This is a genomic window from Rhizobium sp. N324, from assembly GCF_001664485.1.
Taxonomy (GTDB): Bacteria; Pseudomonadota; Alphaproteobacteria; order Rhizobiales; family Rhizobiaceae; genus Rhizobium.
Genome location: NZ_CP013635.1, coordinates 57,385 through 172,727 on the forward strand (window position 1 = coordinate 57,385; position 115,343 = coordinate 172,727).

General features: G+C 59.3%; 96 protein-coding genes and 4 pseudogenes (1 of these 100 running past the window's edge). 71 read left to right on the forward strand and 29 right to left on the reverse strand.

Translation table 11 applies throughout. The features are described from left to right. Positions 1 to 102 carry the end of a FitA-like ribbon-helix-helix domain-containing protein gene (locus tag AMK05_RS30260; protein WP_064844955.1) on the forward strand. 153 nt of this gene lie to the left of the window's left edge, so the window shows 102 of its 255 coding nt (coding positions 154-255); its start codon lies off the left edge, out of view; its stop codon occupies positions 100 to 102. After that, positions 99 to 518, forward strand: a complete 420-nt coding sequence (locus AMK05_RS30265; RefSeq protein WP_064843896.1) for a type II toxin-antitoxin system VapC family toxin — start codon at positions 99 to 101, stop codon at positions 516 to 518. Before AMK05_RS30260 ends, AMK05_RS30265 begins: the two co-directional genes overlap by 4 nt. Before the next feature lie 99 nt (positions 519 to 617). Here AMK05_RS30265 and AMK05_RS30270 read toward each other — a convergent pair whose 3' ends face one another. The 3 genes from AMK05_RS30270 to AMK05_RS30280 form a co-directional block, all read right to left on the reverse strand. After that, a complete protein-coding gene (locus AMK05_RS30270) occupies positions 618 to 2,612 on the reverse strand; it encodes a glycosyltransferase (protein WP_064843897.1) in 1,995 nt (664 codons plus the stop codon). Next, complete coding sequence (locus tag AMK05_RS30275; RefSeq protein ID WP_064844957.1) at positions 2,594 to 3,826, reverse strand: HlyD family secretion protein; 1,233 nt, start codon at positions 3,824 to 3,826, stop codon at positions 2,594 to 2,596. Before AMK05_RS30275 ends, AMK05_RS30270 begins: the two co-directional genes overlap by 19 nt. 419 nt (positions 3,827 to 4,245) lie before the next feature. Continuing rightward, a complete protein-coding gene (locus tag AMK05_RS30280) occupies positions 4,246 to 4,446 on the reverse strand; it encodes a hypothetical protein (RefSeq protein ID WP_064843898.1) in 201 nt (66 codons plus the stop codon). Between the two features lie 653 nt (positions 4,447 to 5,099). Here AMK05_RS30280 and AMK05_RS30285 point away from each other — a divergent pair. Then, on the forward strand, positions 5,100 to 6,242 hold the full coding sequence (locus AMK05_RS30285) for a helix-turn-helix transcriptional regulator (RefSeq protein WP_064843899.1): 1,143 nt from the start codon (positions 5,100 to 5,102) through the stop codon (positions 6,240 to 6,242). 73 nt (positions 6,243 to 6,315) lie between these two features. Here AMK05_RS30285 and AMK05_RS30290 read toward each other — a convergent pair whose 3' ends face one another. From AMK05_RS30290 to AMK05_RS30305, 4 genes are all read right to left on the reverse strand, one after another. Next, entirely contained in the window at positions 6,316 to 7,266 is a 951-nt protein-coding gene (locus tag AMK05_RS30290; RefSeq protein ID WP_064843900.1) for a C-terminal binding protein, read from the reverse strand. Positions 7,267 to 7,375: 109 nt separating this feature from the next. Further along, positions 7,376 to 7,786: a lactoylglutathione lyase gene (gloA, locus tag AMK05_RS30295; protein WP_064843901.1), complete on the reverse strand. Its 411-nt coding sequence runs from the start codon at positions 7,784 to 7,786 to the stop codon at positions 7,376 to 7,378. Continuing rightward, positions 7,779 to 8,564 carry a metal-sulfur cluster assembly factor gene (locus AMK05_RS30300; protein WP_064843902.1) on the reverse strand — a complete coding sequence of 262 codons (786 nt, stop codon included), beginning with the start codon at positions 8,562 to 8,564 and terminating at the stop codon, positions 7,779 to 7,781. Before AMK05_RS30300 ends, gloA begins: the two co-directional genes overlap by 8 nt. Before the next feature lie 36 nt (positions 8,565 to 8,600). Further along, complete coding sequence (locus AMK05_RS30305; protein ID WP_064843903.1) at positions 8,601 to 9,605, reverse strand: amidohydrolase family protein; 1,005 nt, start codon at positions 9,603 to 9,605, stop codon at positions 8,601 to 8,603. Positions 9,606 to 10,041: 436 nt separating this feature from the next. Between AMK05_RS30305 and AMK05_RS30310 the strand changes: the two genes are divergently transcribed. From AMK05_RS30310 to AMK05_RS30335, 6 genes are all read left to right on the forward strand, one after another. After that, the gene (locus AMK05_RS30310) at positions 10,042 to 11,397 is read left to right on the forward strand and encodes an aspartate aminotransferase family protein (protein WP_064843904.1); all 1,356 of its coding nucleotides are present in this window, start codon (positions 10,042 to 10,044) and stop codon (positions 11,395 to 11,397) included. A 42-nt stretch (positions 11,398 to 11,439) separates the two neighbouring features. Then, positions 11,440 to 13,551: a hydantoinase/oxoprolinase family protein gene (locus AMK05_RS30315; RefSeq protein ID WP_237352285.1), complete on the forward strand. Its 2,112-nt coding sequence runs from the start codon at positions 11,440 to 11,442 to the stop codon at positions 13,549 to 13,551. 112 nt (positions 13,552 to 13,663) lie between these two features. Next, positions 13,664 to 15,418 (forward strand): hydantoinase B/oxoprolinase family protein, encoded by a 1,755-nt coding sequence (locus AMK05_RS30320; protein ID WP_064843906.1) that lies wholly within the window; start codon positions 13,664 to 13,666, stop codon positions 15,416 to 15,418. 105 nt (positions 15,419 to 15,523) lie between these two features. Continuing rightward, positions 15,524 to 15,940, forward strand: coding sequence for a nuclear transport factor 2 family protein (locus AMK05_RS30325; protein WP_064843907.1), 417 nt, complete (start codon positions 15,524 to 15,526; stop codon positions 15,938 to 15,940). 65 nt (positions 15,941 to 16,005) lie between these two features. Further along, the gene (locus AMK05_RS30330) at positions 16,006 to 17,592 is read left to right on the forward strand and encodes a GMC family oxidoreductase (protein ID WP_064843908.1); all 1,587 of its coding nucleotides are present in this window, start codon (positions 16,006 to 16,008) and stop codon (positions 17,590 to 17,592) included. Between the two features lie 80 nt (positions 17,593 to 17,672). Further along, positions 17,673 to 18,557 carry a fumarylacetoacetate hydrolase family protein gene (locus AMK05_RS30335; protein WP_064843909.1) on the forward strand — a complete coding sequence of 295 codons (885 nt, stop codon included), beginning with the start codon at positions 17,673 to 17,675 and terminating at the stop codon, positions 18,555 to 18,557. 48 nt (positions 18,558 to 18,605) lie between these two features. Here the strand turns inward: AMK05_RS30335 and AMK05_RS30340 are convergent, their stop codons facing one another. After that, complete coding sequence (locus AMK05_RS30340; RefSeq protein ID WP_064843910.1) at positions 18,606 to 19,571, reverse strand: MurR/RpiR family transcriptional regulator; 966 nt, start codon at positions 19,569 to 19,571, stop codon at positions 18,606 to 18,608. A 494-nt stretch (positions 19,572 to 20,065) separates the two neighbouring features. On the opposite strand from AMK05_RS30340, the gene AMK05_RS30345 reads away from it, so the two are divergent. From AMK05_RS30345 to AMK05_RS30365, 5 genes are read left to right on the forward strand one after another with little or no spacing between them, the layout of a single operon-like run. Further along, on the forward strand, positions 20,066 to 21,178 hold the full coding sequence (locus tag AMK05_RS30345; RefSeq protein WP_064843911.1) for an ABC transporter ATP-binding protein: 1,113 nt from the start codon (positions 20,066 to 20,068) through the stop codon (positions 21,176 to 21,178). Between the two features lie 31 nt (positions 21,179 to 21,209). Continuing rightward, the gene (locus tag AMK05_RS30350) at positions 21,210 to 22,691 is read left to right on the forward strand and encodes an extracellular solute-binding protein (protein ID WP_237352286.1); all 1,482 of its coding nucleotides are present in this window, start codon (positions 21,210 to 21,212) and stop codon (positions 22,689 to 22,691) included. Then, positions 22,688 to 23,626, forward strand: coding sequence for a carbohydrate ABC transporter permease (locus AMK05_RS30355; protein WP_082935799.1), 939 nt, complete (start codon positions 22,688 to 22,690; stop codon positions 23,624 to 23,626). Before AMK05_RS30350 ends, AMK05_RS30355 begins: the two co-directional genes overlap by 4 nt. Before the next feature lie 40 nt (positions 23,627 to 23,666). After that, entirely contained in the window at positions 23,667 to 24,536 is an 870-nt protein-coding gene (locus AMK05_RS30360; protein WP_064843912.1) for a carbohydrate ABC transporter permease, read from the forward strand. A gap of 13 nt (positions 24,537 to 24,549) precedes the next feature. Further along, on the forward strand, positions 24,550 to 25,164 hold the full coding sequence (locus tag AMK05_RS30365) for a thiamine phosphate synthase (RefSeq protein ID WP_064843913.1): 615 nt from the start codon (positions 24,550 to 24,552) through the stop codon (positions 25,162 to 25,164). A gap of 125 nt (positions 25,165 to 25,289) precedes the next feature. Here AMK05_RS30365 and AMK05_RS36295 read toward each other — a convergent pair. Further along, a pseudogene (locus tag AMK05_RS36295) lies at positions 25,290 to 26,407 on the reverse strand (Gfo/Idh/MocA family protein). Positions 26,408 to 26,512: 105 nt separating this feature from the next. On the opposite strand from AMK05_RS36295, the gene AMK05_RS30375 reads away from it, so the two are divergent. After that, complete coding sequence (locus AMK05_RS30375) at positions 26,513 to 27,406, forward strand: LysR family transcriptional regulator (RefSeq protein ID WP_064843914.1); 894 nt, start codon at positions 26,513 to 26,515, stop codon at positions 27,404 to 27,406. Positions 27,407 to 27,616: 210 nt separating this feature from the next. Here the strand turns inward: AMK05_RS30375 and AMK05_RS30380 are convergent, their stop codons facing one another. From AMK05_RS30380 to AMK05_RS30410, 7 genes are read right to left on the reverse strand one after another with little or no spacing between them, the layout of a single operon-like run. Further along, positions 27,617 to 28,240, reverse strand: a complete 624-nt coding sequence (locus AMK05_RS30380; protein ID WP_064843915.1) for a hypothetical protein — start codon at positions 28,238 to 28,240, stop codon at positions 27,617 to 27,619. Beyond that, positions 28,233 to 28,925, reverse strand: a complete 693-nt coding sequence (locus tag AMK05_RS30385) for a hypothetical protein (protein ID WP_064843916.1) — start codon at positions 28,923 to 28,925, stop codon at positions 28,233 to 28,235. The genes AMK05_RS30380 and AMK05_RS30385 overlap by 8 nt, the downstream gene beginning before the upstream one ends. 33 nt (positions 28,926 to 28,958) lie before the next feature. Further along, positions 28,959 to 29,933, reverse strand: coding sequence for a carbohydrate kinase family protein (locus AMK05_RS30390; protein ID WP_064843917.1), 975 nt, complete (start codon positions 29,931 to 29,933; stop codon positions 28,959 to 28,961). Further along, positions 29,933 to 30,976: an ABC transporter ATP-binding protein gene (locus AMK05_RS30395; RefSeq protein ID WP_064843918.1), complete on the reverse strand. Its 1,044-nt coding sequence runs from the start codon at positions 30,974 to 30,976 to the stop codon at positions 29,933 to 29,935. Before AMK05_RS30395 ends, AMK05_RS30390 begins: the two co-directional genes overlap by 1 nt. Positions 30,977 to 30,980: 4 nt before the next feature. Further along, positions 30,981 to 31,823, reverse strand: a complete 843-nt coding sequence (locus tag AMK05_RS30400; protein ID WP_064843919.1) for a carbohydrate ABC transporter permease — start codon at positions 31,821 to 31,823, stop codon at positions 30,981 to 30,983. A gap of 1 nt (position 31,824) precedes the next feature. Beyond that, positions 31,825 to 32,772: a carbohydrate ABC transporter permease gene (locus tag AMK05_RS30405; protein WP_064843920.1), complete on the reverse strand. Its 948-nt coding sequence runs from the start codon at positions 32,770 to 32,772 to the stop codon at positions 31,825 to 31,827. Between the two features lie 4 nt (positions 32,773 to 32,776). Then, a complete protein-coding gene (locus AMK05_RS30410; protein WP_064843921.1) occupies positions 32,777 to 34,333 on the reverse strand; it encodes an ABC transporter substrate-binding protein in 1,557 nt (518 codons plus the stop codon). A 398-nt stretch (positions 34,334 to 34,731) separates the two neighbouring features. Here AMK05_RS30410 and AMK05_RS30415 point away from each other — a divergent pair, with 398 nt between their 5' ends. From AMK05_RS30415 to AMK05_RS30455, 9 genes are all read left to right on the forward strand, one after another. After that, a complete protein-coding gene (locus AMK05_RS30415) occupies positions 34,732 to 35,727 on the forward strand; it encodes a sugar-binding transcriptional regulator (RefSeq protein ID WP_064843922.1) in 996 nt (331 codons plus the stop codon). 313 nt (positions 35,728 to 36,040) lie between these two features. After that, the gene (locus tag AMK05_RS30420) at positions 36,041 to 37,366 is read left to right on the forward strand and encodes an NAD(P)H-dependent oxidoreductase (protein WP_064843923.1); all 1,326 of its coding nucleotides are present in this window, start codon (positions 36,041 to 36,043) and stop codon (positions 37,364 to 37,366) included. Continuing rightward, a complete protein-coding gene (locus AMK05_RS30425) occupies positions 37,367 to 38,398 on the forward strand; it encodes a thiamine pyrophosphate-dependent dehydrogenase E1 component subunit alpha (protein ID WP_064843924.1) in 1,032 nt (343 codons plus the stop codon). After that, positions 38,399 to 39,397 carry an alpha-ketoacid dehydrogenase subunit beta gene (locus tag AMK05_RS30430; RefSeq protein ID WP_064843925.1) on the forward strand — a complete coding sequence of 333 codons (999 nt, stop codon included), beginning with the start codon at positions 38,399 to 38,401 and terminating at the stop codon, positions 39,395 to 39,397. Between the two features lies 1 nt (position 39,398). Then, entirely contained in the window at positions 39,399 to 40,685 is a 1,287-nt protein-coding gene (locus AMK05_RS30435) for a pyruvate dehydrogenase complex dihydrolipoamide acetyltransferase (protein ID WP_064843926.1), read from the forward strand. A 79-nt stretch (positions 40,686 to 40,764) separates the two neighbouring features. Further along, positions 40,765 to 42,204 carry a dihydrolipoyl dehydrogenase gene (gene lpdA / locus AMK05_RS30440; RefSeq protein ID WP_064843927.1) on the forward strand — a complete coding sequence of 480 codons (1,440 nt, stop codon included), beginning with the start codon at positions 40,765 to 40,767 and terminating at the stop codon, positions 42,202 to 42,204. Between the two features lie 78 nt (positions 42,205 to 42,282). Next, a complete protein-coding gene (gene fba, locus AMK05_RS30445; RefSeq protein ID WP_064843928.1) occupies positions 42,283 to 43,347 on the forward strand; it encodes a class II fructose-bisphosphate aldolase in 1,065 nt (354 codons plus the stop codon). 209 nt (positions 43,348 to 43,556) lie between these two features. Beyond that, complete coding sequence (locus AMK05_RS30450; protein ID WP_064843929.1) at positions 43,557 to 46,076, forward strand: methyl-accepting chemotaxis protein; 2,520 nt, start codon at positions 43,557 to 43,559, stop codon at positions 46,074 to 46,076. Positions 46,077 to 46,135: 59 nt separating this feature from the next. Further along, positions 46,136 to 46,807: an HAD-IA family hydrolase gene (locus AMK05_RS30455; protein WP_442966281.1), complete on the forward strand. Its 672-nt coding sequence runs from the start codon at positions 46,136 to 46,138 to the stop codon at positions 46,805 to 46,807. Positions 46,808 to 47,314: 507 nt separating this feature from the next. Here AMK05_RS30455 and AMK05_RS30460 read toward each other — a convergent pair. Beyond that, positions 47,315 to 48,504 (reverse strand): IS3 family transposase gene (locus AMK05_RS30460; protein ID WP_094447701.1). Its coding sequence is split into 2 segments (ribosomal slippage): positions 47,315 to 48,252 and positions 48,252 to 48,504, totalling 1,191 coding nucleotides; the frame shifts between segments, so codons are not numbered across the junction. A 178-nt stretch (positions 48,505 to 48,682) separates the two neighbouring features. On the opposite strand from AMK05_RS30460, the gene AMK05_RS30470 reads away from it, so the two are divergent. From AMK05_RS30470 to AMK05_RS30480, 3 genes are all read left to right on the forward strand, one after another. Further along, positions 48,683 to 50,266 (forward strand): sensor histidine kinase, encoded by a 1,584-nt coding sequence (locus AMK05_RS30470; RefSeq protein WP_143535783.1) that lies wholly within the window; start codon positions 48,683 to 48,685, stop codon positions 50,264 to 50,266. Next, positions 50,263 to 50,865 (forward strand): response regulator transcription factor, encoded by a 603-nt coding sequence (locus AMK05_RS30475; RefSeq protein ID WP_064843931.1) that lies wholly within the window; start codon positions 50,263 to 50,265, stop codon positions 50,863 to 50,865. The genes AMK05_RS30470 and AMK05_RS30475 overlap by 4 nt, the downstream gene beginning before the upstream one ends. 105 nt (positions 50,866 to 50,970) lie before the next feature. Then, positions 50,971 to 51,459, forward strand: coding sequence for a GlcG/HbpS family heme-binding protein (locus AMK05_RS30480; protein ID WP_064843932.1), 489 nt, complete (start codon positions 50,971 to 50,973; stop codon positions 51,457 to 51,459). Positions 51,460 to 51,673: 214 nt separating this feature from the next. Here the strand turns inward: AMK05_RS30480 and AMK05_RS30485 are convergent, their stop codons facing one another. Then, entirely contained in the window at positions 51,674 to 52,660 is a 987-nt protein-coding gene (locus AMK05_RS30485) for a LacI family DNA-binding transcriptional regulator (protein WP_064843933.1), read from the reverse strand. Between the two features lie 523 nt (positions 52,661 to 53,183). Between AMK05_RS30485 and iolG the strand changes: the two are divergent. Next, positions 53,184 to 54,177, forward strand: a pseudogene (gene iolG / locus AMK05_RS30490) (inositol 2-dehydrogenase). 47 nt (positions 54,178 to 54,224) lie between these two features. Continuing rightward, positions 54,225 to 55,187 carry a Gfo/Idh/MocA family protein gene (locus AMK05_RS30495; RefSeq protein ID WP_064843934.1) on the forward strand — a complete coding sequence of 321 codons (963 nt, stop codon included), beginning with the start codon at positions 54,225 to 54,227 and terminating at the stop codon, positions 55,185 to 55,187. Here the strand turns inward: AMK05_RS30495 and AMK05_RS35440 are convergent. After that, complete coding sequence (locus AMK05_RS35440) at positions 55,178 to 55,330, reverse strand: hypothetical protein (protein WP_171899887.1); 153 nt, start codon at positions 55,328 to 55,330, stop codon at positions 55,178 to 55,180. The genes AMK05_RS30495 and AMK05_RS35440 overlap by 10 nt on opposite strands. Before the next feature lie 53 nt (positions 55,331 to 55,383). On the opposite strand from AMK05_RS35440, the gene AMK05_RS30500 reads away from it, so the two are divergent. From AMK05_RS30500 to AMK05_RS30570, 14 genes are all read left to right on the forward strand, one after another. Beyond that, a complete protein-coding gene (locus tag AMK05_RS30500) occupies positions 55,384 to 56,451 on the forward strand; it encodes a glutamate cyclase domain-containing protein (protein ID WP_064843935.1) in 1,068 nt (355 codons plus the stop codon). Between the two features lie 492 nt (positions 56,452 to 56,943). After that, complete coding sequence (locus AMK05_RS30510) at positions 56,944 to 58,107, forward strand: Gfo/Idh/MocA family protein (RefSeq protein WP_064843937.1); 1,164 nt, start codon at positions 56,944 to 56,946, stop codon at positions 58,105 to 58,107. A gap of 11 nt (positions 58,108 to 58,118) precedes the next feature. Beyond that, a complete protein-coding gene (locus AMK05_RS30515) occupies positions 58,119 to 58,982 on the forward strand; it encodes a sugar phosphate isomerase/epimerase family protein (protein WP_064843938.1) in 864 nt (287 codons plus the stop codon). Between the two features lie 63 nt (positions 58,983 to 59,045). Further along, entirely contained in the window at positions 59,046 to 60,032 is a 987-nt protein-coding gene (locus AMK05_RS30520; protein ID WP_064843939.1) for a LacI family DNA-binding transcriptional regulator, read from the forward strand. An 86-nt stretch (positions 60,033 to 60,118) separates the two neighbouring features. Further along, positions 60,119 to 61,057, forward strand: a complete 939-nt coding sequence (locus tag AMK05_RS30525; RefSeq protein WP_064843940.1) for a substrate-binding domain-containing protein — start codon at positions 60,119 to 60,121, stop codon at positions 61,055 to 61,057. Positions 61,058 to 61,139: 82 nt separating this feature from the next. Further along, entirely contained in the window at positions 61,140 to 62,684 is a 1,545-nt protein-coding gene (locus AMK05_RS30530; RefSeq protein ID WP_064843941.1) for a sugar ABC transporter ATP-binding protein, read from the forward strand. Next, the gene (locus AMK05_RS30535; protein ID WP_064843942.1) at positions 62,681 to 63,727 is read left to right on the forward strand and encodes an ABC transporter permease; all 1,047 of its coding nucleotides are present in this window, start codon (positions 62,681 to 62,683) and stop codon (positions 63,725 to 63,727) included. The genes AMK05_RS30530 and AMK05_RS30535 overlap by 4 nt, the downstream gene beginning before the upstream one ends. Before the next feature lie 70 nt (positions 63,728 to 63,797). Next, positions 63,798 to 64,775, forward strand: coding sequence for a thiamine pyrophosphate-dependent dehydrogenase E1 component subunit alpha (locus tag AMK05_RS30540; protein WP_082935802.1), 978 nt, complete (start codon positions 63,798 to 63,800; stop codon positions 64,773 to 64,775). A gap of 11 nt (positions 64,776 to 64,786) precedes the next feature. Next, positions 64,787 to 65,794: an alpha-ketoacid dehydrogenase subunit beta gene (locus tag AMK05_RS30545; protein WP_064843943.1), complete on the forward strand. Its 1,008-nt coding sequence runs from the start codon at positions 64,787 to 64,789 to the stop codon at positions 65,792 to 65,794. Positions 65,795 to 65,799: 5 nt separating this feature from the next. Further along, positions 65,800 to 66,918 carry an acetoin dehydrogenase dihydrolipoyllysine-residue acetyltransferase subunit gene (locus AMK05_RS30550; RefSeq protein ID WP_064843944.1) on the forward strand — a complete coding sequence of 373 codons (1,119 nt, stop codon included), beginning with the start codon at positions 65,800 to 65,802 and terminating at the stop codon, positions 66,916 to 66,918. Between the two features lie 51 nt (positions 66,919 to 66,969). Further along, complete coding sequence (locus AMK05_RS30555; protein ID WP_064843945.1) at positions 66,970 to 67,725, forward strand: SDR family NAD(P)-dependent oxidoreductase; 756 nt, start codon at positions 66,970 to 66,972, stop codon at positions 67,723 to 67,725. Between the two features lie 37 nt (positions 67,726 to 67,762). Further along, the gene (locus AMK05_RS30560) at positions 67,763 to 68,179 is read left to right on the forward strand and encodes a GlcG/HbpS family heme-binding protein (protein ID WP_064843946.1); all 417 of its coding nucleotides are present in this window, start codon (positions 67,763 to 67,765) and stop codon (positions 68,177 to 68,179) included. Between the two features lie 113 nt (positions 68,180 to 68,292). Further along, a complete protein-coding gene (locus tag AMK05_RS30565; protein WP_064844966.1) occupies positions 68,293 to 68,742 on the forward strand; it encodes an OsmC family protein in 450 nt (149 codons plus the stop codon). A 57-nt stretch (positions 68,743 to 68,799) separates the two neighbouring features. Beyond that, complete coding sequence (locus AMK05_RS30570; protein ID WP_064843947.1) at positions 68,800 to 69,093, forward strand: putative quinol monooxygenase; 294 nt, start codon at positions 68,800 to 68,802, stop codon at positions 69,091 to 69,093. A 63-nt stretch (positions 69,094 to 69,156) separates the two neighbouring features. On the opposite strand, the gene AMK05_RS30575 is transcribed toward AMK05_RS30570, so the two are convergent. Together AMK05_RS30575 and AMK05_RS30580 are read right to left on the reverse strand one after the other, a co-directional pair. Next, positions 69,157 to 70,095: a LysR family transcriptional regulator gene (locus AMK05_RS30575; protein WP_064843948.1), complete on the reverse strand. Its 939-nt coding sequence runs from the start codon at positions 70,093 to 70,095 to the stop codon at positions 69,157 to 69,159. Positions 70,096 to 70,221: 126 nt separating this feature from the next. Next, positions 70,222 to 71,049, reverse strand: a complete 828-nt coding sequence (locus tag AMK05_RS30580) for a putative hydro-lyase (RefSeq protein ID WP_064843949.1) — start codon at positions 71,047 to 71,049, stop codon at positions 70,222 to 70,224. Positions 71,050 to 71,643: 594 nt separating this feature from the next. On the opposite strand from AMK05_RS30580, the gene AMK05_RS30585 reads away from it, so the two are divergent. From AMK05_RS30585 to AMK05_RS30625, 9 genes are all read left to right on the forward strand, one after another. Beyond that, positions 71,644 to 72,753 carry an extracellular solute-binding protein gene (locus AMK05_RS30585; protein WP_064843950.1) on the forward strand — a complete coding sequence of 370 codons (1,110 nt, stop codon included), beginning with the start codon at positions 71,644 to 71,646 and terminating at the stop codon, positions 72,751 to 72,753. 27 nt (positions 72,754 to 72,780) lie between these two features. Then, complete coding sequence (locus tag AMK05_RS30590) at positions 72,781 to 73,863, forward strand: ABC transporter ATP-binding protein (RefSeq protein ID WP_064843951.1); 1,083 nt, start codon at positions 72,781 to 72,783, stop codon at positions 73,861 to 73,863. Then, complete coding sequence (locus AMK05_RS30595; RefSeq protein ID WP_064843952.1) at positions 73,856 to 75,586, forward strand: ABC transporter permease subunit; 1,731 nt, start codon at positions 73,856 to 73,858, stop codon at positions 75,584 to 75,586. Before AMK05_RS30590 ends, AMK05_RS30595 begins: the two co-directional genes overlap by 8 nt. 115 nt (positions 75,587 to 75,701) lie before the next feature. After that, positions 75,702 to 76,589, forward strand: coding sequence for an alpha/beta fold hydrolase (locus tag AMK05_RS30600; RefSeq protein WP_064843954.1), 888 nt, complete (start codon positions 75,702 to 75,704; stop codon positions 76,587 to 76,589). A gap of 153 nt (positions 76,590 to 76,742) precedes the next feature. After that, positions 76,743 to 77,720: a thiamine pyrophosphate-dependent dehydrogenase E1 component subunit alpha gene (locus AMK05_RS30605; RefSeq protein ID WP_082935802.1), complete on the forward strand. Its 978-nt coding sequence runs from the start codon at positions 76,743 to 76,745 to the stop codon at positions 77,718 to 77,720. Between the two features lie 11 nt (positions 77,721 to 77,731). Continuing rightward, the gene (locus AMK05_RS30610; RefSeq protein ID WP_064843943.1) at positions 77,732 to 78,739 is read left to right on the forward strand and encodes an alpha-ketoacid dehydrogenase subunit beta; all 1,008 of its coding nucleotides are present in this window, start codon (positions 77,732 to 77,734) and stop codon (positions 78,737 to 78,739) included. A gap of 5 nt (positions 78,740 to 78,744) precedes the next feature. After that, positions 78,745 to 79,863 (forward strand): acetoin dehydrogenase dihydrolipoyllysine-residue acetyltransferase subunit, encoded by a 1,119-nt coding sequence (locus AMK05_RS30615; RefSeq protein WP_064843944.1) that lies wholly within the window; start codon positions 78,745 to 78,747, stop codon positions 79,861 to 79,863. 153 nt (positions 79,864 to 80,016) lie between these two features. Continuing rightward, on the forward strand, positions 80,017 to 80,736 hold the full coding sequence (locus AMK05_RS30620) for an SDR family oxidoreductase (protein WP_210293551.1): 720 nt from the start codon (positions 80,017 to 80,019) through the stop codon (positions 80,734 to 80,736). 176 nt (positions 80,737 to 80,912) lie between these two features. Then, positions 80,913 to 81,599 (forward strand): TetR/AcrR family transcriptional regulator, encoded by a 687-nt coding sequence (locus AMK05_RS30625; RefSeq protein ID WP_064843958.1) that lies wholly within the window; start codon positions 80,913 to 80,915, stop codon positions 81,597 to 81,599. 140 nt (positions 81,600 to 81,739) lie between these two features. On the opposite strand, the gene AMK05_RS30630 is transcribed toward AMK05_RS30625, so the two are convergent. Next, on the reverse strand, positions 81,740 to 81,964 hold the full coding sequence (locus AMK05_RS30630) for a hypothetical protein (protein ID WP_064843960.1): 225 nt from the start codon (positions 81,962 to 81,964) through the stop codon (positions 81,740 to 81,742). A 193-nt stretch (positions 81,965 to 82,157) separates the two neighbouring features. Here AMK05_RS30630 and AMK05_RS30635 point away from each other — a divergent pair, with 193 nt between their 5' ends. The 13 genes from AMK05_RS30635 (at position 82,158) to glcF (ending at position 98,117) form a co-directional block, all read left to right on the forward strand. After that, a complete protein-coding gene (locus AMK05_RS30635) occupies positions 82,158 to 83,321 on the forward strand; it encodes a Gfo/Idh/MocA family protein (RefSeq protein WP_064843937.1) in 1,164 nt (387 codons plus the stop codon). Positions 83,322 to 83,332: 11 nt separating this feature from the next. Then, complete coding sequence (locus AMK05_RS30640; RefSeq protein ID WP_064843938.1) at positions 83,333 to 84,196, forward strand: sugar phosphate isomerase/epimerase family protein; 864 nt, start codon at positions 83,333 to 83,335, stop codon at positions 84,194 to 84,196. A gap of 63 nt (positions 84,197 to 84,259) precedes the next feature. Then, complete coding sequence (locus tag AMK05_RS30645) at positions 84,260 to 85,246, forward strand: LacI family DNA-binding transcriptional regulator (RefSeq protein ID WP_064843939.1); 987 nt, start codon at positions 84,260 to 84,262, stop codon at positions 85,244 to 85,246. An 86-nt stretch (positions 85,247 to 85,332) separates the two neighbouring features. Continuing rightward, entirely contained in the window at positions 85,333 to 86,271 is a 939-nt protein-coding gene (locus AMK05_RS30650; protein WP_064843940.1) for a substrate-binding domain-containing protein, read from the forward strand. An 82-nt stretch (positions 86,272 to 86,353) separates the two neighbouring features. Continuing rightward, positions 86,354 to 87,898, forward strand: coding sequence for a sugar ABC transporter ATP-binding protein (locus AMK05_RS30655; protein ID WP_064843941.1), 1,545 nt, complete (start codon positions 86,354 to 86,356; stop codon positions 87,896 to 87,898). Then, positions 87,895 to 88,941, forward strand: a complete 1,047-nt coding sequence (locus AMK05_RS30660) for an ABC transporter permease (RefSeq protein WP_064843942.1) — start codon at positions 87,895 to 87,897, stop codon at positions 88,939 to 88,941. The genes AMK05_RS30655 and AMK05_RS30660 overlap by 4 nt, the downstream gene beginning before the upstream one ends. Before the next feature lie 109 nt (positions 88,942 to 89,050). Beyond that, positions 89,051 to 89,824 carry a LamB/YcsF family protein gene (locus AMK05_RS30665; RefSeq protein WP_064843963.1) on the forward strand — a complete coding sequence of 258 codons (774 nt, stop codon included), beginning with the start codon at positions 89,051 to 89,053 and terminating at the stop codon, positions 89,822 to 89,824. Beyond that, entirely contained in the window at positions 89,817 to 91,409 is a 1,593-nt protein-coding gene (locus AMK05_RS30670) for an urea amidolyase family protein (RefSeq protein ID WP_064844968.1), read from the forward strand. The genes AMK05_RS30665 and AMK05_RS30670 overlap by 8 nt, the downstream gene beginning before the upstream one ends. Beyond that, on the forward strand, positions 91,406 to 93,118 hold the full coding sequence (locus AMK05_RS30675) for an acetyl/propionyl/methylcrotonyl-CoA carboxylase subunit alpha (protein WP_064843965.1): 1,713 nt from the start codon (positions 91,406 to 91,408) through the stop codon (positions 93,116 to 93,118). The genes AMK05_RS30670 and AMK05_RS30675 overlap by 4 nt, the downstream gene beginning before the upstream one ends. A gap of 16 nt (positions 93,119 to 93,134) precedes the next feature. Beyond that, positions 93,135 to 94,154, forward strand: coding sequence for a lipoyl synthase (gene lipA / locus AMK05_RS30680; RefSeq protein ID WP_237352287.1), 1,020 nt, complete (start codon positions 93,135 to 93,137; stop codon positions 94,152 to 94,154). A 34-nt stretch (positions 94,155 to 94,188) separates the two neighbouring features. Beyond that, positions 94,189 to 95,643, forward strand: coding sequence for an FAD-linked oxidase C-terminal domain-containing protein (locus tag AMK05_RS30685; RefSeq protein ID WP_064843967.1), 1,455 nt, complete (start codon positions 94,189 to 94,191; stop codon positions 95,641 to 95,643). Beyond that, positions 95,640 to 96,794: an FAD-binding protein gene (locus AMK05_RS30690; RefSeq protein WP_094447703.1), complete on the forward strand. Its 1,155-nt coding sequence runs from the start codon at positions 95,640 to 95,642 to the stop codon at positions 96,792 to 96,794. The genes AMK05_RS30685 and AMK05_RS30690 overlap by 4 nt, the downstream gene beginning before the upstream one ends. Beyond that, positions 96,795 to 98,117: a glycolate oxidase subunit GlcF gene (gene glcF, locus AMK05_RS30695; RefSeq protein ID WP_064843969.1), complete on the forward strand. Its 1,323-nt coding sequence runs from the start codon at positions 96,795 to 96,797 to the stop codon at positions 98,115 to 98,117. Positions 98,118 to 98,127: 10 nt separating this feature from the next. On the opposite strand, the gene bhcR is transcribed toward glcF, so the two are convergent. Beyond that, positions 98,128 to 98,937, reverse strand: coding sequence for an HTH-type transcriptional regulator BhcR (bhcR, locus tag AMK05_RS30700; RefSeq protein ID WP_064843971.1), 810 nt, complete (start codon positions 98,935 to 98,937; stop codon positions 98,128 to 98,130). A gap of 187 nt (positions 98,938 to 99,124) precedes the next feature. Between bhcR and bhcA the strand changes: the two genes are divergently transcribed. The 4 genes from bhcA to bhcD are packed head-to-tail and all read left to right on the forward strand — an operon-like array spanning position 99,125 to position 103,417. Next, positions 99,125 to 100,315, forward strand: a complete 1,191-nt coding sequence (gene bhcA, locus AMK05_RS30705; RefSeq protein WP_064843973.1) for an L-aspartate--glyoxylate aminotransferase BhcA — start codon at positions 99,125 to 99,127, stop codon at positions 100,313 to 100,315. Between the two features lie 12 nt (positions 100,316 to 100,327). Next, positions 100,328 to 101,275 carry a beta-hydroxyaspartate dehydratase BhcB gene (bhcB, locus tag AMK05_RS30710; RefSeq protein ID WP_064843975.1) on the forward strand — a complete coding sequence of 316 codons (948 nt, stop codon included), beginning with the start codon at positions 100,328 to 100,330 and terminating at the stop codon, positions 101,273 to 101,275. Positions 101,276 to 101,286: 11 nt separating this feature from the next. Continuing rightward, positions 101,287 to 102,450, forward strand: coding sequence for a 3-hydroxy-D-aspartate aldolase BhcC (gene bhcC, locus AMK05_RS30715; protein WP_064843977.1), 1,164 nt, complete (start codon positions 101,287 to 101,289; stop codon positions 102,448 to 102,450). A 1-nt stretch (position 102,451) separates the two neighbouring features. Continuing rightward, on the forward strand, positions 102,452 to 103,417 hold the full coding sequence (gene bhcD / locus AMK05_RS30720) for an iminosuccinate reductase BhcD (RefSeq protein WP_064843979.1): 966 nt from the start codon (positions 102,452 to 102,454) through the stop codon (positions 103,415 to 103,417). Positions 103,418 to 103,737: 320 nt separating this feature from the next. Here bhcD and AMK05_RS30725 read toward each other — a convergent pair. Further along, positions 103,738 to 105,876 (reverse strand): annotated as a pseudogene (locus AMK05_RS30725) (methyl-accepting chemotaxis protein). A gap of 14 nt (positions 105,877 to 105,890) precedes the next feature. Next, positions 105,891 to 106,820: a substrate-binding domain-containing protein gene (locus AMK05_RS30730; RefSeq protein ID WP_064843981.1), complete on the reverse strand. Its 930-nt coding sequence runs from the start codon at positions 106,818 to 106,820 to the stop codon at positions 105,891 to 105,893. A 1,047-nt stretch (positions 106,821 to 107,867) separates the two neighbouring features. Here AMK05_RS30730 and AMK05_RS30735 point away from each other — a divergent pair. Further along, entirely contained in the window at positions 107,868 to 109,289 is a 1,422-nt protein-coding gene (locus tag AMK05_RS30735) for an ISNCY-like element ISRel10 family transposase (protein ID WP_064838507.1), read from the forward strand. Positions 109,290 to 109,295: 6 nt separating this feature from the next. On the opposite strand, the pseudogene AMK05_RS30740 reads toward AMK05_RS30735, so the two are convergent. After that, positions 109,296 to 110,032: pseudogene (locus AMK05_RS30740) on the reverse strand (hypothetical protein). A gap of 301 nt (positions 110,033 to 110,333) precedes the next feature. Here AMK05_RS30740 and AMK05_RS30745 point away from each other — a divergent pair. Further along, positions 110,334 to 111,335, forward strand: coding sequence for an IS30 family transposase (locus tag AMK05_RS30745; RefSeq protein WP_064843983.1), 1,002 nt, complete (start codon positions 110,334 to 110,336; stop codon positions 111,333 to 111,335). Between the two features lie 168 nt (positions 111,336 to 111,503). Here AMK05_RS30745 and AMK05_RS30750 read toward each other — a convergent pair whose 3' ends face one another. The 3 genes from AMK05_RS30750 to AMK05_RS30760 all read right to left on the reverse strand — a co-directional run bounded on the left by AMK05_RS30750 (position 111,504) and on the right by AMK05_RS30760 (position 115,153). Then, positions 111,504 to 112,529 (reverse strand): ABC transporter permease, encoded by a 1,026-nt coding sequence (locus AMK05_RS30750; protein ID WP_064843985.1) that lies wholly within the window; start codon positions 112,527 to 112,529, stop codon positions 111,504 to 111,506. A gap of 41 nt (positions 112,530 to 112,570) precedes the next feature. Continuing rightward, the gene (locus AMK05_RS30755) at positions 112,571 to 114,112 is read right to left on the reverse strand and encodes a sugar ABC transporter ATP-binding protein (RefSeq protein ID WP_064843988.1); all 1,542 of its coding nucleotides are present in this window, start codon (positions 114,110 to 114,112) and stop codon (positions 112,571 to 112,573) included. Positions 114,113 to 114,190: 78 nt separating this feature from the next. After that, positions 114,191 to 115,153 (reverse strand): sugar-binding protein, encoded by a 963-nt coding sequence (locus tag AMK05_RS30760; protein WP_064843990.1) that lies wholly within the window; start codon positions 115,151 to 115,153, stop codon positions 114,191 to 114,193. Positions 115,154 to 115,343 lie beyond the last annotated feature (190 nt).

Below are 115,343 nucleotides of genomic sequence, written 5' to 3' on the forward strand. Positions count from 1 at the left end.
CTCGCGACCATTGGTCGTGATGCTGAGCTTTCCAATAGCGACGTTGAAGCCCTGCAGCAAAATCGCGATAAGGGGCCTGCTGAACCCATGACTTTCGAATGATCTTGTTGGACACCAACGTGATATCGGAGCCGTGGAAACCGGTTCCTGAGGGAGCGGTGGTCGCTTGGTTGGACGCCCAAACCCTCGAGACTCTCTTCCTTTCCGCAATAACAATTGCCGAACTTCGTTTCGGGATCGCTGCTATGCCCTCAGGCAAACGGCAAACTATCCTTCGCGATCGCCTGGAGGATGAAGTGCTTCCGCATTTTGCCAAACGCATCCTGCCTTTCGATTTTGCCGCCAGTCAATTCTACTCGGAACTGATGGCACGCGCTCGAGTAGCCGGGAAGGCGATCAGCAAGGCGGATGGATATATTGCAGCCACCGCAGCAGCGAACGGCTTTGCCGTCGCAACTCGCGACACAAGCCCTTTTGAGGCCGCTGGGTTGAAAGTGATTAACCCCTGGACTCCATAAATATCAGGTAATTTCAGGTGCCCTCGGTCGACTTCCATCAAGGCGATCAAGCGAGGCCAACGTCGTCAAAGACGCGGGCGACCTCTCTCATGAGCCGGGCTACAAGGTGCGCGTTCGCCCGAATGACCGCAACAGCAGGTTAAGAGAGACGGCAACCTTGTCGATGTCGCGGATATCCCGCGAATATTGGCCGGTGTAGAGTTTGACAATCATGTTGTCGCGCGCAGCGCCGCTGAGTTCGAAATAGAGGTGCAGGTAATAGGCTTGCTTGTCGCCGCTGCGACTGACGCTCCGTCGTCGTTGAGTGACCTGCCCGAGCTCCGTTTTGAATGGGGCGAAGCCGGGCAATTTCAGCATGACCGATTTGGATTGAAATCGCGCCATGTTGGGGACTGCAACGACCGCCTTATCAAGTGCCAGACTGACGATTTGGCCGGGGACATCGTCGACTGTAGCAGGCTCATCGAGCTTGAACGCATGAAACAGGCGCCGGGGTTTCTCAAAGCAGATGAGCGACGCGATGAGCAGGACGACGATGTTGATCCCTGACCACCAGGCCGCGACCGGCGAAAACTGGCCTTGCACATGCGACGTTTCCGGCACGACGTTGACCAGCAGACCAATGACGGTGACCGTGATCATGCTTGCGATCCAGGTGAAGCTGTAGCGATCGAACTGGTTTGCTTCGTTGCTGCTGCCCTTTGGCGTCACCCTGAACGGCTTGCCGAAGGGTCTCACCAGGCTGGAGACCACGGTCGGCAACATGCGGAATGTCGCAAAAGTCCCGACGGCACTTGATATCACAGGCAGATAGCGCGTCGGCGTGATCCACAGCATCAGCATAAAATACGCCGCCAGCAGCGGCACCTGATGCGCGACATAATCGGCTATATCGGTGAAATAGAGCGGCAGCAGTCCGAACCAGAGATAGACGATGGGGACGAGCAAGATCGTGAAGCGGACCAGATACTGCACCAGCCATGAGGCCGGCAGGAACATGATCCGTTGAAAGAGCGTCAATCCCGGGCCGCGCAGCGGACCATTGTACAGATAGAGGGTTTGAATACCCCCCTGACACCACCGTTCGCGCTGCACAAAGTAGCCGGTCAGGTTTTCGGCGGCCAGTCCCATCGATAGCCGCTCATTCAGATAGCGCGTCTTGTAGCCTTTGTTGAGCATGGAAAGAGTTGTCAGCAGGTCTTCCGTGATCGACTCGGTCGGAAATCCGCCTATTGCGTCGACGGCCTTGCGGCGGGCAATCGAGCATGACCCGCAGCAGAAGCTGACGTCCCAGGCGTCTCGGCTGGGGGCGATCTCATCGAAGAACAGGCGCTGCTCGTCCGGCCAGATATTCTCCAGGCCGAGGTTCGATTGCACCGGATCGACGTTGAAGAAATGTTGCGGCGTCTGGACGATGCCGATGCTGTCATCGCAAAAGAAGGGCAGCGTCCGGCGAAGGAAATGGCGATAGGGAACAAAATCGGCGTCGAAGATTGCAATGAACTCGCCCGAACTGACCTTCAGCCCATTGTTCATATTGCCGGCTTTGGCATGGCTGTTGTCGCCGCGCGTGACGTGGATGACGTTCTTCTCCTCGCAATAGGCCTTCAGCCAATCCCGGCGTTGATCGTCAAGCACATACACGTTCAATTTGTCGGCGGGATAATCCAGCGAGCGGGCGCCGATGATAGTTCGCTCGAGCACGTCGAGCGGCTCGTTATAGGTGGGAATGAAAACATCAACAGTCGGCAACTCACGCTGGTCCCGCGCAAAGAAAACGCGCGCCAGCCTGTCCGCTTCTGCGCTCCGGTCGACGTAGCGGCTCATCAATACCAGAAAAAGGATGACTTCGACGCAGGCCAGGACCTCGACCGCAAAGAGCATCCAGACCCAGTAGAAACTCGGACCGCCGTCGGGATAGGGAAGCACTGTCTCCGTCAGGCGCCAGTACATGTATCGCAATGCGACTGCGGCGACGAAGGCGCAGGTCACCGCCCGTGTCCAGGTGTGACGGCGCGACCAATTGAACGGCCCCAGGAAAAAGAAGGCCAGAACGGCAAAGGTCGGAATCAGCGCTACAAGATACTGAACCACAGGTTTTTGACCCAGTTGGATAGGTTGATGCCGTGTTTGGAAAACCGCACCTGCACTGTGCGTCCAACCTGGCAGGAGTTCGCAAAGTCGTCGTTCATGAAGGATGGATCGAGGCGAACCCGAATGCGGGCATTGCGTTGTGTCGACGGCGGCAAACTGGCGGCGAAGGAATCGGTCTCGATCGAAGCCGAGCTGCCTCTGACGGAGATGACCGTGCCCTTGAAGACATCGCTGCGGCCGAACAAGCGAACCTGCGCGACCAGCCCCGGATAGATCTCGTCATAATTGACCTCAGGAACAAGGATATCCACGAACAGCTCTCGACAGTCCAGAAGGCGCATCAGCTCGTCGTTCAGCACCACGTTGGAACCGTTGACGATACTCCTGGTCCAAACAACGCCGTCGAATGGCGCTCGTGCGGTTGCGGATTCAAGGCTGCTGACGCGGTCTGCCTCTTTGACCAGCTGCTTTTGAACTTCGGCGGCTCGCGTCTCATTTTCCGCTATGCGCGAGTTCAAGTCGTTGATGCGAACGATGACCTCGTCCTCGCGTTGTCGCGAATAGGGCACGTCATTCTGTCCGTCGCCGAAGACAAAGATGCCCTGGCGAACGGCATTGAGCCTTTGTTGCAATTGATCGACAGTCAGATTGCTGATTTCGACCTCGCCGCCGGTCGCAGCTCCAGCGGCACGCGCGGCCTCAACCAGCTTCTGCGTCAGAATGCCTTTTGACTCGAGCTGCATCCGGCGGCTCAGGTCAACCTGCGCGACCAGATCCTGCGCTTGCGACACTTCGACTTTCTTCCGCAGGATTTCGACTTCGCGTTCGAGATTGGCAATGGTGGTCTGCTTGTAGACTTCCAATCTGGCAGACAATTCCTCGCGAAGCGCGGAGAGTTCCTCCCGTTCTTTTTTCAGCGCCGCGACGCGGTCGAGCGCTGTATTGCGATCTGCCTCGAGCGACGCGAGGATTGCGCGATTGACGCGCGTATTTCTGATTTCTGCGAGGGATTGTCCTGCTTTGACCGGGCTGCCGGCCTTGAGGGGTTCTTCCGCGATCGTGCCGTCGATCGGGGCATTCACGACAGCAAACCGCGCATTGACCGTGCCATCTAGGCTGGTAAAGCCAGTGATCGTCGGCAATGACACGACAGTCACGAGTGTCAGCAGCAGCAGGCCGACAATAATGCGCGTGATGCGATGGTTCCAGATCATGTTGGCATCCGAGATGATCGCTTCTGCAGCCATCCGCCGCTATCGAACCGGCACAAACGGATGCAACTCATTCTTGCATAAATTAGCGTATCGAAAATTAGTAGACAAGAGAGGACCACAACGCTGCGACAGAAACAGTTCGGCTGTGGAGGAAACGCCGCCGGGGGAGGCTTGGCACCCGCATCGATGCGGGGCTGGGGCATGGTCAAGCCATCTGCGGCGTGACGACTGACGTGACAGGGTGCTGGAAATCACTGCGCCGCGCCTGATAGCGCTACCGTCTCATCCGGACAGAAACATAATTCCCCGCGATCTTATTTCTAATGGGCATCGCATGAAACTCGATTCATGCGATGCCCATCAGTTCTTTGTTTTGCGTGTTGTTATCCCGGAACCGCCGCACGTCCGGCCGACGGGCATTAATGCGGTCGAAGCTTTTTGGTCGCGATCAGCATGACGAGATCTTCGGAGGCGTCTGCGAGCTCCAATGCCAATTCCGCAGCCGACCATCCCCGTTTCTGCAAACCGACGAGCATTTCCACCATCGCGACTTCGACCTCTCGTCTGCAGTTCGAAATCGGCTTCAATTCGATATGTTTCTCATCACATGCAGTGGTCATCTCAGCCTCCGTTCTGCCACAGCAAAGGGCAGCGTCGCAAAAATTCGCCAGTGGGTGGATATGGTAAGGGTTGCGTGCAAGCCTCGGCCTATTACGCATCGACACAGGCGGCCTCGGCCTGCGCGCAACCCTTCGCGCCCTTATTTGCCGATGTCCGGCCTCAGGAGCGTCTCGCATGAAGGTGAGCAGGGGAAGCCCGCACGACCGGCGACAGGAATTTGTCCTGGCGCCTGTGGGTTGTGCGGAGAAGAATTCCTGCCGTAAGCCGATGCTCGCGCAAAGCGCGCAGGAATATTGCCCCGATAGGTCACGACCTATCCTCCTCTGCTTGCATATTTTGTTCTGATTTATGTCGTTTCACGTTGAAAGTGCTTTGCACCGGCAAGTGACTGTCTGGGCTTTCCGACCGTCCTTCGGAATTAACCATTGCTTATTTAGATACAGGAACAGGACGCAATTGTCGTTATCGCCGCATCCCGAAAATTATCGGTCCGTCCATTTCTGCTCGCAGGAGAATATGATAATCAGCTTATACACGTAGAGCTTCAGTCGATTCGGCCGATCGGATGGGTTCCGCCGACGCTACAGCCGGCAAAACGATTGCTTGCTTCAGTTTCAACAGCCCGGATCGGCTTATGCGCTGGAGGAATTGCATGGTTACGGAGTCTGGAGACGACCCCGCTGCTGGACGGGAATGGCCGGCCCATTTGGAGCGGCGGCGCTGGCCGCGCGAACCGTCTCCGCAGAAAGAACATCGGGCGGACGTTCCGCCGCCACTGGTGCCCTTGCGATTTTCAACGCGGGATCTGCCGCCGAAAGAACAGTTCCAGTCCTGGCGATCGCACATGGCGCCGCTTATCGATGTTCATCTGCCGGACGGAAAATCAGAGGACGACGGCTTTCTTGCGGAACAGACCGGCTGGCAGCTCGGCGATCTCCTCATCGTCCAGCAGCGCGCACAGGCATGCAGCTATATTCGCGATCAGGCCATGCTGCGATCGAGCCCAATCGATCACTGGAACGTCGGCGTGCTTCGCAGCGGCCGGGCCTGGACCGAAGCCAATCGCCATGTCACGGAGACCGGCCCGGGTGAGATATTTTTCAGGTCTCTTGGTTATCCCTACCGCGGACGGATGACCGATTCAGCCGCCGTGCTCGTCTTCCTGCCCTATGAGTTGTTGACCCGTGACGCGCCTCTTCTGCAGAACGCCCACAACATCGCTCTCTCCGGTAGCCTGGCCGAGTTGCTCGTCAGCTATATCGATGGCCTGGAAGCGAACCTCAGCAATTTGACGGTGGAGGAGATGCCGCGGATCGTCCGGACGATCGGCGATATGGTCATTGCATGCGCTGCCTCGTCCGCCAGTTTGGATCGCGGGCAGGAGCAGACCAATATGGGGCTGATGGAGCGGGCGCATCGCTATATTCACCTCAATCTTCATTCAGACAGCTTGACGCCCGACGTCATGTGCCGGGCGCTTGGTATTTCGCGCACGCGGCTCTACCAATTGTTCGAAACGAGCGGGGGCGTCTTCAACTACATTCGCAAACGTCGATTGCTCCAAGCCTATGCGGATCTTACCAACCCGACCGACAACAGGCCGATCTCGGAAATTGCCGAGGCCGCCGGCTTCGACGTTGCCGCCAATTTCACGCGCGCCTTCAGCCATGAATTCGGGCTCAGCCCGCGTGAAGTCCGAAAGACAGGAGCAACGGAGCGCCCGGCTATCTCCGCACCACGTTCCATGCAACGGTTTGGGGCAACGATCGGCGATTGGCTGACACCCGCAGGTTGATGCGGTATATGTCGAAGCTTTCCCGAACAACCACGCAAATGTCACCCGCCCTTTGGCGGTCAAACCTTTCGATTTAGGTGACGACATTCGGAAGCGCTTCACCTTGAAGCGCCCGTCGCGCTCTTTCGACGGCCTGCTCTTGCAAAGCATCCAGCGACATGTTGGATCGCCAGGCTACGTGCGGCGTGAAGACAGCGTTTGGTGCTTGACGAAGCGGATGATCGGCGCGGAGTGGTTCCTGAGCAAATGTATCGAGACCCGCACCGGCAATCGAGCCTGCGATGAGAGCGGCAGCCAATGCATCCTCGTCGATCAAACCGCCGCGCGAAACATTTACAATGACAGCGTTTCGGCGCGTGCGCCCGAGCACCTCGGCGGAGATCATGTGATGGGTCTCGGCGCTCAGCGGTAAATGCAGCGTCACAACGTCCGATTCTTCCAAGACCTGCTTCAAAGTCGCGGACGGCACCTCGGAGAAAGACGCGATCGGATCGAAAGCATGCACCTTCGCTCCTATCGCTGACCACCATCGGGCTACCAGCTGTCCGATGCGGCCCATCCCGACCACGCCGACCTCCAAGTGCGAAAGTTTCGGGGCATCCAGACCAATAACCCCGGCCCATTCCCCGGATTGAATGGCGAACTGCCCTTGTGGGATCCGTCGCGCCAAGCTCAAACCCATCGCAAGCGCGTGCGAAGCGACCTCTTCGGAGGCCGTATCCGGCACGATCGTGACGGGCACGCCGATCTGTTTTGCTGCTGCGACATCGATGTTGTCGTAGCCGACGCCATAACGGACGACGGCCCTGCAGCGTCGCAAAAGCCCGAACTCAGCCGCTGTCATCTTCGCATAGGGCGTTACCATGACGACCTCGGCATCGGCCATCCGGCTCGAAAAGCTGGCCTGATCGGTTGCGACGACCAAGTCCATTCCGAATGTCTCGGCCAGCGCGCGTTCCCGGTTAAGATTGGGGAAGCGGTGAGGGGCGACCAGAATGATCCCGGGCTCGGTTGACGATGTCATTATTTTCTCCTCCGAATATTGCTCAGCAAGAAGGCGATCGAATGCGCTCGCGCATTCGACATGCTCGTCCTCCGTTGTTGGCGGGTTATTGTCGGTGCTCGGATCGCGACTAAGCAATAGTGTCGAGATCGATCAGTTCAATCTTGTAACCATCAGGATCCTCGACGAACGCAATGACTGCGGTGCCGTGCTTCATGGGACCGGCCGGACGTGGAATCCGGGCGCCGTTTGCTTCCAGCTCCTTGCAGATCTGATAGATATCCCGCACGCCGAGGGCAATGTGGCCGTAACCCTCGCCAAGTTCGTAGGGCCTATCCTGATCCCAATTATATGTGAGCTCCAAAACGGCATTGGACTCCTCCGGACCGTAGCCGATGAAAACGAGGGTGAATCTTCCCTCGGGGAAGTCCATTTTTCTCAAAACCTCCATTCCCAGCAAGCGCGTGTAAAAATCGATGGACCTATCCAAGTCCTTGACGCGCAGCATCGTGTGAAGAAGGCGAAATTTCGGCTCACTCATCAGTATCATCCCTCTGGCGTTCAGCCTCGTAGCCCGGCGCCGGATTGCTCCGGCGTGCTTGAATATAAAGACGGCACATTTCCGCGTTGCTTTCAGCGGCTCCCTTGACGCGTCGCAAGGTGCGTAAATGCGCGGGGTAGTCGGCAGCCTCGATGGGAGCGCCGTCGACAGTAATGAAGGCTGGTGCTTTGGGATCGCTCCCGCCCTTTTCGTGACGTCGTAACGTCAGATAGCGGATCGCCGCCCCTCGAATTTCGTCCCCGCCATGCTGGGCGAAGGCCTGCAATTCCTCCATTGTCGTGGCCAGCGCCGCTGCGGCGCCGCGTTCAGCGGCCATGGCACGCAACACACTTTCCTGCCGACCAAGGAAAGCGCGTTCCTGGAAGTTGCGGCGAAGCTCGGCGAGATCGGTTTTCGCTTCACCGGAAAAAACCGAGGAAAACGCGGCACCGTCGGCAACGCCGCGGTTGATCTTGCCCGCCGCGAAATGATCGACGAGGCGCACCCGCGCCGTTTCGATGCCTGGCACCTGCTCGACCGCGAGCCGCATGTCAGCTGCCATCAAGAATGCAAAATTTGCTGAGCACCAGAACGTCGGCAACCGAAAAACGATGTCAGCTCTGCCCGCTTCGACGCGCACGGATTCGATAAATCCCATCGCGGCAACGGATTCGTCGAGTTCCGGGTCCATGACGGTGTCGAGTGCCGCCGCAACAGCGTCAAGCTCAGCCCTTGGGCCGCAAAGATCGCGTGACGTGGAATGATCAACGGCCTGCATTGCTTCTGTCGCCTGTCAGTATCATTGTTTCCTGGCTCAACGAAGGGGGCTTGGCAGCCTGCAATCAGCCGGGACCTCGAGACCGTAAAGATTTGCGGCATTGAGACCCAGAATCTTGCGTTTGACGTCGAGAGTGAGCGGGGTGCCGGCCTCCTTCGCCAGGTCCTCCGGAAATTCGTAGGCCATGAAATGCTCAATGATCCATTTCGGGCTCATGATCCCGTAGTCCGATCCGAACAAAATCCGGTCGGGTCCCAGAAAGTAGAGAAGATCCGATAGCATCTGGCCGAAATATTTCGGACGCGCGTAGACGAACGAGGTAATGAGCGCGAGCCCGCCCATGACGTTCGGTTCCTGAGCGGCGATCCAGCAGAAATCGTCGATGCGCGGCATGCCGCAATGATCGACGACGAAAGTCAGATCAGGGAAGGCGGTGGCAATATGATCGACATCCCGGACGTCGAATGCATCGAGATTAAGCGGATGTGTCGTTGGCCCCTTGTGAACATGGATGATTTTCACACCAAGCTCGCGACACTTTTCCAGGTAGGGAACCACGAAGTCGTCTCGCAGCGTATAGCCCTTGGAGACGCCATTCCACTCGCCGGTGTATAGCTTGACACCTTTGAACCCGTATTTGCTGTGATCGGCCTCCAAGCGCTCCAGCCCGCGAGGGCCATTGCGCGGATCGCAACGGCCATTCAGGACCACTTTGTCAGGATAGGCGCGTTTGAATGCAGCGCATTGCTCTGTCGTGTTAAATCCTTCGATGTAGAAGTCGTAGAGATCGACCGGCAGCATGATTGCGGCATCAACATAACCGTCGACAAACAGATCCTTGGCTGCTCCGTCCACGCCGTAATGGCAGAAACGGTCAAAGTCCCACCGCTCGTCTGGAGGCGTTGAGCCGACATGGGCGCCCCAGAAGCTTTCGATAAAAGCCAGCCCATAGCGGTTGCGCCGATTTTGCTCCCGAGCGTCCCAAAGATGAATGTGCCCATCGACGATGAAAATTTTCTCGCCGTTCGGTGTAACAAACATTCGGTCCTCCTCGGGTTATGCCATGCATTTTCATGTTCGAAGGCCGGAACCGGCAGTCGCCACCTTGCGCTGTCGCATAAGACAGAATGACACCGGTGGCATCTGCTCTTCCACTTCGACTTCTTAAGTCAACATCATGATCCCACTTTGTGTCAAGTGGATCATGTGATCCAGATTGACGTTTGTTGATACAGAACGCCGCAATGCGTCGAGGTGAAATGGAGCACCGCCGCCTGGGAGCTCGCGTGCCTGCCTGAGCTCTGCTTGGTTTCGTCTCCGGACCCGCCTGCGTCGTTATCCCGTCTCCGAATTCCCGATGACCCCGTTGCCCCGGCAGCAAAATAAATTGCCATAGGATCATATGATCCAATTGACAAATTATCGGATCATGGTGTTCACTGCTGCTCAGAAAGCGCCAAGCGGAGGAGATAGAGCGGTGAGACATAGCGAAAATTGTGCGGAAACCGCATCCGGCAACCGATCCGAAGCCGCGTTTTTACGAGAACGTAAAGTGGTTCCGGGCGGATCGATGCGCGCGGCCTCGTGGTTTCAGCCGCACCCGCCCTATGCTGCGAAGGGCGAGGGTTGCTGGGTCATCGATGTGGATGGAAGGCGGCTTCTCGATTGCGCCAATAATTTCTTTTCGCTGATTCACGGTCATGCGTTCGAGCCGGTCCTGGAAGCAGTTCGCGGCGCGATGTCCAAGGGGACTGCATTTGGAATGCCGACTGAAAGCGAAATTCTGCTTGCCGAAGCCCTGGCGGAAAGAAGTCCGCGACTGGAACAGACCCGCTTCTGCAATTCAGGAACGGAGGCAGTGCTCGCTGCGATCAAAGGCGCGCGCGGACTAACGGGACGCGAGAAAATTGCCAAGTTCGAGGGCTGCTATCACGGGGCCTATGACTGGATTGAGGTCAGCCTTGATCCGACACCCGCCAATTGGAACGACGAGGCCGGCAATCCCGCATCGGTGCGATGCAACGCCGGAACGCCGGATTCTGTATTGCGCGAGACTGTCGTTCTTCCTTATGACGATCCGCAGCGTTGTGCAGATATCTTGCTTCGCGAAGGTCCGTCGCTGGCGGCGGTTATCGTCGATCCGCACGCCTCTCGCGCCGGCGCCGTGCCAATGTCGAGGGAAACCGCTGCCGTCGTCCAGCAAGCCTGCCGTAAGCACGGGATTGTCCTCATCGCCGACGAAGTTATCAGCTTCCGGCTTTCCTTCGAGGGAGCATCGCCCCTGTTCGGCCTGGAACCGGATCTGGTGACGACGGCTAAAATCATCGGCGGAGGCCTGCCGATCGGAGCGGTTTCCGGCCCTCGCGATCGCATGTCCGTGTTCGATCATTCCGCCGGCAAGCCGATCGTATCCATGGGGGGAACCTTTAGTGCGAACCCCCTGAGCATGGCCGCAGGTCTTGCCTCTCTCACCCATTATTCCCGCGCCGCCGTCGAGCGGCTCAACACCTTGGGCGACAGACTTCGCCAGCGCGTGCGGGCTGGATTTGCAAGTTCGGGAGTGGAAGCGTCGATAACGGGGATGGGGTCGCTGTTCCGGCTCCATGTCGGGCCGCACGAGGTCACTGGTTATCGCAGTGCATACGCCAATGCCGACACCGCCAAGCTCATTCGCCGCGTTCAGCTCGCAATGCTCGATGAGAACATCCTTCTCACGCCCAACTGCTCGGGCGCCCTGTCAACACCCATGACGGAAACAGAGGTTGATCTGATTGCCGACAAGCTGGTCGGCGTTGTGTCGAAGGACATCGGCAAAAACTCAGCCCCGGGCTAAGTGATTTGATGACGGTCGGCGTTTCAGCCTGAGACTGGCGGCATGCCGTCGCAGAAACAACCAAAATGGGAACCGTGGATGTTAGTTGCACCTTACCGCGTTGGAGTTGATATCGGTGGCACGTTCACCGATCTTGTCATGGTCGATGCCAAGGGCGCCGTGCGAGCGTTCAAGGCTCCATCCGTGCCGGCCGACCCGACTGACGGCGTGTTGTCTGCCGTGCGGCTGGCGGCAGAGTCGCTGGGAACCGGCATAGAAACGTTCCTGGCCGATACCGAACTTTTCGTGCACGGCTCGACCATTGCCACAAATACCCTTCTCGAAAAGAAGGGCGCGAAAGTCGGACTGCTCGTAACCAATGGCTTCCGAGATTCGGTCGAAATCCGGCGCTCGATCCGGGAGAACGTATGGGATCATCGTCATCCCTTTCCGGAGGTCCTCGTGCCGAGGTACCTGCGTCTGCCGGTCGTCGGACGAATGGAGCATGACGGAACCGTGCGGACCCCGTTCGATCCCGCTTCGGTTGCCGCGGCCGCGCGGATCTTTGCCGAGGAGGGGGTCGAGGCAGTGGCGATCTGTTTTCTGCACTCCTATGCCAATCCGTCCCACGAACGGGCAGCCAAGGCCGAGCTTAAGAAGCTGCTTCCGGATGTCTGGGTCACCGCTTCTTCAGAAATCGCGCCGACCATCGGCGAGTATGAACGAACGTCGACCACCGTCGTCAACGCCTATGTCGCCTGCAAAGTGGTGCCCTATCTCGAGAGCCTGGCGACCAGGCTCGCAGCGTTCGGCCTGCCGCGCAAGCTTTTGATGATCCAGTCGAACGGAGGTGCAATCTCGATAGACGAGATTGGCCACACCCCGGCGAGCCTGGTGCTTTCCGGACCCGCCGCCGGTGTCGGATCGCTGAAATTTTTCGGGCAGGACACCGGCTCCGATCATCTGATCTCCATCGAGGTCGGGGGTACGAGTTGCGACGTCACCTTGATGCAACACGGCGCGGTCACGATGACGGACCAGATCGTGGTTGACGGTTATCATCTCAACATCCCTGCGGTTGACATCCACACAGTGGGCGCTGGCGGCGGTACGATCGCGTCTGTCGATGGCGCCGGCCTTCTCAAAGCCGGCCCCGAAGGCGCGGGCTCGACACCAGGGCCTGCATGTTATGGCCGTGGCGGCCGACGGCCAACCGTCACCGATGCCCAACTCGTTCTTGGTCGACTGAAACCTGGCCCCTATGCGGGCGGCGCGATTACGCTCAATTTGGAAAAAGCCGTCGAAGCGATTGATGATCATGTCGCCAAACCTCTCGGCCTCTCGGTCGCGGACGCGGCAGCCGGAATCATCCAGCTCGTTGAGCAGAACATCCTCCATGCTGTGGAACAGGCGTCCCTCGAGAAGGGCTTCAACCCGAGAACGTTCACGCTTGTCGCCGCCGGAGGCGCCGGGCCGCTGCATGGCCCATCGACGGCTCGACTGCTCGGCAGCTCCAGCCTTTACGTCCCCCGTCTTGCCGGCGTCTTCTGTGCATTCGGAATGTGTAATTCCGACCTCCGTCATGACTATGTGCGAAGTTGGCTCCATGGCCTCGACAATGCTGCGGACTCTGGTTCCGCGGAGTTGGAGGCGGCTTTTACAGAAATGCAAACCGAGGCGAGCGAAGTTCTGCAACGAGAAGGATTTACAGGGAGCAGGGCGGCCCTGGAGCGAGCCTATGACTTGCGGTATTTTGGACAGCAGTGGACCATTCCGGTCGAATGCGCCTCGACCGATGCCACTGTCATCAGAAAGGCGTTCGAGCAGATTTACCAGCGCCTCTTCGGCTACGTACAACCCGCCGGCGATATCGAGATCGTTAACCTTCGATTGGCGGCTATAGGCAAATTGGATCCCCTCCAGGTCGCCGCGGCGGCGAGTGACGTTTCCAATCCGCAGCCCCACTCCCGTCGATCGGTGTGGATCGACCGGCGCTCCGGATTCGTCGATACGCCGGTCTATGACGGCACGAAACTCGTCCCGCGCCAGACACTCGTTGGGCCGGCAGTCATCGAGGAAGCCACGACGACGCTGTTCATAGGTGACGGGGATCGCCTGACAATGACCGATGCCAGCAACTATCACGTGAAGATAGCGCCGGGCGGGATAGCATGACCGTTTTTCCCGAGCGGTGGCGAGATCCCGCCAGGGCAACCCCCAAGGCACGGCGCCATCCAACCGTCAGCCAGGCAGGTTTTCCCGATTTTAGATGTGATGGAGCCCAATCATGAGCACTTCCTCGTCTTTCGACTTCGATCCGGTTCTGATCGCAATCCTGCAGCGGCAGCTGGACCATATCAGCCTGCAGATGGGAACGATCATGACGCGCACAGCGCGCAGTCCGATCTTCAGTCAGAGCCACGATTTCTCATGCTTTTTGAGCAATGCCAGCGGCGAGACCATCGCTCAGGCGGATGGGCTGCCGATTCATTCCGGCAGCGGCGGGTTTGCAGTCAGGGCGGTTCTGCGGGATTTTGCCGGGCGCATCGACCCCGAAGACGTCTTCCTGTTGAGCGATCCTTATGCCGCGGGCGGTAACCATCTGCCCGACTGGACGCTCATCCGGCCAGTTTTCGTCTCGGGCGAACTGATCGGATTTTGTAGCAACCGCGCGCATCAATCCGATATTGGCGGCGGCGCGGCTGGAACATACAATGCGAAGGCTACCGAGATTTTCCACGAGGGAATTCGCCTACCCGTTCTTAAACTGATCGAGAAGGGTACGCTCCGTGACGATCTGTGGCGGTTGCTGCTTTTGAATTCGCGTTGCCCGGATCTGCTGGAGGGCGACCTCGGTGCGATGATCGGTTCCACGCGTATCGGCGCTCAACGTCTGGCCGATGTCGTCGAACAGCTTGGAGTGGAGAAGGGCAATGCCTATCTCACGGCACTTCTGGATTACGGCGAACGACGCATGCGTCAGGCGATTTCGGAGCTTCCGAACGGAGTCTGGGAGGCTTCGGATGTAAGTGATACCGACTGTTTCGATCTGGTTGATATTGAAACGCGTGTAAAGCTGACGGTCGAGGGAGACACGATTAGCTTCGATTTCACCGGGACCTCTCCTCAAATAAAAGGCTTTAAAAACAGCGGTATAGCGAATACGCACTCGGCTGTTTACTGTGCGCTGTCGGCTTTCCTCGACCCGGCAATTCCTCATAACGAGGGCGTCTACCGCTGCGTCAGGATCATTGCGCCGGAGGGTACTGTGGTCAACGCTTTGCCACCGGCGCCGATGACGATGAACACCGTCTATCCGGCGATCGACATCATGAACGCGTGCTGGCGGGCTCTGGCGCAGGCCGACCCGGAACGAGCTTGCGCGGGCTGGGGCAAGTCGGTGTTCGGGATATCGTCCGGCTCCAAGCCCGCCGGCGGCGTCTTTGTCCTCTATCATTGGCATGGTAGCTCAGGGGGCGGCGCAGTCAAAGGAAGGGACGGCTTTCCGACGACGAGCCATCAGATGACGCTTGGCGGCATGTTCATTCCGAATGTCGAAACTTACGAGCAATCCTACCCGATCCGCGTGCATCGGTATGAGATGCGCCGGGACACCGGCGGCGCCGGACAGTATCGCGGCGGTACCGGTGTGGACTATGTCGTCGACGTCCTTGTTGGCGGCGAGCACCTGCTGCGCGGGGAGGGCGCCCGCAAACAGACCGGGGCCGGCGTCAATGGGGGGCATTGGGGTGCGAAAGGGTCGATCCAGGCCTATGATCTCGAGACCCGCGAAGCCCTGCCTTGTCCGCCATATGGGGTGGAGCAGGTCAAACCCTTCCATCTTGTCATCGAAGCCTCCGCAGGCGGGGGCTGGGGGCATCCGCATGAGCGACAGGCAGAAGCGGTGCTTCGCGATGTGCGCGACGGGGTGGTTTCGCCTGAATCAGCGTTGAACATCTACGGTATCGAAGTCTCTGCAGACGGCAAGTCGATCCTTTCATCCAAAGCGAGGAGCGCCGGGCGCACTGCCGCCCAGCGTTGATCAAGATAACATCTCGCTTCATCGCGGCGAACGTCCCCCAGAGCCTGTGGCCGGGTCCGTCGGTGAGCGTCAGCAATATGGTCACACAACGTTACGGAGGTTCAGTTGGCTAAACGCGCAAAGGAAATTCTTCACGATTATCACCAGGCTTGGTCCAGCGGCGATGTGGAAGCGGGATGCAGCTTTTACGCCGAGAGCCTGGTCGTCCATATGGGAGGATCGCACCCGGTACTTTCCGGCGACTTTCACGGCGCGAAAGGCTTCATAGAAGGCTGGGTGAACAAGGTCGCCGCGTACACCGACCGGTGGGTGGTCGGTGGCGAAGCCGGAGCCGACGAGCTCATTGCCGAATCCGACGAAGCCATCCTCATCATGGTTCATGAGATCTGGACGCGTGGCGAGCAACAGGTGCGCACCGACCGGCTTGCCGCCTATCGGTTCGAAAACGAGAAGATCGTCGAATGCTGGTTCTGTGACATGCGCCAGGCTGAAGTGGATCGGTTCTTTGAGGGTATCCGCTGACGGTGCTGGTCGATTGAGCGGTCAGAACATACGCGGCTGCGTGCCGGAATAGGAGAGGGGAATTCATGCCCGACTATATCGTCGTAGGTGGAGGATCTGCCGGATGCGCCATAGCGGGGCGTCTCAGCGAAGATCCAGCCGTGTCGGTAACATTGTTTGAAGCGGGCCCACGAGACAGCAGTATGTGGATACGGTTCCCCGTAACCTTCTACAAGTCCTTCAAGAGTTCATTGCTGCAATGGTACAAGATTGAAACGCTGAAGCACCAGAATGGTCTTGAGACTCAGGTCGGCCAGGCGCGTGTTTTGGGAGGAGGCAGTTCCCTTAACGCGATGATTTACATTCGCGGCGCCCCCGAAGATTACGATCGGTGGGCAGCTCATGGTGCCGATGGCTGGAGCTACAAAGACGTTCTGCCATACTTCCGGAAGGCGGAAAACAACGAGGTATTTTCCAACGAAGCCCATGGACAAGACGGCCCTCTGAGTGTTTCCAACCAGCAGCATACGCTCCCCTTGACCAAGGCCTGGGTCAAGGCATGCCAAGAGGCAGGTATTCCCTTCAACCCGGACTTCAATTCCGGAGAGCAGAAAGGCGCCGGTTTCTACCAGCTCACCACCAGAGACGGTCGCCGGTGCAGTTCTGCGGCGGCCTATCTCCACGCGGCGCGAAATCGGCAGAACCTGAAGATCCTGACCGACAAGCCGGTCACCAGAATTCTCGTCGAAGCCGGACGCGCCGTTGGCGTCGAATATCTTGAGAACGGGCGCTTGACGACGCTCCGTGCCGACCGCGAAGTCATTGTTTCGTCTGGTGCGATCGGGTCGCCACGATTGCTGATGCTATCGGGGATCGGGCCGGCGAAGGAATTGCGGAGCGCCGGCGTCGACGTGGTGCACGATCTTCCAGGCGTCGGGCAGAACCTGCAAGACCACACGGATTGCTTCCTGATCTACAATCTGAAATCCGACAGCAGCTATGACAAATACAAGAAACTGCGTTGGCAACTTGCCGCAGCCGCTCAGTATGGCCTCTTTGGAACAGGCCCCATCACGTCCAACATCTGCGAAGGCGGAGCATTTTGGTGGGGCGATCGACGCGACCCAGTCCCGGATCTGCAATATCATTTTTTTGCCGGCGCCGGTATCGAAGAAGGCGTCGAAACGACAGCCAGCGGCAATGGCTGCACGTTGAATGTCTATGTATGCCGGCCGGAATCGAGGGGCCGAATAGCGCTCCGCTCGGCCGACCCGACCGTCCCGCCCCTGGTCGATCCCAATTACCTCAGCCACCCTTACGACGTGGACCGTCTCATCGACGGCGTCCGGCTGGGACAGGAGATCATGTCGAAACCGTCAATGCAGAAATATGTTCGTGCTGGGCATTTGCCGGAAAAGCCGCTTACGGCTCGCGCAGACCTTGAGGCCTTTGTCAGAAAATATACGCAGGGCGCCTACCACTTGAGCGGCGCTTGCAAGATCGGAACCGACGAGATGGCGGTCGTCGACCCTCAGCTTCGTGTACGAGGTATCGATGGTCTGCGCGTTGCCGATACCTCGGTGATGCCGTTCGTCACCTCCGGCAATCTCAACGCTCCCGCAATCATGATCGGGGAGCGAGCCGCCGATTTCCTCAAAGGCAATAGGATCTGAGAACCGGAGCAGATCGTTCGGTCTGCGGGCGGCGTCACCCCTTTGCGCACTTAACCGATCGAACATTGAAAGGGCAGCATATGAAACTTGTATCCTACCATGCCGGCGTCACGACCAGGGCAGGCGTCGTGCTCGATGCGAAAGTGTACGATGTAGAAATGTTGCTTAGCGGCTTTGCCGTCAGGCCCTCCCGAAGCTCTTCGCTCCGAGAGGTTCTAAGCGAGCACGGTGGCGGGCTGGCAGCATTGGCCGGGCGCCTGACGGCGGCGGCCAAAGACAATATGAAGGCAGAGATTGGACCACTGGAATCCGTGCGTCTAGCACCACCGATCACAGACCCGGCAAAGGTGTTGTGCATCGGCCTCAACTATAATGACCACGTCGCAGAAACAGGTCGCGCATTACCGTCTCATCCCGACGTTTTTGCAAAGTTTGCCAGCACGCTGATCGGTCCGAACGAAGACATCCGGTGCTCTCACGTTACGCAAAATCTCGATTTCGAAGGCGAACTGGCAGTCGTGATCGGTCGTGAATGCCGCGCGGTCGCGCCGGATCAGGCGCTTGGCTACATCGCCGGGGTAACGGTACTCAACGACATTACCGCCAGGGACTTGCAGTATCGGGGAACGCAGTGGCTCGCCGGCAAGGCTGTCGATGGATCTACGCCCTGCGGACCGGCAATCGTCACCCTCGACGAGATTGGCGACGTTCAGGATTTGGACATAAAGACAAGGGTCAATGGTGTCGAGGTCCAGTCCTCGAATACACGCTATATGATTTTTCCCATTCGCGAATTGATTTCTTACATCTCGTTTTTTCTGACCCTGTCGCCCGGCGACATCATCACGACCGGCACGCCGCAAGGCATTGGCGCCAAACGTCAGCCGCCTCTGTGGCTGAAGCCCGGCGATGTCGTGGAGGTTGAGCTTCAACGAGTTGGGGTACTGCGCAACCGCGTCCAATAATGTCAGGCGATCCGCGCGTCCGGCTACCGTCTGTCTCTCGCCGGACGCCTATTCGGAATGCCCGTCGGCGGCCGAATTTGTCCGCCGGGCCTTTGCCGTACGCTGCCGTTTGCCATCCGGGCTGGAGAGAAGGTACTCACCGGAATTTACGAGGAACCGCTCATTTTCACGGATTCGATGCTGCGCCGCGTCGCCCAGTTTGATGATCGTCAAAGCCGCCAGAGCATTGGCGATCGCAATCGCGCCCAGCGCGGATTCCGGGAAGGCGCGTCCAGAGGACTGTGCCACGAAATGCAGCGGACCGGCAAATTTGCTGATCGGCGCCGCGAAACTGTCGGTGATGGCGATCACCCTCGCTCCCATATGGGACGCCTTCTCAGTCAGCCGATGCACGAGCCGGTTAAACGGTGCGAAAGTGACCGCAACGAAGGCATCGCCAGGGTGAATGTCATCCAGGGCGCCTTCCGGGGCTCCCCCTGGAGTGTCCAGCAGAACAATGTTCGGCCGTGCCTTTTGCAGCGTGTAGGCGAGCGTGAAAGCGGGGGTAAAGGCAGTCCGCCGGCCCATGACATATATTTTTGGCGCCTTCGCCAAAATTTCGATCGCAGCTTCAAGTTGTTCTTCCGACAAGTGGAGCCTCGCCTGACCGACGATGGCTTGCTCGGTCGCGAAGAACGAATCCACAAAGGTCATAAGACTGGGAGTTTTTCCGCTTTCAGAGATCAGAGTCTGAGCGCTCAACTCATTGCGTTTGATGGATTGGCGGTCTCGCAAATGCCGTTCCGTCGTGTCGATGAATTGCTGCCGGAATTCGCTGTAACCGGCAAATCCCAGCCTCTGGGCCAATCGCACCAGGCTGACCGGCTGCACTTCCGCACGCCGCGCAACCTCCCTCATTGTATAAAAAGGGATTTCTTCAGCATTGTTGATCACGTAATGGGCGGCTTCAACCGTTTGTCCGGAGAGCTCTACGCAGATGTTTTTGATCCGTTCGATCAGGTCTAGTCTCGTCATTGGTCGCTCTGGATTCGTTGATGCAGGCCCTTGGTGCCGGATGGTTCGCGGCAGCACCCGGTTTTCAGCCTGATTGCCATACTTTGAGTCATATCGGCAAGTTTGTTAGCCCGCCCGTTCCATGGTGGCGCCTTCCCGGAAATGGTTGTGGGCGAGATCCTTCATTCGACGCGCTATTCAATTCGATACTCCATATTTAGTTGGGCGACGCGAGCGATTTCTTTGCCGGGCAAAAAGTAACTGGGCACCGTCGTCGCATGTTTTTGGACTCTGCCAACATTAATTTGTAGCCTGGATCACATGATCCACTTGACAATAAGTTGGATCATAGTGTTCACTCTTGTCAACCAAAAGAAATCAGGGTGAACGAGCCGGCTCAGGCAAGGGCCATGTCGGTTCAGCAGAAATACTCAGGAACATTGGTTCGAGAGCGCTTGCTCGTCGGACAAAAGGTTGGGCTGCGCGACAATATCGGCAAGCCTTAAGGAGAAGCCATGACTGCCGTAAGCCTGAGAGACGTGTGGAAGCAATTTGGCACTTACACGGCAATCGAGGATCTCAACCTGGATATCAAGGACGGAGAATTCATGGTCTTCGTCGGGCCGTCCGGTTGCGGAAAGACAACAACCCTGAGAATGCTCGCCGGCCTTGAGACTCCGACCTACGGTCGGATCCTTCTGGGTGAGGAGGACGTCACGCTGACCCCACCGGGACGGCGAAACGTGTCCATGGTCTTTCAAAGCTACGCGCTTTATCCGCATATGACGGTGCGGCAGAATTTGTCCTTCGGTCCGGAGATCCGGGGCGAGGCGAAAGCCGAGATCGCCGGCGGAATTGACCGCGTGGCGAGGCTCGTCGGTCTGCAATCGCTCTTGAACCGTTATCCAAGCGAGCTTTCCGGCGGCCAACGCCAGCGCGTCGCTCTGGCGCGCTCGATGATCCGTCATCCGCGCATTTTTCTTCTCGACGAGCCGCTGTCGAATTTGGACGCCAGTCTGCGAACGCATATGCGTACGGAAATCGCAGAACTGCAGCGTCAACTGGGGGTTACGGCGGTCTACGTCACTCACGACCAAGTCGAAGCAATGACGATGGGTCACCGCATAGCCGTGTTTGACCAGGGCCGCATTCTTCAAGTTGCAACGCCTTCCGAACTTTATCGGGCGCCGGCAAACAAAGTCGTCGGAATGTTCATCGGCTCCCCGCGCATGAATATTTTGCCGGCCAGCTTGGAGCGGGCCGGCGACATGGTCAAGGTTCGCTGCTTCAACCTATCCTTCGTTGTCGAAGGCCGCCATTTTGTCAAAGACCACCTCCCGGAGAATGTCGAACTCGGGATCCGGCCGGACGAAATTCAGTGGGTGAAGGACGCACCTTCAAGGTGCACCGAGACAATCACCGGCATCGTGACGTCTCTCGAAACTACCGGATCGGACACGTTCGTTCTGGTCGATGTCGAAGGCAGCGAAATTAATGCGAAATTCCCAAGCTTTGCGCCGGTAAGGCGCGGAGACGCCGTCGATTTGGTCTTCGATCCGCTCAACCTCCATTTCTTCGATGGGGAAACGGGAGCGAGCTTAAAGGGCAACGCGGCCAACCAAAACTAATCGGAACACTTGCTCAACTGGGAGTCAGAATATGTCGATCTACAGAACGAAGTGCCTGTCCCGCGATATTCAAGACCGTGCTGTCCAAAAAATGGCCTGTGATAGGCAAGGGCCGAAAGACCGCGCGTTGCTCTCTTCCACCGACCTTGGCAGGGGCTTGCGAAAGCTTGCGGTTGCTGCGCTTCTCGTCGCGGCAGGATTTGCAACTGTCCCGGCGGGTCATGCGGAGGCGGCAACGGTCAAGGTGGCGTTCAGCCTGAATTGGACATTCGCCGATCCGAAACTTGCCCAGAAGTGGTTCGGCAACGTCAAATCGCAATTCGAGGCTGCTCATCCGGGCGATACGATGGAACTGATACCGGTGCCCGGCACCTATGACGACTACATCACCAAGCTCAGCCTTCTCTACAATTCGCCAGACACCAAACCGGACATCGTGCAATATTTCGACATCAATGTCGGTCAGTTTGCCGGGAGCGATCTGCTCTCGCCCCTCGATGATAAAGTCGCCGGTGCATCCTGGTGGCAGGACACGCCGGATGCGGTCAAGGAATCTGGAAAATACGATGGCAAGGTCTATTCCGTGGCGCAGGGGATCAATACCTATGGAATCCTTTTCGACCGGACACTGACGGAGAAGGCCGGACTTGCGAAAGACTGGAAGCCGCAAAGCTGGAACGACATTCTTGATGCCGCCCGCGCAATCAAAAAGACGTCGCCGGAGGCCTCGCCGCTCTATGTCATCACCGGGACGGCACAAGGCACGTTCGGTGTGGTGGCCGGCCCAGGCCTTCTGCTCTCCGCCTCGAGCAATCCGACCATCTTTGATACGGCGACCGGCAAATGGGTCGTTGACAGCAGCGGCATTCGGGAAGTCTTGAATTTCTACAAGACGGCGGCTGCAGACGGACTGCTGGCTCCGACATCGCAAATCATGGACCCGAATGGCGCGACGCATCCCGCCGAGTCCCTCCATAAGCATGAGTTCGGCATTACCTTTGCCGGCAATTGGATCCCGGTCTTCTGGGGCAAGGATATCTGCGCGCCCTGCTGGGACGACGAAGAAAAGACGATAGGCTTTGCCCAGGTCCCGACGGCGAAGGGCCAGGCCCCTGGATTCGGCGCGAGCTTCAACGGCGTCGTGCTGTCGATGTCCAAGGACCCGTCAAATGCCGATCTTGCCTGGTCGGCAATCGACATCATGCAACAAAAGCAAAACCTCACAGATATTGCCGCGTGGGTCCCGGTCGTTCCAGCCACCGCGTCCTTGAAGGCCGACTCCCGATATCTGTCGCTGAGCCGCCCGCCTTTCCAGGAGGCTTTTGCCAATCTGAGTTCGACCTCCAGAAGCATGCCCTCGCAACCAGAGTTTCCGATCTGGGGCAATGCATTCCAGCAGGCCACCCAAGCGATGGTGCTGAAGCCGGAGACAACGATCGATGAGGGCATCCAGATCCTGAAGTCGTACATGGCAACCCAGGTCGGCGAAGACAATCTGGAGACCTTGCCGTGAGTTCGGCACCTGCAATAGGCACTGATCCGGCGCACGCCGGATCAGCCGGGCCATCGCAAAGACGCGAGCGGCTGGACAAGCCTCGCGTCGAAACGATCAGCTTCGTCCTGCTGGCACCCTCGGCATTCCTCCTGGTCGTTCTTTTTCTGGGGCCGGTCTTCTACGCGATCTACCTTGGCTTCACCAATCTGCAACTGATCGGTATTCACGCGATCAATTACCGCTTCACGGGCCTTGGCAACGTCGCCTTCATGTTGGGCGACGCCGTCTTTTACAAATCTCTGTGGTTGACCGTCGTTTTTGTGGTCGGATCGGGGGCAATAGCCACAACTTTACTGGGGCTAGTACTCGCCATTGCACTTCAAGACTGTATCGCGCCGGTACGGTGGATCAGCAGCGCAACCGCGATCCTTGCCTGGACTCTGCCGCCGACGACGATTGCGTTTCTCTGGATGGCGACGAGCACCCTGTCGGGCCTGATTGCGATGCTGGCGGGCAACATGCGGCTGGATCTCCTTTATCAGCACGCCATGGTGGTCGTATCGACAGCCAATGCCTGGTCGCTGGCGGGATTGGCAATGACCATGTTTTCGGCCGCGCTGCGCAATATCCCTGGCGATCTTATGGAAGCAGCTGAGCTCGAGGGCGCCTCGGCGGTTCAAACGTTGATGCGCATAACATTGCCCATGTTGAAGCCGACGATCGTAACATGCGCGCTGCTGATGATGTTGATGACCTTCGGCAACTTCACTCTCATTTATCTGATGACGGGCGGAGGGCCGGGCAACGAGACAAATATCCTTCCGGTTTATACCTATCTTCAGGGCTTTAAATTCCACAACCTCGGCTATGCCGCCCTTCTCGGCAACGTCATGGTGCTGCTCTCGGCATGCCTCGGCGGCCTATTCGTTTGGGCAACACGGTCGCGCCGCTAGCATCAGCTGAGTTTTGGGAAACCAGTAACGGGTAATCGTCATGAACGCAGTCTCATTCGACCGTATGTCAACCCCGCCGTCCGGGTTGATCGCAAACAGGCCAAGACGCCTGACGTGGGCCCGGCTTGTCAGCAACTCGACCGCGCTCCTTCTAGCGCTTTTTTTCTCGCTGCCCATGCTTTGGCTGATCCTTGCTTCCGTCGATCATAGTGCGACGAACCAGCTAAAGCTGCCGGAATTGACGGCAGAACATTATTGGGTCGCGGTTCAAGCAGACAATCTTGCAGCGCTCGCAAACAGCCTCCTCCTGTCGACGGTTGCGACGGTGGTGGGCACGACCGCTGCGTTCGTCGCCGCCTATGTGTTTTCAAAACACAATATCCCCTTCAAGAATCCGCTTCTGCTGACCATCTTGTTTCTCTCGGGCGTGCCGATCTCAATCCTGATCGTCCCTGTCTACAAGATGTTCACCATACTCGGTTGGCTGTCCATCGTGCCGACCGGGATATTGCTGGGCGTGACGGCAATCCCGTTTCAGATCTATCAGTTGAAGAACTTTATTGATGCAATACCACCGGAGCTCGAGGAGGCGGCCGCACTTGAACAGGCGACAACCCTTCAGATTCTCTACCGAGTCATTCTTCCCTTGACGAAACCCGGCCTCGCATCATCGGCAATTTTTGGTTTCGTCAACGCATGGGGCAATTTCCTCATGCCGGTCGTGCTGATCAACAGCCTTGCGGACCAACCCGCTCCCGTTCATCTCTTCGGGTTCATGGGTTCCAACTCTATCGATTACGGAGCGATCGCCGCATATTCCCTCATTTACTCTCTTCCGGTCATTGTCTTGTTTCTGGGGATGTCTCATCAGTTCAAGGCTGGCTTCTCTTTGGGAGGAGCCGTTAAGTAAAGGCCGCCTTCTCATGAAACTTGATCCCTTCTATCTCATCGTCGACAGCGCCAAATGGATCGAGCGTCTCGTGCCGCTTGGCGTCAAACTCGTCCAACTGCGCGTCAAGGACCGTTCAGACTCCGCGCTTCGCGAGGAGATACGCCGTTCGAAGGTCGCCTGTTTGGCAGCGGGCTGCCGATTGGTCGTCAATGATCACTGGAAGCTGGCAATCGACGAGGGATGCGATTTCGTTCATCTCGGGCAGGAAGACCTGATGGCCGCCGATATGACAGCCATCCGCCGTGCCGGCCTGAAGCTCGGCCTTTCGACCCACAACATATCGGAGCTGGAAACTGCGCTGGCGGTTGAGCCGGACTACGTCGCGCTCGGACCGGTGTGGCCCACGGTCCTCAAAGAGATGAAATGGGGGCCGCAAGGCGTCGAGCGCATCGCGGAGTGGCGGCGGCGCGCCGGGCGAACACCGCTCGTCGCCATCGGCGGCATCACGGTCGAGCGCGCGCCGCTGGTGTTCGAAAAAGGTGCAGACAGCGCTGCCGTGGTCACCGATATTGTTCGCAGCCCCAATCCCGAGGCCCGCACGCGTCAATGGCTGGCCGCGACCGCGCCTTTAAGGTCAGCGAGATGAGATACCGCACTGATCTCTTGGGAGAACCGCCCGGACCCTTTCAGTTCAAATGCCATTGACATTGATTCGGACCGCCACATCCGGCGCCGGTGATGACGGCAGTTCATTCCCTCGCGACTTTCGGATCAGGCTAGGACAATGCGACTTCCGCTTTCGGCCGCTCTCTCGATCGCAGCGATGACGCGATGCACTGCGACCGCGTCCTCGAAGCTTGGCGCAGTGCGAGTGCCGTCCCGCAGATCGCGTGCCATTCTGGCATAGAGACGTGCGACGTTCCCCGGCTCGACGTCCTGCGGCCAGCCAACGCGGTATGAGGCTGGGATCTCCAGCGGCCGGAACGTCTTCTCCTCACCGCGCCCGCCCATGAGAGAAAGCTGCACCATCTGCGTATGACCGGAGGAACCCGAGACACGAATGTCGCCTTCGGTGCCGTGAATTTCCCAAAACAGGCCGTCGCCGTCCCGCGGCGTGCCACCACGGTAGTGGATGGAGACGGTTACGCCCCTCTCCAGGATTCCGCTAACAATCACCTGGTCCGGCGAGGAAGTTGGCAAAGTCTCGCCGGTATCGACAGCAAGTGCCGTGGGCCGCCGGGTCGCCAGGATCGCGGAGATTTCCGCGAGCCCCCTAAAACATCTCTGAGCGCCGCCAACGTATGGCCCACAGGGATCGTCAGCAGGTTGGCGCCATTGGCGCGATCCAGCAAATAGCCGTAGGTCTTCTTATCAGGGATGGTGGCAGCACCCAAAGCGGCGCCGCCTCGCGCCACCAAGGTGGTCGACAACACCTCTCCAACAAAGCCATCGGCAACCAGATGTTTCAGATACTCGATCTCCGGAGCGACGCGCGCCTGAGTTCCGACGACACCCAAGATCCCCCTAGTTCGAGCGAGCGCGGCCATTTCTTCGGCTTCGGCCAATCCGTTACCGAGCGGCCATTCGCAGTATACATGTTTGCCCGCCTCGATTGCTGCTTTCACAATCTCGAAGTGAGGAGGCACCTTAACCGTGACGGTGACAATGTCGACCTCCGGCGATGCGATCAGTTCGGCAACATCTGCAAACGCCCTTGGCAGTCCATATGCCGCCGCGGCTGCTTCCCCGCTAGCCTTGCTCGTATTGGCGACGCCAACGATTTCGAAAGTCTCGGAGAGCGCGCGCAGTGCGGGAATATGGGCTCGCGCGGCCCAGCTTCTGCCCGGCTGCAAACCAACGATGCCAATCTTGAAGCGATGTCCGGGCATAACGTTCTATTCTCCTTTGAATTTGCCGCTAGAATAGATCGATGCACTCTCTGCGAAAATCGGTAAATATGCGAATGATCCTTGAGATTTCGCACAGATGATAAGATGGTCGATTGGGAAGATGTCCGGCATTTCCTAGCTGTGGCGCAGAGCGAAACGCTCTCCGGCGCTGCCCGCAGCCTCAAAGTGGATCACGCGACAGTCAGTCGACGGCTTGCCGCTCTTGAGGCCGCCCTGGACGTGCGGCTCGTGGACCGCCTGCCGCGGTCCTGCCGCCTCACAGCGACAGGAACACAGGTGTTCGAGCGGGCCCTGGAGATGGAAGCGGGTGCTCACGCCATTGCCCGCTTGGCGAAGGCTGCATACGCTCCACTTGCCGGTCGAGTCACTCTGAGCGCGCCGCCTGTTCTCGTTACGCATCTTCTGGCCGACCATCTGCCACGTTTCAGGAGGGAATATCCGGAGATCCGGCTTTCGCTCTCGGCACAGGGCAGGCGGGTTTCACTCAGCCGCCGCGAAGCCGATGTCGCCGTGCGGTTCGTGCAGCCTGATGAGGCAAGCAGCGTGGCGCGAAAAATTGGGACGATGGCCTTCGGCCTCTATGCGCATCGCTCTTACGCCCATCTGTCTGCGCCCGAACACTGGGAGTTCATTGCCTGGGATCAGACCTATGCCGACACGCCAGCGCAATCGTGGTTGCTCGGCATTGCCGGGGATCGCCCAGTGGTCTGCGAGCTGACTCATTCAAGTGAGCACCTGATCGCCGTGCGGGCTGGCGTGGGCGTTGCCGGTTTACCCTGCTTTATCGGGGAGCGGGACCGTGATCTCGTCCGGATCGGCGAGCACATACCATCTTTTGCGCGCGACATCTGGCTCATGGTTCATCGCGATTTGCGCAACGCACCGACGATACGCGCTGCTATGGACTTTGTTGCAGCCACCATTTCCGAGGATCAATATCTGTCCCTCCGACGACAGTCTTCCGAGCAGATCCTCTGAAATACCCCCTTGCGAGGGCGACATGGTGAAAATCGACGCCATCACCCTGCGTGAACATTGCATCGGCATTTACGGTCTCATTCCGCCCTTACCGGAACTGACCCCTCAATGCTCCTCCGGTCGCTTTTACCGAGATGTCGTCTGGCGTCGCTTGGCGCCAAGCTGCGGATAGAATCCGACGTGACCTCCCGCTGAAAGAGCCTCTGGACGTCAGTTTCGCAGGGGTATGGCCTCGATATCGGCGACGTCGTCTACGGAGCGGGTGCGAGCGTTGAAATTGCTCGGCATCCACCAATTCGGTTGATTGCCAAGCAACATCTGGAAAAAGCCCGCGGCATAATCCATGTCCTGGTTGGCATTTTCGCGAAAGGACCACCAGCTACGAAGATCATCCACCATTTGGCTGATATGGACATCTATATGAAATTCCTGGTCCATCGTGGCAGCATAGACAGTCAGGCAAAATGTGGTGGCCACATATCCTTCGGGCCAGAACGCCGCCGCCGACTTGGGGTCGAGGCGGGTGGGTGCACACACCGCCTTAATCGGCAGGTCCGCTACGAGTTCGCGCAATACCAGAGAGGGTGCAAACTGAAAAAACTCGCGTCGTTCGACCTTTTCCTTCGGCTTCTGGCGATCGATACTGTCAAGCCAGCGAACAAATGCACCCGCTAGCTTGGCGTCGTCGATGGCAAAGTCGCACGCAATCGCTTCGCCGCAGAAGGCCGCGTGTGCATGAAAGGCTGCCTTGAACCAGTGTAACTGTCTGACCGCCACCCTTAGCGGCTTGTTGGTTCGGGGAAGATTGTGCATTGAGCGCGATAAATCAAACATGGGCCGCGCACCGTTCAAAGAGCGAGGCCAAAGCCGAAGAATCTCTCTTCTGATAAATATCCAGGATCTTTTCTTGAAGAGCGACCGCAAGATCGGTCGCGGCGAAGATCATCGCTTCTTTCTCAGCATCGTCCGACTCCGCGAGCAATGAGAGCATCGCTGCAAAGACCGCGACGACGATGGTCCTGGAGCCCATGACGGGTGATCGGTCGGCTAACTGATCGATTGCTATCGATCCGTCATCCGCAAGCTGCAAGGTCAGTTGGGCGGCCAGCTCGAAGACGTCTCGGGAACGCGCCAGTCTTACAAAGGCCCGCCGGCCGGCACTCTGATTGACCAGAGCTCTCTTTGCGCCAAGGTGGCTCAGGACGAGCTTCATCGTTCCATAATAAGCGACCGAAAACTTATAGTCGGGCCGAGAAGAAGCAGCGATCTCGCGCAGGCTTTCGGAATTCGTCGCAGAATCGCTCAAGACGGAATGGGCAAAACTGCAGACGAATAAATCAACGTTGCGAGCAAGGACCTCAATCTCGCCAAGTGCTGAAAGAGCGATACCCGATGCCGGTGCCGGCAGCCGGCGGGGCGCAGTCTCCTTCATCGTGTCGCGCCCCTTCTTGAGGGTATAGCGCAACGATCTCAATACGTCTTTCAGTTGCGTCGTTTGTGGAGCGAATTCTGGCGGCATGCCAACCTACCCTCTTCCCTCATTGCACCTTTTTTAGGCCACAATATCATATCGCAATTCGCGTCTGGGTGTCGCCTTAATAAATGCACGAGTCGCATCATAGTTGGCCACGCCAGCCTGACTTCCCAAACCCGTGGCATTCAATGCGGAGGATGCCTGGCCGAGTTCGACTGCATCTCGAGGCGACAGTCCTTTTACCAAGCCGCTCGCGAAACCGCCATTGAAGCAATCGCCGCACCCGCATGTGCACTTTACATCGACCTGGAACGCCGGCGAGTGGAACTCCAAGCCTGCCTCATCATGATAGTAGGCGCCCGCTGCGCCCAAAGTCAGAATGACACACTTCGCCCCTCTGCTGAGAAGGAAATCCGCCAAATCCTTGTTGTGGGCCAATCCAGAAAGTGCCTGCGCTTCCTCTTCAGAGGGCAGGAAGTAATCCGTGTAAGGCAAGAGAGCTTCGACTTTGGGAAGGTCGTCCGGCGTTGAAGCGAAGACGTCAAGCGTTGTTATCACGCCTCGACGGCGCGCTTCCGCCATGATTTCCGCGGTACGGCCGGAGTCATCCATCCGGTTCATCAGACCGACCCCACCCACGTGCAGGATTTTGGTGTCTAAAACGCGATCTATTTCCGAGTCTGATACAAAAAACGCATCGGTCGCACCGCGCTTGTGAAGTGCCGGTCGCTGACCGTTCGGCCTTGTCGTCACGATTGAGGAGGATGTTGAGTAGCCCTCGTAGCGCCGCATCATCGTGGTGTCTATGCCGAAAGTCTGGAGCTTCGCACGGACCCAGTCGCCCATGTCATCGTAGCCCACGCCGCCAACCGCTTGCACCTTGAGGCCGTACTTGGCAGCCACAATCGCCGCGGAACCGGCCGCGCCGGATACGGCCAGGGTGAAGTCTTCGACGAAAAGGGTTTGCCCCCCTGGCGGGATTTCCGCCACCGGTCGGCAGAGAGCATCGAAAGTGTAAAAGCCGACGCAGCTGAAATCAAAGGTCGCCGACATCACTGAACTCCGATCCTGTTGCCGTCGCCGTCGAAATAGTAGAGCCTGCTGGCGTCAAACCCGATGGATACGGTGGAATCAATTTTTGCCCGGAAATCCCGGCCGGTTTTGATTTCAAAGGTCTTCTCCGGGGTGCGGACGGACAGGTAGGTGATGTCACCTGTCGGCTCGACGCCGTAAACGGTGCCCTGGAGATTTTCGCCGCCGATCAGGCAATCCTCCGGCCGAAAGCCGAGGGTAACCTGACCGGATAGCTTTGCAGGGCAGGCGACCTTCACGCCAGGAGCCGAGAAAATTCCATTGTGCGCAGAGCCCAACACCAAATTCATCGGCGGCGAGCCGATGAACCCTGCCACAAACGTATTTGCCGGATTTGAATAGATCTCATCGGGGGTGCCGATCTGCTGAATTATGCCTTTATTCATAATGACGATCCGATCGGCCAGTGTCATTGCCTCGATCTGGTCGTGCGTCACGTAAACTGTGGTCACCTTCAGGTCGCGCTGCATATGCTTGATTTGGACGCGCATGCTGGCACGCAGCTTCGCATCGAGGTTCGACAGCGGCTCGTCCATCAGAAAGACTTGCGGCTGGCGAACGATGGCGCGCGCGAGCGCAGCGCGCTGTCTCTGGCCGCCGGAAAGCGCGCCGGGCTTGCGCTCGAGAAACGGCCCAAGTTCAACCATATCCGCGGCGCGACGAACGAGGCTGTCATGCTTGTCCTTCGGAATGCGCCTCATTCTGAGGGGAAACCGAATGTTCTCGTAGATAGACATGTTCGGGTACAGGGCATAGCCTTGGAAAACCATCGCGACATCTCGATCGCGGGCATCCACCTCGTTCACAACGTTGCCCCCGATGCTTATCTCGCCCCCGGTGGGATGCTCCAGACCAGCAATCATGCGCATGGTCGTGGTCTTTCCGCAGCCCGACGGCCCCAAGAGGACCAGAAACTCCTCATCGGCGATATCGAGAGTGACATCTTGAACGCCAAAGAAGGAGCCAAAGCTCTTCACGACGTTCTTAAGTTCAATAGAAGCCATGGAATTATCCTTTCACTGCGCCCATCGTTAGGCCGCGCGACAGATGCTTCTGGATCAGGACAACGAGGATCAAGATCGGAGCGAATGCGAGGAACGAGACGAGTGCGATTGCGTTGTAGATCACCCCATCGGAGCCGCCTGTGAAGTTGGCGAGGGCAACGGACATCGTGTAAGCCTTTGAGGTCGACGCGATGAGAAGGGTGAACAAGAATTCGTTGATTGCGAAGATAGCCGCTATGACCGCAGCGGTGATAATGCCGGGCAGGCAAGCCGGGATCATGATTTCCCAAAGAATGGTCAAGTCCCCGGCGCCATCGGTGCGTGCCGCGTCCTCCAACTCCTTCGGAATATCCAGCATGTAGCTGCGAATGATCCAGGTGACGAGGCTGAGATTGATGGCCGCGTAAATGAGCATCAAAGCCCAGACGGAATCCAGCAAACCCATATTTTTGAACAGAAAGAAGATGGGCACCGCAACGATGGCCGGCGCCATCATACGCGTGGACAGGATGTAGAAGCCGATGTCCTCTCGGCCACGGAACTCATAGCGAGCCAGCGCGAAGGCTGCGGGAATAGCCAGCAGCAGATCAATGACGACAGAGCCCGCCACTGCAACGACCGAATTTCGCAGATACGAAGCTATCGGCCAATCGCTGACGAGCAGGCGCCAAGCGTCCAAACTCCATGTCGGCCAGTAGATCGGCCTTGGGACGATGATTTCAGTTCTTGGTCTGAACCCTATTGTGAGGAACCAGATGATCGGAACAAGGCAAACAAGGGCCCAGGCGCCAAGTATGATGTAGCGAAGAAGGAAGCTTTCGCCGCCGCTTTTTCGAATACTAGCCATATCATGATTTCCCAGATTTGAATGCGCGCTTGACGACAGTTTGAGCGATGACGATCGTAAAGATCAGCATCAGCACCGATGCCGCGGAGGCGTATCCGAAATTGAACATCCTGAAGCCTTGACGATAGATGAAGTAGCTCATCGTCTCCGTTGCCCCGCCCGGTGTGCCCTGGGTCATGATGTAGACATTCGTGAACATCGTTGTGATGTCGATGCCGCGCAGCGTTACGGCAACCACGATGATAGGTCTCATCATCGGCAGTGAGATGTTCCAGAAAATGCTGCTCCAGCTTGCCCCGTCCAATCGAGCCGCTTCCTCGATTTCCTCGTCCTGCCCCTGAAGGGCTCCGACGAAGATGATGAAGAGAAACGGTGTCCACTGCCACACGTCCGCGACAATCAGGGTCAGCCTTGCCAGCCAAATAGAGGCAAGCCAGTCGACATTGTTGGAGACGATTCCAATCGACATGAGGAGATCGGAAATCACCCGGCCATCATTGAATGCAAGCTTCCAGATGAATGCCACCGCCGACGGCATGAACAGCATCGGCATCAGGAAAATGATGCGCCAACCGCGGACAAATGGATCTCGGTAACAGAAGAAGGCCACAGCCATCGCGATCACCGATTGCAGGATCAAGGATATGCCGCCGATGACAGCGGTATTTCCCAATGCAGCCCAGAATTCACGATCCTGGATGATCCGCGTGTAGTTGCCGAGCCCGATCCAAGACCAGTTGACGAACTTGACGACAAAGAGGCTTTGATACATCGCGAACAGACCTGGATACAGGGTGATCGCGAGTAGGTAGGCTACCGCCGGTCCAACTAGGAGATACGGGAAGACCTTCCTCGCCGTAGCCGAACGGGGACGGGGTCGAGCGGGTAACCTTATGGTGGAGGCGGCGAACGCCGCCTCCGTTTCAAGTCTTTGAGTTGAATGTGTCATGATCTTAGAAAGGCAGTGCCTTACCCTTGCCTACGTAGAGGCCTGGCTCCGCGTCCGAGTAAGCAATCGGGGCGCTTCCACCGGAGAAGCCATTCTTCTCCAGAATGCTCTTCCAGGCTTTTTGCCCGTTCTCGAGGGCTTCCTTGGCTGAAATCTGACCGGTGACCGCCCGGTTGATTTCATTCCCGAGCGCCTGCTCCATTTCGAACATCCCTGGAATACGGGGCGCGCACCACGCATGTTCCAAACTGTCCGCCCACACCTTCATGGGCTGGCTGACGGCGCGGAGACGTTCGTTGGCAAGAACGGACCGGTAGCCTGGAGCAACACCATTCGCATTCGCTTCGTTCATCGCCATGATAGACGAAGTCGTGAGGAATGCGAGCATAAGGAACGCACCCTCGGGGTTTTGCGATGTGGCTGCAACGCAGGAGGTCGATCCGGCAATATTCGGCGGCGCGAATACGCCACCTGAAATGCGGGGCTCGTAGATCGTAACAAAATCATCGACGATCTTCGACTGATCAGGCCGCATGGCCTGGGTGCCGCTGTCCTGCCAGCTGATATTTGCTGCAACCTGGCCGCCGAGCCAGGCGGCGCGGTTTTCACCCCAGCCGGCGCCGGACACACCTTCGATGGCGTTTTTCTGCAGAGCCATGATGATATCCATGGCCTTCATTCCGGCATCACTCGTGAGCTGCGGATTCCATTGATTGTCGAACAAGGAAAGGCCGGCTTGCGCCGCGATATGTTCCCAGGTGTAAGTCGCCCAGAAACCACGGGCCGCCATCAGGCCAACGCCGGCTACACCGCCGCCGAGTTTATTTGCTTCGGCAGTGATGCGAATGAGTTCGTCGTAGGTTGGCACGGATTGAGCTCGGTCGATGGAGCCGCCGAGAATTTTCTCCATGATCGACTTGCGCAGATGCACCATCTGCACGTCGCAGTCGAACGGAATACCAACCAGCTTGCCGCCGACGTAGCCGTAGTTCAGTCGATAAGTGTCGTAAAAGTCGTCGAGCGGCAGTTTCCACTTCTCGGCATATTCGCCGAGGTCGGCCAGGAAACCAGGGCCGGCGAAATCACCGAGCCAGGGCGAGAAGAACTGCAGAGCGTCGAAGGATGCGTTTCCGGAAATGAATTCTGAAACCGCCTTGTCGTAAAAGCTGTCGTCGGGAATCGGAACAAGTTCCACCTTGATGCCGGACAGTTGTTCAAAGGGCTTGAGCCCCTCGGCAGCTGACTCTTGGTCAGCGGCGCCTACGGCAAATCTGACCGTTTTTCCGCTCTGCTCCGAGCGAACCTTTTCCCAATCGACCGTACGGATCCAGTCCTTCGCCGGATCCCACAGCGGATCGTTCGACATTTTGTAGAGCTTCTGGTAGTCCTCGCGGACATAGTCTTTGACCGAAATCTTGTCCAAAACCGCCTGCACATCCGGCAGACCGGATTGCGCAAACGCGGGCAGCTTGAGGGCCGAGGCCGCGCCCGCGGCGAGCCCAAAAGCTGCGGTATGCCTGAGGAATCCACGGCGCGATACGCCGGAACTTAAGACTGTCATGATGTTATTCCTCCCAATCTGAATAAATCAGCTGAATGCCAATGGAGGCAAGACCGTTTCGGCGCGGCCTCCACTCCGCTCCACATAGCACTTATCCGCCCGATGGCGCGAACATTTGCTATCGAGAAATACAATGTGTTCATAAATGACGACTGTCAACCCATTTTTTCTCCCGGCCATCGGTGCGCTTTTCGAACATTACGCATAAAGCACACAACTTTGTGCAGTGCAGCGCCGCGGCATACCACTACTTCTTGCCGACCTATCCACTGAGAGATAAATCTTGTACACGACGCAAAATTCAGAATGCGATGACGGGGCGCTGACTTCGCGGGAAAAGGGCTGAATCCCGCGCCATATCATCCGCGCCGAGCGAGACTCATCCGAAAGGAAGCTAGATGCAGACCACGCCGACAGTTGTCATGGTCCAGAGTGATTCTGAAAGGCTTCGCGCGCGAGTGGCGTGGCTCTACCACATAGAGAATTACACGCAGCAAGACATTGCCGCCCAGCTTGGCATCAATCGCGTAATGGTCGTTCGACTTCTTGCGGAAGCGCGTCGCCGGAACGAAGTGCGCGTTACCATATCCTCGCCGCTTTCCGATATGATCGCTCTTGAAAGAGAATTGGAGACGACATTTGGGATCAAACAGGTCATTGTTGCGCCCTTCGCCGATACCGAAGGCGATCCAACCAAGGTGATTGCGGCAGCTGCGGGAACGCTGATTACCGGATTGATGCATTCCGGCATGATCGTTGGCGTGGGTTGGGGGCGCACCCTTTATAATACATTGCCGTTTATTGCCGGCGCCGCCCTCGACGATTTTCGCGTCGTCTCGCTCCTCGGAGGCATTTCGGCTGCTCGTCGCTTCAATCCCGCGGAGTTTGCCTGGCAGTTCGCGGAGCTTTTTAAGGGTGAAGGCTTTCTTGTCACGGCACCGGCCGTGGTGGATAGCCCCGAGACGAAGCACGCACTGCTGGAAAGATGCGGCCTCGCCGCGATTTTCGAAATGGCAGACAAGCTCGACGTCGCACTTCTCTCGGTCGGAGGCATCTCCACGCTGACGACGAGCTACCGCACCGGCTATCTGAGCGAGGCCGACCGCCGCTCTTTGATAGACGCCGGCGCCGTCGGAGATGTGCTCTATAACTTCATCGACAAGGACGGCAACGTTATCGACCATGAGGTTAATGCTCGGGTTATATCGGTGAACCTCGAGCGATTGCGGCGCACGCCGGAGCGCATTTTGATCTCCGGGGGGCCTGAAAAGCTGGCCGCACTTCGGGCATCCCTTATGACAATCAAGCCAACGACCTTCGTAACGGATGAGCAGACGGCGGGCGCTCTGCTAACCTTGATGGCAACCGATCCCGTCGAGCGCGAACGACCCTAGAGCCTTTCGCGCATCAGTGGTTCGCGCATCGGGTCCCGCGCACTGCTCCGCAGATCCGCACGCTGTCAAACCGCAGTGCAAAAAATCGTTTCAATAAAAATCGTTGACGGGGGGGGGGGCGCCATGCTCCTCAGCCGTCGGGCGCCTGCGCACGCACAGGCTCGCCTCAATGTTCGTATTTGCAACAAAAGTTCTTTGTCCACCCGTCGACTAGCGTTGATCGGCTCGAATACGCGGATAGTAAGAACATAGTTGTTGACGATGTAACAAATGTACAGTACCAATTGCCTCGAATGAATTCGGGAGGATTGGAATGCCCATTAACGTTGCGCCAACCGGGCTTGCACGCGATCTCGTGCGTCGAGAGACCGAGGGAAAGCCTATTCGCATTGGGTTGATTGGGAGCGGGGAGATGGGCACTGACATCGTGACCCGCGTTGCCCACATGGCCGGTATCGAGATCGGGGCAATCTGCGATCTCAACGTCGTCCGCGCTCGCGAGGCCGTTGATATTGCTTACCGGGCCGACGGCCATCATCGCGAAGCCGCGACCGCTGACCAACTCAACGATGTGATCGAAGCCGGGAAGATCGCCATCACCGCCGACGCCACCAATATCCTCAACAGCGGATTGATCGATGTTGTCGTCGATGCCACGGGTGTCCCGGCCGTCGGTGCGGAAATAGGCCTGTCGGCCATGGAGCACGGCAAGCACCTCGTGATGATGAACGTCGAAGCGGACGTCACGATCGGCGCCTATCTCAAAAGCGAGGCCGAGCGACTTGGCGTTACTTATTCGCTCGGCGCCGGAGATGAACCGTCGTCTTGCATCGAGCTGATCGAGTTTGTTTCGGCGATGGGCCATCCGATCGTTGCCGCAGGCAAGGGCAAAAACAACCCCTTGAACATCGACGCGGTCCCGGACCAATACGCCGAAGAAGCGACGCGTCGGAACATGAACGTTCGCATGCTTGTCGAATTCGTCGACGGCTCGAAAACCATGGTGGAAATGGCCGCCATCGCAAACGCGACAGGACTTGTGCCGGATAAACCTGGCATGCACGGTCCGGCGGCCACGCTTGACGAACTGTCGAAGGTCCTCGTGCCCGAAAAAGACGGCGGCGTGCTCTCCAAGATCGGCGTCGTCGATTATTCAATTGGCAAGGGTGTAGCCCCTGGCGTCTTTGTCGTTGCGGACATGTCGCATCCGCGGATCTCGGAGCGTATGGAAGACCTCAAGATGGGGAAGGGGCCGTATTTCACCTTCCACCGGCCCTATCATCTTACGTCACTGGAAGTGCCGCTCACATGTGCCCGTGTCGTTCTTTACGGGAAGCCGGACATGGTCCCTCTTTCCACCCCTGTCGCCGAGGTGTGTGCGGTGGCCAAGAAGGATCTTCAGCCCGGCGAAAAGCTCGATGCAATCGGCGAGTACTGCTATCGCGCATGGATCATGACCGCGCCTGAAGCGCGAAGCGCCGCCGCTATTCCTTGCGGAATGTTGCAAGGGGGCAAGGTTACCGCGCCGATCAAGAAGGGCGAGTTGATCACCTACAGCAACGCATCGGTCGCGGAAGGCTCTCGTCTTGCAGCCTTGCGCGCCAAGCAAGACGCGCTTGTTTACGGCAGGGAGGCATAAATGGCGAATTCAGCAAGAGTGATAAAGAGTGCCGATCCCAGCAATCTGCCCTTCATCTACCGACAATATCCTCGCGAGCAGTTGCTGGACGCTCTTCGGAAGATGCACCTCATCCGCCAGTTCGAAGAGGGCGCTGAGGAGAGTTACACACGTGGCCTCATCCACGGGACGATGCATCTGTCAATCGGCCAGGAAGCAAGCGCCATGGGCGTTTGCCTCCCGCTGACGCAACAGGATCAGATCACCTCGACCCATCGAGGCCACGGCCACTGCATCGCCAAGGGCGCGGATGTCAAGCGCATGTTCGCGGAGTTTTTCGGCAAGACGACCGGTTATTGTGCCGGCCGCGGCGGCTCCATGCATATTGCGGACGTTACGACCGGCAATCTCGGCGCCAACGGAATCGTCGGAGGCGGTTTGCCCATCGCCGTTGGTGCGGCGCTGACATCCAAGCGGCTGAAAACCGGAAAGGTGGTCATCTGCTTCTTTGGCGACGGTGCAAACAACGAAGGTGCCTTTCACGAAGCCTTGAACATGGCTGCCGTTTGGAAGCTGCCGGTCATTTTCGTTTGTGAAAACAACGGCTACGGCATGTCGACCTCGACCGCGCGCTCCACGGCGGTTGCCAATATCGCCGACCGCGCAGCCGCTTACAGCATGCCAGGCGTCATCGTCGATGGGAACGTGCTCTCCGAGGTGGCCGAAGCCACTCACAATGCCGTTGAACGCGCCAAGCGCGGCGAGGGGCCATCGCTCATCGAATGCAAAACCTATCGGTACCGCGGTCACTCCAAGAGCGATCGAAACCGCTACCGCACGAAAGACGAAATCGACGACTGGATGAGCAACCGCGATCCTATCGTCCGGTTCGAAACACAACTGCGCGAATTCGGCGTCGCGAATGACGCAGAGCTGGAGGCAATCCGCCAATCGGTTCGCGATGAGATCGCAGCAGGTATTGAATTTGCAAAGACAAGTCCGGCCCCTGACGTCTCTGAGCTGGCTGAGAATGTTTATACGGAGCAGGCATAAATGGACACCAGTGTTCGAGAACTCAGCTACTCCCAGGCGATCCAGGAGGCGATGGCCATCGCGATGGAGGCGGACGAGCGCGTCGTTTTGATGGGCGAGGACATCGGCGTCTACGGTGGCGCCTTTCAAGTAACGGGCGACCTCATCGACAGGTTCGGGCCGGATCGCGTGATGGACACTCCAATTTCTGAACTTGGCGGCGCGGGCGTGGCTGTCGGTGCGGCGATGACGGGACTGCGGCCGATATTCGAGTTTCAGTTCTCGGATTTTGCCGCCCTTGCGATGGAGCAAATCGTCAACCAGGCCGCAAAAATGCGCTACATGCTCGGCGGCGAAGTGTCAGTGCCGGTTGTCATGCGGTTTCCAGCCGGCTCTGGGACCGGGGCTGCCGCCCAGCACAGCCAGAGCCTGGAGGCTTGGCTGGGACATGTGCCGGGTTTGAAGGTCGTCCAGCCCGCCACTCCACACGATGTTAAGGGCATGCTGCTTGCCGCTGTCGCCGATCCCGATCCGGTGATGATCTTTGAACACAAGCTCCTCTATAAAATGAAGGGACCGGTTCCTGAAGGTCACTACACGGTTCCTCTCGATAAGGCAGAGGTCCGTCGACAGGGTAAAGATCTCAGTATCGTTGCGACGTCGATCATGGTTCATAAAGCCCTCGACGCAGCCGAACAACTGGCTGCCGAAGGAATTGACATCGAAGTGATCGATCTCCGTTCGGTGCGGCCGATCGATCGGGCGACCGTGATCGCAAGCGTGAAAAAGACGACGAAGCTCCTTTGCGTCTATGAAGGCGTTAAGACACTTGGGGTCGGTGCGGAAATAAGTGCCATGATCGCCGAAAGCGATGCGTTCGACTATCTGGATGCACCGATCGTCCGTCTTGGGGGCTCCGAAACGCCGATCCCGTATAATCCCGAGCTTGAGAAGGCTGCCGTTCCACAAGTCCCAGACATTTTGAGAGCAGCACGGGATCTTGTGAGGGGAGCGAGATAGCATGGCAACAGAAATCATTCTCCCGAAGGTCGACATGGATATGGCGACCGGAAAGATCTCGAAGTGGTTTTTCAACGAAGGTGACCGCGTTGGGAAGGGCGACGTCCTGTTCGAGATCGAAACCGACAAGGCAGCGATGGAGATAGATTCCCCCGTTACGGGCATTCTTCGAAACATCACCGGCAAAGAAGGCGTTGATATCGCCGTAGGGTCGGCAGTCGCCTGGCTCTACGAGGAGGGTGAGGAATATCAGGCCGCGACTAACCTGCCTGCTCCGGCCAACCCCATGGAGGCCGCGGCTTCCGACATGACCGCGGTCGAACTGATCCAAGCACCAAGCCATATTGGATCGCCGGATGCCAGAAATTCAATTAGGGCTACGCCGTTGGCAAGACGCCTCGCGCGGGAAAGCGGCATCGATCTGGGATCCGTGGCGGGAACCGGCCCCCGTGGAAGGATTATCAGTGCTGACGTTTCGAAGGTTCGCGTTGCCGAAGCGACTATTGCACTGCCGGCGCCCGCTGGAACCCAGAATATGGGGCAAGACGCTGCGTCTGGTGGCTCCCTGAAACAGTTCGCCGAAGGCACGTTCGATTTGCAACCTCATACGCCTATGAGGAGGACGATCGCTCGGCGGTTGCTGGAAGCAAAGACCACTATTCCGCATTTCTACCTGACTGTTGATTGCCGCATCGACGCTCTCCTCAAGTTGCGAGCGGAGCTGAACGCGTCTGCGCCAATGGAAGATGGGACGCCTAAATATAAGTTGTCGGTCAATGACATGATCATTAAGGCCTACGCGCTGGCCCTTGGATCAACGCCCGACGCGAACGTGTCTTGGACGGAAGAGAGCCTCCTGCGCCATCATTCTGTTGACGTAGGAGTTGCCGTTTCCGTGGCCGGCGGGCTGATCACGCCGATCATTCGGCATGCGGAAGCCAAAACGCTTTCGAGCATCTCCAACGAGATGAAGGACCTCGCTGCACGCGCGAAGTCAGGGAAATTGAAGCCGGCTGAGTACCAGGGCGGCACCGGAGCGATTTCAAACCTCGGCATGTTCGGGGTGAGAGAATTCGCGGCAATTATCAACCCTCCCCATTCAACCATCCTGGCAGTTGGTGCCGGGGAGAAAAGGCCCGTCGTCAACGCACAAGGCGAGCTGTCGGCGGCAACGGTCATGACCGTGACGCTGTCAACCGATCATCGTGCGGTCGATGGCGCCCTTGGCGCGGAGCTTGTCGGAAAGTTCCGAACGCTCATCGAAAACCCGATAGGTATGCTGATCTAGTTTCCTCCCAGACCTCGGGGGATCTTGCCGCGACGCGAACCAGTCGCGACGGATCCCCCAATTTTTTCAAGGAAAACAGATGTCCTACGACGTCATCATCATCGGCTCCGGTCCGGGCGGCTATGTCGCCGCCATCCGCGCCAGCCAGCTCGGCCTGAAGACCGCGATCGTCGAGCGCGAGCATATGGGCGGCATCTGCCTGAACTGGGGCTGTATCCCCACCAAGGCGCTGCTGCGCTCGGCCGAGGTGCTCGATCACGCCAACCACTTCAAGGATTTCGGTCTCGTTCTCGAAGGCACCGTCAAGCCGGATGCCAAGGCCGTCGTCGGCCGCTCGCGCGCCGTCTCAGCCCGTCTCAACGCCGGCGTCGGCTTCCTGATGAAGAAGAACAAGATCGACATCATCTGGGGCGAGGCGAAGTTAACGAAGCCCGGCGAAATCGTCGTCGGCAAGTCGTCGAAGCCGGTGGTCGAGCCGCAGCATCCGCTGCCGAAAAACGTCAAGGGTGAGGGCACCTATACCGCCAAGCACATCATCATCGCCACCGGCGCCCGTCCGCGCGCGCTGCCCGGCATCGAGCCCGATGGCAAGCGGATCTGGACCTATTTCGAGGCGCTGAAGCCGGATGCGTTGCCGAAGTCGCTGATCGTCATGGGCTCGGGTGCAATCGGCATCGAATTCGCCAGCTTCTATCGCTCGATGGGCGTCGACGTGACGGTCGTTGAAGTCATGCCGACGATCATGCCGGTCGAGGATGCCGAAATCACCGCCATCGCCCGCAAGCAGCTGGAAAAGCGCGGCCTGAAGATCTTCACCAGCGCCAAGGTCACCAAGGTGGAGAAGGGTGCCGGCAGCATCACCGCCCATGTCGAGACGTCGGACGGCAAGGTGCAGCAGATCACCGCCGATCGGATGATCTCCGCCGTCGGCGTTCAGGGCAATATCGAAAATCTCGGCCTCGAGGCGCTCGGCATCAAGACCGACCGCGGCTGCGTCGTCGCCGACGGTTACGGCAAGACCAATGTCGCCGGCATCTATGCGATCGGCGACGTCGCCGGCCCGCCGATGCTGGCGCACAAGGCCGAGCATGAGGGTGTGGTCTGCGTCGAGAAGATCGCCGGCCTGCCGAATGTTCACCCGACCGACAAGGGCAAGGTTCCCGGCTGCACCTATTGCAACCCGCAGGTCGCCTCCGTCGGGATCACCGAAGCCAAGGCCAAGGAGCTCGGCCGCGACATCCGCGTCGGCCGCTTCTCCTTCGCCGCCAACGGCAAGGCGATCGCGCTCGGCGAAGACCAGGGCATGGTGAAGGTGATCTTCGACAAGAAGACCGGCGAACTGCTCGGCGCCCACATGGTCGGCGCCGAAGTCACCGAACTCATCCAGGGCTTCGTCGTGGCGATGAACCTCGAAACAACAGAGGAAGAGCTGATGCACACGATCTTCCCGCATCCGACCGTCTCCGAAACGATGAAGGAAGCGGTGCTCGATGCCTATGGCCGTGTGCTGAACGCTTGAGGCGCGAGCACCAAACGCAGCACGACCATGCGTTAAACACACAGCAGGGCGCTTTTCAGCGGCAGGAGGGATTCACAAATGGCACGTATTACGCTCAGGCAGTTGCTGGATCATGCAGCGGAGGAGGGTTACGGCGTCCCCGCCTTCAATATCAACAATATGGAACAGGCGCTCGCCATCATGGAAGCTGCGGATGCGGCTCATGCTCCTGTCATCATGCAGGCATCGCGCGGCGCGCGCGCCTACGCCAACGACATCATGCTTAAGCATATGATGGACGCCGTCGTGGAAATCTACCCGCACATTCCCATCTGCGTGCATCTGGACCACGGCAACGATCCAGCCAGCTGCATGACGGCGATACAGGCAGGCTTCACCTCGGTCATGATGGATGGCTCGCTGAAAGCCGATGCGAAGACACCCGCCGACTGGGATTACAATGTCGACGTGACCAAGAAAGTAACCGAAATGGCCCATCTCGGCGGCATTTCCGTCGAAGGCGAGCTCGGTGTGCTCGGCTCTCTCGAAACCGGCATGGGAGAGGCCGAGGATGGGCATGGCGCTGAAGGCAAGCTATCGCATGACCAGCTGCTGACCAATCCGGACGAGGCGGTGAAATTCGTGCGGGAAACTCGAGTCGATGCACTGGCGATCGCCATGGGAACCTCGCATGGCGCCTATAAGTTCACGCGCAAGCCTGATGGTTCGGTGCTGGCGATGAACGTCATCGAAGAGATCCACCGCAAGCTGCCGAACATGCATCTGGTCATGCATGGGTCGTCGTCGGTTCCGGTCGAGCTGCAGGAGATCATCAACAAGTACGGCGGCCAGATGAAGCCCACCTGGGGGGTGCCGATCGAAGAGATCCAGCGCGGCATCAAGCATGGAGTGCGCAAGATCAACATCGACACCGATGGCCGGATGGCGATGACCGGGCAGATCCGCCGGATCCTGCAGGAAGATCCGAGCGAATTCGATCCGCGCAAATATCTGAAGCCGGCAATGACCGCGCTCACCAAGCTTTGCAAAGAGCGCTTCGAACAGTTCGGCACTGCCGGTAAGGCGGAACGGATTACGGCTCTTCCAGTTTCGGCGATGGCGAAGCGCTATGCGTCCGGTACGCTCGATCCGTTTTTCTCTTGATTGTCATTTATGGGACAAGGGAAACTCCCAGAACTTATGTTCCCACACAATACAAATTGTCTGGAATTATATAGATCCCCGCCATCTGGTCTCGGCCGCATGAACATTTCCACACCATGGGCGCGATTTGTAACGCCGAAAGGTAAATTTAAGCTGTTCGTGCCATGGTGTCTTAGTTCGGAGCAGCGAGTGCTTTTGGGAGGGGCGAAATGGACAGGATTCTTGCGCGGTTCAGGATTCAGACCAAGGTTATAATACTGGTTCTGCCGCTGTTGATGACGATCGTCGCGGTTGGCGCCACGGGACTTTACGCGACAGGGGTCTTAGAAGCGCGACTCAACACGTCGAATGACGTGGTCCGGCTGCTCTCAGGATTTAAGGCCGTTTATGCCGGCATTACCACGTTTCTTCGTGAGCCCGATGATGCGACATTCAAGCAAGCCTCCAATACAACTGCAGCACAGATCGACGAACTCGACCGTATGGTCGAAGAGATTCCGGACGCCCAGGCTGTTGGCGAATTGCGGAAAGCGCAGCAAGCTACGCGCACGATCCTGCAGCACATCAACGAGATATGGACACTTCGACAGGACCGTTCGCGGCTAACGAACAACATTGCCGCGCAACTCAACGCGCTGAATTCCCTCCAAATGGAACTTGGCAAGCACGCCTTCAAAATCGTCGCCCAAGCTGCTCAGCTTGATAATAAAAGAAAATCAAGGCTTTCCGAGACGCTGGCGCTTCAATCGATTCTTAACAGCTGCGAAAATCTCGAGGCGCAACTGCGGTCGGCGGATGGGTGGTCTTTGCGTCCGGAAGGAAAAGCCGTGCGAGCATCGTTGGAAGACCTCGCACACAAACTCTCGAAATCCGACCGTCTTCTCAATTCATTAGGCGTGCGAGACGGATCCCAGACAGCCGAGCGGATTTTGACGTTCCTCAACCAAATTGGGAACCAGGGAACAGGGGGGCAGCCTGAGGAGCTGGCCATCGCAAACGACTTGGCTGGTTTATCGGAAAGATTGCAGGCGCAAAGTGTGGCAGCCGTCGATCAGGCCGCCGCGGATCTGAATGGTTCGAGCAGTGGCTCACTTGACGCCGACAAGGTGACGAAAAAGCTCCGTTCGATTGTAAGCAACAGCAGCGACGTAAAAATCGCCTTCGCCAGCATCCTGGGTGAACCGATTGAGGATAACGTCAAGGCAGTGGAGCGAACCCTTTTTGTCTATACGGGGGAGGTAAGCTTGCTGACCGAGTTGGTGGCAATCGATCCCTACTTCGGCGAGATCCCGGGAAAGGTGGAGGAGATCGCCGGTGAGTTGCGCGACAGCGCCGCCGGACTGGAAGCCAATCGGGCAAGTGGCGAGGAGCAGTACCGCCACGCGACTGATAAAATCAACGAGATCTGGGGGCTGATGGACGCATTTGCGGACGCTCAGCGGCAAATGGCATCGACCGAGCGGTCGTTGACGAATTCGGTCTCTCTGACATCGATGGCGATTGGATTTCTCGTCGCGATAGCATCAGGCGCTGCATTGGTGATCACGCTCAAGCGGCCGATCGGTTCAATCACAGACATCATGCGGCGTTTGGCCGGCGGTTCGTTGGACATTGCGATCGACGGAGACCGGCGAAAAGACGAAATCGGCGAGATGGCGCGTGCACTTGCAGTGTTCAAGGAAAACGCCGTTCAGAAGATTGCCATACAGGCGCATACGGAAGAACTCCATAGACTGGCGGAGTCGGAGCGGGACACAAACGAACGCGAACGAGCCTCCACCCAGAAAAACATTGAATTGGCAGTAACGTCACTTGCCGGCGGTCTCAGGAATCTGGCGGGCAGAGATCTGCGGAAAACCCTCGAAGTCCCATTTGCCGGGGATCTGGATACTCTCAGACGGGACTTCAACAGCACCGTCAGCGACCTCAGCTCGACCATGCTGGACGTCCGTGCGACGTCAGCCGAAATTCACACCAATGGCCGGCTTCTGGCGGATGTCTCAGAAGAACTCTCTCGTAGAAATGAACAGCAAGCCGGTTCGATCGAACAGACCGCGGCGGCGATCGAAGAGATCACCATAACTGTCGCGGAGGCCTCAAAGCGTGCAGCGAGTGCCGCCGACATCACACAGCGCGTCAAGCTCGAGGCCGATGGCTCGCTGGTTATCGTCGGAAATGCCATCGGTGCGATGTCCCGGATCAAGGAGGCATCCGACCGCATAACAAGTATCGTCACCGTGATCGACGGAATAGCATTCCAAACAAATCTTCTTGCGTTAAACGCTGGAGTTGAGGCCGCCCGAGCTGGAGAAGCAGGAAAGGGATTTGCTGTCGTCGCGCATGAAGTCAGAGAACTTGCCCAACGCGCCGCTGTGGCGGCGAAAGAAATCGGAACTCTTATCCATCATTCGACGACCGAGGTCGACGCGGGCGTGGACTTTGTCCAGCAAGCCGGCCATGCCTTGGACGATATCGCGCTGAAGATCGGCGAGGTTTCCCGGGATGTCGGTCAGTTGGCACTCTCAAGCCAAAGCCAGGCCAAGAGCCTCACCGAGATAAACGACGCCGTCAGCACCATGGAAAGCGTGACCCAACGCAACGCCGCAATGGCAGAGGAGGCCGGCGCGGCCACTCGCCGGCTTGCGGAGCAAGTCGACGACCTCGTCCAGTTGGTCGGGTCCTTTGCACTGACCGACCATCCATTAGATCATGCCGAAAAGGCAGCCTAGCCGGGGTTGGCCGCCTCTCCATGACGGCTGACCCCACAGCTCGGCGCCCTCAGATAAGGATACTCCCTCCGTTGAAGCTCGATCCAAATAAGCAATTCTCGGCCTTCCTTTTCGATATGGACGGGACAATTCTGACTTCCATAGCAGCAGCCGAGCGAGTTTGGGGTGCCTGGGCGCAACGCCAAGGCCTGGATCCGGTAACGTTCCTGCCGACAATGCATGGACAAAGAGCGATCGACACCATTCATCGACTGAATCTTCCAGGCGTCGATCCGGAAATTGAAGCTTCAAAGATCACTCAAGCAGAGATCGAGGATGTTCAAGACGTCTTCGCAATCGCCGGAGCGGCAGACTTCTTGGCTGCTCTACCTGTCGACCGCTGGGCGATTGTTACGTCTGCGTCAAAGAAGCTCGCTCAGAAGCGTCTCGAGGCTGCAGGGCTGCCCATCCCACGCGTTATCGTCACCGGCGAAGATGTCGCGCTAGGGAAACCGGACCCTCAGTGCTTCCTGCTGGGCGCCAAACGGCTTGGGGTCTCGGCTGCAAGTTGCCTTGTTTTTGAGGATGTTGAGGCGGGTGTGAGGGCCGGACGCGCGGCGGGGGCGGATGTAGTGGTCATCACCGCCGCCGGGCATAAATTCGAATGCCCTATCTACCCATCAATAAATGATTATACGGATGTCGTGCCGGTGATATCTGCAGACGGGCTGCTGTCAATCAAAGCGGTCTAGCCATGTTTGGGGCGTTGGCGGCAGCGCGCCGGGCCAATACAGCGCGTGGTCAGCGCCGCCACCGATATCACCCGCAGCCCCAATGCCGAGGCCCGCACGCGTCGGTGGCTGACCGCGACCGCACCTTGGAGATATTGAGATGTGATACCAATTGATCTCTCAAGACTGAACAAGCGATTGCTTTAGGTTCAGTTCGACACGTATCGTCGCGCCGCAAGTACCAATGACGCGGAAATGACGAGAGAACATTTGGGTTGCTTGGGGCGACGGGGCGCTCTGAACGGAATGGCTCGCACTCAAAAGCGCCACGGAGCTCCGCTGCCCGGAGAAAACAGCGCGCCGAGCACCCGTCAGGCCCTGGTTGCAAAGTCGGCGTATTGCCGCATTTGGCGCTAAATGACTCCCGAAAGCTCCTCGCATGGGGCACACAAGTTGCGCCTTATCCTTGTCGGCATTGGGCGTGCGGCGTACATCGACGCCAACTTGCGGTGACCTGCCACCGAACTTTCATCCGGCAGCGATTAGAGCCCCGGCGGTTTTGAATACGCCAAGTGGCGCGGTGTGAGCAACCGGCGGAAACGCGAAGCTTTCATCTCGCGCAGCGTTGGAGCCGGTTGCGGCAATGGTATCGGCATAGCTTGCCGGGGTCTGGTATCCGAGCGATGAGTGCGGCCGGAAGTGGTTGTAATCGTCGGCCCATTCAGCAATGGCGCTTCGGGCATGGTCGAGGCCGAAGAACAGGCTTTCGTTGAGCAGCTCGTCGCGCATGCGCCCGTTGAAACTCTCGACATAGCCATTCTGCATCGGCTTTCCCGGCGCGATGTAGTGCCACTCGACCTTATGATCTTTTGACCAGGCAAGGATAGCATTCGAAGTGAGTTCCGTGCCGTTGTCGGAGACGATCATCCCCGGTTTGCCGCGCCGTTCGATCAGCGTCGTCAGTTCGCGAGCGACGCGACGACCGGAGATCGAGGTGTCCGGGATCGCCGCCAGGCATTCGCGCGTCACGTCATCGACGATGTTGAGCACGCGAAACCTCCTTCCGCAAGCGAACTGGTCGTGAACGAAATCCAGCGACCAGCGGGCATTGGCCTTCGCTTCGACCAGGATCGGTGCACGCGTGCCGACAGCACGCCGCCGGGCTTTGCGCTTGCGAACGGAAAGCCCTTCCTCGCGATAAAGCCGGTAGATGCGATTGACGCCGGACGGCTCTCCTTCCCGTCGAAGCAGGACGAACAGTCGCCGATAGCCGAAACGCCGACGCTCGTTTGCAAGGTCACGCAGCTTTGCCCGCAGCGCCACCTCCGGCGGTCGGCAGGACCGATAACGCACCGTCTTGCGGTCGGCGGATATGATCTGGCAGGCCCGCCGCTCCGAAAGACCCATCATGGCCTTCAGATGCGTGACGGCTTCACGCTTGGCGGCAGGCCCTACCATTTTTTTGCAAGAAGCTCGCGGAGCGCGGCCGCATCCAGCATCTGTTCGGCCAGCAGCTTTTTCAGCCTGGCGTTCTCGTCCTCAAGCGCCTTCAGCCGCTTGGCCTCGGACACTTCCATACCACCGTATTTGGCTTTCCAGTTGTAAAACGTCGCTTCCGAAATCCCGTGCTTACGGCAGAGGTCGGCCGCCTTCGCACCAGCCTCCTGCTCCTTCAGCACCGCAATTATCTGCTCTTCGGTAAATCTCTGCTTCTTCATTCGTCCGTCCTTTGATGGGCCGGACTCTAATCAATTCTGGAGGAAATTCGCAGTGGCAGGTCAGCGGACCAAAAATGTAATCGTTGACATTCACGCCAAATTTACATCTACGACCGTGCATATTGAATTATGTGGAGGACGGCGGTGTCGGCTGCTTTCAAATCGCGATTGGGTTCGTGTGACCAGAACCACTTCTAAATATTGGCTCGTCGGCATTGGCTTGTGGTGCGTGGCCGTTTCAGGGTTTGCGCTTTATTCCATCGAAACGTCAAAGCAACGGCTGGCCGATGAGTTGGAAGCGGCCGGCCAGACCTTGCACCGATTGATCTCCCAGCGCGTGGCACAACACGACGCACATATGACCAGCCTCATTGCGGTTACCAGCGGGCCGGAGCCTGCTTCATTCAGCGCCGTTCGGCACGTGATGGAAACCATCATCCGGTTTTATCCCCGTATCGCTTGGATCGAACTTATCTCGCTCGGCGACGCCGAGCCCGAGGACCACGGGGTGAAAGTGCTCCTGAGAGTGCCGGAAGGCGAAAGCGAGGATCTGGCGGCGCTACGCGGTGCATTCGCTGAACAGGAGCGAGGCAAGATTGCCGTCTACGAAAATCGAAACGGGCGATATCTCCTGGCGAAAAAGGCGTCTTCGCCTTCGGAAACCGCGGTGGTGCTTTCCATCGATGTCCGGCTTCTGTTGGATCCCGAGGAACGGCCGGCATGGGCCAAGGTTCGCCTGATGCTCAGCGGAAAGCCCCTGCTCGATCTTCCAGCACAGGACGGCGTCGATACAGCCGCTTCGTTTGTTGCTCCCTTGCATTTCGAATCGGTCATCGACGGCGAAAAACAGCAGCTGTCGTTGTTGCTTGATCGGTCCGTACCACTTGCAGCGCTGTTACCGGCAAGGCACGTCGTCGGCTTTGGCGTCATGACCGGGCTGGCTTTGTTTGCGGCGATGTTTGCACTGCGCCAGCGATCGACAACCCTCCGGTTGCGGCGGACGGTGGGTGAAGCTGAGATACGTGCAGTGCTACAGGAACGCGAGACAATGCTCGCGCATGCCTCGCGCGTCAATGCGTTGGGCGAGATGGCGTCAGGCATCGCGCATGAGCTGACGCAGCCGTTGACCGCAATCCTTAGCCACAGCCAGGCAGCGCTTAGGCTGACGGACGCGGATACGTTCGATATTCACCCCATTTGCAAAGCGCTTGAAGTCAACGTGCGCGAGGCCAAACGGGCCGGGGAAATGCTGAAGCGGATGCGCGACTATGCCTCCAACAGGGTGCCTGAACCAGTCAGGAGCGCAATCAATGGAATCGTCACTGAAATCGAGGCTCTAACCAGTATCGATTTGATGCAGCGCGGCATCCGCCTCGACTGCAGCCTTGCCGCTGAGCCGCTGGAGGCCGTGGCCGACCCTATCGAGCTCGAACAGGTGCTGCACAATCTGATACGCAATGCAGCCGACGCACTTGAGGGCGCAGACACGAAAGCGGCAACGATCCGTATCGAGACACAGGCCGCGGGCTGCGAGGCCAAGATCATCGTCAGCGACAATGGGCCAGGCATCGCCACGGATGCCCTGCCAAGATTGTTTCGCCCCTTCTTCACGACCAAGCCCGAGGGCATGGGACTGGGACTATCCCTGTGCGCAACACTGGTCGAACGTATCGACGGGAGAATAGAAGCGGAGAATTCCGCCGGAGGCGGGGCAAGGTTTACGGTTACGCTGCCAAGACTACCAAGCAGGGAAGCACCGTGAACAAGTACAGGGTCTATCTGGTCGAGGATGACGAAGCCGTCAGGGAGGCGATCGCCTTTCTGCTCAGCACCTATGGGATTGCCGTAGAGGCCTTCGGCGACCCCAGGACGTTCCTTGCACATATCTGTGAAGAGAAACCGGGTTGCCTGGTGGTTGATCTGCGCATGCCGATGGTTTCGGGGCTGCAACTTCACGCGCAAATGACCGGACGTGGTATCGACTGGCCAACGATTATGATCACTGGCCACGGTGACGTTGTCGCCTGCCGTCGTGCCTTCAAAGCCGGGGTCGAGGACTTCCTTACCAAGCCAATTGATAGCGAAGTTCTGATCGTGGCCCTTCAGCAGGCTTTCGCAAGGCTAGATGCGCGGCAGGAGCGCCGCGAAGCACGACTGCAACTGGCGCAATTGACCGATCGCGAACGCCAGGTTTTCGATATGGTCGTTGGCGGATGGGCAAGCAAAGAAATTGCGGCAGCACTCGGTGTATCGGCGCGCACCATCGATGCGCATAGGGCAAAGATCGCCGAAAAACTTGGAACCAGCTCCGTGGCCGAGTTCGTGCGGCTGACCCTCGCCGGCGAGGGGCACGGTAGGTAGCTCTACCTATGCAGGGTGGTGGGAACACGGATTCTGCGAAGCGAGCCGCTTTGTTAAGTCTTTGGCCGGACGAAACAACTCTCCGAACATGGACGGAACCACACAATGATCAAAAGTTTACTTGTCGCCGCCTCTATCGTTGTCTTCTCGATGAGCGGGGCCGAGGCCGAGCTTCTCACCGAAAAGAATATTCCGTCAGACCTTGCCGTCGAAATCGCCAGAAGCGCGGTTCAAGCCTGTGCCGCGGACAAATATAACGTGACCGCGGCCGTCGTCGATCGCGCGGGCGTCCTTCGCGCGCTGGTTCGCGCTGACAATGCCGGATCGCATACGGTTGAATCCGCGCGTGCCAAGGCATTTACCTCCGCATCGTCGCGGATGCCGACCTCGAAGCTGGCGGAAAATGCCGCAAGCATCCCGGCATCCGCTCAGTTGGTCAATATACCGGGCTTTCTGGCGCTTGGTGGCGGCGTGCCGATCAAGACTGGCGACGTGACAATCGGAGCCATCGGCGTCGGTGGTGCTCCCGGCGCTAATTTGGACGAGGCATGCGCTGTCGCCGCGATCAGAGGGGCTGCCGAGGAGCTGAAATAATCCTCGTTCATTCGCGTAGCGCTTGCCCGCCGCTGTTGCTGGCGGCGTGCAAGCCTCGCTTGGCGCGCTGTGAGCCTGTCGCAACAAACCTTCAGCCCTGTGTCTGCCGATATCGGGCACGCCGATACCTATGAGTTCAAGTTGAATAATCCGCCGCTCATCAAGCGGTTAAGCTATAGCGGGTCTGCGCTGCAGGTAGGCACCAAGTTCGGACCTAAGCCGACTGCCTGATCTTGATGCTGAATGGTAAAATGATTCTCGATCCCGCCGCGTAATCCTCTTGGGGAGCCTCAATTAACCGGGCTATCGCAGGCCCGTAATCGAATGCGGGAACCGTCACGGTCGACAGCCAGGGAGCCAGCCAATCGTTTAGGCGGTTGTCATCGAAACCCATCATGATGACATCGTCGGGAATTTTAAGCCCCAGTTCAATCGCTGCGCGATGGACACCATAGGCGATCATATCGTTGCCGCAGAAAATGGAGAGGCGCTTTTTGCTTTTTGAAAGCAATTTAAGCCCCTGCTCATAGCCGGCCTCCATCGTATAGGCAGCCTCGACCTTCTTGACCGGACCGCTATCGCCCAGACCGGCTATGAAACCATCAAGCCGCTCGCTGCTTCCCGAATAGCTTTTCGGACCGTGGATCGCGACGCAGTTGATATAACCGCGCTCCGCAAAATATTGGCCGACTGCCATACCTGCAGCGAAATTGTCGACGCCCACATATGGCGCGACGATTCCCTCGGCCGGGCGGCGATTTACGAAGATTATGTTCTTTTGCCGGGAGCATAGTTCGCGCAACCGCGGGGTATCGATCGCACCTTGTAAAACGATGGCTTGCGCGCGCAGCCCCTGCGCGTCGGCAAGCAGACGATCCTGCTGCTCTGCGTTTTCGGCCGCATTCGCCAGGACCATCGAAAGCCCCGACGACTTCAAAGCATTTTCCAAAGATGCGGCAACGTCGGCGGTAAAGTGGTTCGACGCATCCGGCACGAGCATCACCACCACGCTGCTGCGAGCAAGACGGAGGGACCTCCCGATCTCCGAAGGAGTATAGCCGAGAATCTCCGCTGCCTTCTTGACGCTCTCAATTGTGTGAGGCGCGACTGCATCGGCTTTTCCGCCAAAATATCGCGACACGGTTGCCGTAGACACACCCGACAGGCGCGCGACATCTCTGACAGTAGGCGGCTTGGTCATCGCGGAAAACTCATATCACTACTTCTAGCATCCGCTTCGTCGAAGCGGAAGGTCTCGGATGGCGTCGCCAGATTGACGACAAAAGGCACCCTTCATGGTCAACAACTTGTCGTCAAGCAATTTTCCGCTTGTTCACCGAACAAGGGCGACCGCCGAGGAAAGCAGCCGCAAATTGAGCGTCGCGGCATGGGAACTGCTGGTCGGCCAAACCTAGCCGTTCGACCCTCCACAGCTCTTCCAAGACACCGGCATTTCCGACGCGACCGATGGAGACCTGGTCGCGCCTCAAAGGAGGGTGCTTCCCAATGGCCGGTCGCTCCGGTCGATCGCGCGGCAGCTTACATTTCCGCTCGTTCGACCAGCACAACGAAGGCGCAATGTAATCGTTGACATTATCAAAAATTCGTCGTTGTATACGTTAACATCCGAGGATCCAGTTCGGCTGCCACAAATTTACGGCGTCCGCCGGGGAGCGAACCGGTGGATACGACCTGCCAGTATTTTCGTCGCGAAGGGAAGATCGATGATGCGCATAGGAATTCTGGGGTGCGGAAGAATCGGGCAGGTCCACGCGCATTCGATTCAGCGAATTCCGCAGGCAAAGCTTGTTGCCGTCGCTGACGTTTCGGCATCCGCTGCCGAAGCCGCCGGGCGCCGTTTTGGAGTCGAGGTGCGCAATCCCTCCGACATCCTTGCCGCCAACGACGTCGATGCGGTGGTGATCGCGACCTCAACCGCCACCCACTTTGATATGATCCACGCAGCGGCGGCAGAGAAGAAAGCCATCTTTTGCGAAAAGCCGATCGACCTTTCCTCGGAACGAGTGCGAATTTGCATCGACGCGATTGAAAAGGCCGGGGTGCCTTTCATGACCGCCTTCAACCAGCGGTTCGATCCGCATTTCGGAGCCCTGCGACAGCGGGTCATCAACGGCGAAATAGGCGATGTCGAGACGATCTCCATAACGTCCAGAGATCCTGCGCCGCCGCCGGTCAGCTATATCAAAGGCTCCGGGGGGGCTTTTCCGTGACATGATGATCCACGACCTGGACATGGCGCGTTTTGTCCTGGGAGAGGAGCCCGTGCAAGTTTATGCAGTCGGCTCCAACCTGGTTGACCCCACGATCCGCGATGCGGGCGATGTGGATACGGCCGCAGTCATCCTTACGACTTCCACTGGCCGGATTTGCCAGATCACCAATTCTCGCAGAACGACGTACGGATATGACAAACGCCTTGAGGTACATGGTTCGAAAGGCATGCTGCGCGTCTCGAACGTCCTCGAAAATCTCGTCGAGAGCGCGAATAGCACGGGCTTCGAAAGTGCGCGTGCGCAGCCCTTTTTTCTCGAACGGTTTGGAGCCGCTTATCTCGCCGAGATGGAGCATTTTGTGAAAGCCGTTTCGGCGGGCGTCAAGCCCACACCCGATGCGCAAGACGGTCTGCGCGCGCAATTGATCGCAGATGCCGCAACCCAGTCCTGGCAAAAAGGCCGGCCCGTGTCGATCGCCCGCTAGCCATCTCTATCAACAAATACCTCCATCAACTCAAGGCAGGGAAAACCATGAAGGTTGCAGTTATCGGGTTGGGTCGCGTCGCCGAGATTCATGTCCAGGCCCTTCGCCAACTTGGCTCCCATACATTTGTCGGGGGATGGAGCCGGTCATCAAGCAAGGCCGACGCCTTCTGCCAGCGGTTCGGCGGGACCGCCTATCCAACGCTTGAACATCTGCTGGGAGATCAGCGTATCGACGCCGTGCTTGTTGCGACAAGTACAGCTTCACACTTCGAATATGCGAAACGTTCGCTCATGGCGGGAAAACATGTGCTTTTGGAAAAGCCGCTCTGCGAGGTCGCCGCGCAGATCAAAGAACTCGCAGATGTTGCGAAGGAACAGAAGCGAACCTGCATGCCGTCGCACAACTATATCTATGCAGAAAGCATGAGACGATTGAAGGCTCACATCAAAGCGGAGCGTCTTGGGGAGATCGTCAACTTTTGGGCGATCTATAACAAGCGGCACGACGCGTCGATTGGTGAACCCGATCTTACCATGCGTGAGCTTATGATACATCACGCTTATTGCCTGCTCTACTTCCTGGGGCGACCTTCGCATGTATATGCGACCGGCACCAATGTTCATTTTACGAACAAGGATGCTCATGACCAGCTGATGATTACGGCAGAATATGCCGACGGAAAAATTGCAAACCTCTGGGGCAGCTTCTCCGCGGATGATCGAAGCCGCGAGCCTTGGTCCTGTTACTTCAAGGTCATCGGCATGGACGGAAGTGGTGTGGTGCCGTGGGACGTCACCAAATTTGGCGACGCGACGATCCCGTTCTGGGATGACGCCACCTATTGGGACAGCTTCCTTCAAGTGCAGAGTTATTTTCTCGATGAGTGTCTGACCAGGTCTCAGGAGCCGCTGTCGACATTGGACGATGCCTACGATGCCGCTGTGCTTTTGGACGCCGCGCGTCGCTCTCTCGTGGAGAAGCGGCGGATCGAGATCGACTATTCCTGAAGGGTGGAGGAGGCGGGGATTTTGACCAGGCCCCGCAATTGAAAGCCGAACGACAGACGGCCAATGCCGTCGCCGGATTCTTCTTCACCCGCAATGTCGACTTTGAAAAACCGGCCATCCTTTCGAGCGCCGGCAATGTCCATGCAGAAAAATTCATCTCCTATCCAACCACTCACGCTTGAACCTGGAGCCAACTATGCTTGATCTGCAAAACGCCAAGGGCCAGAATATCGCCCAGACGATCGAAAACTTCATGACGCTTGATCTGACGGGTGTCGGCCTCATAGGCAAGATCTACAACGCGCTGCAATCGCATCAGCCTGGTCCCGCCTGCATGGATGCCGCCAACCTGATCGTCGATGTGGTTCGCGAGAACGGCGGCCCGATCGTGATTGCGACGGGATTTCCTGAAGGCGGCGGCGTGCCGGAAACCGACGGCCCGGTAGGCGCAGCGCTCCTCGCGCGTGCGCTCTTCCTCGGGCTTGGTGTCGAGACCGTTATTCTGACCGATGACGATTGGGTCGGTATGATGGAGGGGACATGCCGAGGCGCCGGCCTTGCGCCGCTTTCGTTCCCTCAGGATGGCCAGATCAGGTCGGTCGACTTCGTCCGGCCAGTCTATATTCGCAGCGTCCCGAAAGATACGACGGGGTGCAAGATCATCACGGATCAGCTTCTCGAGGTGACAAAGCCTTCGCTGGTGATCTCGATCGAGCGGCCCGGCCAGAACGACAAAGGCCTTTACCACGGACTTGGCGGGCGTCCGCTCGACAATCTCGTCGCCGATCTCGACCAGTTTTTCCTGAGCGCCAAAAAGCGCAAGATTCCCTTCATTGCCATCGGGGATGGCGGCAACGAACTTGGCATGGGGCTGATCGGTGAAGATCTCAAGGCTTTCTCGCCCAAGGCCAGAGATAGCGGACATCCCGGCCGCGGCGGCGTTGCTGCGGCAACCGCGGCGGATCATCTCATCGTATCGAATGTCTCGAATTGGGGAGCAACCGGGTTGATCGCCGCGCTTTCCGCACTTTTGGAGAAACCGACAGTCTTTCACGACGGCGCGTTGGAACGCAGATGCATAGAACAGTGCGTCTCGTTCGGGGGCGTCGATGGCATGTTCATGGGACCGGAACCGGCCGTTGACGGCATCTCCGCCCGAGAATGGGAAGGGCTCGTTGATACGCTGCGCAACACGCTTGACCGCTTGGCCGGACGGGTCATCGGATGGAAAGGCGACAGCGGCGACTGGCGCCAGTTGAAGTGACTGATTCATCCGAGGGCTAGGCGACTGACGGCACGCAGACGCGCAAGCCCCAAGTCTCGGCCGTCGGCGCCTGAGTCTTGCCGATTTGCCATGACCTCGTCGCGGTCGGATTGCCGACCGCGACAAATCTTTTGAACGCCTCGACATTTGCCCCGCCAGCCGCGATCTGAGCCTTGCTTGTCAAAGGCGTTCCTGCAGCAAGGCGCTCCCGAAACTGCTGGTTTGAGAGCCTTTGGGCAAGGGCGGCCGCGGCAGCGATCAATGCGTCCGCTACGCATGGCGTCTCCACTTCCTACCACCATGCCATCCCTCCTTTGATCGCGAACGACGCCGATCGAATCCTGCGTCAACGAAAATGTAATCGTTGACATCGTGTTTTTTGTGATGTTGTATACGTTAACATCGCAAATTGGCGATCGAGCCTTCACGGCTCCCGCAGATCTCGAAACAGGGCACCGGCGCATGCGACGGCCCGCCATTGGAGGCTTATCAGTGAAGAAGTTGAACGTTGCACTCATCGGCACCGGCTTTATGGGCAAGGCCCATTCCATCGCCACCGCCGTCGTGCCGATCCTGTTCGGGTCCCCCGTCGACATCGAGCGCAAGGTGGTCGTCGATATCGACGAGGAACTGGCGCAGAACGCCGCCAAGCAGTACGGCTTTGCCGAATACGCCACCGACTGGCGCCAGGTCGTCTCGCGCCCCGACATCGATATCGTCGACATCTGCACCCCCAACAGCACCCATGCCGAGATTGCCATTGCCGCCGCCAAGGCGGGCAAGCACATCATGTGCGAAAAGCCGATGTCGATGACGGTGGCCGAGGCCGAGGCGATGCTGGCCGCCGCCAACGAGACCGGCGTGGTGACGATGGTCTCCTACAACTACCGCCACACGCCCGCCCTGCAAATGGCCAAGCGCCTGATCGACGAGGGCCGCATCGGCGACATCCTGACCTTCCGCGGCTATTACCTCCAGGACTGGGGCGCCGATCCGGAAAAGCCGCTCTCCTGGCGCTTCAACAAGGCGCTGGCCGGTTCCGGCACGCTTGGCGACATCGGCACCCATGTGATCGATGCCGCACGCCTGCTCGTCGGCGAATTCGAGCAGGTGAACGCCATCGTCAAGACCTTCATCCCGGAACGCCCGCTGCCGGCCGGCCGCTTCTTCGGCCCGAGCGGGGCGGCCTCCTCGGAAAAGGGCAAGGTCGACGTCGACGACACCGCGCTGACGATGATCAAGTTTGCAGGCGGCGCGCACGGCACGATCGAAGTGACGCGCAATTCCTGGGGCCATCATAACCAGCTCGGCTTCGAGATCCACGGAACCCGCGGCTCGATCGCCTTCGATTACCAGCGCCTCAACGAGTTGCGGGTCGCCTTTGCCGACGATCCGGCCGACGCCTTCGGCTTCCGCACCATCTATTCCGGCCCGAACCAGCCCTTCGGCGACAAGCTGTGGCCGGTGGCCGGCATGGGGCAGGGCTACATCGATATCAAATCGATCGAATGGTACAACTTCCTGCAGGCCATCGCCGACAACAAGCCGGCCTCACCCGACTTCCGCGACGGCGTGCAGATCGAGCGCATCGCCGAAGCCATTCTCGTCTCCGGGCAGAACGGCGCCTGGGAAACCATCAAGCAATCCGCCGCCTGAGGAAGACTTCGATGACGATCAAGCTCGCAATGCACACCTGGCCCTATGCAAGCAACCCGACATGGCTGCCGGCCTATACGCTTGAGGAAACCATCCGCCGCATCAAGAAGATCGGCTATGACGCCATCGAGATCGGCGCCGCCAGCCCGCATGTCTTTCCGCCGACGCTGAGCCCGCAGCGGCGCAAGGATCTCGGCCGGATGCTGAAGGATTACGAGCTCGAGCTGGCCGCCATGCTGCCGGCCCATGGCGGCGGCCCCGGCAACAACGTCGCATCGCCGATCCCCGAAGAGCGCCGCTGGGCGATCGACCATTACAAGGACATGGTCCAGCTCACCGCCGACTGGGGCGGCAAGCGGCTGATCTGCCTGCCGGGATGGTACATCTTCGGCACCACCTACCGCCAGGCGTGGGACTGGGCGGCACAGGCGATCGGCGAAATCGCCCGCTTCGCCCAGGACTTCGGCGTCGAGATCGTCATCGAACCCACCCCGGAAGACAGCAACATCGTCAATACCTGCGACAACACCATCGACATGATGAAGGATGTCGGCCAGCCGAACGTGCGCCTGATGTTCGACAGCCATCACGTCATCACCCAAAAGGAAGTGATGAGCGACTACGTCTATGCCATGGGCAAGGACCTCGTCCATATCCACGCCTCCGACAACAACCGCCTGCCGCCGGGCATGGGAAGGGGAGACTTTCCCGCCCTCATCGATGCCCTCGCCGAAACCGGCTTCGACGGATACCTCTCCATGGAGTGCGGCTTCCACCAGCGCGGCATCGAGCCGGACTGGGTCGCCCGCGTCTGCCTCGAATATCTCAAACCAATCGTCGATGCTGCAAACGCAAGAATCGACAATAGGATGTAATCGTTAACACCGGACGTCGTGCACCAGGACGATGCGCGTCTCCGACCAGCGAGGTGAGCATTGATGTCAAAGCCCCCCACGATCCGGGACGTCGCGCGTTTGTCGGGTGTTTCGACTGCGACCGTCTCGCGATATTTCTCGGGAAAGGCGGACTCGGTCTCTCCTCATAAGATCGAAAGCGTTCGCCGGGCGGCCAAGTCCTTAGGCTATACCCCTTCGGAGATCGGCCGCTCGCTTCGCCTTGCGCAAAGTCGCGTGGTCATGATGCTGGTGCCCGACGCGACCAACCACTTCACGGCCGATATCGCCGTGTCGGTGGAAAGCGCGCTCAAAGAGATCGGTCTGTCGATGGTTCTCGCCAATACCGGCGAGAACGCGATCCAGCAGGACCGGCTTCTTGCCGACGCGCTGGGGCTGAGAGCGCGCGCAATCGTTCTTCAGGGAGCGATCGATACGCCGAAATTACGCGAACTGGCCGCACGGCAGAACAATCTGATCTTCGTCAACCGGCGCCCGGCTCAAGGAATTCTCGCGCCCTATGTCGGGATCGACAACTTCCAGGCCGGCTTGGCGGTCGGGCGCCATTTCGTCGAGCGCGGTTATACCAACTGCGTGGCGATCCACGGTCCGCGACATTATTCGGGCAGCACCGCACGACTGGACGGCTTCCTCGCCGGGATCGGGGAGGATGCCAAAGTTCTGCAGTTCGAGAGCGCCTATACCATGCAAGCCGGCTACGACTGTGCGTCGCGCCTGCTCGAAGCCGAGCCGAAGAAATACTCGATATTCTGCGCCAACGACATGATCGCCTATGGCGTCTATCGGGCAGCCCTCGAGAGAAGGATGCAAGTGCCTGAGGACCTGGTGGTTTGCGGCTTTGACGATAATCGCCTGAACGAATGGCTGGCACCCTGGCTTACGACAGTGAAGGTTCCGGCCTTGGACTTCGGCCCGGCCATTGCCGAACTGATTACCACGCCGCGTCCCGATGACGAGCAGATCAAGAACATCATTCTGCCGTTCACACTGCAGCTCCGACAATCGGCGTGATCACTAGCCGTCCTTACAGGAGGAGGACGGTCCGGACAATTCTGGGTGCTTCCGGACGCCCGATCAAGAAACAGGGGAATAACGACATGAAACGAATGATCCTTGGAACTGCCATGATGGTACTTGCGGCGTCTGCCGCGCATGCCGGTGACATCGGCGTGACCATTTCCCACTCCGACTCGAACCTGGCGGTTCTGGTGCAGGGCATCAAAGACGAGGCTGGCAAACTGAAACAGCCGCTGCAGATCGAATTTGCCGAAGGCGACGTCAACCGGCAGCTGTCGCAGGTTCAAAACTTCATTGCCGCCAAGGTCGATGCGATCATCGTCAACACGGTGGAAACCTCGGCCACGCCGACGATGACCAAGATGGCGGCGGATGCCGGCATTCCGCTGGTTTACGTCAACAACACGCCGAGCGACGTCAAGGAGCTCGGGCCGAAGGCGGCATTTGTCGGTTCCGACGAACATGTTGCCGGCATGCTGCAGGCAGAGGAAGTCTGCCGTGTCCTGAAGGAAGCCAAGAAGACCGACGAGGCCGGCATCCTGATCATCCAGGGCGTGCTGGCGAACGAGACGGCCGTGTTGCGCAGCAAGGCGGTTCATGACGTCGCGGCCAAGCCGGAATGCAACTTCATGAAGATCATCGACGAGCAGTCTGCCAACTGGGATCCGGTCAAGGCGCAGGATCTGATGACCAACTGGATCACCGCCGGCTACAAGCCGGTGGCGGTGCTGGCCAACAACGACGAAATGGCCATCGGCGCCGTCAACTCGCTGAAGGCGGCCGGCTGGGACATGAAGGATGTCGTCATTGCCGGTGTCGACGCCACCAAGGAAGCGATGCATTACATGCAAAACGGTGATCTCGACGTCACCGTCTTCCAGGACGCACTCGGACAGGGCGCCGGCTCGGTGGATGCTGCCGTCAAGCTCGCCAAGGGCGAGAAAGTCGAATCCCCGATGTGGATCCCCTACGAGCTGGTCAATCCGGCCAATGTCGAGAAATACCTCGCCAAGAACTGATCGCCGCTCGGCTTCGGATGTGCCCGCAAAGGCACATCCGAAGCCGGAACCTCTATGCATAGAAAGCAGAAGGTCTGCCACGATGCCGAATATCTCACCATCGACCGTCAAGGCGGTCCGGGAAAGCGGCGCTGTTCCGACAGCCGAATATCTCCTGGAGGTCAAAGATGTCCGCAAGGAATTTGCCGGAAACGTTGCGCTGGATGACGTCTCCTTCCGCCTGAGACGCGGCACGGTTCATGCCCTTATGGGCGAAAACGGTGCCGGCAAGTCCACGCTGATGAAGATCATTGCCGGCATCTACACGCCGGACGCAGGAGAGTTTTTCTTAAACGGCCTTCCCATTCGGCTCAGCAGTCCGCTCGACGCCCTCGACAACGGCATCGCCATGATTCATCAGGAGCTCAATCTGATGAACCATATGACGATTGCGGAAAACATCTGGATCCGGCGTGAACCAAAGAACCGTTTTGGTCTCGTCGATCACAAGGAACTGCACAGCCGCACCTACAAGCTTTTCGAAGAATTGGGCATTGATCTCGACCCCGACCAAAGGGTCGGTCTGCTTTCGGTTGCCAGCCGTCAGATGGTCGAGATTGCCAAGGCGGTTTCCTATGAATCGGATGTCCTGATCATGGACGAACCGACCTCCGCGCTCACCGAACGCGAGGTCGAGCATCTTTTCCGTATCATCAGGACGCTGAGGGAACGGGGAAAGGGCATCATCTATATCACCCACAAGATGAACGAGCTTTTCGAAATTTCCGACGAGGTGTCGATTTTCCGCGACGGCAAACACATCGCGACCAAGGCTGCGCAAGACCTGACCCGCGAAGAAGTCATCCGCATGATGGTGGGGCGCGAGATCTCGCAGATGTTTCCCAAGGTGGAGGCTAAAATCGGCGACGTCGTGCTCAGCGTCCGCGATCTATGTCTCAAAGGTATCTTCCAGGACGTCTCGTTCGACCTTCATGCCGGCGAGATTCTCGGGATCGCCGGGCTTGTCGGCGCCGGTCGCTCCAACATTGCTGAAACGCTCTTTGGCGTGACGCCGGCGACATCAGGTACGATCGAGATCAGAGGCAAGTCCGTCAACGTCAGTTCTCCCGCCGTCGCCATGGAAAACGGGATGGCCTTCCTCACTGAAGACCGGAAGGAATCCGGCTGCTTCCTGCTGCTGGACATTCAACAGAACATGCAGATGGCCGCCCTCCATGGCGGGTATGTGCGTCGCGGCTTCGTCGAGCAGAAGCGGCTGTCGCAGGACTGCGAGACGATGACGACATCGCTGCGGGTCAAGACCCCCGGCATGGGGGAGAAGATCCTGAATCTTTCCGGCGGCAATCAGCAGAAGGTGCTGATCGGCCGCTGGCTGCTGACAAAGCCGAGCGTCCTCATCCTCGATGAACCCACGCGCGGTATCGACGTCGGCGCCAAGGCCGAGATCCACCGAATGATTTCCACGCTCGCCTCCGAAGGCGTGGCCGTCATCATGATTTCCTCGGAACTGCCCGAGATCCTCGGAATGAGCGACCGGGTCATGACCATCCGGCAAGGACGCGTGTCCGGCATCCTCGATCGGGCTGAGGCCGATCAAGTCAAGATCATGGAGCTCGCAGCACAATGACGATAACCCCTGGGGCCACGGTTGTGGCGGAAAAGCGTGTGGTGAAGCGCAAGTTTCACAGTGAGATGTCGATGGCGCTGGTGCTGGTCGGCATTGCCCTTGCCTTCGAGATCCTCGGCTGGGTCTTCGTCGGCAGTTCGTTCCTCGGCAATGAGCAGCGCCTGTCGATCATCATCCTGCAGGTCTCGGTGATCGGCATTCTGGCCGTCGGCGTCACCCATGTCATCATCACCGGCGGCATCGACCTGGCCTCCGGCTCGGTGGTCGGGCTGGCCGCCATGGTCGCCGCCTCGCTGGCGCAAAGCTCGACAGATGTGCGCGCCCTTTATCCCGCACTCACCGATCTCTCGCCGATCTGGCCGATCCTCGCCGGCCTCATCGTCGGCCTGCTGGCCGGATGGGTCAGCGGTCTCCTGATCGCCAAGACCGGCATTCCCCCCTTCATCGCCACGCTCGGCATGATGGTCTGCGCCAGAGGTGTGGCCAAGTGGTACACGCTCGGACAGCCGATCGCTCTCCTGACGCCGCAATTCACCTGGCTCGGCAAGAGCTTCATCGTCTTCGGCTTTCCCGTGCCGCTGCCGGTGATCATCTTCCTCGGCGTCGCCGTGCTCTCCCACATCGCCCTCGGTTATACGCGCTACGGCAAATATACCTATGCGATCGGCTCCAATCCCCAGGCGGCGCGCGTCTCCGGCATCAATATCGGCGCCCATCTGATCAAGGTCTATGCCGTCGCCGGACTGCTGTCGGGGCTGGCCGGAGTGGTCACCGCAGCCCGGGCCGCATCCGCCCAGCCGACCATGGGCACCGCTTACGAACTCGACGCCATCGCCGCAGCCGTCATCGGCGGAACATCGCTCGCCGGCGGCGCAGGACGCATCACCGGAACGCTGATCGGAACCATCATCCTCGGCATCATCACCTCAGGATTCACATTCCTCAAGATCGGCTCCTACTACCAGGAGATCATCAAGGGAACCATCATCGTCCTTGCCGTCGTCATCGATCAATACAGGCGATCAAAACAAGCAAGAGCGTGAAACGACCGGTCGGCTTCGGCGAGAGAAATTCCGTCGAGAATGGCATTCAACGAATTGAAGAGGGAAGCAAATGTCTGGTTTGCAGCTACCACAGGACAAGCTGATCGAGGTTTACCGCAACATGCGGATGATCCGCCGCTTCGAGGAGCGGGTGATGGACGAGATGGCGACCGGCGACATTCCCGGCAACACCCATCTTTATGCCGGTGAGGAGGCAAGCGCCGTCGGGGTCTGCCTGCATCTCGACGAGGGCGACTACATCTCCTCCACCCATCGCGGCCATGGTCATTCGATCGCCAAGGGCGTCGACATCGACAGCATGATGGCGGAACTGTTCGGCAAGGCGAGCGGCACCTGCGGCGGCAAGGGCGGGTCGCAGCACATCGCCGATCTGCGCAAGGGCATGCTCGGCGCCAACGGCATCGTCGCAGCTGGCGCGCCGATCACCTGCGGCGCGGCCCTGAGCGCCAAGCTTCTCGGCACCAGGCACGTCGCCGTCGCCTTTGCCGGTGACGGCGCGATGAACGAGGGCGTCATGTCCGAGAGCTTCAACCTTGCCAAGATCTGGATGCTGCCGATCGTCTTCGTCATCGAGGACAACGGTTTCGGGGAAGCCACCGCCAACGAGCACGTCTCCGCCGGCAGCTTCACCCGCCGCGCCGAGAGCTTCGACATCCCCGCCATCGAGGTCGACGGGACGGATGTGTTCAGCGTCTATGAGGCGGCCGGTCAAGCCGTTGCCCGCGCCCGCAACGGTGGCGGGCCGACGATGCTGCACGTCCATGTGCCGCGCTATTACGGCCACTATAGCGGCGATCCCGACAACTACCGCACACCGGAGGAAAAGGCGGCAATGCGCCGGGAGCGCGACTGCCTGATCAACTTCCGCAAACGGGTCGCCGAGGTGTCGCTGCTCGAGGCGGCCGAACTCGACGCCGTCGATCGGGCGGTTGACGCCGAAATCGACCGCGCCGTCGCTGCCGCGCGCGCCGCACCCTTCCCGCCCTTGTCGGCTCTGACCACCGACGTCTACGTCAAGTATCTGTAAGGACGACGATCATGCCCAAGAAATCCTTCCGCCAGGCCCTCAACGAGGCGCTCCATTCGGAAATGGCCCGTGATCCGCGCGTGATCATGATGGGTGAGGATCTGACAGGCGGCGCCGGCGCCAACGGCGTCAAGGACGCCTGGGGCGGGCCGTTCGGGGTCACCCGCGGGCTGCTCGATGCGTTCGGGCCCGAGCGCATCCGCGATACGCCGATCAGCGAAGCCGCCTTCATCGGCGCCGCCGCCGGCGCGGCCCTGACCGGCCTGCGCCCGATCGCCGAGATCATGTTCGTCGACTTTGCCGGCGTCTGCCTCGACCAGATCATGAACCAGGCCGCCAAGTTCCGCTATATGTTCGGCGGCCGCGCCAAGACCCCGCTCGTCATCCGCGCCACCTATGGCGCCGGCAGCCGTTCCGGCTCCCAGCACACCCAGGCGCTCTATCCGATCTTCACCCATATTCCCGGCCTGAAGGTCGTCATCCCCTCCAATCCCTATGACGCCAAGGGGCTGCTGTTGCAGGCCATCCGTGACGACGACCCGGTCATCTTCCTCGAACACAAGATGCTTTACGACACCGTCGGCGAGGTGCCCGACGCCTCCTATACTATCCCGTTCGGCGAAGCCCGGGTGGTGCGCGACGGCAAGGATGTGCTGATCGTGGCGATCGGACGGATGGTCGGCGTCGCCGAGGAAGCGGCCCGCCAGCTTGCGGCCGACGGCATCTCCGCCTGCGTCGTCGATCCCCGCACCACCTCGCCGCTCGACGAGGAGACCCTGCTCGATGTCGCCGAAGGGATCGGCCGCATCATCATCGTCGACGAGGCCAATCCGCGCTGCAGCGTCGCCACCGACATCTCCGCGCTGTTTGCCGACAAATGCTTCGACGCGCTGAAGGCGCCGATCAAGCTCGTGACGGCGCCGCACACGCCGGTTCCCTACGCCCCCAATCTCGAAGACGTCTATGTGCCGACGCCCGACGCCGTGGCCAAGGCCGCCAGATCCATCGTAAAGAGGTAAAGCCCATGTCGCTTATCGAAGCTGTCACTGTTCCCAAATGGGGAATGACGATGACCGAAGGCACGATCACCCAATGGATGGTCAATGAGGGCGACACCATCGCCCGCGGTCAGGAAATCCTCGAGATCGAGACGACCAAGGTCACCAATGTCCTGGAGGCGGCGGCAAGCGGCACCTTGCGGCGCATCGTGCTGCAGCAGGGCACGACGGCGCCGGTCGGCGCCCTGGCCGGCGTCATCACCGACGATGCCGCGACCACTGAAGAGATCGACGCCTTCATCGCAACCTATGCCGACCGGCTGGGGGCGGGCGAGGGCGGTGACGCCGGCAGCGCAGCACCGCGCATCGTCGAGGTCGAAGGCGGCACGGTCAACCTGCTCGAAGCCGGCGAGGGCGACGATGTCGTCCTGTTCCTGCACGGCTTCGGCGGCGATCTGTCGACCTGGCTGTTCAACCAGCCGCCGCTGGCCGAGACGATCCGCACGGTCGCGGTCGATCTGCCGGGGCACGGCGCCTCGTCGCCCGTCGACGGTGATGTGCTTGCCAAGATAGTCTCGGCCGTCAGCGCCGCGGTCCAGGATCTCGCGCCCGGCAGGCTCCATCTCGTCGGCCATTCCTTCGGCGGCGCCGTCGCCGCACGGATCGCCGCCGCCCAGCCGTCGCGCGTGGCGTCGCTGACATTGATCGCGCCGGTCGGCTTGAGCCGGCAGATGAGCCGCGACTTCCTGGTCGACTTCATCGCCGCCGAACGGCGCCGGCCGCTTCTGAACGTGCTCGAGCGGCTGTTTGCCGATCCCGCCAAGATCACCAACGACATGGTCGAAGGAACCCTGCGCTTCAAGCGTCTCGAAGGCGTGCCGGAGGCATTGACGGCAATCGCCGACACCATCGCCGGCCAGGACGGCCAGTTGCTGTCGATCCGCGAACCGCTTGCCGGTCTTAACTGCCCCGTCATGCTGATCTGGGGCGAACAGGACCAGATCGTGCCCGTCCCAGACGCCGGCACCCTCCCGGCAAACCTCACTCTGCGCATCCTGCCCGATACCGGCCATATGCCGCAAATGGAGGCATCCGCCACCGTCAATCAGGCAATCCTCGAAAATATCCGCAAAGCCTCACAATAATCGGGCTGGGCCCGGCAAAACGAACCTAACCATTAAATCGGGAGTACATCCATGTCGCAACGTTTGTCAGGAAAGCGCGTCCTCCTAACCGGAGGCGTGGCAAATATCGGCCTTGCCATTCTAGAGGCTTTTGTTGCCGAGGGTGCAACCGTTTCTGTGGTCGATATCGACGCTGCCAAGGGTAGCGAAGTCGAAAAGCGCTTCGGCGACCGCGTTCGGTTTTTCAAGGCGGATATTTCGCAGGAAGACGAAATCAAGGCGGCAATCGACCAGTCGGTCACCTGGATGGAGGGGATGGACACGCTCTGCCTGAATGCCGGCATCCAGCTTTCCGGCAGGGTCGAAGACTTTTCCACGCGTGACTGGGACAAGGTGTTCACCATTAATGTCCGCGCCAATTTCATCTTCGCCAGGGAGTCGGTGAAACATCTGCGGGCCGCCGGCAAGTCTTCCATCGTGATGATGTCTTCGCTGGCCGGCAAGCGCGGCGCCCCCGGCCTGGTCGGTTACTCCTCGTCCAAAGCCGCGATCATCGGCCTCACAACCACGCTCGCAATCGAACTGGCGCGCGACGGTATCCGGGTCAATGCCGTGTGCCCGGGATGGATCGACACGCCGTTCAACCAGCCGGTCATCGATTTCATTGGGGGTCGGGAAAAGCAGGAATCGCTGGTCCCGATCGTCATTCCGCTTGGACGGCAAGCCACGCCCCAGGAGGTCGCGCCGCTCTTCGTCTATCTCGCCTCCGACGAGGCTTCCTACGTGACGGCCCAGGCGATCAACGTCGACGGCGGCATCTACAACTGATTGCGGGCAGCGGTCGAAAGCACAGAAAGGCGAGAACATGATCAAGTTGATTACACATGAGGCGGCTCTCAAAGCCCTTGAGGCCGGTGCAGCCAAAGCAAGAGAGCTCGGAGAGCCTTCGTCCCTGGCGATCGTTGATGCCGGCGGCAATCTGCTTGCCTTCCTGCGCGCCGACGACGCTGCGCTGTCGACCGTCGAAATCGCGCAGGGCAAGGCGTACACCGCTCTGGCCCTGCGCTCGCCCTCCGACAACTGGCTGGAGTTGGTCCAGCCGGGGGCAGCGCTCTACGGGCTGGATGCCCTCGGCGGGCGCCGGCCGTTCGTTGTTTTCGGTGGCGGCCTACCGGTGCGCGACGGAAAGACCGTGATCGGAGGAGTGGGCGCCTCGGGCGGGCCGGTGGAGGCCGATATCGCCATTGCTGAGGTGATGGTGGCGGTGCTGCAAGCTGGTTAAGCGTGCCTGACACGCCCGAACCAGGGGCGCCGCCGCCATTGAAGCGGCAGCGCCCCAACTTTCCATGGCTGGCAATGGGAATACGTCCCAAGCCGAACAATCAGGATGATATCATGTCTGAGCACTCTATCCGCCTCGAATGGAAGGCAGCGCCGCACGCGCAACAGCCGGCAACCTACAGTCGGGATCATAAGGCGACATACAGCGCGCAGGTCTCGGTGGCGGTGTCTGCCGCGTCTGCCTATCTCGGAAACAGCGATCTTGCCGATCCGGAGCAGCTTCTCGTCAACGCCCTGGCAAGCTGCCACATGCTCTACTTCCTGGCGATCTGCGAGGGGAACGGCTATATCGTCAGCAGCTATGAGGATGATGCCGTCGGCAAGGTATCGAAGAACCCGGATGGAACTTTCTGGGTATCGGATATCATTCTCCATCCCAAAACATCCTTTAGTTCCCAGAAACAGCCCGATCGCGAAACGCTGTCTCGACTGCATCATCGGGCTCATAAAGGATGCTTCATCGCAAATTCGATCAAAACCCATGTGTCGATCGAACTGGGCTGACATCCAACGGCAGCGGTGGTCGTACACGTTTTCTCATTATCGAAAGGAAGGTGCGGAATGAAAGATAAGCTTGTTGTTGTCGCCACGGTAACGGCGTACGAAGGAAAGCATGAGCAGCTTCGCGAGGCGCTCCTCACCCTGATCCCGATCGCGCAAACGGAGCCGGGATTCGTCCAGTATGATCTCCATGAATCGCTGGAGCGCCCAGGCGAGTTCGTCTTCTACGAGATCTGGGAGGACGAGCAATCGCTGGAAGTCCACAACAATACCGAGTCAATGAAGGCGTTCGGCGCCCGCGCCGGTCAATGGATCCAGTCGGTCAAGTTGGATAAGTACAAGCGCATCTCCTGACCCGGCCCACGGGCTCCCGGCGCAAGGACTGCCACGGGCTGCACGTGGCAAAGCCACACCCGATCAATCGGTACCGATCGGGTGGTCTTCGGCTGGAAGACCACCCGGAACCAGTGCATAATGTCCCGCAACTTTCTGCGCCAGCTGGGCCACGACGCCATTCAAGTGCGTTTCCGGACGTTTGATAAAGCTTGCCGTGAACGCCATGGTCGGCATTGTGTGGCCGACAGTCGTCAGCACCCGCAGCTTGCCGCTTGCCAGGTGATCCGAGACGACCTCGACAGGTATGGCGGCAATTCCAATACCATCAAGCGTCATACGAACGATCGAAGACAGCGAGGAGTTCGGAAACAGGCGGACGCGCTGCTGATGTGCCTTGTTGAAAAGCTCCGTGAGTTCCCGAAAAGGTTGGGTCTGCCTCGCAAAGGTGATGATCGGAAATGCCGTGAGCTCCTCCAGCGTCACGGCCTGCGGCCCCAAGGGAAAATCCGCCGGAACCACCCAGTTCAGGGGATATTCGCAAAGCGGCAGATTGGCGACGTTCCCTGAAATCACCGGTCCCATGAGAAAGGCGACATCGATGCTGTTTTCCTGAAGAGCGGCCGCGAGATTGGCGGACCCGTCGACATTGATCTCCAGAGTGATGGACGGGTATTCGTGGTTCAGTCGCTTCAGCAATTCCGGCAGCCATGTGTGGACGATGGTGTCCGAAACACCGAGCTGCACGCTCCCCTCCAAGGCATTTGCGCCGGCGACGGAAAGCACCATTTCCGTCCGGAGCGCCAGCATGCGCTCTGCATATTTCAGAATTTCACGCCCTTTGGCTGTTAAACGGCTGCCACGCTTGTCACGCTCGAACAGCCGCACCTTGAGCTCCTGTTCAAGCTGCGCAATGCGCGCGGAAACAGCCGGCTGCGTGGTATGGAGTTTTTCGGCGGCACGGTGGAAACCGCCCGTCTGAGCCACGATACAGAAGGTCTCCAAGGTGCGCAGGTCAATCATCAGGCCCGCCTGTTCTCAATAGTCCAACGACCGGCTAACCATTGACGACTATGAGACCGGATGCAAGCTGCCTCGGCGATAGGATAGGCAATCTCCCTGCCGTTGTCGCAAGAGCGATTCTCGACACTATAGGGCTGGCGCCTCGAACCGGAACGTCCCGTTCAGAAGATCCTCGTCGCGGATATCCGTGATCAGCATGCAGCCAGGACTGTGAGTCACTGCGATCGGCGGCTTGGCCTGCGCCAAAGCCACCTGCGGCGTGACACCACACGCCCAGAAGACAGGCACTTCACCTTCCTTGACCGGAACGCTGTCGCCGAAGTCGGGACGGGACAGATCCCTGATCCCGATCGCCAGGGGATCACCGAAATGCACCGGCGCCCCATGGACCTGCGGCATTGCCGCTGTAATTTCGATCGCCCTTATGGCATCGGCCGGTTTCATCGGTCGCATCGAAACCACGAACTGCCCGGAGAACGGGCCAGCCGATACGCAATCTATGTTCGTCCTGTACATCGGTACATTCGAACCGAGTTCGATATGACGAACGCCAATGCCCGCGTTCAAGAGCGCCCACTCGAAGGAAAACGAACAGCCGATCAAGAAGGAAACGAAATCATCCCGCCAGATGTGGCGGATATCGGCGATCTCCTCCACCAGCCGCCCGTCGCGGAAAACCCGGTAACTCGGAACATCGGACCGGATGTCGATGTTCCTACCGGCGTTGGCGAGAGACGGATCGCCGGGATTTCCGACGGCGAGCAACGGGCATGGCTTGGGATTTTCCAGGCAAAACCTCAGAAAATCGGTCGCCCACTGCTTTGGCAGGATCACCAGGTTTCCTTGCGCAAAACCTGGGGCCAGCCCGGAAGTCTGCCCGGCGATCGCGCCAGTCCTGACATCGTGGCGAATCTGCTCCGGCTGACGATCCAGTACCGTTTCAAGCCTGTCCATCACCAAGCATCCCTGTTCTCATGCACACACATGTGCAAGAACTCGCGATTTCGGGGCCTTTCGTCAAATCTCCATATTCGATGACCCGAGATAGATTCTGCTGATCACGCAACGTATGCGGGAGCGGCTCTTGGCGGGTTGATGCCGACCGTTTCCGGCGCAGCTGATAGAACTGCGTTATCAGACTCCATCGCCAACGACGATTTGACCTCAGGGCGGTCCGGCAGGAAAATCCGCGCTGAAACACCATGATTGGGAGGTCATTCGTGTCATCACTCCCGGGAATGGCGGCGGTTGCCGCAAGCTAAGACGAGTTGTCATCTTCGAATTCGTCCGTAGCCCCGAGTGCTCGAAACCGCGATCCAACTCCACCGCAATTCTCATTTCAAACGATCTGAGGAGCGCTCGTCGGCGCGGCAAATTTCCAAGTAAAAACAATTACATATACCTTTTTATGTGGTTGACAGGCGTCGAATACGGAGCAATACTTCCTCATCAGCCTAACGAACGTTAGGTCGATCAATAAACCTGGGAGCAGTGGTGGCGCGCAACGCCCCTTCTGCAGTCTTCAAACTTGTCAGAAGGGATTCAGCGATGACCGACAAAACGTCTCTATCCATCACCCGCCGCCAGGCTTTGAAGTTCGGGGGCGCAGCTTTATCGGCGTCTCTCTTTGCCCCGGCCGTCATCAGCAGCGCATGGGCAGCGGAAGAGCCAATCACTTTGCTGACGTGGGAGACCTATGACGAACCGGACTGGATCGCGGAGTGGCAGGCGGCCAACGGGACCGAAATCAAGCCGGTGATCATCTCCTCGCTCGACGAGGTATTCGCCCAGCTTCAGTCCGGCGCCGTGAAGCCCGATGTCATCTATTCGGAGGCCTCGACGGCGGGCCGGCTGAAGAAGGCGGGCCAGATCGCTCCGTTCGACGTCTCGAAGGTCCCCAATATTTCCAACATCCTGCCCGGGCTGAACTGGCGCGAGCCGCTGACGGTCGACGGCGCCCTGATGGGCATCCCCCTGCACTGGGGAACGCAGCCCCTGCAGTATAACGCCGATGCGATCAAGTCTGCGCCGACGACCTGGGCCGCCCTTTGGGACAAGACCTATCAGGGGAAAGTCACGATATTCGATGACGCAACCGTCACGATCCCCATGGTCGCGCTATATGTCGGCGCGAAAAATCCGTTCAATTTGACCGAGGACGAGTTCACCCTCGTCACCAATGCTTTGCGCGAGCTGCGAGCCCAGGTGCGCGTGGTCACCCGCGGCTTCGACGATGCCGCGAACGTCTATGCCTCAGGCGAAGCGGTTCTCGGCTACTGCCACAATGTGACCGTCGTCAACATCCTGAAAAAGAAGGGGCTCAACGCCAAATATTCCCTGCCGAAGGAAGGCACGCCTGCCTGGATCGAAGGGACCTATGTCACTCCGAAAGGGCAGCGTGACGTCGTCTACAAATTCCTCAACGACACGATGTCGGCAAAGTGGCAGGCGCGGTTCATGAAGTTTTCGGGAAGCAACGGCGTTTTGACGCCGGCGGCGGCGCGCGAAGCCGGCCTGACCGAAGACGAGCTGAAGAACACCAATATTCTCGACTCCGATGATCCGAGCTTCAAGGACAATCTCGTCTTCTTCAAAGAACCCGAGAACGTCGAACGCCGTATCCAGCTCTGGAACGACTTCCTGGCCGGCACGCTCTGACGTCCGCAATCCAGCTGGAGAACGACAATGGGAACACATGAAACCGGCTCCGTGCTTTCGCTCGTCGGCGTTTCGAAAACCTATGACGGCGCCCAAAAACCGGCGCTCGACCAGGTGTCTTTCTCGGTCAAGCCCGGGGAATTCTTTTCCATCCTCGGGCCGAGCGGCTCAGGAAAGACGACAATTCTAAGGACGGTAGCCGGCTTTGAAAAGCCTGATACCGGCCAGATCGTCATGGCAGGCGAGGTGGTCAACTCGGTCGCTCCGAATAAGCGCGATGTCCGAACCGTGTTCCAGAGCTACGCCCTTTTCCCGCACCTCACGGTGCGGGAAAACGTCGAATATCCGCTCCGGATGAGGGGCGAGGCGAAGCCGACCCGGCGGACGAAAGCCGAGGAAGCGCTGGCGCTTACCGAAATGGTAACGTTTGCCGACCGGCTTCCGCACCAGCTTTCCGGCGGCCAGCGTCAGCGTGCCGCGCTGGCCCGGTCCATCGTATCGCGACCGAGGCTTCTGCTTCTCGACGAACCGCTCGCCGCTCTCGATCTTCGCTTGCGCCAGCAAATGCAACACACATTGGTGGCTCTGCAGAAAGAACTCGGCATCGCGTTCATGTATGTTACCCACGACCAGGGCGAAGCCCTGTCGATGTCCGACCGCGTCGTCGTCCTGCAGGACGGCAAGATAGCCCAGCTCGCCACCCCCCGCGAAATATACTTTGCCCCGCAAAACGAGTTCGTTTCGCGTTTCGTCGGCCGCTCCAATCTCGTCGCCGTCAATTTCGAACCGTCCGATACCGGATTCGTGGGACGCGTGGAGGGGATCAAGGTTCCGGGACTGACTGCCAAAAAGGGCGGAACGGCGCGGATGGCGATCAGGTACGAAGCGATACAGGTGAAACCGCTCGATGAGGCGGAAGGGGCGCCCGACACCATTCCCGGCGTTGTGGAAGATGTCCTTTTCCTTGGCACCAACTGCGAGGTGAACGTCCGCTGCGGCGGCGTCAATCTCATCGGCACGGTGCCGGCAGTGCGCCACTCGACATTCACGGTGGGCCAGCCGGTCAAGGTCGCCTTCGATGCAGCAAACACGCAGGTCTTCCATGACTGAGATCATTGCACCGGCACTGCCCGCACGCGCCGCTGCGCGGCATGCACGTTTTCCGCTGGGCTTTCGCCTTTCGAGCGTGCCGGTATTGGCGTGGCTGTTTCTGATCGTTGTCCTGCCGAACGTGCTTCTGGTCGGAATAAGCTTCCTGAAGAGCTCGGCGGGCGTCATCATCTTCGAGCCGTCGCTGATCAACTATTCGAGGATGTGGAATTCGGCGGGCTTCTGGGTCCTGCTGATCAGAACGCTCTCGTTCAGCTTCTTTGCCTGCATATTCGCGACCCTCATCGCTTATCCGCTCGCTTTCTATGTCGGGCGCGTCGCCAAACGAAACAAAGCGCTTCTGACGATGCTGATCGTCCTGCCCCTCTGGATCAGCCTGCTCATGCGGATCTTTGCATGGCGCGTCATCCTTGGCCAATCCGGTGTTCTCAACGGCTTTCTGGTGTCGAGCGGGATCCTCGATGCTCCGTCCGAGGCGTTTCTCTACAGCCCAAGTTCCGTCATCATCGTCTTCGCCTACATTTCGGTGCCTTTTATCTTCATTTCCACCATGGGCGCTTTCGAGAAGATCCCAAGCGATCTGATCGAAGCCTCGGAGGATTCAGGGGCGACGGCGCTACAGACATTCCGTCATCTGATATGGCCCCTGACACGACGAAATCTGGCAATTGGCTTTTCGCTCGCCTTCCTCGTGACCGTTGGCGATTTCGTCACACCGGCAATGATCGGCGGTATCGACGGAACCACGCTGGGCGTCGTCATCTCGACCCAATTCGGCTTTGCGAACAACTGGCCCTATGGTGCTGCCGTTGCCGTTGCCCTGATGCTGAGCGTCGTGGTGCTTCTCGGCATCATCATCGCCCTGACCCCGGTGCGGGGGGTCATGGTCGGCGGAGAAGGCGATCAGTCCCCATCGTCGAACGGGGCAAGCTCGACCGGCTTCGGCCGGCGTTTGGGAGGGATCGGCTATATCGCGGCCATTGCTTATCTCTATGCGCCGCTCGCCATCATCATCCTCTTCTCGTTCAATTCGGCAAACCTTCAAACGCTTCCGTTGGAAGGGCTGACGCTGCACTGGTACCACCAGCTCCTGGACGATGCTTCCCTGATCGAAGCGGCTCAGCGCTCGGTGATCGTGGCAGCATGCGTGGTTTCCATATCGGTCCTGGTCGGAACGATATTTCCGCTGATTGTCCACTACGCCAAGCTGAAGGGTGCCCGCTTCTATGAAATGGCGTTCGCGCTTCCGATCGCCACACCGGGCGTCGTGCTGGGAATCGAGATGGTTCTCGGAACGGAGATCTTCGGAATTCCCTCAGGCATCACCCGCATCGTCATCGGACAGATGAGCTTCGTCATGCCGGTGACCTTTCTGCTGCTGCTCGTTCGGCTTCGCCGGCTCGATCCCAGCCTCATGGAAGCATCGTTGGATCTTGGCGCGAGCCGCTGGCAAAGCTTCGTTCATGTGCTGTTTCCGATGATCAAGGGAACGATCCTGGCCGGCGCGTTTCTCGGCCTGACCCTTTCGGCAGACGATGTCATGGTAACCCTCTTCCTGTCCGGCGGAGCACCAACCCTGCCGATCTGGGTTTTCAACCAGATGCGCTTTGGCTTCACGCCATCGGTCAACGCGGTGTTCTCGATCCTGCTGATCATGTGTCTTGTCATCGTGACGATCGGGAACTGGAAAACGGCAGCGAAGCACGCCCGTGCAGCCCACTGAAGCGCAGCGAGATGGGTTCTCGTCGGCCAGGACGGGGCGGTAACGACAATCGGATGAGCGCCGTTTTGATGCGGTCATCCGCCCAAGAATGAGTTTTCTAAAGAAGGAGACTGCGATGGTGGAAAGACTGGATTGGCCGATGAGCGGCATCGAGGGATTTGACCGGGGCTTCTCGACGGTCGACGGCGTGAGGCTGCACCATGTCAGCGGAGGGCGTCCAGACGGCGAGGTGGTCGTATTGTTCGCCGGTTTCCCCCAGAGCTGGTACGCGTGGCGTAAAATCCTGCCGGCGCTCGCCGCCAAATACCGGGTCATTGCCTTGGATCTTCCCGGGCAAGGTGATTCAGATCGCCCGGTTGGCGGCTGCGATACGACAGGCATTGCCAAGATCGTGCGAGGCCTTGTCGAAAAATTGGGTGCCGGTCGGCACTATCTTGTCGCCCATGATATCGGCGCTTGGGTCGCCTATCCCTACGCAGCGCTTTACGGAAACAGCGTTCTTGGGCTGGCCATTCTCGATACGGGAATCCCCGGCATCAGTCTTCCCGATGCTCTGCCCTGGTCGCCCGAAGTCGCCTGGCGCACGTGGCACGTTGCCTTTCACAACGTCCCCGACTTGCCGGAGGCGCTCATTGAAGGTCGGGAGGACATCTATCTCAACTGGTTCCTGCAACGCAAAGCGGCCAATCCGCAAGTGTTTTCCGAAAGCGACTTCGACGAATACCTGCGCGTTTTCCTCTATGGCGGCCTGAAGGGTGGCCTTGCCTATTACCGGGCAGTCTCGTTGTCTGCGGAGCAAAACCGAGAGCTTGCCGCCAAGGGAAAGCTTGAAATGCCGGTCCTGGCCGTGCGCGCCGATCAAGGTTCCATGCCTGACCTCGTCGCACAATTGCAGAAGATCGCGACCAATGTCCGTGGAACCGCGATCGAAAACTGCGGCCACTATCTGGCAGAAGAACAACCGGACGCGCTGGTGCGCGAGCTCCTGCAGTTTTTCAGGTGAACCCGTATCGACAACCCATCCTGCCCAAGAGGGATGGGTTGTTCCGGCTGCGGTTGATCGCGGTGATCGACCGCAGCCCGCCGTTTCAGCGCCGACAACGGTGCGAACGGCACGCATCAACATATGCCGCAGAGATCACAAAGGAGGGAAGCAATGTCTGGTTTGCAGCTACCACAGGACAAGCTGATCGAGGTCTACCGCAACATGCGGATGATCCGCCGCTTCGAGGAGCGGGTGATGGACGAGATGGCGACCGGCGACATTCCCGGCAACACCCATCTTTATGCCGGTGAGGAGGCAAGCGCCGTCGGGGTCTGCCTGCATCTCGACGAGGGCGACTACATCTCCTCCACCCATCGCGGCCATGGTCATTCGATCGCCAAGGGCGTCGACATCGACAGCATGATGGCGGAACTGTTCGGCAAGGCGAGCGGCACCTGCGGCGGCAAGGGCGGGTCGCAGCACATCGCCGATCTGCGCAAGGGCATGCTCGGCGCCAACGGCATCGTCGCAGCTGGCGCGCCGATCACCTGCGGCGCGGCCCTGAGCGCCAAGCTTCTCGGCACCAGGCACGTCGCCGTCGCCTTTGCCGGTGACGGCGCGATGAACGAGGGCGTCATGTCCGAGAGCTTCAACCTTGCCAAGATCTGGATGCTGCCGATCGTCTTCGTCATCGAGGACAACGGTTTCGGGGAAGCCACCGCCAACGAGCACGTCTCCGCCGGCAGCTTCACCCGCCGCGCCGAGAGCTTCGACATCCCCGCCATCGAGGTCGACGGGACGGATGTGTTCAGCGTCTATGAGGCGGCCGGTCAAGCCGTTGCCCGCGCCCGCAACGGTGGCGGGCCGACGATGCTGCACGTCCATGTGCCGCGCTATTACGGCCACTATAGCGGCGATCCCGACAACTACCGCACACCGGAGGAAAAGGCGGCAATGCGCCGGGAGCGCGACTGCCTGATCAACTTCCGCAAACGGGTCGCCGAGGTGTCGCTGCTCGAGGCGGCCGAACTCGACGCCGTCGATCGGGCGGTTGACGCCGAAATCGACCGCGCCGTCGCTGCCGCGCGCGCCGCACCCTTCCCGCCCTTGTCGGCTCTGACCACCGACGTCTACGTCAAGTATCTGTAAGGACGACGATCATGCCCAAGAAATCCTTCCGCCAGGCCCTCAACGAGGCGCTCCATTCGGAAATGGCCCGTGATCCGCGCGTGATCATGATGGGTGAGGATCTGACAGGCGGCGCCGGCGCCAACGGCGTCAAGGACGCCTGGGGCGGGCCGTTCGGGGTCACCCGCGGGCTGCTCGATGCGTTCGGGCCCGAGCGCATCCGCGATACGCCGATCAGCGAAGCCGCCTTCATCGGCGCCGCCGCCGGCGCGGCCCTGACCGGCCTGCGCCCGATCGCCGAGATCATGTTCGTCGACTTTGCCGGCGTCTGCCTCGACCAGATCATGAACCAGGCCGCCAAGTTCCGCTATATGTTCGGCGGCCGCGCCAAGACCCCGCTCGTCATCCGCGCCACCTATGGCGCCGGCAGCCGTTCCGGCTCCCAGCACACCCAGGCGCTCTATCCGATCTTCACCCATATTCCCGGCCTGAAGGTCGTCATCCCCTCCAATCCCTATGACGCCAAGGGGCTGCTGTTGCAGGCCATCCGTGACGACGACCCGGTCATCTTCCTCGAACACAAGATGCTTTACGACACCGTCGGCGAGGTGCCCGACGCCTCCTATACTATCCCGTTCGGCGAAGCCCGGGTGGTGCGCGACGGCAAGGATGTGCTGATCGTGGCGATCGGACGGATGGTCGGCGTCGCCGAGGAAGCGGCCCGCCAGCTTGCGGCCGACGGCATCTCCGCCTGCGTCGTCGATCCCCGCACCACCTCGCCGCTCGACGAGGAGACCCTGCTCGATGTCGCCGAAGGGATCGGCCGCATCATCATCGTCGACGAGGCCAATCCGCGCTGCAGCGTCGCCACCGACATCTCCGCGCTGTTTGCCGACAAATGCTTCGACGCGCTGAAGGCGCCGATCAAGCTCGTGACGGCGCCGCACACGCCGGTTCCCTACGCCCCCAATCTCGAAGACGTCTATGTGCCGACGCCCGACGCCGTGGCCAAGGCCGCCAGATCCATCGTAAAGAGGTAAAGCCCATGTCGCTTATCGAAGCTGTCACTGTTCCCAAATGGGGAATGACGATGACCGAAGGCACGATCACCCAATGGATGGTCAATGAGGGCGACACCATCGCCCGCGGTCAGGAAATCCTCGAGATCGAGACGACCAAGGTCACCAATGTCCTGGAGGCGGCGGCAAGCGGCACCTTGCGGCGCATCGTGCTGCAGCAGGGCACGACGGCGCCGGTCGGCGCCCTGGCCGGCGTCATCACCGACGATGCCGCGACCACTGAAGAGATCGACGCCTTCATCGCAACCTATGCCGACCGGCTGGGGGCGGGCGAGGGCGGTGACGCCGGCAGCGCAGCACCGCGCATCGTCGAGGTCGAAGGCGGCACGGTCAACCTGCTCGAAGCCGGCGAGGGCGACGATGTCGTCCTGTTCCTGCACGGCTTCGGCGGCGATCTGTCGACCTGGCTGTTCAACCAGCCGCCGCTGGCCGAGACGATCCGCACGGTCGCGGTCGATCTGCCGGGGCACGGCGCCTCGTCGCCCGTCGACGGTGATGTGCTTGCCAAGATAGTCTCGGCCGTCAGCGCCGCGGTCCAGGATCTCGCGCCCGGCAGGCTCCATCTCGTCGGCCATTCCTTCGGCGGCGCCGTCGCCGCACGGATCGCCGCCGCCCAGCCGTCGCGCGTGGCGTCGCTGACATTGATCGCGCCGGTCGGCTTGAGCCGGCAGATGAGCCGCGACTTCCTGGTCGACTTCATCGCCGCCGAACGGCGCCGGCCGCTTCTGAACGTGCTCGAGCGGCTGTTTGCCGATCCCGCCAAGATCACCAACGACATGGTCGAAGGAACCCTGCGCTTCAAGCGTCTCGAAGGCGTGCCGGAGGCATTGACGGCAATCGCCGACACCATCGCCGGCCAGGACGGCCAGTTGCTGTCGATCCGCGAACCGCTTGCCGGTCTTAACTGCCCCGTCATGCTGATCTGGGGCGAACAGGACCAGATCGTGCCCGTCCCAGACGCCGGCACCCTCCCGGCAAACCTCACTCTGCGCATCCTGCCCGATACCGGCCATATGCCGCAAATGGAGGCATCCGCCACCGTCAATCAGGCAATCCTCGAAAATATCCGCAAAGCCTCACAATAATCGGGCTGGGCCCGACGAACTGTTCAAGCAGCTAATGAAAAACAGGCGGGCATCTGACTGGTAACCGCCCCTCGCCAAACACAGAAAAGGAAGGCATCAGTCGTGAGTAATTATAGCGGTAAGGTGGTGGTCATCACAGGCGCAGGCTCCGGAATGGGGCGCGCCATGGTCGGGGAATTTGTATCCAGGGGCGCCTATGTCGCCGCTCTGGACATCAATCTGGCTCGTGCTGTCGAAACGGTCGAAAAACTTTCTACGCCGGATAAGGCCTATCCGCTGCAGGCAGACGTGAGCGACGCCGGAAGCGTCGAAAGCGCCGTCAAAGCAATCATCGAGCGCTGGGAAAGAATCGATCTTCTTTGCAACAACGCGGGAATTCTGGACGGGCATGCTCCTGCCCACGAGGTCAGCCTCGAGGAATGGAACAGGGTTCTGGCCGTCAATCTTACCGGGCCTTTCCTCATGGCCCGCGCCATTATTCCGCATATGCTTTCGCAGGGGAAAGGTGCAATCATCAACACGTCGTCGACGTCCGGGTTCAGCGCAGCCGGCGGCGGGTCGGCTTATACCGCTTCTAAGCACGGTGTGATCGGCTTGACGCGCCAGATGACCTTCGAATACGGCGCGCGCGGGATCCGCGTGAACGCGATTTGCCCCGGAGCCACCGCAACGCCCTTGGCTCTGCCGGAGCACAACGCCGCATCGCCCGATATGGATCTTGCAATCAGCAAAGTTCCCGCACGTCGCTGGTGCCAACCGGAAGAAATCGCGAAACTGGCGGCCTTTCTCGGCAGCGACGACGCCGATTACGTTCATGGAAGCGCCTATGTGATGGATGGCGGATGGCTTACGGCCGCGCGAGACCCGTTCTGATGTTCGAGTTCGTGGCAGCAGCTGAACCTAAAGGACCGCTCGGTCGAGCACTGACGTGCCGAGCCTTCACAAGTTTGGCATCGATCGCAGCAATCGGTGGTGCTTGCGCCACCGCAACCTGTTGACTTCAACGATGTCGCGACATTCACTGCGTCAGCCACTGCAAGGATTATGTAATGAGCCTTCCGCCTCGCGTGATGAACGCGCGCAATCTGTTCAAGCAGCATCTGGATCAACGCGATTGGTCCGACTTGACCCCGGGTCGGCGCCGAATTCTGGAGGTGTTTTTAAAGCTCGCAACGTTCGAAGGTTATTCGGCCGTGACGATGCGGCTGCTCGCCAAGGAAGCCAACGTTAAAGCTTCCAGCATTTATTTTCATTTTCCCGAGGGACGCAGTGAAATCGTCGCGGAGTCGCTGCGCTGGCACTACAGCAACTGGGGATACGCCGTTCTCGACGCGATCGACAAGACAAGCAGCATCGACGAGTTCTGGGATGCCCTGGTTGTTACAGCCGCAAAACGGCAGATTTCACATCCTGCAAGCGATCTATGGGATCTCCTTGTCCGAATGGACCGGATCGGAGGGTTCCTGGACATCGAATTTCGTCATGAGATCGATTATTGGCTGGATCTTTGTGCCGGCCTGTTTGAAACGGCAGCAGAGGAGATGGGATATCTTCCGAGCAAACGCACTGTTCGCGCCATAATGGCGCTGCTTGATGCAGCAAGTACATGGTGCGAATGGTCGGGGGATCCAGCCGAACTCGAGGCATGTGCCGACCAGGCCGTGTTGCTGTCACGGAGGATCCTGACGTCGCAGGAAAAGATTACGCGGGCCGCGCGTAGCTGCAGCGGGGGATAACCAGCCGACTTGATGAGAAGCATTTCGAGGAACGGCAAAGGCAACGAAGGAGATTTGCCTGACCGCCTCGGATCGTCGCGGTACGGCCCGCGCTCCGGCGTACCCCGGCAGATTGCCGGCGGGCGCGATCCCGGGATGCTTCAGCGGTGTAAAACCGCCGTCTCCTGGCTATCGTCGCCAAGAACGTAATATCTGAAAGCCGCCAGTTTCGCTTCAGCCTGCCGGTTTTGCAATTCGCTCAGAACATTCCCCTCGTGTGCGACAAAGGTCGCCACCGCGCGCAGGTTCAACAGAATGGCGACACCGAGCGCGAGGGCTATGAGAACGATGACCCGATCACCAGAAATTTCGCCGTAATAGCGCATCTCTATTCCCCTTGTGTTCAATCATCTTACGCCGCTTAAATCCTGCGTCAACGAAAATGTAATCGTTGACATCGTGTTTTTTGTGATGTTGTATACGTTAACATCGCAAATTGGCGATCGAGCCTTCACGGCTCCCGCAGATCTCGAAACAGGGCACCGGCGCATGCGACGGCCCGCCATTGGAGGCTTATCAGTGAAGAAGTTGAACGTTGCACTCATCGGCACCGGCTTTATGGGCAAGGCCCATTCCATCGCCACCGCCGTCGTGCCGATCCTGTTCGGGTCCCCCGTCGACATCGAGCGCAAGGTGGTCGTCGATATCGACGAGGAACTGGCGCAGAACGCCGCCAAGCAGTACGGCTTTGCCGAATACGCCACCGACTGGCGCCAGGTCGTCTCGCGCCCCGACATCGATATCGTCGACATCTGCACCCCCAACAGCACCCATGCCGAGATTGCCATTGCCGCCGCCAAGGCGGGCAAGCACATCATGTGCGAAAAGCCGATGTCGATGACGGTGGCCGAGGCCGAGGCGATGCTGGCCGCCGCCAACGAGACCGGCGTGGTGACGATGGTCTCCTACAACTACCGCCACACGCCCGCCCTGCAAATGGCCAAGCGCCTGATCGACGAGGGCCGCATCGGCGACATCCTGACCTTCCGCGGCTATTACCTCCAGGACTGGGGCGCCGATCCGGAAAAGCCGCTCTCCTGGCGCTTCAACAAGGCGCTGGCCGGTTCCGGCACGCTTGGCGACATCGGCACCCATGTGATCGATGCCGCACGCCTGCTCGTCGGCGAATTCGAGCAGGTGAACGCCATCGTCAAGACCTTCATCCCGGAACGCCCGCTGCCGGCCGGCCGCTTCTTCGGCCCGAGCGGGGCGGCCTCCTCGGAAAAGGGCAAGGTCGACGTCGACGACACCGCGCTGACGATGATCAAGTTTGCAGGCGGCGCGCACGGCACGATCGAAGTGACGCGCAATTCCTGGGGCCATCATAACCAGCTCGGCTTCGAGATCCACGGAACCCGCGGCTCGATCGCCTTCGATTACCAGCGCCTCAACGAGTTGCGGGTCGCCTTTGCCGACGATCCGGCCGACGCCTTCGGCTTCCGCACCATCTATTCCGGCCCGAACCAGCCCTTCGGCGACAAGCTGTGGCCGGTGGCCGGCATGGGGCAGGGCTACATCGATATCAAATCGATCGAATGGTACAACTTCCTGCAGGCCATCGCCGACAACAAGCCGGCCTCACCCGACTTCCGCGACGGCGTGCAGATCGAGCGCATCGCCGAAGCCATTCTCGTCTCCGGGCAGAACGGCGCCTGGGAAACCATCAAGCAATCCGCCGCCTGAGGAAGACTTCGATGACGATCAAGCTCGCAATGCACACCTGGCCCTATGCAAGCAACCCGACATGGCTGCCGGCCTATACGCTTGAGGAAACCATCCGCCGCATCAAGAAGATCGGCTATGACGCCATCGAGATCGGCGCCGCCAGCCCGCATGTCTTTCCGCCGACGCTGAGCCCGCAGCGGCGCAAGGATCTCGGCCGGATGCTGAAGGATTACGAGCTCGAGCTGGCCGCCATGCTGCCGGCCCATGGCGGCGGCCCCGGCAACAACGTCGCATCGCCGATCCCCGAAGAGCGCCGCTGGGCGATCGACCATTACAAGGACATGGTCCAGCTCACCGCCGACTGGGGCGGCAAGCGGCTGATCTGCCTGCCGGGATGGTACATCTTCGGCACCACCTACCGCCAGGCGTGGGACTGGGCGGCACAGGCGATCGGCGAAATCGCCCGCTTCGCCCAGGACTTCGGCGTCGAGATCGTCATCGAACCCACCCCGGAAGACAGCAACATCGTCAATACCTGCGACAACACCATCGACATGATGAAGGATGTCGGCCAGCCGAACGTGCGCCTGATGTTCGACAGCCATCACGTCATCACCCAAAAGGAAGTGATGAGCGACTACGTCTATGCCATGGGCAAGGACCTCGTCCATATCCACGCCTCCGACAACAACCGCCTGCCGCCGGGCATGGGAAGGGGAGACTTTCCCGCCCTCATCGATGCCCTCGCCGAAACCGGCTTCGACGGATACCTCTCCATGGAGTGCGGCTTCCACCAGCGCGGCATCGAGCCGGACTGGGTCGCCCGCGTCTGCCTCGAATATCTCAAACCAATCGTCGATGCTGCAAACGCAAGAATCGACAATAGGATGTAATCGTTAACACCGGACGTCGTGCACCAGGACGATGCGCGTCTCCGACCAGCGAGGTGAGCATTGATGTCAAAGCCCCCCACGATCCGGGACGTCGCGCGTTTGTCGGGTGTTTCGACTGCGACCGTCTCGCGATATTTCTCGGGAAAGGCGGACTCGGTCTCTCCTCATAAGATCGAAAGCGTTCGCCGGGCGGCCAAGTCCTTAGGCTATACCCCTTCGGAGATCGGCCGCTCGCTTCGCCTTGCGCAAAGTCGCGTGGTCATGATGCTGGTGCCCGACGCGACCAACCACTTCACGGCCGATATCGCCGTGTCGGTGGAAAGCGCGCTCAAAGAGATCGGTCTGTCGATGGTTCTCGCCAATACCGGCGAGAACGCGATCCAGCAGGACCGGCTTCTTGCCGACGCGCTGGGGCTGAGAGCGCGCGCAATCGTTCTTCAGGGAGCGATCGATACGCCGAAATTACGCGAACTGGCCGCACGGCAGAACAATCTGATCTTCGTCAACCGGCGCCCGGCTCAAGGAATTCTCGCGCCCTATGTCGGGATCGACAACTTCCAGGCCGGCTTGGCGGTCGGGCGCCATTTCGTCGAGCGCGGTTATACCAACTGCGTGGCGATCCACGGTCCGCGACATTATTCGGGCAGCACCGCACGACTGGACGGCTTCCTCGCCGGGATCGGGGAGGATGCCAAAGTTCTGCAGTTCGAGAGCGCCTATACCATGCAAGCCGGCTACGACTGTGCGTCGCGCCTGCTCGAAGCCGAGCCGAAGAAATACTCGATATTCTGCGCCAACGACATGATCGCCTATGGCGTCTATCGGGCAGCCCTCGAGAGAAGGATGCAAGTGCCTGAGGACCTGGTGGTTTGCGGCTTTGACGATAATCGCCTGAACGAATGGCTGGCACCCTGGCTTACGACAGTGAAGGTTCCGGCCTTGGACTTCGGCCCGGCCATTGCCGAACTGATTACCACGCCGCGTCCCGATGACGAGCAGATCAAGAACATCATTCTGCCGTTCACACTGCAGCTCCGACAATCGGCGTGATCACTAGCCGTCCTTACAGGAGGAGGACGGTCCGGACAATTCTGGGTGCTTCCGGACGCCCGATCAAGAAACAGGGGAATAACGACATGAAACGAATGATCCTTGGAACTGCCATGATGGTACTTGCGGCGTCTGCCGCGCATGCCGGTGACATCGGCGTGACCATTTCCCACTCCGACTCGAACCTGGCGGTTCTGGTGCAGGGCATCAAAGACGAGGCTGGCAAACTGAAACAGCCGCTGCAGATCGAATTTGCCGAAGGCGACGTCAACCGGCAGCTGTCGCAGGTTCAAAACTTCATTGCCGCCAAGGTCGATGCGATCATCGTCAACACGGTGGAAACCTCGGCCACGCCGACGATGACCAAGATGGCGGCGGATGCCGGCATTCCGCTGGTTTACGTCAACAACACGCCGAGCGACGTCAAGGAGCTCGGGCCGAAGGCGGCATTTGTCGGTTCCGACGAACATGTTGCCGGCATGCTGCAGGCAGAGGAAGTCTGCCGTGTCCTGAAGGAAGCCAAGAAGACCGACGAGGCCGGCATCCTGATCATCCAGGGCGTGCTGGCGAACGAGACGGCCGTGTTGCGCAGCAAGGCGGTTCATGACGTCGCGGCCAAGCCGGAATGCAACTTCATGAAGATCATCGACGAGCAGTCTGCCAACTGGGATCCGGTCAAGGCGCAGGATCTGATGACCAACTGGATCACCGCCGGCTACAAGCCGGTGGCGGTGCTGGCCAACAACGACGAAATGGCCATCGGCGCCGTCAACTCGCTGAAGGCGGCCGGCTGGGACATGAAGGATGTCGTCATTGCCGGTGTCGACGCCACCAAGGAAGCGATGCATTACATGCAAAACGGTGATCTCGACGTCACCGTCTTCCAGGACGCACTCGGACAGGGCGCCGGCTCGGTGGATGCTGCCGTCAAGCTCGCCAAGGGCGAGAAAGTCGAATCCCCGATGTGGATCCCCTACGAGCTGGTCAATCCGGCCAATGTCGAGAAATACCTCGCCAAGAACTGATCGCCGCTCGGCTTCGGATGTGCCCGCAAAGGCACATCCGAAGCCGGAACCTCTATGCATAGAAAGCAGAAGGTCTGCCACGATGCCGAATATCTCACCATCGACCGTCAAGGCGGTCCGGGAAAGCGGCGCTGTTCCGACAGCCGAATATCTCCTGGAGGTCAAAGATGTCCGCAAGGAATTTGCCGGAAACGTTGCGCTGGATGACGTCTCCTTCCGCCTGAGACGCGGCACGGTTCATGCCCTTATGGGCGAAAACGGTGCCGGCAAGTCCACGCTGATGAAGATCATTGCCGGCATCTACACGCCGGACGCAGGAGAGTTTTTCTTAAACGGCCTTCCCATTCGGCTCAGCAGTCCGCTCGACGCCCTCGACAACGGCATCGCCATGATTCATCAGGAGCTCAATCTGATGAACCATATGACGATTGCGGAAAACATCTGGATCCGGCGTGAACCAAAGAACCGTTTTGGTCTCGTCGATCACAAGGAACTGCACAGCCGCACCTACAAGCTTTTCGAAGAATTGGGCATTGATCTCGACCCCGACCAAAGGGTCGGTCTGCTTTCGGTTGCCAGCCGTCAGATGGTCGAGATTGCCAAGGCGGTTTCCTATGAATCGGATGTCCTGATCATGGACGAACCGACCTCCGCGCTCACCGAACGCGAGGTCGAGCATCTTTTCCGTATCATCAGGACGCTGAGGGAACGGGGAAAGGGCATCATCTATATCACCCACAAGATGAACGAGCTTTTCGAAATTTCCGACGAGGTGTCGATTTTCCGCGACGGCAAACACATCGCGACCAAGGCTGCGCAAGACCTGACCCGCGAAGAAGTCATCCGCATGATGGTGGGGCGCGAGATCTCGCAGATGTTTCCCAAGGTGGAGGCTAAAATCGGCGACGTCGTGCTCAGCGTCCGCGATCTATGTCTCAAAGGTATCTTCCAGGACGTCTCGTTCGACCTTCATGCCGGCGAGATTCTCGGGATCGCCGGGCTTGTCGGCGCCGGTCGCTCCAACATTGCTGAAACGCTCTTTGGCGTGACGCCGGCGACATCAGGTACGATCGAGATCAGAGGCAAGTCCGTCAACGTCAGTTCTCCCGCCGTCGCCATGGAAAACGGGATGGCCTTCCTCACTGAAGACCGGAAGGAATCCGGCTGCTTCCTGCTGCTGGACATTCAACAGAACATGCAGATGGCCGCCCTCCATGGCGGGTATGTGCGTCGCGGCTTCGTCGAGCAGAAGCGGCTGTCGCAGGACTGCGAGACGATGACGACATCGCTGCGGGTCAAGACCCCCGGCATGGGGGAGAAGATCCTGAATCTTTCCGGCGGCAATCAGCAGAAGGTGCTGATCGGCCGCTGGCTGCTGACAAAGCCGAGCGTCCTCATCCTCGATGAACCCACGCGCGGTATCGACGTCGGCGCCAAGGCCGAGATCCACCGAATGATTTCCACGCTCGCCTCCGAAGGCGTGGCCGTCATCATGATTTCCTCGGAACTGCCCGAGATCCTCGGAATGAGCGACCGGGTCATGACCATCCGGCAAGGACGCGTGTCCGGCATCCTCGATCGGGCTGAGGCCGATCAAGTCAAGATCATGGAGCTCGCAGCACAATGACGATAACCCCTGGGGCCACGGTTGTGGCGGAAAAGCGTGTGGTGAAGCGCAAGTTTCACAGTGAGATGTCGATGGCGCTGGTGCTGGTCGGCATTGCCCTTGCCTTCGAGATCCTCGGCTGGGTCTTCGTCGGCAGTTCGTTCCTCGGCAATGAGCAGCGCCTGTCGATCATCATCCTGCAGGTCTCGGTGATCGGCATTCTGGCCGTCGGCGTCACCCATGTCATCATCACCGGCGGCATCGACCTGGCCTCCGGCTCGGTGGTCGGGCTGGCCGCCATGGTCGCCGCCTCGCTGGCGCAAAGCTCGACAGATGTGCGCGCCCTTTATCCCGCACTCACCGATCTCTCGCCGATCTGGCCGATCCTCGCCGGCCTCATCGTCGGCCTGCTGGCCGGATGGGTCAGCGGTCTCCTGATCGCCAAGACCGGCATTCCCCCCTTCATCGCCACGCTCGGCATGATGGTCTGCGCCAGAGGTGTGGCCAAGTGGTACACGCTCGGACAGCCGATCGCTCTCCTGACGCCGCAATTCACCTGGCTCGGCAAGAGCTTCATCGTCTTCGGCTTTCCCGTGCCGCTGCCGGTGATCATCTTCCTCGGCGTCGCCGTGCTCTCCCACATCGCCCTCGGTTATACGCGCTACGGCAAATATACCTATGCGATCGGCTCCAATCCCCAGGCGGCGCGCGTCTCCGGCATCAATATCGGCGCCCATCTGATCAAGGTCTATGCCGTCGCCGGACTGCTGTCGGGGCTGGCCGGAGTGGTCACCGCAGCCCGGGCCGCATCCGCCCAGCCGACCATGGGCACCGCTTACGAACTCGACGCCATCGCCGCAGCCGTCATCGGCGGAACATCGCTCGCCGGCGGCGCAGGACGCATCACCGGAACGCTGATCGGAACCATCATCCTCGGCATCATCACCTCAGGATTCACATTCCTCAAGATCGGCTCCTACTACCAGGAGATCATCAAGGGAACCATCATCGTCCTTGCCGTCGTCATCGATCAATACAGGCGATCAAAACAAGCAAGAGCGTGAAGTGACCAGGCGGCAGAGCGACGTCTATGGACATGACCGGACCAATCCGATGATGTGGAGGTCGCGAAACTTCACGACGACCGCAAAGCGGCAATTGAAAGGGCAGAACATGGCAAGCATCGACCTCAACAGCGATCTCGGCGAAAGCTTCGGTGCATGGGCAATGGGTGACGATGTTTCGATGCTGTCGATCGTCACCAGCGCCAACATTGCCTGCGGCTTCCATGCCGGTGATCCGGCGGGCATCCTGTCCGTTTTAAAGGAAGCGGCAAAACGCGGCGTCTCGGTCGGAGCCCATATCGGTTACCGCGATCTCGTCGGGTTCGGTCGCCGCAACATGGATCCGTCCAGCGACGAACTCGTCGGCGATACCATCTACCAGATCGGCGCTTTGCAGGCTCTGGCAAAAGCCGCAGGCACCCGGGTGCGTTATGTAAAGCCGCATGGGGCACTGTACAACACGATTGCCACTGATGCCCGGCAGGCCTACGATGTCATCACCGGTATCAAGGCGGTCGATCCCTCGCTCGCCTTGCTGGCGCTTTCCGGGGCGCCCATCGTCGAGCAGGCGCGTGCGGCCGGGCTCACGGTTGTCTGCGAGGCCTTCGCCGATCGGGCCTACAACGCCGATGGCAGCCTCGTCAGCCGCCGCTTGCCGGGCTCGGTCGTCCACGACCCCGAAACCATTGCCAAGCGGATGCTGCGCCTGGTGGCGGACGGTCGCATCACGGCGGTTGATGGCACGGACATAAGGCTCGAAGCGCAATCGATCTGTGTCCACGGCGATACTCCGGCGGCCGTGGCCATCGCTCAGACTTTGCGCGAAGCATTGATGAGCAACGGCGTCGGTCTCAAGCCTTTCACGGATGTCGACCATGACTGACAAGCTGCGTTTTCTGCCCGCCGGCAGCCATGCCTTTCTCGTCGAGCTCGACGGTCTGGAAAAGACGCTGACGCTGCTCGATCGCCTTCTGGCCGATCGGCCGGAGGGAGTCGTCGAACTGGTGCCTGCCGCCCGAACAGTGATGCTCCGCTTCGATCCCCATGTGACGGATCGGGCACGGCTTTGCGCGCATATATGCGCGCTTGATCTCGGTCATCGCAGCGCTCGCCAGGGCGAGACGATCGAGATCCCGGTCAGCTATGACGGCGAGGATCTCGCCGAAGTCGCCGAAATCCTCGGCTGGCCGGTTGATGATGTCATCCGTCGCCACACGGAAGCCACCTACACGGTTGCCTTCACCGGTTTTGCGCCCGGCTTTGCCTATATGACCTCGGACGATCCGGACTTCGACCTGCCGCGCCGCAAGAGCCCGCGCGTGCGCATTCCCGCTGGCTCCGTGGCGCTCGGGGGTAAATTCGGCGGCGTCTATCCCTCGGACAGTCCGGGCGGCTGGCAGCTCATCGGCACGACCCCGTTGAAGATGTGGGACACCAAACGACCGCGCGCCGCACTTCTGGCGCCGGGTGATCGCGTCCACTTTCGTGACATCGCAAAAGGCGCCGTGGTTGCGGCCGCCGCTATCCCGGAGCCCGAAGCCGTGCAAGCCGGGGCCGGACTTGCCGTCACCCGCGCCGATAGACCGGCACTGTTTCAAGACCTGGGCCGGCCCGGCCGCGGCAACCAAGGCGTGTCGGAATCCGGTGCGCTCGACCGTGCATGCCTGATCGAGGCCAATCTGTATGTCGGCAATCGGCGCAATGCAGCTGCCTTGGAAATTGCTTTCGGCGGCTTCGCCCTCAAAACCGATCGACCGGTCACGCTCGCCGTGACCGGTGCGCCTGCGCCGCTTGTTATATCGACCGAAGACGGTCGTTCCGTCGCCGCACCCTTCGCTCAGCCCTTCGCGCTCGATGCCGGCGACGAACTGACGCTCGGCTTTCCCACGGAAGGCATGCGCAGTTACATAGCGTTGCGCGGCGGTTTCGCTGTCGAACCCATTCTCGGCTCGGCTGCCACCGACACATTGGCAAAAGTCGGGCCGGCGCCGGTTACAGCAGGCGATGTCCTGGTGCCGGCCGACGCACCCCTCTCTGCCGTCGATCCCTTCCGGCGCGACGCACGAGCGCTGCCTAGAGCTGGAGATACCGTGACGCTCGACGTCGTCCTTGGCCCGCGGACCGACTGGTTCACGGCAAAGGGTGTCGAGACACTCACAACGCAAATGTGGCAGGTGACGGCTGAATCGAGCCGCGTCGGCATGCGGCTTGCCGGAGCCGAGCCGCTGGAGCGGAAGGATGCCGCCGAATTGCCGTCGGAGGGCACCCCCATCGGGACAATTCAGGTGCCGCACAGCGGGCAACCGGTGCTCTTCCTGGCCGATCATCCGTTGACTGGCGGCTATCCGGTGATCGGTGTCGTGGCCAGCTACCACCTTGATCTCGCCGGCCAGATACCGATCGGCGCCAATATCCGCTTCAATGTCGTCGCCCCATTCGATCCGCTCGTCAGGGAAACCAACCGATGAAAAAATTGCTCATTGCCAATCGCGGCGAAATCGCCATCCGTATCAGCCGCGCCGCCCGCGATTATGGCATCGCCTCGGTCGCGATCTATTCGGATGCCGATGCTGCCTCGCTGCATGTCGACCTTGCCGACGATGCCTATTGCCTGGGCGCCGGCCGCCCGGCCGACACCTATCTGAATATCGGAAAGATCCTGGAAATCGCGCGACGCGCCGGCGCCGATGCGGTCCATCCCGGTTACGGATTCTTGTCCGAGCGTGCCGAATTCGCCAGCGCCGTCATCGATGCCGGCCTTATCTGGGTCGGTCCCAAGCCTGAGGTCATCACGGCGCTTGGCGATAAGGTAGAAGCACGACGGATCGCCGAAAAGGTCGGGGCGCCTCTTGTCAAAGGATCGGACGGTCCTCTGGCCACCGCCGAGGAAGCCATCGCCTTTGCCCGGCAGGCCGGTTTGCCGCTGGCGATCAAGGCTGCCTTCGGCGGCGGTGGCCGCGGCATGAAGGTCGTTCATCGCATCGAGGATGTCGGCGAGTTCTTCGAATCCGCCGTGCGCGAGGCGAAGGAAGCCTTCGGACGCGGCGAATGTTATGCCGAGCAGTTCCTGGAAAAACCACGCCATATCGAGGCGCAGATCATCGCCGACAGCCACGGCAATACGGTGGTGCTCGGCACCCGCGACTGCTCGCTGCAGCGGCGCAATCAAAAGCTTGTCGAGGAGGCGCCGGCACCATTCATCTCCGAGGAGCAGCGCAGCCGCATTCACGATGCCGCCAGGGCGATCTGCGCTTCAGCCGGCTATACCGGCGCCGGCACGGTTGAATTCCTTCTATCGCAGAACGGAGTCATTTCTTTCCTCGAGGTCAATACCCGCCTGCAGGTCGAACATCCGGTGACGGAGGAAACGACCGGCGTCGATATTGTCATCGAGCAGCTGCGCATCGCCGATGGGCTGCCGCTGTCGGTCACGCAGACACCTGGCCCACGCGGCCATGCCTTCGAATTCCGCATCAATGCCGAGGATCCGGGCCGTGGGTTTCTGCCGACACCGGGGTTGATCACGGGTTTTCGCGCCCCGTCCGGTCCTGGCATCCGGCTCGACAGCGGCGTGGAAGCCGGCTCCGAAATTCCCGGCCTTTATGACTCGATGATGGCCAAACTGATCGTTACCGGCGCGACCCGCGAGGAAGCGTTGATCCGCGCCCGCCGGGCGCTTGCGGAATTCAAGATCGAAGGCGTCGCCTCCGTGCTGCCGTTCCACCGGGCCGTGCTGGAGGAACCGGCTTTCACCGGTGAGGATGGGTTCAAGGTCTTCACCAACTGGATCGAGACAGAATTCCGTGGCGTCGAGCCGGCACCGCGAGTTGATCCGGTGGAAGGCGGACTGCTGCGAAGCTTCATCGAGATCGACGGCAAACGCCATGCGTTCGGCCTTCCAGCTGGGCTGTTTTCGGGCGCTGCGGCTCCAAGAACGACGTCAGGCCCTGTATCCGCCAGTGCAAACAGCAATGCGCTGACGGCGCCGATCCCCGGCACCCTGCAAAAATGGAACGTCGAAGATGGCGCGCAAGTTGCCGAAGGCGAGGCGGTCGCCGTGATAGAGGCCATGAAGATGGAAACCCGGGTGCTGGCGCCGAAGGCCGGCCGCATCTCCATCAAGGCCGCACAAGGCGCGGTGGTCGCGCTCGGTGCGGAGCTGGCAACGATAGAGTGACGGATAGGCAAATCGGATGGTGACCATTCTCGACACGATCAATCCCGACGCCAAGCGCGTGCGCCATCCGGAGAAGGCGCATCGGCCGGATACGGAAGTCATGCGCAAGCCGGACTGGATCCGCGTCAAGGCGCCGACCTCCAAGGGTTATGCCGAGACGCGGGCGATCGTGAAGGAGCACAAGCTCGTCACCGTCTGCGAAGAGGCGGGTTGCCCGAATATCGGCGAGTGCTGGGACAAGAAGCACGCCACCTTCATGATCATGGGCGAGATCTGCACCCGCGCCTGCGCCTTCTGCAACGTCTCAACCGGCAAGCCGAACGCACTCGATATGGCCGAGCCTGAGAACGTCGCCAAGGCCGTCAAGGAAATGGGCCTCAGCCACGTCGTCATCACTTCGGTCGACCGCGATGATCTGGCAGATGGTGGTGCCGAACATTTCGAAAAGGTGATCTGGGCGATCCGCGCCGTCTCGCCGATGACGACGGTCGAGATCCTGACGCCCGACTTCCTGAAGAAGCCGGGCGCCTTGGAACGCGTCGTCGCCGCCAAGCCCGATGTCTTCAACCACAATATGGAAACGGTCCCCGGCAACTATCTGACGGTCCGCCCCGGCGCCCGCTATTTCCATTCCATCCGGCTCTTGCAGCGGGTGAAGGAACTCGATCCGACCATGTTCACCAAGTCGGGCATCATGGTCGGCCTTGGCGAGGAGCGCAACGAGGTGCTGCAGCTGATGGACGACCTGCGCACCGCCGATGTCGATTTCCTCACGATCGGCCAGTATCTGCAGCCGACCCGCAAGCACCACAAGGTCGAAAGCTTCGTCACCCCCGAGGAATTCAAGTCCTACGAGACGGTCGCCTACAGCAAGGGCTTCCTGATGGTCGCCTCCAGCCCGCTGACCCGCTCCTCCCACCATGCCGGCGACGACTTTGCCCGGCTGAGGGCGGCGCGCGAAAAAGCCCGGCGACCGCAGCGAGATCCCGTACCCGGGAACGGGAGGCCCCTCGATTGCGCAATGGGTGTGATTTGACCGTCGGACGGACGAAGCACGCAAGGGAAAGATCATGTCAACGATAGCCATGCCGGAGCCGCGTGCTGACATTCTGGCGCGCTTGCCTCAGATCATTGCCGAACTGGAAGCCGCCTTGCCCAAAGGCACCGTCATCTCGGATCCGCAGGAGACCCGGGCCTATGAATGTGACGCACTGACAGCCTATCGCTGTCCGCCGCTTGCGGTCGTCTTGCCGCGCAGCACCGAGGAGGTCGCGACAGCGATGCGTGTCTGCTATGAGCGCCGCGTCCCCGTCGTGCCTCGCGGGGCAGGGACCTCGCTCGCCGGCGGCGCCTTGCCCACCGCAGATAGCGTCGTTATCAGCACGATCCGGCTGCGCGAGATCCTCGAAGTCGACACGGCAAACCGGTTTATCCGGGTCCAGACCGGTGTCACCAATCTTGCCGTGAGTGCCGAACTGGACGCGGATGGATTTTTCTACGCGCCCGACCCATCGTCGCAGCTTGCCTGCACGATTGCCGGCAATATTGCGATGAATTCAGGGGGCGCCCACTGCCTCAAATACGGCGTCACCACGAACAATCTGATGGGCCTTCGCATGGTGCTGCCGAGCGGCGAAGTCGTCGAGCTGGGTGGGCCGTTTTTGGGGACGACCGGTCTTGATATTCTCGGACTCTTGTGTGGTTCCGAAGGCCAGCTCGCGATCATCACCGAGGCGACCTTGAAGATAGTGCCCAAGGCCGAAGGCGCCCGGCCGATGTTGATCGGTTTCGAAAGCGCCGAGATTGCCGGTGAATGCGTCGGCCGCATCATCCGCTCCGGTCTGCTGCCGGTGGCGATCGAATATATGGACGATGTGTGCCTGCGCGCGGTCGAAGCATTTGCCAAAGCCGGATATCCCGCCTGCGCCGCCGTTCTGATCGTCGAGGTCGAGGGATCAGAAGAGGAGATCGACGAGCAAACGCAGCGCATTCGCGCCATCGCCGAAGCGCTGGGAGCGGTAGAGTTTCGCAGCAGCCGAAACGCCGATGAATCGCTCGCGATCTGGAAAGGCCGCAAGTCTGCATTTGGTGCCATGGGTCGTCTCGGCGACTACCTGTGCCTCGACGGAACGGTGCCGGTTTCGAAACTCCCCTATACGCTGAAGCGCATCGGCGAGCTCTCAAGGCAATACGGCCTGGAAGTCGCCAACGTCTTTCATGCCGGTGACGGAAACATGCATCCGCTCATCTTGTTCAACGCCAACGCGCCGGGCGAGTTGGAGCGCGCCGAAGCTTTCGGCGCCGACATTCTTCGTCTTTGCGTTGACGTTGGCGGTTGCCTGACCGGCGAGCATGGGGTCGGCATCGAAAAGCGCGATCTCATGACCGCACAATTCAACATGACGGACATGGACATCCAGATGGCGATCAAGGACGTCTTCGATCCGGCCTGGCTGTTAAACGCTGCCAAAGTCTTTCCCCTTGAGGTGAGTAGGCCCTACCGCGAGAGAGCTCGATCACGATGACAGACGGCAACATGCTTGCATCCGTAGAGACCGTCTTCGCCCCCGCGGACGAACTTGAACTTTCCGCCTTCCTCGATGAGGCCCACAAGACGGAAAAAGCGCTCCACATCATGGGTGGCGGCACTCGCCTGAAGCCGAGTTTTCCATTCGAAACCACCACGCTGACGACCCGGCGCCTCAGCGGCATCCTGACCTACGAACCTGGTGCCATGACGCTGATCGCCCGAGCGGGGACGCCCGTTGAGGAAATCGAGGCGGTGCTTGCCATAGAGGGCCAGGCACTGGCTTTCGAGCCCATGGATCATCGTACCGTTCTTAACACGGGCGGTGTTCCAACCATCGGCGGCGTGGTTGCGACCAATGCGTCAGGGCCGCGGCGCGTCCAGATCGGCGCCTGCAGAGACCATCTGCTTGGGGTTCGCTTTGCCGATGGCCGGGGCCGGATCATCAAGAACGGCGGCCGGGTGATGAAGAACGTCACGGGTCTCGATCTTGGCAAACTTCTCTGTGGTTCCTTTGGCACACTAGGCGTCCTGACGGAAGTGGCCATAAAGACGCTGCCAGCACCCGAAAGCGAGCTGTCGGTCGGCTTCAACAATGTGTCGGTGTCGGAAGCGAGCCGGATTTTTCAAACCGTGCTTGCAAGCCCCATGGAGATTTCCGGCGCCGCCTTTCGATCCGGGACTGCTTGGCTGCGGATCGAGGGGCGCTCCAAGCAGGTCAAATACAGGCGCGAAAAGATATTCGACCTGCTACCTCACTATAATATCGACTTTCTCTACGATGTTGTGAGCAAGGACCTGTGGAGCCGGCTGCGAGATCTGCACCACTTTGACGACCCGCAGTTGCCGCTGTGGCGAATCCTGGTCAAGCCGACGGATGCGTCGATCGTCGCATCCGCACTCGAGAACCTTGGAGGAACCGTATCGCTCGATTGGGGAGGCGGGCTGATCTGGTTCGCGGGGCAGGCGGACGCGCTTGAGGTTCGCAGGGCCTGCGGCACCGGACAGGCCTTGTTGATGCGCAATGAAAGCCCATTTTGCGGCCCGAGGTTCGCGCCTGAGGGCAAAGCTGTTGCTCGCCTTTCGAAGGCATTGCGCAACCAGTTCGATCCCGCCGCAATCCTGAACCGCGGTTTGATGGACAGCTAGATGCAGACGAATTTCAATCAGACCCAGCTTTCAGACCCGGCTATACGCACATCAAACGAGATCCTGCGGTCCTGCGTCCATTGCGGCTTCTGCACGGCAACCTGCCCGACATATCGTGTGCTGGGCGATGAACTCGACAGTCCGCGCGGCCGGATCTACCTGATCAAGGATATGCTGGAAAACGACAGGGGTCCCGACGACGCAACCGTAAAGCACATCGACCGTTGCCTTAGTTGTCTCAGTTGCATGACGACATGCCCTTCCGGCGTGAACTATATGCACCTGATCGATCACGCGCGCGATTATATCGAGAAGAATTATACTCGCCGCTGGGACGATCGGGCCTTACGATGGCTGCTGGCCCGGATATTGCCGTATCCTCAGCGGTTCCGCTGGGCCTTGACCGCAGCCAAATTGGCCCGCCCCCTGCGGCGCCTTGTTCCCGATGTCCGGTTGCGGGCGATGCTGGAGATGGTGCCGGAGAGCATCCCCAAGGTCAGCAACAACGACAGGCCACAAGTATTTCCTCCAAAAGGCGAGCGGCGCAAACGCGTGGCTCTTCTGATCGGCTGCGCCCAGCGTGCGCTGAACACGGATATCAACGACGCAACGATCAGGCTTCTGACCCGCCACGGCTGCGAGGTGGTCGTTGCGAAAGGCATCGGCTGCTGCGGAGCGCTCACGCATCACATGGGTAAGGCCGAGGAAAGTCACGCCATGGCCAGCGCCAACATTCGGGCCTTGGTTCGGGAGCTTGATGGGGGAGGGCTGGATTCCATCGTCATCAACACGTCCGGATGCGGGACCACCGTCAAAGACTACGGACATATGTTCCGAAACGGCCCGATGGCGGCCGACGCTGAGCGCGTTTCGGCGATTGCCAGGGATGTCACCGAAGTCATGGCGGTTATCGGGCTCGAGGACGCTGGGCACGCCGATCCGCTTCGCGTCGCCTATCACGGCGCCTGCTCCCTGCAGCATGGCCAGCAAATTCGCGCCCAGCCGAAGGATCTCCTGAAATCAGCAGGCTTCGATGTGGTCGAGCCGCGCGATTCCCACATCTGCTGCGGTTCGGCGGGCACCTATAATCTGCTACAGCCGGCAATATCGAAGCAACTGCAATCCCGCAAAGTCGCAACCATCGAGGCCGTTCGCCCGCAACTGATCAGCACCGGCAATATCGGCTGCATGATGCAGATCGGTTCGAGTACCGAGCTTCCAATCGTCCACACCGTTGAACTGCTGGATTGGGCAACCGGCGGGCCAAAACCGAGAGGTCTTTCCAAGCTTCAATCCGGGCGACCGGATCTGCGCGGTGGTTGAGATCGTGAGGCTATCCGCCCCCCAATCTGCGAGAAACGGTTTTCGCAGCTCCGGCGACGCGCTCGCCGATTTGCCTGATGAGCCGGTCAGGCATTCGATGCGTTGGGCCGGAGACGGATATGCCGGCCACCGCTTCGCCGTGTACGTTCAAGATCGGCGCGGCGACGCAGCGCATGCCTTTGGTCCGCTCCTCATCGTCAATCGCATAGCCGCGCTCCCGGCTGACGATCAGTTCCTCTTTCAGCTGTGCGACCGAGCGCGCGGTATTTTCGGTAAACCGCTTCAAAGTGGAAGTCTTGAACAGGGCAGAAAGGCGACCATCATCATAGGTGCTGAGCAACGCCTTCCCGATGCCGGATGCATGAAGCGGCGACAGAGTTCCGGGCGGAAAAAAGGCGCGTATGGATTCATGTGTCTCGACCTGGCTGATGAAGAGAATATTCCCGTCCTTCTCTATGCCGAGGTTCGACGTCTCTCCTGTCTCCAGCATCAATTCGCGCATGATCGGGCGGCTTCGTTCGACGACATTGGATCGGCGCAGAAATGCCGCTCCGGTGCGGTAGGCTTCCGGGCCGATGAACCAGACCTGCCGATCAGGGCTGATCTCGACGAACTCGCGGCGTTCGAGCGTGGCGAGAACGCGATGCATCGTCGCGGGCGATTGATCGAGATGGGCAGAAAGTTCAGACAGTGTCATTCCTTCCGGCGACGCCAGCGCCTCCAAGACATCCAGAGCGCGATCGAGCGACTGTATGACGCTTGAGGACTGGGGTTCGTTGAACGATTTCGGGCGCCCTCGCCGTCGGTTTAAGTTTTGCATCGATCACCCTCGCAATTGCAGGCTTTTATCGTTAAATGAAAAATGAATTCACGCAATGAAAAATATTAACATATTGAAATTCCATATAAAATACCAAATTATTACACGATTGAAAATATTTTTCAAAAAAATATATCTTTGCGCAAACCCATGTTATCTAGTTTGAAAACACAGGAGGATGCATAACATGTACGGACAAAATCCGGTTTTCATCCCAGGCCCCACGAACATGCCGGAAATCCTGCGCAAGGCGGCGGACATGCCGACCATGGACCATCGTTCATCGATGTTCGGCGAAATACTTCATCCCGCTCTGGCGGGTGTGAAACAGGTTCTCAAAACCGAAACTGCTTCCGTTTTCATTTTTCCTGCCACGGGCAGCGGGGGATGGGAGACGGCGATCACGAATACGTTGAGCCCGGGCGATCGCGTCCTGGCTGGCCGACACGGCATGTTCAGCCATAAGTGGATCGACATGTGCCGGCGCTACCAGCTGAAAGTCGATGCTATCGAGTCCTCCTGGCACGACGGCGTCCCGCTGGCGCAATACGAGGAACTTCTTAACGGCGACAAGGCGCACGAGATCAAGGCCGTTCTCGTTACCCACAACGAAACCGCGACCGGCGTCAAGTCCGACGTTGCAGCGGTGCGCAGGCTGCTGAATGCCGCCAATCATCCAGCTCTGCTACTCGTCGACGGCGTCAGCTCCATCGCTTCGATGGACTTTCGAATGGATGAATGGGGCGTCGATGTTGCCGTGACCGGGTCGCAGAAGGGATTCATGCTGCCTGTCGGTCTGGCGATTACCGCCTTTTCAGCCAAGGCCATGGCGGCACTGGAAACGGCGAAATTTCCGCGGGCCTTCTTCGACGTGCGCGATATGGCCAAGGGCTATTCGACCAACGGCTACCCCTATACGCCGTCGGTCGGGCTCCTGAACGGTCTCAAAGTATCGACGGAGCTTCTTCTTCAAGAGGGTCTGGAGAACGTTTTTGCGCGGCACAGGCGCATCGCCTCCGGCGTTCGCGCCGCGGTTCGGGCCTGGCGGCTTGAGCTCTACGCCGCGCGCGAGGAGCTCTATTCCGACACGGTCACCGCGGTTCAGACGCCTGCCGGTTTCGATGCCTCCCGGTTTGTCACGCACGCTGCGACAAAATACGACGTCGCCTTCGGTGCTGGCCTCGGAGACGTCGCGGGTAAGGTGTTCCGCATCGGTCACGTCGGCAGCATGACGGATGTGATGGCGCTGTCCGGTATTGCCACGGCCGAGATGGTCATGGTCGACCTCGGCCTCAACATCAAACTCGGCTCCGGCGTTGCCGCGGCACAGGCAATCTACCGCAATAGCCAAAGCTCCGCGTTTTACATGGTAGCCTGAGGTCTGATCCAGATGTACATACCCACTCTATCCGACATGTTTGAAGCCCATCAGCGCATCAAACCGCACATCCATCGCACGCCTGTCCTTACCTCGACATTCATCGACACGCTTGCCGGTGCCAATCTGTTTTTTAAATGCGAGAACCTGCAGAAAGCCGGTGCCTTCAAGGCCCGTGGCGCTTCCAATGCGGTCTTTGGCCTCAGCGAAGAGCAAGCGGCGAGGGGCGTTGCCACCCATTCGTCCGGCAACCATGGCACCTGCCTATCCTATGCCGCCGGGCGCCGAGGAATTCCGTGCACCGTCGTCATGCCGCGGACGGCGCCGCAAGCCAAAAAGGACGCGGTGCGGGGCTACGGCGGCCAGGTCGTCGAATGCGAACCGTCGACGTCGTCGCGCGAGGCGGTTTTCGCCGAGGTCGTCGCCGAAACGGGCGCCGAATTCGTTCATCCCTATAACGACGCCCGCGTCATCGCCGGCCAGGCGACATGCTCGAAGGAGCTGATAGAGCAGGTCGATGACCTGGACGCGGTGATTGCACCCATCGGCGGCGGCGGCATGGTATCGGGCACCTGCCTGACGCTGACAAATCTTGCGCCAAGGGTGAAGATCTATGCCGCCGAACCCGAACAGGCCGACGATGCCTATCGTAGCTTCAAGGCCGGACACATCATCGCCGACGACGCGCCCAACACCATCGCGGACGGTTTGAAAGTTCCGCTGAAAGAGCTGACCTGGCACTTCGTAAAGAACAATGTCAGCGACATCCTCACCGCATCGGAGACTGACATCATCGACGCCATGAAGCTCATCTGGAAGCGTATGAAGATCGTCATGGAACCGTCGAGCGCCGTTCCGCTGGCGGCCATTCTGAAGAACAAACACCTGTTTTCCGGCAAGCGCATCGGCATCATCGTCACCGGCGGCAATGTCGATCTCGACACGTTACCCTGGCAATAAGGGAGAGGTAAATGAACATGCAAGCAAACTTCGACGGCCTTCAAGTCGGCTATGATGTACCGGCTCTGCCGGGAATGAGTGTCGAGGACATCCAGACGCCGTGTCTGATCCTCGATCTCGACGCGCTGGAGCGAAACATCCGGAAGATGGGTGACTACGCCAAAGCGCACAATATGCGTCATCGCGCCCATGGCAAGATGCACAAGTCCGTGGACGTCATGCGCCTCCAAGAGCAATTGGGCGGAGCCATCGGCGTATGCTGCCAAAAAGTGTCCGAAGCGGAGGTCTTCGTCAGAGGCGGGATCCGGGACGTCCTCGTCTCCAACCAGGTGCGCGATCCGCTGAAGATCGATCGCCTTGCGCGACTTCCCCAGCAGGGCGCCAGGATAATCGTATGCGTCGACGACCCGGACAATGTCGCTGAACTGTCCACCGCAGCCCAGAAACATGGCACCTCTCTGGATTGCTTCGTTGAAATCGACTGCGGCGCCGGTCGGTGCGGGGTCACCACGAGTTCGGCCGTTGTCGCGCTTGCTCGCGCTATCGATGCGGCTCCAGGCCTCCGCTTTGCCGGCATCCAGGCCTATCAGGGCGCCATGCAGCACATCGACAAGTATGAAGACCGCAAGCTCAAGCTCGACGTCGCCATTGCACAGGTGAAGGACGCCGTCGAAGCTCTGAAGAGCGGCGGCCTGGAGCCTGAACTGGTGAGCGGCGGCGGTACCGGCAGCTACTACTTCGAGAGCAATTCCGGGGTCTATAACGAGCTGCAATGCGGAAGCTATGCTTTCATGGACGCCGACTACGGGCGCATCCAGGACAAGGACGGCAACCGGATTGACAAGGGCGAATGGGAAAACGCGCTCTTTCTGTTGACCACCGTGATGAGCCACGCGAAGGCCGACAAGGCGATTTGCGACGCTGGCCTAAAGTCACAGTCGGTCGATTCCGGTCTGCCTTTCGTCTATGGCCGCAGCGACGTGAAATATGTCAAATGCACCGACGAACACGGCGTCATCGAAGATCCGCATGGCGTCCTGAAGATAAACGAGAAGCTTCGTCTTGTTCCCGGCCATTGCGATCCGACCTGCAATGTCCACGACTGGTATGTTGGCGTCCGCAACGGCAAGGTCGAAACACTTTGGCCGGTATCGGCGAGAGGCAAGGCGTATTGAGATGATCATCGTTCCAGAGCGCGCAATTGCAGATCTGATTGGATCGGCCGAATGCTTTACCGCTGTAGAACAGGTGTTCGCCGCCATGGCCAGAAAATCGGCCTATAATTTCCCGGTGGTCCGCGAATCGATAGGATATGCAGATGCGCTCTACGGATTCAAATCGGGTTTCGACCGGGAGAGCCTCTCTCTCGGTCTGAAATCCGGAGGTTTTTGGCCGAAAAATGCGGAAAAGGGCCTGACCAACCACCAATCGACGGTATTCCTGTTCGACGCGGACACCGGGCGATGCCGTGCTGTGGTGGGCGGAAATCTGCTGACCGCATTACGGACCGCAGCGGCGTCTGCAATCTCGATCAAATATCTGGCCCGTGAAGACGCGAAGATCCTCGGCATTATCGGCGCCGGACATCAATCAACCTTCCAGCTAAGGGCAGCAGTCCAGCAGCGAAACTTCGAGAAGGTGGTTGCCTGGAACTATCATCCGGAAATGCTGACTCGCCTCGAGGACGTTGCGAAAGAGGTCGGCTTACCCTTCGAAGCCGTCGATCTCCACAGGCTCGGAGCAGAGGCCGACGTGATCATTTCCATAACCTCGTCATTCAGGCCCAGCCTGATGGCCTCCCAGGTTCGTCCAGGCACGCATCTGGCGTGTATGGGAACCGATACCAAGGGCAAGCAGGAGGTGGACGCCAAGCTGGTGGCTGCGTCTTCGCTCTTCACCGATGAAGTGGCGCAGGCGATAACCATCGGCGAATGCCAGCATGCCATCGCCGCTGGCCTGATCGCTGCAGAAGACATTCTTGAGATTGGCGCTGTCATCACAGGCGAAGAGAAAGGGCGCCGCTCAGCCGACGACATTACCTTGTTCGACGGAACAGGCGTCGGATTGCAGGATCTTGCGGTGGCCTCGGCTGTCGTCGACCTAGCCGTGTCGAAAGGTGTGGCGATCGAAGTCGACTTCTGATCGGCGGCGGTCATCCGTAGGCGCAAACTCCTCGTCAAGACTGAGCAGATAGCCGACAAACTCTATCGAGCCGCAGCGTTTCCGCAACAGAGATTGTTCGAGAGGGATCGGTTCCGGATCCCTTATGTTCGCGAACCAGCATGAGGTTTTTCCGGGATTTTGCGGCATCGATTAACAGACTGCAGGATAACATTCGCCTTCAGGCCGATGCTCCGCTCATTGGTTGCTTCCTCGCTCTATCCCCGAGCTTGCCATCGCTGGACTGCAGAAGGAAACTCGGCCGACCTCAGTCAGCCGAGCCGGGTGCGCGGCTGGACCTGCTACGATGCCAACGCGTATTGTTGAGCACCGTATGCATTGAAGCTGCGGGTCTTGAATTGGCGAACCAACGTGGCAAGCCTTTCTGTTTCTTGGGTCAGACTCTGTGCGGCCGCAGTCGTCTGCTCGACCATGGCTGCATTCTGCTGCGTCACCTTGTCCATCTGATCGCCGGCGGCTGAAACCTCCCGCAAGCTGAGCGCCTGCTCGCGAGCCGATACGGCGATCTCGGAGACGGTGGCGCTCATCGCGCCAACCTGCATGACAATCTGCTTCAACGACACACCGGACTCGCCGACGAGTTGTACTCCTGCTTCAACTTGACCAGACGAGGTCGAGATGAGTTGCTTGATCTCCTTGGCGGCAGTGGCGGATCGCTGAGCCAACTCCCGCACTTCCTGCGCAACGACAGCAAAGCCTTTGCCCGCTTCGCCGGCCCTGGCCGCCTCGACCCCTGCGTTGAGCGCGAGCAAATTTGTCTGAAAGGCGATTTCATCGATCACGCCGATGATATTGCCGATCCGTGACGACGAATTCTGGATTTCATTCATGGCGACGATTGCACGCCTGACGATTTCACCGCCTTTTTCGGCATTGGTACGTGCCGTTGCGACTGCCTCCTGAGCACGACTTGCGCCCTCAGCCGTTCCGTTGACGCCCCGGGTGACATCTCCAAGGGCGGCAACCGTTTCTTCGAGCGAGGCAGCCTGCTGTTCCGTACGGCGAGCAAGATCGTTCGATGCCATGGAAATTTCGTCGAGCCCGGACCTGATGGTGCCGACAGTCTGCACGACGGCACCGAAGACCTCTTCCAAGCTGGCCACCGAATCGTTGAAACGATCGAGGATTGCGGTGTAGCGCACGTCGACGTGTCCGACTCTTGCGGTAAGATCGCCAGATGAGAGCGCGTCCAATCCCTTCGAAATTTCGTGGAAGGCATGCTCCATCGCATCGGTATCGGTCAGGCGTTCGGCTTCTTGCCGCAGGCGTTGTTCTTCGGCCGCAAGGCGCACGGCATTGGTCTCCGCGACCATTTTTGCGCGTCCTGTTTCCTGGAAGACCTTCAGGGAACGTGCCATTGCGCCAAGTTCATGACGGTTTTCGGCTCCTTCGAAAAGCGTCAGCTCTTCCCCATGGGCGAGTTTTTCCATCGACCAAGCCATCTTACGAACCGCGCCGGCAATCAGCCGGCCCAAATAATAGGACAGCACGAGACCAAGGATGATGAGAGCAGCGCTGATGACCAGCGTCAGCCGCGATGCCGCAAAAACCGTTGTCTCAACCGAGCCATCCAACGTCTTTTGCGTGCCCGAGACGGTGGCCTGCAAAGACTTGAATCCAGTCAATATTTTGGGGGCAAGTTCATTCAGTTCCGTCTCCCGGACGCGCTTTGTCTCCAGCAGGACGTCTCTCATTTCTCCGAGGCGAGCGGTATAATTCTGCATGAGCTGAGCGGCACCCTCGAGGCGTTTTTGCTGCAGCGCATTCTTTGCCGTCTTGGCCGCGCCGTCATTGAGGTCGAGGGCATCGTTGAGTGCGGCTTGGGCGATATCGTAAGCTCCAAGATCACCGGAATGAGCAAAACGCTCCGAATAGTAAAGGCTCCGATTTATTGCTTCCAATGTTGTCGACGTGGCATGCATCAGTTGCAGGTCGTTTTAACGCCAAGCGCTACGCAGAATATCGTTGAGCGCGGCGCTCGTCCAAGGGCCGAATTCGGTGACTTTGGAGATCAGCAAAATGCGTCTGGCTTGCAAGGAGACGATCTTGTCGAAGGCCTTGCTGTAGGCGCCAACCTCCTCGCGGATTTCAGCCATGCCGGTTAGGAGATCCTGGTTGCCGGCAAAACGCGGATCGTTCGCCTCAAATGCGCCAACACCGGCCTTAAGACGCTCGACAAGCGCCTGCGTCGGATTGGAGCGGAACGCCTCGGCCGACATTTGGATGTCGTGCAGCTGGTCGCTGTACTCGGAGATTCCAAGACTTTCGCCAACCGTCTTGCGGTAGGAGGAAAATATGTAAGAGAGCTCGCTCATACCCGATATGACATTGATGGATAGCAGGCCCATGAAGAGAATAAGCGGCAAGAAGCCGACCGTGATTTGTGCACGGATGCCAAGTTTGTTCCAGAAATGCATGATAGATCCTCACAGGCTCACTGGCTCTTCGGCAGGTAACGCGCGATGTTTTGGGGTGTGACGAGTTCGAACGGAATGTAGTTTTCCCGGGGAACCTTTTCGCCGCGCATGAGCTTGACGGCAGCATCCACGGCACCGGCGCCTTGTCCGGCTGCATTTTGGAAAACAGTGACGGCAAGATCGCCCGCAGCCATTTCAGCCAAAGCGTCATCGATGGCATCGATGCCGGCAACCACCACCTCCTTCATGGGAATGCCGTTCCGCTTCAGTGCGCGAATGGCGCCGAGCGCCATGTCGTCATTGTTTGCGATGACGGCGTCGAATTTGACGCCGGCGGAGAGCCATTCCTGGACTTGGGCGTCCGCGAACTCTGGCGACCAGTAAGCTGTCTGGCGTTCGACCACCTTTAGATCCTTGCACGCCGACGTCGCAATGACATCGTCGATATCCGTGGTGCGGGCCCGGGCCGCGGCATGGAAGGGCTCGCCGATCAGTACGGCGACTCGTCCTTTTCCGTTGAGAAGTCTGCAAACCTCCTTGGCTTGCAACGTCCCCGATTCCTTCTCATCTGAAGCGACCACCGCCTGGTTTTCCGGTAAGTCGGCGACATTGGCAGGGACATTATTCACATAAACCAGAGGAATTCCGGCACTGGCGGCGATCGGCGTCAATTGTGCCCCGAGATCGCCATCGGAGAGCAGGACGATGAGGGCATCGACCTTGTCGGCGACGAGTTCCTGGATCTGCTTCTTTTGCAGATCATTGTCGCCCTTGGCATTCTGAGTGACCACCTTTAATCCGGCCTTGTCCTTCGCATGCGACAGTAGTCCGTTCAAAAGGGTGGTGTTGAATTTATCGAGATCGGCGACCGAGACGCCGAGAGTTTCACTTTGCGCAACCGATGTAATCGTTATCATTAGCAATGCAGAAATAATGACGCTCTTCATGTCCTCACCCAAAATAACCGCTAGCAAAAGGAGCTTCAGCAATTTTAGTGAAAATTGATTTAACGGAAACCACGGGCGACTCCGAAAAAGAAAGGCGATCGTTGTCATCGCAATCTTGGACAAGTCAAATACGATGTAATCGTTGACATTCCGCAATTGCCGTGTTTGTATACGTTAACATAAGAATCGAGTGGGCTACTGTACTCCCCACAAGCCAACACCGTTTTGGGATCGAGACTTCGGCCATAGCAACTGAGGGGCGTGTGATCCGAGACGGCTGCAGTTCGTGAGACGGAGCAACCCAGTCGCGACCCGCCAGCATTTGCTGACCGTTGGAATGAAACCGGGAAGCTCCGGCAATTTGTCACCAACGCACCCCAACTCGCGTTTGGAGCATCAAGCTCATAAAGGATGTGGCTTAGATAGTGGAGGCCGTATGACCATGAAGAGAATTGATAGTGAGATTCGGGTTTGCGATTTGGAGGCGCTTTATCGGCCCCTGGCGCTGAAGGCTGTGGTCGCTGCCTATTGTATTCGTTCTAAAATCGATCATTGCGACTCTCGCAACACGAAACCCTATCAATTTAACTCGCGATTCCACGGTAGCGCCGAACAAGAACGTTAGACAGCTATCCCAAAGTTCCATTTATCGGCCGGTGGCGGCATTTGATGATGTGAGGCTCATATCTTTCCATGACTGGAGGGAAAGACTGTTAGGCCCCACGCTGCTGGGACATCTTAAGGCGGCAAGGTTTCACGAGGCCTGCAATCTGCTATCCCTCGACAGCAGCGCCGCTGGACAAGCCAGAGGCCACCAGAGTTCACAACCCAGTGAAATCAAAGGCATGGGCGGAACCGTCGGCTTACCCTGATATGTTCCATAAGCTATCTTATGCAACAGACTACTGTAGAGGCTATTTAGTAATGCGACAGTTGGGCCAGTTAGAGATGCGACAATCTCGCCTCTCGACAACTGGTCAATGCCAATGTCGGGAGCAAGGATGACGACCTTCAGCCTGGTCGAGACCATGAGCGGTCGGAGTCGTCATGTCCTTTATGATCACTATGTCGCAGAAAGAATTGCATCGCCTCGAACTCATCCAGAAGATCCGTGACGAACGCCTGAGCGTTGTGCAGGCCGCCGAACGGCTCGACCTCAGTCGAAGTCAGGTCCATCGGCTGCTGCAGGCCTATGACCGGGATGGTCCGGCCGGGCTTGTTTCCAAGAAGCGATCGCGACCGAGCAACCGGCGCCATAGCGAGGAGTTTCGCAATGCGGCGCTGAATCTGATCCGTGAACGCTATCTGGATTTCGGTCCGACGCTGGCGCGTGAGAAGCTGATCGAGCTGCACCGGATCTCGGTCGCCAAGGAGACCCTGCGGCAATGGATGACCGAGGCCGGCATCTGGGTCTCGCGTCGGGAACGCAAGAAGCGGGTTTTCCAGCCACGCGGCCGACGTGATTGCTTTGGCGAACTGGTACAGATCGATGGCTCGCATCACTGGTGGTTCGAGAACCGTGGGCCCAAATGCGCCCTGCTCGTCTATATCGACGACGCCACCGGCAAGCTGCTGCATCTACGGTTTGCCGGCTCGGAGAACACCTTCGACTATCTGCACGCGACCAAGGCCTATCTGCAGCAATGGGGCAAACCGCTGGCCTTCTACAGTGACAAGCACGGCGTCTTTCGTTCGACCCATGCGTCGGAGAAGGACCGGACGAGCGGCCTGACACAATTCGGCCGCGCGCTTTATGAGCTGAACATCGACATCATCTGTGCCAATACCCCGCAGGCCAAAGGCCGCGTCGAACGTGCGAACCAGACACTGCAGGATCGGCTGGTCAAGGAAATGCGGCTGCGCGGCATCGACACGATCGAGGAAGCCAACGCCTATGCGCCTGAGTTCATTGCGGATTTCAACGCGCGTTTTGGCAAACAGCCGCGTAATCCGAAGGACATGCACCGGCCGTTGGCCGACCACGAGAACCTCGATGGCGCCATGTGCCGCAAGGAAGTTCGCACGCTGTCGCAGGCTTTGACGCTGCGCTATGACAAGGTGCTGTTCATCCTTGATCCGACAGATCTTTCCAGGTCCCTGGCGGGTAAGAAGGTCGTCGTTTGCGACTATCCGGACGGGCGCCTCGAGATCATGCACGAGAGCTTTGCCCTGCCCTACCGAACCTTTGACACGTTACGCTCCGTGCATCGCGCCGAGGTCGTCGATAACAAGCGGTTGGACGACATGCTGTCTGTTGTCGCCGAGCTGCAGGCTGGGCGGGAGCAGCAGCGCAGCAAGGGCGGACCACGGCGAACTGGGCAGACGGACCATATGTTCGGCATTCGCGATGGCAGCACGGGGAACGGCTACCAGAAGCGTGGACGCAAGCCGAGAACGGATTACATGAACGATCCGGCGGTGATCGCACGGCGGGAGAAAGCGTTATTGAGGCAGCCGGCTGCGGAATAAAGGGCGTCAATTCACGCCGATATCGCTTTGCGTATCTGACTCCAATTGCAGGCAGGCGGACCAAAGCGCGTCTTGTGGAAGGCTCCGTCTTGAAGAAGCGTGAGCCCTTCTCGTGCCTCATAAAGCAGGCCCAGCCAGCACAGGCGCCGCAGGACGCCATATTGGAGATCGGATTTGAGCTCCCAGGCTTCCAGGGTCATTTCGGTGGCGGACAGAGGTGCCGTGTCTGGATAGAGGATCTTCACGACGTCCAAAGGCGTACAGCCTTCTCTCGCCTTGATATTGAGAAGATTGAGGAACATGCGCCACCAGCGTAGGCGCGCTTGCACCTCAGCTTCCCGCTCGGTGGCATGGACATACGAGTAGAGATAGTCTGTGGCCACGAGATCGAAGAAGGCTTGCGGGTTCACCAGAAACTCCCGGCCGCGTCTGGTTGGCAGCAGCACATCCTTTTTCCGGCGAAGAAGCTTCAGATGGCGGGTCATGTCCCGCACGACCCAGAGCGGCGGCATGTCGCTTTCGTTCAGCACTTTGTTCATGCTGTAAAGGTCTTCAGCTGTGAAGTCGGGCCACAGGAAGTTCACAGCGGCCCAATGTACGAATTTGCGGTTCATAGCACCGGTCGCGGTCAATCCTATGCCACCCTCACCGTCAGCATAGGCAACGGACAGAAGCATGCCGCGAAGAAGAGGTGACAGCGCGGCGACATCGACGTCACCCTGCAGCTTGATTTCCGGAAGCATCGTGCAGCTTTGATCCCTACCCGCTCAATTCAGATAAAAGCGAGTATCAGCCGGCGACTGAACAATTGCTATTGAGAAAGCTAAAGCCGAAGAGGTGTTCTTTCACCCGCCCCCGCTCCGCCCTTTCAACCCGGCCCAGCCGGTCGGATCGGGGGCTGATCATCGGTGCCAGTGTCGCGTTTCTAACTGGCTGACAATGTCGCAGCCCTATTCGGCTTTGACAACTACTGTAGAGGGGCACATTCTATTTCCAACTGCGACATGCCAGAAAAAACAATGGCTTCCCTTTGGAGATTTTGGAATGTCCCGATGCTATTTGCAACTGACCCTCGCCGATCGTCGTCGGCTGCACCAGCTTGTCGAACGCAAGGTGCCGGTCAATGAGATGGCGCGCCAGCTCGGCCGGCACCGCTCGACGATCTATCGCGAGATCAGGCGCAATACGTTCCATGATCGCGAACTTCCCGAATATAGCGGCTATTACTCGACGGTTGCCAACGACATCGCCAAGGATCGGCGGCAACGCCTGCGCAAGCTCAGACGGCATCCGCAATTGCGCGAACTGATCATCGACAGATTGCAGGCCTGCTGGTCGCCCGAGCAGATTGCTGGCCGCCTATGGGCGGACGGCCTCAGTCTCGTTCGGATTTGCGCCGAAACGATCTATCGCTTCGTCTACGGCAAGGAAGATTATGGGTTGGGCCTCTATCGCTACTTGCCCGAGGCGCGCCGCAAACGCCGTCCTCGCGGCTCCAGAAAACCACGCGACAGCGTGTTTCCTGGAGCTCACAAGATATCGCAACGACCTGATTTTATTGACGATCGATCACAATTCGGCCATTGGGAGGGCGACCTGCTGATCTTCCGACGTGATATGGGTCCCGCCAACCTCACCTCATTGGTCGAGCGCAAAAGCCGCTACACCGTGATGATCAAGAACCAGAGCCGGCACTCGCGGCCGATCATGGACAAGATCATCGAAGCATTCTCTCCTTTGCCGGCATTCGCACGCCAGAGCTTCACCTTCGACCGCGGCACGGAGTTTGCCGGATTCAGGGCTTTGGAAGACGGTATCGGCGCACGCAGCTGGTTCTGCGATCCCAGCGCACCGTGGCAGAAAGGCGCGGTGGAAAACACCAACAAACGTATCCGCCGCTTCATGCCGGGCGAGACGGACCTGACGGCCGTCTCGCAGCAGGACCTGATCCAGCTCGCTCGTCAGCTTAACGACCAGCCGAGAAAGTGCCTCGGCTATCGAACGCCGGCCGAAGTCTTCCTCACACATTTGCAAGATGGGGCCTGATCCCCTACCCTCAAAACGGCATGATGCGCTTGGGTTAGATTCTCCACCGCAAAGTTGAAGTGTCCTGTTTCTGCAAAGTTGGAATGTCACTCTCCCCGCGTTTGATGGCGCGGGAGACAAGCGGATGGGACTGATTGCGATGAGCGAGCGTGACCTGCAGCCGACGGCCTAATCCTGGTTGGCAGCGACCGGCACGCTGCCTTCGTTCGAATGACGGGCTTCGGTCTGCCGGGCGGCGGAGATGAGGCGGCGCTGTACGCGGATGGCGTGCCATTGCTGGTCGATCAGGACGCCGATGAGGATCACGCCGCCCATGACGGCGAAATTCAGCGACGACGGGATGCCAAGCAGATTGACGAGATTCTGCAGCTCCTGGAGCAGGACCGTGCCGAGCACCACGCCGACGATCGAGCCCTCGCCGCCGCGCAGCGAAAAGCCGCCGAGGACGGCGGCGGCAATCGCGTAGAGTTCGTAGAACTGGCCATGGCTCGCCGGTGAGATCGAGCGTGTGTACATGGCGAAATAAATCGCCGAAAGCGCCGTCAGCAGCCCGCAAATGATATAGGCCGACATGATCATGCGGCCAGTGCGGATACCGGAATAGCGGGCCGCCTCCTCGTTCTTCCCGATGGCGTAAAGATAACGCCCGAAGACGGAGCGATGCAGCATGATCCACATCACCACGGCGATGATGACGAGTGCGATGAAGGTGTTGGGAACGCCGTAGAGTCTTCCGGCGGTCAGGAATTCGAGGTCCGGGAAATTCTGGCCGAACGCAAAGCCCGCCGTGCCGTCGGCGGTGTAGAATCGCGCTGCCCCGCGATAAATCAGCAGGCCGCAGAGGGTGACGACGAAGGGCTGCAGGTTGAGCCGGGTGATCAGCCAGCCGTGGACGGCGCCGATGACCGCGCCAAGCGCGAGAATGAGCGGCAGCGCCAGCATCCACGGCATATCCTGGACCGCGATGAAATCGACGAACAGCACGCCGAGAAGGGCGACGAGCGAACCTACGGAAAGCTCAATACCGCCGGTAATGATGACAAAGGCTTGGCCGATCGACAGGATGCCGAACAGGCCGATCAGGTTGGCGGTGTTGGCAAGATTGATCGGCAGCAGGAAGCGCGGATTGATGATGGCGACGACGATGCCGACGACGACGATCAAAAGCAGCAGTCCCAGATCTTTTTTGACCATTCGAGATCCATTCCCCGATACTTGTGTATTGGCCGCAGCCGCTATTTTACGCTTTTGCCGACGGCAAGCAAAAGCACGCTTTCCTGGCTGAATTCGTCCTCTTCCAAGATGCCGGCGATCTGGCCCTCATGCATGACGGCGATGCGGTCGGAAACGCCGATCACCTCTTCCATGTCGCTGGAGATCATCAGGATTGCCACCCCGGCATCGGCAAGCGCCCGCATCAGGCCGTAGATCTCGTTCTTCGCGCCGATATCGATGCCGCGCGTCGGCTCGTCGAAGATCATCACCCTCGGGCTCATCGACAACCATTTGGCAAGCACCACCTTCTGCTGGTTGCCGCCGGATAGCGTGCCGGTTCGCGTTGAAACGGAAGGTGCCTTGATCGCAAGGCGAACCCGCTGCTTTTCGGCCGCCGCCGTCTCCCGTTCGGCAGAAAGCATGAAACGGCTGGAAAGCTTGGGAAGATCGGCAAGGGTTATGTTCTGGGCGATGGGAAAATCGAGGAGAGTGCCGTTGCGCTTGCGATCCTCCGGCACCAGGAAAATGCCGCGAGCGACGGCGTCGCGGGCGGAACGGACAGAAATTTCCTGCCCGTCCTGCAGGATGGTTCCGCCGTAGCTCCGGTCGATGCCGAAGAATACCCTTGCAAGCTCGGTACGGCCCGACCCGACGAGGCCCGCAAGCCCCATGATTTCTCCATAGCGGATTTCCAGATCGACGGGACGGCCGGGATAGGCCTCGGTGCGCACGCCGCTTGCCTTCAGCGCCACCGAGCCCGGCGAGCGCTGCGGTTTTGCGGTCCGAGCCGCGAGCACCCGGCCGATCATCAGTTTGACCATCTGGTCGTGGCCGATGTCTTTCCTGGCGAGCGTGCCGACAAGCGTGCCGTCGCGCAGCACGACGACGCGGTCGGCGACACGCTCAACCTCGTGGAGGCGATGCGAGATGAAAATGACGCTGATGCCGTCGGCTTTCAGCGATTTGATAATGCTGAGTAGCCGTTCGGTTTCGGCCAGCGGCAGGCTGGACGTCGGTTCGTCGAAAATGACGAGCCTGGCGTTGATGGACAGCGCCTTGGCGATTTCCACCATCTGTTGCTCGGCAAGGGAAAGCGACGCCACCGGCGTGTCGGCGGAAAAATGAGCCCCGACGCGCTTCAGGAGCGGCTTGGCCATGCCTCGCAGCCGATCGCGATCGACGAGCTTGAAAGGTCCGGCCTTCAGCGGCTCGCGGCCGAGGAAAATATTGGCCGCCACGTCGAGATTGTCGAAGAGATTGAGTTCCTGATGCACGAAGGCGATGCCGGATGAGATGCTCGATTCCACCGTGAGGGAGCGAAGCTCCGCCCCGTCGAGCAGGATCGTGCCTCGGTCGGGGGCGATCACGCCGCCGAGAATCTTCATCAGCGTCGATTTTCCAGCGCCGTTTTCGCCGACAAGGCCGATGACCTCGCCTGGCATGATGTCCATTGACAGGCCTTCGAGCGCAACGACGCCCGGATAGGTCTTGCCAACGCCGGAAAGCGACAGGAATGGCGTTCCGGGCGCGCCCGGTGACGGGATGTCGGAACTATGGTTCATCGGCTGTCCATGGCTGCTGATGCCGTCGGCATGAAATGCCTTTCGCGGCGGCGGTGAGTGCCGCCGCCGCGAAAGAGGTTACTTTCCAGCCATGGCCTTCAGGTTGGCAGCATATTTGTCAACGTCATCCTTGCCGATGATCACCGTCGGGATGATGATCAGGCCATCGGCGGGAACGCCGGATTTGTCGCCCTTGAGGTAGGCGGCCATCAATTTCATGCCCTGATAGGCCCATTCGAACGGCTGCTGTACGACGGTTGCCGCGATCGTGCCTTCTTTGACGCCGCCGAGCGTGATCGGATCGTCATCAAAGCCGACGACGGTGATCTGGCCGAGTTTGCCGGCATCGCGCAGCGCCTCATAGATGCGCGGCGTGTTGTAGGAGTAGAAGCCGACCATGCAGGTCAGGTCGGGGCTGGCCACCAGCGCATCCTCGACGTTCTTTTTGGCGCGCGTCTGGTCGATGTCGTCACCACGAACGTCGACAAGCTCGATCTTGGTACCCTTGAGCCCTTCCTTCATCCCTTCGATGCGTTCGCGGGCGTTATCGGCGCCGAGCAGACCGACGAAACCCATGCACTTACCGCCGTCCGGCATCGCCTTCTTAGCGATTTCGGCGGCCTGCTTGCCAGCGTCGACGTTCGAGGAACCGATATAGGCAACGCGGTTGGTCTTCGGCGCGTCGCTGTCAGTGGTGAACAGAGCCGTCTGCGAGCCGATCTTATTGAGGCCGTCCGTCTGGGTCTTGGGATCGACAGCGGAGACCATAATTCCCTTGACGCCGGCGCTGACGAGATCTTCCATCAGACGCTGCTGAATGGCAACAGCCGCCTGCTCTGGATATTTCAGTTCCATCTGGTAGTCCGGCATTTCGCCCTGCGCCTTCTTCACGCCCGCCTCTGCGGCCTTCCAGAAGTCGGACGCTCCGTTGACGACGAATGCAAGTGTCGGCTTGTCGGCGGCATGCGATACGGCAGCCGGCGCCGCGCTCAGCATCAAACCGGCGAAGAACAGGGCTGCATTGCGTTTCAGCTGTTTCATAATACACCTCCCGAGGGGCCGCAGTCGCATGGGCCCGTTTTGACTTACGGCCGGCCGGATGCGCCCCCTCCCAGGGCCGTCGCACAGCGACGAGTGGCATTGGTTCCGATCGCTCCGTGACGGTATAGAAGAATTTTAATTAGTAAATAGTATTATCAATGCGGATCAAAACATTTCATCATGCACCGAC

Coding starts and splice junctions, on each gene's coding strand:
- AMK05_RS30265 (WP_064843896.1), top strand. CDS start 99: ATGATCTTGTTGGACACCAACGTGATATCGGAGCCGTGGAAACCGGTT.
- AMK05_RS30275 (WP_064844957.1), bottom strand. CDS start 3,826: ATGATCTGGAACCATCGCATCACGCGCATTATTGTCGGCCTGCTGCTG.
- AMK05_RS30280 (WP_064843898.1), bottom strand. CDS start 4,446: ATGACCACTGCATGTGATGAGAAACATATCGAATTGAAGCCGATTTCG.
- AMK05_RS30285 (WP_064843899.1), top strand. CDS start 5,100: ATGGTTACGGAGTCTGGAGACGACCCCGCTGCTGGACGGGAATGGCCG.
- AMK05_RS30290 (WP_064843900.1), bottom strand. CDS start 7,266: ATGACATCGTCAACCGAGCCCGGGATCATTCTGGTCGCCCCTCACCGC.
- gloA (WP_064843901.1), bottom strand. CDS start 7,786: ATGAGTGAGCCGAAATTTCGCCTTCTTCACACGATGCTGCGCGTCAAG.
- AMK05_RS30300 (WP_064843902.1), bottom strand. CDS start 8,564: ATGCAGGCCGTTGATCATTCCACGTCACGCGATCTTTGCGGCCCAAGG.
- AMK05_RS30305 (WP_064843903.1), bottom strand. CDS start 9,605: ATGTTTGTTACACCGAACGGCGAGAAAATTTTCATCGTCGATGGGCAC.
- AMK05_RS30315 (WP_237352285.1), top strand. CDS start 11,440: ATGCCGTCGCAGAAACAACCAAAATGGGAACCGTGGATGTTAGTTGCA.
- AMK05_RS30320 (WP_064843906.1), top strand. CDS start 13,664: ATGAGCACTTCCTCGTCTTTCGACTTCGATCCGGTTCTGATCGCAATC.
- AMK05_RS30330 (WP_064843908.1), top strand. CDS start 16,006: ATGCCCGACTATATCGTCGTAGGTGGAGGATCTGCCGGATGCGCCATA.
- AMK05_RS30335 (WP_064843909.1), top strand. CDS start 17,673: ATGAAACTTGTATCCTACCATGCCGGCGTCACGACCAGGGCAGGCGTC.
- AMK05_RS30340 (WP_064843910.1), bottom strand. CDS start 19,571: ATGACGAGACTAGACCTGATCGAACGGATCAAAAACATCTGCGTAGAG.
- AMK05_RS30345 (WP_064843911.1), top strand. CDS start 20,066: ATGACTGCCGTAAGCCTGAGAGACGTGTGGAAGCAATTTGGCACTTAC.
- AMK05_RS30350 (WP_237352286.1), top strand. CDS start 21,210: ATGTCGATCTACAGAACGAAGTGCCTGTCCCGCGATATTCAAGACCGT.
- AMK05_RS30360 (WP_064843912.1), top strand. CDS start 23,667: ATGAACGCAGTCTCATTCGACCGTATGTCAACCCCGCCGTCCGGGTTG.
- AMK05_RS30365 (WP_064843913.1), top strand. CDS start 24,550: ATGAAACTTGATCCCTTCTATCTCATCGTCGACAGCGCCAAATGGATC.
- AMK05_RS30375 (WP_064843914.1), top strand. CDS start 26,513: ATGGTCGATTGGGAAGATGTCCGGCATTTCCTAGCTGTGGCGCAGAGC.
- AMK05_RS30380 (WP_064843915.1), bottom strand. CDS start 28,240: ATGTTTGATTTATCGCGCTCAATGCACAATCTTCCCCGAACCAACAAG.
- AMK05_RS30385 (WP_064843916.1), bottom strand. CDS start 28,925: ATGCCGCCAGAATTCGCTCCACAAACGACGCAACTGAAAGACGTATTG.
- AMK05_RS30390 (WP_064843917.1), bottom strand. CDS start 29,933: ATGTCGGCGACCTTTGATTTCAGCTGCGTCGGCTTTTACACTTTCGAT.
- AMK05_RS30395 (WP_064843918.1), bottom strand. CDS start 30,976: ATGGCTTCTATTGAACTTAAGAACGTCGTGAAGAGCTTTGGCTCCTTC.
- AMK05_RS30400 (WP_064843919.1), bottom strand. CDS start 31,823: ATGGCTAGTATTCGAAAAAGCGGCGGCGAAAGCTTCCTTCTTCGCTAC.
- AMK05_RS30405 (WP_064843920.1), bottom strand. CDS start 32,772: ATGACACATTCAACTCAAAGACTTGAAACGGAGGCGGCGTTCGCCGCC.
- AMK05_RS30410 (WP_064843921.1), bottom strand. CDS start 34,333: ATGACAGTCTTAAGTTCCGGCGTATCGCGCCGTGGATTCCTCAGGCAT.
- AMK05_RS30415 (WP_064843922.1), top strand. CDS start 34,732: ATGCAGACCACGCCGACAGTTGTCATGGTCCAGAGTGATTCTGAAAGG.
- AMK05_RS30420 (WP_064843923.1), top strand. CDS start 36,041: ATGCCCATTAACGTTGCGCCAACCGGGCTTGCACGCGATCTCGTGCGT.
- AMK05_RS30425 (WP_064843924.1), top strand. CDS start 37,367: ATGGCGAATTCAGCAAGAGTGATAAAGAGTGCCGATCCCAGCAATCTG.
- AMK05_RS30430 (WP_064843925.1), top strand. CDS start 38,399: ATGGACACCAGTGTTCGAGAACTCAGCTACTCCCAGGCGATCCAGGAG.
- AMK05_RS30435 (WP_064843926.1), top strand. CDS start 39,399: ATGGCAACAGAAATCATTCTCCCGAAGGTCGACATGGATATGGCGACC.
- lpdA (WP_064843927.1), top strand. CDS start 40,765: ATGTCCTACGACGTCATCATCATCGGCTCCGGTCCGGGCGGCTATGTC.
- fba (WP_064843928.1), top strand. CDS start 42,283: ATGGCACGTATTACGCTCAGGCAGTTGCTGGATCATGCAGCGGAGGAG.
- AMK05_RS30450 (WP_064843929.1), top strand. CDS start 43,557: ATGGACAGGATTCTTGCGCGGTTCAGGATTCAGACCAAGGTTATAATA.
- AMK05_RS30480 (WP_064843932.1), top strand. CDS start 50,971: ATGATCAAAAGTTTACTTGTCGCCGCCTCTATCGTTGTCTTCTCGATG.
- AMK05_RS30485 (WP_064843933.1), bottom strand. CDS start 52,660: ATGACCAAGCCGCCTACTGTCAGAGATGTCGCGCGCCTGTCGGGTGTG.
- AMK05_RS30495 (WP_064843934.1), top strand. CDS start 54,225: ATGAAGGTTGCAGTTATCGGGTTGGGTCGCGTCGCCGAGATTCATGTC.
- AMK05_RS35440 (WP_171899887.1), bottom strand. CDS start 55,330: ATGGACATTGCCGGCGCTCGAAAGGATGGCCGGTTTTTCAAAGTCGAC.
- AMK05_RS30500 (WP_064843935.1), top strand. CDS start 55,384: ATGCTTGATCTGCAAAACGCCAAGGGCCAGAATATCGCCCAGACGATC.
- AMK05_RS30515 (WP_064843938.1), top strand. CDS start 58,119: ATGACGATCAAGCTCGCAATGCACACCTGGCCCTATGCAAGCAACCCG.
- AMK05_RS30520 (WP_064843939.1), top strand. CDS start 59,046: ATGTCAAAGCCCCCCACGATCCGGGACGTCGCGCGTTTGTCGGGTGTT.
- AMK05_RS30525 (WP_064843940.1), top strand. CDS start 60,119: ATGAAACGAATGATCCTTGGAACTGCCATGATGGTACTTGCGGCGTCT.
- AMK05_RS30530 (WP_064843941.1), top strand. CDS start 61,140: ATGCCGAATATCTCACCATCGACCGTCAAGGCGGTCCGGGAAAGCGGC.
- AMK05_RS30535 (WP_064843942.1), top strand. CDS start 62,681: ATGACGATAACCCCTGGGGCCACGGTTGTGGCGGAAAAGCGTGTGGTG.
- AMK05_RS30540 (WP_082935802.1), top strand. CDS start 63,798: ATGTCTGGTTTGCAGCTACCACAGGACAAGCTGATCGAGGTTTACCGC.
- AMK05_RS30545 (WP_064843943.1), top strand. CDS start 64,787: ATGCCCAAGAAATCCTTCCGCCAGGCCCTCAACGAGGCGCTCCATTCG.
- AMK05_RS30550 (WP_064843944.1), top strand. CDS start 65,800: ATGTCGCTTATCGAAGCTGTCACTGTTCCCAAATGGGGAATGACGATG.
- AMK05_RS30555 (WP_064843945.1), top strand. CDS start 66,970: ATGTCGCAACGTTTGTCAGGAAAGCGCGTCCTCCTAACCGGAGGCGTG.
- AMK05_RS30560 (WP_064843946.1), top strand. CDS start 67,763: ATGATCAAGTTGATTACACATGAGGCGGCTCTCAAAGCCCTTGAGGCC.
- AMK05_RS30565 (WP_064844966.1), top strand. CDS start 68,293: ATGTCTGAGCACTCTATCCGCCTCGAATGGAAGGCAGCGCCGCACGCG.
- AMK05_RS30570 (WP_064843947.1), top strand. CDS start 68,800: ATGAAAGATAAGCTTGTTGTTGTCGCCACGGTAACGGCGTACGAAGGA.
- AMK05_RS30575 (WP_064843948.1), bottom strand. CDS start 70,095: ATGATTGACCTGCGCACCTTGGAGACCTTCTGTATCGTGGCTCAGACG.
- AMK05_RS30580 (WP_064843949.1), bottom strand. CDS start 71,049: ATGGACAGGCTTGAAACGGTACTGGATCGTCAGCCGGAGCAGATTCGC.
- AMK05_RS30585 (WP_064843950.1), top strand. CDS start 71,644: ATGACCGACAAAACGTCTCTATCCATCACCCGCCGCCAGGCTTTGAAG.
- AMK05_RS30590 (WP_064843951.1), top strand. CDS start 72,781: ATGGGAACACATGAAACCGGCTCCGTGCTTTCGCTCGTCGGCGTTTCG.
- AMK05_RS30595 (WP_064843952.1), top strand. CDS start 73,856: ATGACTGAGATCATTGCACCGGCACTGCCCGCACGCGCCGCTGCGCGG.
- AMK05_RS30600 (WP_064843954.1), top strand. CDS start 75,702: ATGGTGGAAAGACTGGATTGGCCGATGAGCGGCATCGAGGGATTTGAC.
- AMK05_RS30605 (WP_082935802.1), top strand. CDS start 76,743: ATGTCTGGTTTGCAGCTACCACAGGACAAGCTGATCGAGGTCTACCGC.
- AMK05_RS30610 (WP_064843943.1), top strand. CDS start 77,732: ATGCCCAAGAAATCCTTCCGCCAGGCCCTCAACGAGGCGCTCCATTCG.
- AMK05_RS30615 (WP_064843944.1), top strand. CDS start 78,745: ATGTCGCTTATCGAAGCTGTCACTGTTCCCAAATGGGGAATGACGATG.
- AMK05_RS30620 (WP_210293551.1), top strand. CDS start 80,017: ATGGGGCGCGCCATGGTCGGGGAATTTGTATCCAGGGGCGCCTATGTC.
- AMK05_RS30625 (WP_064843958.1), top strand. CDS start 80,913: ATGAGCCTTCCGCCTCGCGTGATGAACGCGCGCAATCTGTTCAAGCAG.
- AMK05_RS30630 (WP_064843960.1), bottom strand. CDS start 81,964: ATGCGCTATTACGGCGAAATTTCTGGTGATCGGGTCATCGTTCTCATA.
- AMK05_RS30640 (WP_064843938.1), top strand. CDS start 83,333: ATGACGATCAAGCTCGCAATGCACACCTGGCCCTATGCAAGCAACCCG.
- AMK05_RS30645 (WP_064843939.1), top strand. CDS start 84,260: ATGTCAAAGCCCCCCACGATCCGGGACGTCGCGCGTTTGTCGGGTGTT.
- AMK05_RS30650 (WP_064843940.1), top strand. CDS start 85,333: ATGAAACGAATGATCCTTGGAACTGCCATGATGGTACTTGCGGCGTCT.
- AMK05_RS30655 (WP_064843941.1), top strand. CDS start 86,354: ATGCCGAATATCTCACCATCGACCGTCAAGGCGGTCCGGGAAAGCGGC.
- AMK05_RS30660 (WP_064843942.1), top strand. CDS start 87,895: ATGACGATAACCCCTGGGGCCACGGTTGTGGCGGAAAAGCGTGTGGTG.
- AMK05_RS30665 (WP_064843963.1), top strand. CDS start 89,051: ATGGCAAGCATCGACCTCAACAGCGATCTCGGCGAAAGCTTCGGTGCA.
- AMK05_RS30670 (WP_064844968.1), top strand. CDS start 89,817: ATGACTGACAAGCTGCGTTTTCTGCCCGCCGGCAGCCATGCCTTTCTC.
- AMK05_RS30675 (WP_064843965.1), top strand. CDS start 91,406: ATGAAAAAATTGCTCATTGCCAATCGCGGCGAAATCGCCATCCGTATC.
- lipA (WP_237352287.1), top strand. CDS start 93,135: ATGGTGACCATTCTCGACACGATCAATCCCGACGCCAAGCGCGTGCGC.
- AMK05_RS30685 (WP_064843967.1), top strand. CDS start 94,189: ATGTCAACGATAGCCATGCCGGAGCCGCGTGCTGACATTCTGGCGCGC.
- AMK05_RS30690 (WP_094447703.1), top strand. CDS start 95,640: ATGACAGACGGCAACATGCTTGCATCCGTAGAGACCGTCTTCGCCCCC.
- glcF (WP_064843969.1), top strand. CDS start 96,795: ATGCAGACGAATTTCAATCAGACCCAGCTTTCAGACCCGGCTATACGC.
- bhcR (WP_064843971.1), bottom strand. CDS start 98,937: ATGCAAAACTTAAACCGACGGCGAGGGCGCCCGAAATCGTTCAACGAA.
- bhcA (WP_064843973.1), top strand. CDS start 99,125: ATGTACGGACAAAATCCGGTTTTCATCCCAGGCCCCACGAACATGCCG.
- bhcB (WP_064843975.1), top strand. CDS start 100,328: ATGTACATACCCACTCTATCCGACATGTTTGAAGCCCATCAGCGCATC.
- bhcC (WP_064843977.1), top strand. CDS start 101,287: ATGAACATGCAAGCAAACTTCGACGGCCTTCAAGTCGGCTATGATGTA.
- bhcD (WP_064843979.1), top strand. CDS start 102,452: ATGATCATCGTTCCAGAGCGCGCAATTGCAGATCTGATTGGATCGGCC.
- AMK05_RS30730 (WP_064843981.1), bottom strand. CDS start 106,820: ATGAAGAGCGTCATTATTTCTGCATTGCTAATGATAACGATTACATCG.
- AMK05_RS30735 (WP_064838507.1), top strand. CDS start 107,868: ATGTCCTTTATGATCACTATGTCGCAGAAAGAATTGCATCGCCTCGAA.
- AMK05_RS30745 (WP_064843983.1), top strand. CDS start 110,334: ATGTCCCGATGCTATTTGCAACTGACCCTCGCCGATCGTCGTCGGCTG.
- AMK05_RS30750 (WP_064843985.1), bottom strand. CDS start 112,529: ATGGTCAAAAAAGATCTGGGACTGCTGCTTTTGATCGTCGTCGTCGGC.
- AMK05_RS30755 (WP_064843988.1), bottom strand. CDS start 114,112: ATGAACCATAGTTCCGACATCCCGTCACCGGGCGCGCCCGGAACGCCA.
- AMK05_RS30760 (WP_064843990.1), bottom strand. CDS start 115,153: ATGAAACAGCTGAAACGCAATGCAGCCCTGTTCTTCGCCGGTTTGATG.